Annotated in this window: 110 protein-coding genes (2 of these 110 only partly in view); 66 read left to right on the top strand and 44 right to left on the bottom strand. The window is 65.8% G+C overall.

Translation table 11 applies throughout. From position 1 onward, the window contains the following. From ASE22_RS19015 to ASE22_RS18990, 6 genes are all read left to right on the top strand, one after another. A protein-coding gene (locus tag ASE22_RS19015) for a hypothetical protein (RefSeq protein WP_056363436.1) crosses the window boundary here: on the top strand, positions 1-80 show its 3' portion. It extends 598 nt beyond the left edge of the window; the window shows 80 of its 678 coding nt (coding positions 599-678); its start codon lies beyond the left edge, outside the window; the stop codon is at positions 78-80. 109 nt (positions 81-189) lie between these two features. Further along, positions 190-663, top strand: a complete 474-nt coding sequence (locus ASE22_RS19010; protein WP_056363434.1) for a hypothetical protein — start codon at positions 190-192, stop codon at positions 661-663. A gap of 105 nt (positions 664-768) precedes the next feature. Beyond that, positions 769-2,361 (top strand): glutamine-hydrolyzing GMP synthase, encoded by a 1,593-nt coding sequence (guaA, locus tag ASE22_RS19005; RefSeq protein ID WP_056363432.1) that lies wholly within the window; start codon positions 769-771, stop codon positions 2,359-2,361. A gap of 106 nt (positions 2,362-2,467) precedes the next feature. Beyond that, positions 2,468-2,872 carry a DUF2946 family protein gene (locus ASE22_RS19000; protein ID WP_235537372.1) on the top strand — a complete coding sequence of 135 codons (405 nt, stop codon included), beginning with the start codon at positions 2,468-2,470 and terminating at the stop codon, positions 2,870-2,872. 243 nt (positions 2,873-3,115) lie between these two features. Then, the gene (locus ASE22_RS18995; RefSeq protein ID WP_235536290.1) at positions 3,116-4,546 is read left to right on the top strand and encodes a PepSY-associated TM helix domain-containing protein; all 1,431 of its coding nucleotides are present in this window, start codon (positions 3,116-3,118) and stop codon (positions 4,544-4,546) included. A gap of 279 nt (positions 4,547-4,825) precedes the next feature. After that, positions 4,826-7,474 carry an HAD-IC family P-type ATPase gene (locus tag ASE22_RS18990; RefSeq protein ID WP_056364110.1) on the top strand — a complete coding sequence of 883 codons (2,649 nt, stop codon included), beginning with the start codon at positions 4,826-4,828 and terminating at the stop codon, positions 7,472-7,474. 63 nt (positions 7,475-7,537) lie between these two features. Here ASE22_RS18990 and ASE22_RS18985 read toward each other — a convergent pair whose 3' ends face one another. Continuing rightward, complete coding sequence (locus ASE22_RS18985) at positions 7,538-8,392, bottom strand: hypothetical protein (RefSeq protein ID WP_156397146.1); 855 nt, start codon at positions 8,390-8,392, stop codon at positions 7,538-7,540. A gap of 137 nt (positions 8,393-8,529) precedes the next feature. Here ASE22_RS18985 and ASE22_RS18980 point away from each other — a divergent pair, with 137 nt between their 5' ends. Continuing rightward, positions 8,530-9,849 (top strand): SLC13 family permease, encoded by a 1,320-nt coding sequence (locus ASE22_RS18980; protein ID WP_056363428.1) that lies wholly within the window; start codon positions 8,530-8,532, stop codon positions 9,847-9,849. A 5-nt stretch (positions 9,850-9,854) separates the two neighbouring features. On the opposite strand, the gene ASE22_RS18975 is transcribed toward ASE22_RS18980, so the two are convergent. The 3 genes from ASE22_RS18975 to ASE22_RS26305 form a co-directional block, all read right to left on the bottom strand. Further along, entirely contained in the window at positions 9,855-10,193 is a 339-nt protein-coding gene (locus ASE22_RS18975) for a hypothetical protein (RefSeq protein WP_056363426.1), read from the bottom strand. 59 nt (positions 10,194-10,252) lie between these two features. Then, positions 10,253-10,999 (bottom strand): transglutaminase-like cysteine peptidase, encoded by a 747-nt coding sequence (locus ASE22_RS18970; protein ID WP_162248196.1) that lies wholly within the window; start codon positions 10,997-10,999, stop codon positions 10,253-10,255. Positions 11,000-11,361: 362 nt separating this feature from the next. Further along, on the bottom strand, positions 11,362-12,003 hold the full coding sequence (locus tag ASE22_RS26305) for a polysaccharide biosynthesis/export family protein (RefSeq protein WP_162248195.1): 642 nt from the start codon (positions 12,001-12,003) through the stop codon (positions 11,362-11,364). Positions 12,004-12,040: 37 nt separating this feature from the next. Here ASE22_RS26305 and ASE22_RS18960 point away from each other — a divergent pair, with 37 nt between their 5' ends. From ASE22_RS18960 to ASE22_RS18935, 6 genes are all read left to right on the top strand, one after another. After that, on the top strand, positions 12,041-12,805 hold the full coding sequence (locus ASE22_RS18960; RefSeq protein ID WP_056363416.1) for a metallophosphoesterase family protein: 765 nt from the start codon (positions 12,041-12,043) through the stop codon (positions 12,803-12,805). A gap of 272 nt (positions 12,806-13,077) precedes the next feature. Then, positions 13,078-13,701, top strand: coding sequence for a hypothetical protein (locus ASE22_RS18955; RefSeq protein WP_156397145.1), 624 nt, complete (start codon positions 13,078-13,080; stop codon positions 13,699-13,701). A 141-nt stretch (positions 13,702-13,842) separates the two neighbouring features. Then, entirely contained in the window at positions 13,843-15,096 is a 1,254-nt protein-coding gene (locus ASE22_RS18950; RefSeq protein ID WP_235538177.1) for an outer membrane beta-barrel protein, read from the top strand. 90 nt (positions 15,097-15,186) lie between these two features. Then, on the top strand, positions 15,187-17,367 hold the full coding sequence (locus ASE22_RS18945) for a polysaccharide biosynthesis tyrosine autokinase (RefSeq protein ID WP_162248193.1): 2,181 nt from the start codon (positions 15,187-15,189) through the stop codon (positions 17,365-17,367). A gap of 103 nt (positions 17,368-17,470) precedes the next feature. Continuing rightward, entirely contained in the window at positions 17,471-18,055 is a 585-nt protein-coding gene (locus tag ASE22_RS18940; protein WP_156397144.1) for a hypothetical protein, read from the top strand. Then, positions 18,052-19,530, top strand: coding sequence for an O-antigen ligase family protein (locus tag ASE22_RS18935; RefSeq protein ID WP_056549942.1), 1,479 nt, complete (start codon positions 18,052-18,054; stop codon positions 19,528-19,530). Before ASE22_RS18940 ends, ASE22_RS18935 begins: the two co-directional genes overlap by 4 nt. A gap of 97 nt (positions 19,531-19,627) precedes the next feature. Here the strand turns inward: ASE22_RS18935 and fcl are convergent, their stop codons facing one another. The 3 genes from fcl to ASE22_RS18920 are packed head-to-tail and all read right to left on the bottom strand — an operon-like array spanning position 19,628 to position 22,498. After that, entirely contained in the window at positions 19,628-20,590 is a 963-nt protein-coding gene (gene fcl / locus ASE22_RS18930; RefSeq protein WP_056363402.1) for a GDP-L-fucose synthase, read from the bottom strand. A 4-nt stretch (positions 20,591-20,594) separates the two neighbouring features. Beyond that, positions 20,595-21,713, bottom strand: a complete 1,119-nt coding sequence (gene gmd, locus ASE22_RS18925) for a GDP-mannose 4,6-dehydratase (protein ID WP_056363399.1) — start codon at positions 21,711-21,713, stop codon at positions 20,595-20,597. Continuing rightward, positions 21,710-22,498, bottom strand: coding sequence for a glycosyltransferase family 2 protein (locus tag ASE22_RS18920; protein ID WP_056363396.1), 789 nt, complete (start codon positions 22,496-22,498; stop codon positions 21,710-21,712). The genes gmd and ASE22_RS18920 overlap by 4 nt, the downstream gene beginning before the upstream one ends. A 464-nt stretch (positions 22,499-22,962) precedes the next feature. Between ASE22_RS18920 and ASE22_RS18915 the strand changes: the two genes are divergently transcribed. The 4 genes from ASE22_RS18915 to ASE22_RS18900 all read left to right on the top strand — a co-directional run bounded on the left by ASE22_RS18915 (position 22,963) and on the right by ASE22_RS18900 (position 27,592). Continuing rightward, complete coding sequence (locus ASE22_RS18915) at positions 22,963-23,721, top strand: class I SAM-dependent methyltransferase (RefSeq protein ID WP_235538176.1); 759 nt, start codon at positions 22,963-22,965, stop codon at positions 23,719-23,721. Between the two features lie 200 nt (positions 23,722-23,921). Beyond that, positions 23,922-25,454 carry a lipopolysaccharide biosynthesis protein gene (locus ASE22_RS18910; protein ID WP_056363390.1) on the top strand — a complete coding sequence of 511 codons (1,533 nt, stop codon included), beginning with the start codon at positions 23,922-23,924 and terminating at the stop codon, positions 25,452-25,454. A gap of 18 nt (positions 25,455-25,472) precedes the next feature. Further along, positions 25,473-26,594 carry a glycosyltransferase family 4 protein gene (locus tag ASE22_RS18905; RefSeq protein WP_056363387.1) on the top strand — a complete coding sequence of 374 codons (1,122 nt, stop codon included), beginning with the start codon at positions 25,473-25,475 and terminating at the stop codon, positions 26,592-26,594. Continuing rightward, positions 26,591-27,592, top strand: coding sequence for a GDP-mannose 4,6-dehydratase (locus ASE22_RS18900; protein WP_056363384.1), 1,002 nt, complete (start codon positions 26,591-26,593; stop codon positions 27,590-27,592). Before ASE22_RS18905 ends, ASE22_RS18900 begins: the two co-directional genes overlap by 4 nt. Before the next feature lie 46 nt (positions 27,593-27,638). On the opposite strand, the gene ASE22_RS26910 is transcribed toward ASE22_RS18900, so the two are convergent. Next, the gene (locus ASE22_RS26910; RefSeq protein WP_156397143.1) at positions 27,639-29,051 is read right to left on the bottom strand and encodes a hypothetical protein; all 1,413 of its coding nucleotides are present in this window, start codon (positions 29,049-29,051) and stop codon (positions 27,639-27,641) included. Between the two features lie 60 nt (positions 29,052-29,111). On the opposite strand from ASE22_RS26910, the gene ASE22_RS27930 reads away from it, so the two are divergent. The 7 genes from ASE22_RS27930 to ASE22_RS18860 are packed head-to-tail and all read left to right on the top strand — an operon-like array spanning position 29,112 to position 35,903. Continuing rightward, complete coding sequence (locus ASE22_RS27930) at positions 29,112-30,488, top strand: glycosyltransferase family 4 protein (protein WP_321163629.1); 1,377 nt, start codon at positions 29,112-29,114, stop codon at positions 30,486-30,488. Further along, entirely contained in the window at positions 30,485-31,030 is a 546-nt protein-coding gene (locus tag ASE22_RS18885) for an acyltransferase (protein ID WP_056601450.1), read from the top strand. Before ASE22_RS27930 ends, ASE22_RS18885 begins: the two co-directional genes overlap by 4 nt. Further along, positions 31,023-32,273 (top strand): glycosyltransferase family 4 protein, encoded by a 1,251-nt coding sequence (locus ASE22_RS18880; RefSeq protein WP_082545311.1) that lies wholly within the window; start codon positions 31,023-31,025, stop codon positions 32,271-32,273. The genes ASE22_RS18885 and ASE22_RS18880 overlap by 8 nt, the downstream gene beginning before the upstream one ends. After that, on the top strand, positions 32,251-33,450 hold the full coding sequence (locus tag ASE22_RS18875; protein ID WP_056363371.1) for a glycosyltransferase: 1,200 nt from the start codon (positions 32,251-32,253) through the stop codon (positions 33,448-33,450). The genes ASE22_RS18880 and ASE22_RS18875 overlap by 23 nt, the downstream gene beginning before the upstream one ends. Further along, the gene (locus ASE22_RS18870; RefSeq protein ID WP_056363368.1) at positions 33,450-33,992 is read left to right on the top strand and encodes an acetyltransferase; all 543 of its coding nucleotides are present in this window, start codon (positions 33,450-33,452) and stop codon (positions 33,990-33,992) included. The genes ASE22_RS18875 and ASE22_RS18870 overlap by 1 nt, the downstream gene beginning before the upstream one ends. Before the next feature lie 28 nt (positions 33,993-34,020). Next, positions 34,021-34,923, top strand: a complete 903-nt coding sequence (locus ASE22_RS18865) for a glycosyltransferase family 2 protein (protein ID WP_235538175.1) — start codon at positions 34,021-34,023, stop codon at positions 34,921-34,923. A gap of 17 nt (positions 34,924-34,940) precedes the next feature. Continuing rightward, positions 34,941-35,903, top strand: coding sequence for a UDP-glucuronic acid decarboxylase family protein (locus tag ASE22_RS18860; RefSeq protein ID WP_056363365.1), 963 nt, complete (start codon positions 34,941-34,943; stop codon positions 35,901-35,903). Positions 35,904-35,920: 17 nt separating this feature from the next. On the opposite strand, the gene ASE22_RS18855 is transcribed toward ASE22_RS18860, so the two are convergent. Continuing rightward, entirely contained in the window at positions 35,921-36,331 is a 411-nt protein-coding gene (locus ASE22_RS18855; RefSeq protein WP_056363362.1) for a response regulator, read from the bottom strand. A gap of 494 nt (positions 36,332-36,825) precedes the next feature. Here ASE22_RS18855 and ASE22_RS18850 point away from each other — a divergent pair, with 494 nt between their 5' ends. Next, complete coding sequence (locus tag ASE22_RS18850; protein ID WP_056363359.1) at positions 36,826-37,239, top strand: EVE domain-containing protein; 414 nt, start codon at positions 36,826-36,828, stop codon at positions 37,237-37,239. A 15-nt stretch (positions 37,240-37,254) separates the two neighbouring features. Here ASE22_RS18850 and ASE22_RS18845 read toward each other — a convergent pair whose 3' ends face one another. The 4 genes from ASE22_RS18845 to ASE22_RS18830 form a co-directional block, all read right to left on the bottom strand. After that, complete coding sequence (locus tag ASE22_RS18845; RefSeq protein ID WP_056363355.1) at positions 37,255-40,266, bottom strand: ligand-binding sensor domain-containing protein; 3,012 nt, start codon at positions 40,264-40,266, stop codon at positions 37,255-37,257. A 172-nt stretch (positions 40,267-40,438) separates the two neighbouring features. After that, positions 40,439-41,416: a 50S ribosomal protein L11 methyltransferase gene (locus ASE22_RS18840; RefSeq protein ID WP_056363353.1), complete on the bottom strand. Its 978-nt coding sequence runs from the start codon at positions 41,414-41,416 to the stop codon at positions 40,439-40,441. After that, positions 41,406-42,116 carry an SDR family NAD(P)-dependent oxidoreductase gene (locus ASE22_RS18835; RefSeq protein ID WP_056363351.1) on the bottom strand — a complete coding sequence of 237 codons (711 nt, stop codon included), beginning with the start codon at positions 42,114-42,116 and terminating at the stop codon, positions 41,406-41,408. Before ASE22_RS18835 ends, ASE22_RS18840 begins: the two co-directional genes overlap by 11 nt. Before the next feature lie 400 nt (positions 42,117-42,516). Next, entirely contained in the window at positions 42,517-43,857 is a 1,341-nt protein-coding gene (locus ASE22_RS18830) for a methyl-accepting chemotaxis protein (protein ID WP_056363348.1), read from the bottom strand. Between the two features lie 166 nt (positions 43,858-44,023). Between ASE22_RS18830 and sdhC the strand changes: the two genes are divergently transcribed. The 5 genes from sdhC to ASE22_RS18805 all read left to right on the top strand — a co-directional run bounded on the left by sdhC (position 44,024) and on the right by ASE22_RS18805 (position 48,743). Then, a complete protein-coding gene (sdhC, locus tag ASE22_RS18825) occupies positions 44,024-44,431 on the top strand; it encodes a succinate dehydrogenase, cytochrome b556 subunit (protein ID WP_056363344.1) in 408 nt (135 codons plus the stop codon). Next, complete coding sequence (sdhD, locus tag ASE22_RS18820) at positions 44,431-44,820, top strand: succinate dehydrogenase, hydrophobic membrane anchor protein (RefSeq protein ID WP_056363339.1); 390 nt, start codon at positions 44,431-44,433, stop codon at positions 44,818-44,820. Before sdhC ends, sdhD begins: the two co-directional genes overlap by 1 nt. Then, positions 44,820-46,607 (top strand): succinate dehydrogenase flavoprotein subunit, encoded by a 1,788-nt coding sequence (sdhA, locus tag ASE22_RS18815; protein ID WP_056363336.1) that lies wholly within the window; start codon positions 44,820-44,822, stop codon positions 46,605-46,607. The genes sdhD and sdhA overlap by 1 nt, the downstream gene beginning before the upstream one ends. Positions 46,608-46,821: 214 nt before the next feature. After that, positions 46,822-47,931 (top strand): NADH:flavin oxidoreductase/NADH oxidase, encoded by a 1,110-nt coding sequence (locus ASE22_RS18810; protein ID WP_056363333.1) that lies wholly within the window; start codon positions 46,822-46,824, stop codon positions 47,929-47,931. A gap of 71 nt (positions 47,932-48,002) precedes the next feature. Next, complete coding sequence (locus ASE22_RS18805) at positions 48,003-48,743, top strand: phosphocholine cytidylyltransferase family protein (RefSeq protein WP_056363330.1); 741 nt, start codon at positions 48,003-48,005, stop codon at positions 48,741-48,743. 19 nt (positions 48,744-48,762) lie between these two features. On the opposite strand, the gene ASE22_RS26300 is transcribed toward ASE22_RS18805, so the two are convergent. From ASE22_RS26300 to ASE22_RS18790, 3 genes are all read right to left on the bottom strand, one after another. Further along, complete coding sequence (locus tag ASE22_RS26300; protein ID WP_235536289.1) at positions 48,763-48,996, bottom strand: hypothetical protein; 234 nt, start codon at positions 48,994-48,996, stop codon at positions 48,763-48,765. Positions 48,997-49,074: 78 nt separating this feature from the next. After that, positions 49,075-49,509 (bottom strand): HIT family protein, encoded by a 435-nt coding sequence (locus tag ASE22_RS18795; RefSeq protein ID WP_056364108.1) that lies wholly within the window; start codon positions 49,507-49,509, stop codon positions 49,075-49,077. Between the two features lie 19 nt (positions 49,510-49,528). Further along, positions 49,529-50,626, bottom strand: coding sequence for a CDP-alcohol phosphatidyltransferase family protein (locus tag ASE22_RS18790; RefSeq protein WP_443028909.1), 1,098 nt, complete (start codon positions 50,624-50,626; stop codon positions 49,529-49,531). Positions 50,627-50,685: 59 nt separating this feature from the next. Between ASE22_RS18790 and ASE22_RS18785 the strand changes: the two genes are divergently transcribed. After that, positions 50,686-51,480, top strand: a complete 795-nt coding sequence (locus tag ASE22_RS18785) for an NTP transferase domain-containing protein (RefSeq protein WP_082545879.1) — start codon at positions 50,686-50,688, stop codon at positions 51,478-51,480. Between the two features lie 224 nt (positions 51,481-51,704). Here ASE22_RS18785 and ASE22_RS18780 read toward each other — a convergent pair whose 3' ends face one another. Next, entirely contained in the window at positions 51,705-53,234 is a 1,530-nt protein-coding gene (locus tag ASE22_RS18780; protein ID WP_056363327.1) for an oligosaccharide flippase family protein, read from the bottom strand. Between the two features lie 108 nt (positions 53,235-53,342). Here ASE22_RS18780 and ASE22_RS18775 point away from each other — a divergent pair, with 108 nt between their 5' ends. The 8 genes from ASE22_RS18775 (at position 53,343) to lpdA (ending at position 63,693) form a co-directional block, all read left to right on the top strand. Next, positions 53,343-54,128 carry a succinate dehydrogenase iron-sulfur subunit gene (locus ASE22_RS18775; RefSeq protein WP_056363324.1) on the top strand — a complete coding sequence of 262 codons (786 nt, stop codon included), beginning with the start codon at positions 53,343-53,345 and terminating at the stop codon, positions 54,126-54,128. Between the two features lie 12 nt (positions 54,129-54,140). Continuing rightward, positions 54,141-54,590, top strand: coding sequence for a PaaI family thioesterase (locus ASE22_RS18770; protein ID WP_235536288.1), 450 nt, complete (start codon positions 54,141-54,143; stop codon positions 54,588-54,590). Further along, the gene (gene zapE, locus ASE22_RS18765; RefSeq protein WP_056363322.1) at positions 54,587-55,705 is read left to right on the top strand and encodes a cell division protein ZapE; all 1,119 of its coding nucleotides are present in this window, start codon (positions 54,587-54,589) and stop codon (positions 55,703-55,705) included. The genes ASE22_RS18770 and zapE overlap by 4 nt, the downstream gene beginning before the upstream one ends. Before the next feature lie 302 nt (positions 55,706-56,007). Then, a complete protein-coding gene (gene mdh, locus ASE22_RS18760; protein WP_056363319.1) occupies positions 56,008-56,970 on the top strand; it encodes a malate dehydrogenase in 963 nt (320 codons plus the stop codon). Between the two features lie 49 nt (positions 56,971-57,019). Then, positions 57,020-57,904: a succinate--CoA ligase subunit alpha gene (gene sucD / locus ASE22_RS18755; protein WP_056363316.1), complete on the top strand. Its 885-nt coding sequence runs from the start codon at positions 57,020-57,022 to the stop codon at positions 57,902-57,904. Between the two features lie 121 nt (positions 57,905-58,025). Continuing rightward, the gene (locus ASE22_RS18750) at positions 58,026-60,935 is read left to right on the top strand and encodes a 2-oxoglutarate dehydrogenase E1 component (RefSeq protein ID WP_056363313.1); all 2,910 of its coding nucleotides are present in this window, start codon (positions 58,026-58,028) and stop codon (positions 60,933-60,935) included. Between the two features lies 1 nt (position 60,936). Further along, positions 60,937-62,190: a 2-oxoglutarate dehydrogenase complex dihydrolipoyllysine-residue succinyltransferase gene (gene odhB, locus ASE22_RS18745; RefSeq protein ID WP_056363311.1), complete on the top strand. Its 1,254-nt coding sequence runs from the start codon at positions 60,937-60,939 to the stop codon at positions 62,188-62,190. A 111-nt stretch (positions 62,191-62,301) separates the two neighbouring features. Further along, complete coding sequence (gene lpdA / locus ASE22_RS18740) at positions 62,302-63,693, top strand: dihydrolipoyl dehydrogenase (RefSeq protein ID WP_056363307.1); 1,392 nt, start codon at positions 62,302-62,304, stop codon at positions 63,691-63,693. A 61-nt stretch (positions 63,694-63,754) separates the two neighbouring features. Here lpdA and ASE22_RS18735 read toward each other — a convergent pair whose 3' ends face one another. From ASE22_RS18735 to ASE22_RS27360, 3 genes are all read right to left on the bottom strand, one after another. After that, the gene (locus ASE22_RS18735; RefSeq protein ID WP_056363305.1) at positions 63,755-64,030 is read right to left on the bottom strand and encodes a DUF3175 domain-containing protein; all 276 of its coding nucleotides are present in this window, start codon (positions 64,028-64,030) and stop codon (positions 63,755-63,757) included. A gap of 7 nt (positions 64,031-64,037) precedes the next feature. After that, positions 64,038-64,172, bottom strand: coding sequence for a hypothetical protein (locus tag ASE22_RS27880; protein ID WP_268796335.1), 135 nt, complete (start codon positions 64,170-64,172; stop codon positions 64,038-64,040). A gap of 61 nt (positions 64,173-64,233) precedes the next feature. Continuing rightward, entirely contained in the window at positions 64,234-64,383 is a 150-nt protein-coding gene (locus ASE22_RS27360; protein WP_156397140.1) for a hypothetical protein, read from the bottom strand. Here ASE22_RS27360 and ASE22_RS18730 point away from each other — a divergent pair. Beyond that, positions 64,373-64,702 carry a DUF4349 domain-containing protein gene (locus ASE22_RS18730; RefSeq protein WP_235538173.1) on the top strand — a complete coding sequence of 110 codons (330 nt, stop codon included), beginning with the start codon at positions 64,373-64,375 and terminating at the stop codon, positions 64,700-64,702. The two genes, ASE22_RS27360 and ASE22_RS18730, sit on opposite strands and share 11 nt — an antisense overlap. Positions 64,703-64,767: 65 nt before the next feature. On the opposite strand, the gene ASE22_RS18725 is transcribed toward ASE22_RS18730, so the two are convergent. Genes ASE22_RS18725 through ASE22_RS18685 form a run of 9 tightly spaced genes read right to left on the bottom strand, consistent with a single transcriptional unit; the run spans position 64,768 to position 73,950 of the window. Then, positions 64,768-65,370: a flagellar basal body-associated FliL family protein gene (locus ASE22_RS18725; RefSeq protein ID WP_056363297.1), complete on the bottom strand. Its 603-nt coding sequence runs from the start codon at positions 65,368-65,370 to the stop codon at positions 64,768-64,770. Between the two features lie 16 nt (positions 65,371-65,386). Further along, complete coding sequence (locus tag ASE22_RS18720; RefSeq protein ID WP_056363294.1) at positions 65,387-67,075, bottom strand: flagellar hook-length control protein FliK; 1,689 nt, start codon at positions 67,073-67,075, stop codon at positions 65,387-65,389. Position 67,076: 1 nt separating this feature from the next. Continuing rightward, on the bottom strand, positions 67,077-67,505 hold the full coding sequence (locus ASE22_RS18715; RefSeq protein ID WP_056363293.1) for a hypothetical protein: 429 nt from the start codon (positions 67,503-67,505) through the stop codon (positions 67,077-67,079). Continuing rightward, positions 67,502-68,827, bottom strand: a complete 1,326-nt coding sequence (locus tag ASE22_RS18710; protein ID WP_235536287.1) for a FliI/YscN family ATPase — start codon at positions 68,825-68,827, stop codon at positions 67,502-67,504. The genes ASE22_RS18715 and ASE22_RS18710 overlap by 4 nt, the downstream gene beginning before the upstream one ends. 31 nt (positions 68,828-68,858) lie before the next feature. Next, positions 68,859-69,512 (bottom strand): FliH/SctL family protein, encoded by a 654-nt coding sequence (locus ASE22_RS18705; protein WP_056363291.1) that lies wholly within the window; start codon positions 69,510-69,512, stop codon positions 68,859-68,861. After that, positions 69,505-70,539, bottom strand: coding sequence for a flagellar motor switch protein FliG (gene fliG / locus ASE22_RS18700; protein WP_056363288.1), 1,035 nt, complete (start codon positions 70,537-70,539; stop codon positions 69,505-69,507). The genes ASE22_RS18705 and fliG overlap by 8 nt, the downstream gene beginning before the upstream one ends. Positions 70,540-70,543: 4 nt before the next feature. Beyond that, positions 70,544-72,283, bottom strand: a complete 1,740-nt coding sequence (gene fliF, locus ASE22_RS18695; protein ID WP_056363286.1) for a flagellar basal-body MS-ring/collar protein FliF — start codon at positions 72,281-72,283, stop codon at positions 70,544-70,546. Between the two features lie 3 nt (positions 72,284-72,286). Beyond that, entirely contained in the window at positions 72,287-72,652 is a 366-nt protein-coding gene (gene fliE, locus ASE22_RS18690) for a flagellar hook-basal body complex protein FliE (RefSeq protein ID WP_056363283.1), read from the bottom strand. 11 nt (positions 72,653-72,663) lie between these two features. Further along, on the bottom strand, positions 72,664-73,950 hold the full coding sequence (locus tag ASE22_RS18685; protein ID WP_056363281.1) for a sigma-54 interaction domain-containing protein: 1,287 nt from the start codon (positions 73,948-73,950) through the stop codon (positions 72,664-72,666). A 478-nt stretch (positions 73,951-74,428) separates the two neighbouring features. Here ASE22_RS18685 and ASE22_RS18680 point away from each other — a divergent pair, with 478 nt between their 5' ends. The 3 genes from ASE22_RS18680 to ASE22_RS18670 all read left to right on the top strand — a co-directional run bounded on the left by ASE22_RS18680 (position 74,429) and on the right by ASE22_RS18670 (position 77,589). Continuing rightward, the gene (locus tag ASE22_RS18680; RefSeq protein WP_056363279.1) at positions 74,429-75,250 is read left to right on the top strand and encodes a flagellin N-terminal helical domain-containing protein; all 822 of its coding nucleotides are present in this window, start codon (positions 74,429-74,431) and stop codon (positions 75,248-75,250) included. Positions 75,251-75,801: 551 nt separating this feature from the next. Further along, the gene (locus ASE22_RS18675) at positions 75,802-76,623 is read left to right on the top strand and encodes a flagellin N-terminal helical domain-containing protein (RefSeq protein WP_056363276.1); all 822 of its coding nucleotides are present in this window, start codon (positions 75,802-75,804) and stop codon (positions 76,621-76,623) included. A gap of 114 nt (positions 76,624-76,737) precedes the next feature. Continuing rightward, positions 76,738-77,589 carry a hypothetical protein gene (locus ASE22_RS18670; RefSeq protein ID WP_056363273.1) on the top strand — a complete coding sequence of 284 codons (852 nt, stop codon included), beginning with the start codon at positions 76,738-76,740 and terminating at the stop codon, positions 77,587-77,589. A gap of 60 nt (positions 77,590-77,649) precedes the next feature. Here ASE22_RS18670 and ASE22_RS18665 read toward each other — a convergent pair whose 3' ends face one another. The 3 genes from ASE22_RS18665 to flhA are packed head-to-tail and all read right to left on the bottom strand — an operon-like array spanning position 77,650 to position 81,369. Continuing rightward, positions 77,650-78,378, bottom strand: coding sequence for a sigma-70 family RNA polymerase sigma factor (locus ASE22_RS18665; protein ID WP_056363270.1), 729 nt, complete (start codon positions 78,376-78,378; stop codon positions 77,650-77,652). After that, complete coding sequence (locus tag ASE22_RS18660) at positions 78,368-79,225, bottom strand: MinD/ParA family ATP-binding protein (RefSeq protein ID WP_056363267.1); 858 nt, start codon at positions 79,223-79,225, stop codon at positions 78,368-78,370. Before ASE22_RS18660 ends, ASE22_RS18665 begins: the two co-directional genes overlap by 11 nt. Beyond that, complete coding sequence (gene flhA / locus ASE22_RS18655) at positions 79,222-81,369, bottom strand: flagellar biosynthesis protein FlhA (RefSeq protein ID WP_056363264.1); 2,148 nt, start codon at positions 81,367-81,369, stop codon at positions 79,222-79,224. The genes ASE22_RS18660 and flhA overlap by 4 nt, the downstream gene beginning before the upstream one ends. 240 nt (positions 81,370-81,609) lie before the next feature. On the opposite strand from flhA, the gene ASE22_RS18650 reads away from it, so the two are divergent. After that, complete coding sequence (locus ASE22_RS18650; protein WP_056363262.1) at positions 81,610-82,905, top strand: O-acetylhomoserine aminocarboxypropyltransferase/cysteine synthase family protein; 1,296 nt, start codon at positions 81,610-81,612, stop codon at positions 82,903-82,905. A 17-nt stretch (positions 82,906-82,922) separates the two neighbouring features. After that, positions 82,923-83,855: a DMT family transporter gene (locus ASE22_RS18645; RefSeq protein ID WP_056363259.1), complete on the top strand. Its 933-nt coding sequence runs from the start codon at positions 82,923-82,925 to the stop codon at positions 83,853-83,855. Here ASE22_RS18645 and ASE22_RS18640 read toward each other — a convergent pair. The 5 genes from ASE22_RS18640 to ASE22_RS18620 form a co-directional block, all read right to left on the bottom strand. Then, the gene (locus ASE22_RS18640; protein WP_056363256.1) at positions 83,834-84,151 is read right to left on the bottom strand and encodes a hypothetical protein; all 318 of its coding nucleotides are present in this window, start codon (positions 84,149-84,151) and stop codon (positions 83,834-83,836) included. The two genes, ASE22_RS18645 and ASE22_RS18640, sit on opposite strands and share 22 nt — an antisense overlap. Then, on the bottom strand, positions 84,148-84,423 hold the full coding sequence (gene flgM / locus ASE22_RS18635) for a flagellar biosynthesis anti-sigma factor FlgM (RefSeq protein WP_056363254.1): 276 nt from the start codon (positions 84,421-84,423) through the stop codon (positions 84,148-84,150). Before flgM ends, ASE22_RS18640 begins: the two co-directional genes overlap by 4 nt. A gap of 71 nt (positions 84,424-84,494) precedes the next feature. Further along, complete coding sequence (locus ASE22_RS18630) at positions 84,495-85,076, bottom strand: flagella basal body P-ring formation protein FlgA (RefSeq protein WP_056363251.1); 582 nt, start codon at positions 85,074-85,076, stop codon at positions 84,495-84,497. Positions 85,077-85,240: 164 nt separating this feature from the next. Next, positions 85,241-85,741, bottom strand: a complete 501-nt coding sequence (locus tag ASE22_RS18625; protein ID WP_056549937.1) for a flagellar motor protein MotB — start codon at positions 85,739-85,741, stop codon at positions 85,241-85,243. Beyond that, complete coding sequence (locus ASE22_RS18620; protein ID WP_056363245.1) at positions 85,738-86,424, bottom strand: motility protein A; 687 nt, start codon at positions 86,422-86,424, stop codon at positions 85,738-85,740. The genes ASE22_RS18625 and ASE22_RS18620 overlap by 4 nt, the downstream gene beginning before the upstream one ends. A 261-nt stretch (positions 86,425-86,685) precedes the next feature. On the opposite strand from ASE22_RS18620, the gene flgB reads away from it, so the two are divergent. From flgB to ASE22_RS18555, 13 genes are all read left to right on the top strand, one after another. Next, the gene (gene flgB / locus ASE22_RS18615; protein WP_056363242.1) at positions 86,686-87,033 is read left to right on the top strand and encodes a flagellar basal body rod protein FlgB; all 348 of its coding nucleotides are present in this window, start codon (positions 86,686-86,688) and stop codon (positions 87,031-87,033) included. 3 nt (positions 87,034-87,036) lie between these two features. Then, positions 87,037-87,441 (top strand): flagellar basal body rod protein FlgC, encoded by a 405-nt coding sequence (flgC, locus tag ASE22_RS18610; RefSeq protein WP_056363240.1) that lies wholly within the window; start codon positions 87,037-87,039, stop codon positions 87,439-87,441. Beyond that, complete coding sequence (locus ASE22_RS18605; protein ID WP_056363237.1) at positions 87,438-88,118, top strand: flagellar hook assembly protein FlgD; 681 nt, start codon at positions 87,438-87,440, stop codon at positions 88,116-88,118. The genes flgC and ASE22_RS18605 overlap by 4 nt, the downstream gene beginning before the upstream one ends. 24 nt (positions 88,119-88,142) lie before the next feature. Further along, positions 88,143-89,450: a flagellar hook protein FlgE gene (locus ASE22_RS18600; protein WP_056363234.1), complete on the top strand. Its 1,308-nt coding sequence runs from the start codon at positions 88,143-88,145 to the stop codon at positions 89,448-89,450. 25 nt (positions 89,451-89,475) lie between these two features. Further along, positions 89,476-90,219, top strand: a complete 744-nt coding sequence (locus ASE22_RS18595; protein WP_056363233.1) for a flagellar basal body rod protein FlgF — start codon at positions 89,476-89,478, stop codon at positions 90,217-90,219. A gap of 22 nt (positions 90,220-90,241) precedes the next feature. Beyond that, entirely contained in the window at positions 90,242-91,030 is a 789-nt protein-coding gene (gene flgG, locus ASE22_RS18590; protein ID WP_056363230.1) for a flagellar basal-body rod protein FlgG, read from the top strand. Further along, the gene (locus tag ASE22_RS18585; protein WP_082545308.1) at positions 91,011-91,811 is read left to right on the top strand and encodes a flagellar basal body L-ring protein FlgH; all 801 of its coding nucleotides are present in this window, start codon (positions 91,011-91,013) and stop codon (positions 91,809-91,811) included. The genes flgG and ASE22_RS18585 overlap by 20 nt, the downstream gene beginning before the upstream one ends. A gap of 26 nt (positions 91,812-91,837) precedes the next feature. Beyond that, positions 91,838-92,941, top strand: a complete 1,104-nt coding sequence (locus ASE22_RS18580) for a flagellar basal body P-ring protein FlgI (RefSeq protein WP_056363227.1) — start codon at positions 91,838-91,840, stop codon at positions 92,939-92,941. Continuing rightward, a complete protein-coding gene (locus ASE22_RS18575) occupies positions 92,938-93,318 on the top strand; it encodes a rod-binding protein (RefSeq protein WP_056363224.1) in 381 nt (126 codons plus the stop codon). The genes ASE22_RS18580 and ASE22_RS18575 overlap by 4 nt, the downstream gene beginning before the upstream one ends. Beyond that, entirely contained in the window at positions 93,315-94,670 is a 1,356-nt protein-coding gene (gene flgK, locus ASE22_RS18570) for a flagellar hook-associated protein FlgK (RefSeq protein ID WP_056363220.1), read from the top strand. The genes ASE22_RS18575 and flgK overlap by 4 nt, the downstream gene beginning before the upstream one ends. A 12-nt stretch (positions 94,671-94,682) precedes the next feature. Next, positions 94,683-95,540 (top strand): flagellin, encoded by an 858-nt coding sequence (locus ASE22_RS18565; RefSeq protein WP_056363217.1) that lies wholly within the window; start codon positions 94,683-94,685, stop codon positions 95,538-95,540. 112 nt (positions 95,541-95,652) lie between these two features. Next, on the top strand, positions 95,653-96,516 hold the full coding sequence (gene motA, locus ASE22_RS18560; protein ID WP_056363214.1) for a flagellar motor stator protein MotA: 864 nt from the start codon (positions 95,653-95,655) through the stop codon (positions 96,514-96,516). Between the two features lie 27 nt (positions 96,517-96,543). Continuing rightward, positions 96,544-97,554, top strand: coding sequence for a flagellar motor protein MotB (locus tag ASE22_RS18555; RefSeq protein WP_056363212.1), 1,011 nt, complete (start codon positions 96,544-96,546; stop codon positions 97,552-97,554). 113 nt (positions 97,555-97,667) lie between these two features. Here the strand turns inward: ASE22_RS18555 and ASE22_RS18550 are convergent, their stop codons facing one another. Then, on the bottom strand, positions 97,668-98,540 hold the full coding sequence (locus ASE22_RS18550; RefSeq protein WP_056363209.1) for a hypothetical protein: 873 nt from the start codon (positions 98,538-98,540) through the stop codon (positions 97,668-97,670). 225 nt (positions 98,541-98,765) lie between these two features. Between ASE22_RS18550 and ASE22_RS27170 the strand changes: the two genes are divergently transcribed. From ASE22_RS27170 to ASE22_RS18535, 4 genes are all read left to right on the top strand, one after another. Then, on the top strand, positions 98,766-98,999 hold the full coding sequence (locus ASE22_RS27170) for a hypothetical protein (protein ID WP_162248191.1): 234 nt from the start codon (positions 98,766-98,768) through the stop codon (positions 98,997-98,999). Beyond that, positions 98,996-99,262 (top strand): YegP family protein, encoded by a 267-nt coding sequence (locus ASE22_RS27165; RefSeq protein ID WP_056363204.1) that lies wholly within the window; start codon positions 98,996-98,998, stop codon positions 99,260-99,262. The genes ASE22_RS27170 and ASE22_RS27165 overlap by 4 nt, the downstream gene beginning before the upstream one ends. Positions 99,263-99,280: 18 nt before the next feature. After that, positions 99,281-99,403: a hypothetical protein gene (locus ASE22_RS27875; RefSeq protein ID WP_268796333.1), complete on the top strand. Its 123-nt coding sequence runs from the start codon at positions 99,281-99,283 to the stop codon at positions 99,401-99,403. A gap of 127 nt (positions 99,404-99,530) precedes the next feature. Next, the gene (locus ASE22_RS18535) at positions 99,531-100,631 is read left to right on the top strand and encodes a calcium:proton antiporter (RefSeq protein WP_056363201.1); all 1,101 of its coding nucleotides are present in this window, start codon (positions 99,531-99,533) and stop codon (positions 100,629-100,631) included. A 126-nt stretch (positions 100,632-100,757) separates the two neighbouring features. Here ASE22_RS18535 and ASE22_RS18530 read toward each other — a convergent pair whose 3' ends face one another. The 3 genes from ASE22_RS18530 to ASE22_RS18520 are packed head-to-tail and all read right to left on the bottom strand — an operon-like array spanning position 100,758 to position 103,757. Further along, complete coding sequence (locus ASE22_RS18530) at positions 100,758-102,011, bottom strand: adenosylmethionine--8-amino-7-oxononanoate transaminase (RefSeq protein ID WP_056363197.1); 1,254 nt, start codon at positions 102,009-102,011, stop codon at positions 100,758-100,760. After that, the gene (bioD, locus tag ASE22_RS18525) at positions 102,008-102,637 is read right to left on the bottom strand and encodes a dethiobiotin synthase (RefSeq protein WP_056363194.1); all 630 of its coding nucleotides are present in this window, start codon (positions 102,635-102,637) and stop codon (positions 102,008-102,010) included. The genes ASE22_RS18530 and bioD overlap by 4 nt, the downstream gene beginning before the upstream one ends. Before the next feature lie 10 nt (positions 102,638-102,647). Further along, positions 102,648-103,757, bottom strand: coding sequence for an 8-amino-7-oxononanoate synthase (locus ASE22_RS18520; protein ID WP_056363191.1), 1,110 nt, complete (start codon positions 103,755-103,757; stop codon positions 102,648-102,650). Between the two features lie 146 nt (positions 103,758-103,903). On the opposite strand from ASE22_RS18520, the gene grpE reads away from it, so the two are divergent. Beyond that, positions 103,904-104,452 (top strand): nucleotide exchange factor GrpE, encoded by a 549-nt coding sequence (grpE, locus tag ASE22_RS18515; RefSeq protein ID WP_056363188.1) that lies wholly within the window; start codon positions 103,904-103,906, stop codon positions 104,450-104,452. Between the two features lie 107 nt (positions 104,453-104,559). Here grpE and ASE22_RS18510 read toward each other — a convergent pair whose 3' ends face one another. Beyond that, complete coding sequence (locus tag ASE22_RS18510; RefSeq protein ID WP_056363185.1) at positions 104,560-105,495, bottom strand: sulfotransferase family protein; 936 nt, start codon at positions 105,493-105,495, stop codon at positions 104,560-104,562. Beyond that, positions 105,495-105,947, bottom strand: coding sequence for a copper chaperone PCu(A)C (locus ASE22_RS18505; RefSeq protein ID WP_056363182.1), 453 nt, complete (start codon positions 105,945-105,947; stop codon positions 105,495-105,497). Before ASE22_RS18505 ends, ASE22_RS18510 begins: the two co-directional genes overlap by 1 nt. 160 nt (positions 105,948-106,107) lie before the next feature. Between ASE22_RS18505 and dnaK the strand changes: the two genes are divergently transcribed. Both dnaK and dnaJ read left to right on the top strand, forming a co-directional pair. Then, positions 106,108-108,000 (top strand): molecular chaperone DnaK, encoded by a 1,893-nt coding sequence (gene dnaK / locus ASE22_RS18500; RefSeq protein WP_056363179.1) that lies wholly within the window; start codon positions 106,108-106,110, stop codon positions 107,998-108,000. A 136-nt stretch (positions 108,001-108,136) separates the two neighbouring features. Beyond that, on the top strand, positions 108,137-109,279 hold the full coding sequence (dnaJ, locus tag ASE22_RS18495) for a molecular chaperone DnaJ (protein ID WP_056363176.1): 1,143 nt from the start codon (positions 108,137-108,139) through the stop codon (positions 109,277-109,279). Positions 109,280-109,453: 174 nt separating this feature from the next. On the opposite strand, the gene ASE22_RS18490 is transcribed toward dnaJ, so the two are convergent. Then, positions 109,454-109,990, bottom strand: coding sequence for a tetratricopeptide repeat protein (locus tag ASE22_RS18490; protein WP_056363173.1), 537 nt, complete (start codon positions 109,988-109,990; stop codon positions 109,454-109,456). A gap of 134 nt (positions 109,991-110,124) precedes the next feature. Here ASE22_RS18490 and ASE22_RS18485 point away from each other — a divergent pair, with 134 nt between their 5' ends. Then, positions 110,125-111,023: the 5' portion of an IS1595 family transposase gene (locus ASE22_RS18485; RefSeq protein ID WP_056363170.1), read on the top strand. The gene runs 61 nt beyond the window's last position; only the first 899 of its 960 coding nucleotides appear in the window; its start codon is at positions 110,125-110,127; its stop codon lies off the right edge, out of view.

The raw sequence follows: 111,023 nt of genomic DNA, 5'->3' as shown, positions 1-111,023 counted from the left end.
CCGCGACGCGGCGGAGCCAGGACGATTTCCAGGACTGGAGCGCGACCTGCGCCCGCACGGGAAGCTGCGTCCGGCAATGAAGCCGGCCGGCGGCCATGACGGGGTGCCGATTATTCAGCTCACCGCAATCTGCTGGCGGTTAATCGCTATCTCCATCATCGTAGGCGTAGCATCTTTCGGGGCATCGACATGATCAAGGCACTCATCGGTTCGGCGGCGGCACTGGCTCTGGTGGCTGGAGCGGCGGCTCCCGCGGCGGCACGGCCCTATTGGGGCGGGCACCATCATCGTGGCGGCGGTGGCGACACCTTCGGCAACATCCTGCTCGGCGCGATCATCGGCGGCGGCGCGATCGCGATCGCCTCTTCGGCCAGCAAGAACAAAGCCGAGCAGATCCCCTCGCGACGCGGCGACGACCAGCGCGACGACCTCCGCGAGTCGGGCGAGGACGCCCGCCAGGTCGCCTCGATCTGCACCGACGCGGTCGAGAACATGGCGCGCGGCCCGGTTTCCTCGGTCGACTCGGTCGGCCGCGACGGCCCCGATGGCTGGCGGGTCGACGGCGTCGTCCGTGGCGAGCGCGGCGACAAGCATTTCTTCTGCGCGGTCCGCGAGGGCCAGATCGAGACGGTCGACTTGGGCGATCGGATGGCGGCACGCTGATTCCGGCCTGCGGGTTACGGTGAAAAGGCCCGTCCCTGGATCGGGGGCGGGCTTTTTCATGCCCTTTCTCTGGACAGTCGCGCCGCCGGCCATTATCGGCTCGGCATGACAGCCCAGCTTCCCGCCGCCGCCCCGAAGCCCAGCCAGCCGCAGGAATCGATCCTGATCGTCGACTTCGGCAGTCAGGTCACCCAGCTCATCGCCCGAAGGGTCCGCGAAGCGGGGGTCTATAGCGAGATCGCGCCGTTCAACGCGGCCGACGAGGCGTTCGACCGACTCGATCCCAAGGGCATCATCCTGTCGGGCGGCCCGGCCTCGGTCGCCGACATGGGGTCTCCCCGCGCGCCGCAGCGTTTCTTCGAGGCGGGGGTGCCGATCCTCGGCATCTGCTACGGCCAGCAGACGATGTGCCAGCAACTCGGCGGATCGGTGACGCCCAGCCATGACAGTCGCGAGTTCGGCCGCGCCTTCATCGAGATCAAGAGCCGCTCGGCGCTGTTCGACGGTCTGTGGAAGGAAGGCGAGCACCACCAGGTGTGGATGAGCCACGGCGACAAGGTCGATGCGCTGCCGTCGGGCTTCGCGCCGGTCGCGGTGTCGGAGGGCGCGCCCTATGCCGTCACCTCGGACGAGAAGCGCCGCTTCTACGGCGTCCAGTTCCACCCCGAGGTCATCCACACCCCCGACGGCGGCAAACTGATCGCCAATTTCGCGCGGCATGTCTGCGGTCTCGCCGGCGACTGGACGATGGCCGAGTTCCGCGCGACCAAGATCGCGGAGATCCGCGAGCAGGTCGGCGACGGCAAGGTGATCTGCGGCCTGTCCGGCGGCGTCGACAGCGCGGTCGCGGCGGTCCTGATACACGAGGCGATCGGCGACCAGCTCACCTGCGTCTTCGTCGACCACGGCCTGATGCGGATGGGGGAGGCCGACCAGGTCGTCAGCCTGTTCCGCGAGCATTACGGCATCCCGCTCGTCCATGTGAACGCCGAGACGTTGTTCCTCAACGGCCTCAAGGGCGTCACCGATCCCGAGGCCAAGCGCAAGTTCATCGGCAAGACCTTCATCGAAGTGTTCGAGGCCGAGGCGAAGAAGGTCGGCGGCGCCGACTTCCTGGCGCAGGGCACGCTCTATCCCGACGTGATCGAGAGCGTCAGCTTCACCGGCGGCCCGTCGGTGACGATCAAGAGCCACCACAATGTCGGCGGCCTGCCCGAGCGGATGAACATGAAGCTCGTCGAGCCGCTGCGCGAGCTGTTCAAGGACGAAGTCCGCGCGCTAGGCCGCGAGCTTGGCCTGCCCGAGATCTTCGTCGGCCGCCACCCCTTCCCGGGGCCCGGCCTCGCGATCCGTATCCCGGGCGAGGTGACCAAGGAGCGCTGCGATATCCTGCGCAAGGCCGACGCCGTCTATCTCGACGAGATCCGCCGCGCCGGCCTCTACGACGCGATCTGGCAGGCCTTCGCGGTGCTGCTGCCGGTACGAACCGTTGGCGTCATGGGCGATGGGCGCACCTACGACTCGGTCTGCGCGCTCCGCGCCGTCACCTCGACCGACGGCATGACTGCCGACGTCTACCCGTTCGATGCCGCTTTCCTCAGCCGGGTCGCGACCCGCATCGTCAACGAGGTGCAAGGTATCAACCGGGTGACCTACGACTATACGTCGAAGCCGCCGGGCACGATCGAGTGGGAATGAGCGCCGCGTAGTCGGGTGTCGTCGGCCGACGGGCGTTCCGTCCCATGGCCGGCCGGCAACCCAGTTCTCGCATGACAAGGCGTCGCTCACCGCTTACACGCGACGCGTGCATCTCCTCCGCCGCTTAACCACGAACCACCGCGTGCTTGCCGGCGCGCTGTTGGCGCTGGCGGTGATGATGAGGATGTTCGTGCCCGCCGGCTTCATGCCGACCTTCGACCATGGCCGGATCGTCGTCAGCCTCTGCTCGGGCAGCGGCCCCATGACGATGGTGACGACGACGCCGGGTCTCGAGCATGGCAAGCCGGGTGAAAGCCAGCACGGCGGAACCGAACAGCCATGCGCGTTTTCCGGCTTGTCCGCGCCATCGCTGGCTGCTGCCGATCCGGTCCTGCTCGCGATCGCGATCCTGTTCGTCATGGCGCTCGCGTCGCGTCCGACGGTGCCGTCCGGCGTTGGGCAGCGACCCCATCTTCGACCGCCGCTCCGGGGTCCTCCCGCCACCAACTGACATATCCGTCGCATGACCGGCCGTTGCTTGCCCGCGCCTCTGCGGAGGGCCGGCGCTTCGTGGACATGCGGTTTGTCTCGAGACTGCGCGGCGCGCGTTCGACGCCGGCGCAAGGCGCCCGAAAGATGCAATTCCGATGAAGACTTCGTTTATCGCCGTTACGGCGGGCCTGCCCGTCCCACCCGCATCCGCGCAGCTTGCGCGCCTCGTGAGCGCACCCCTCCATGCTCGGGCGACATTGTCGTGACCTCGAAGCCCGATGCGCAGCTGTGTGCCGCCCCGATCGACGGCAGTGGGCGGTGCGATCATCCGGTTGGAACGGCGGCGCGCTCGGCTGGTCCCGAAGGCGCGGCGCTCTACCGCACGATCTGGCGCTGGCATTTCTATGCGGGCCTGTTCGTGCTGCCGTTCGTCCTGATCCTGTCCGTGACCGGCGCAATCTATCTGTTCAGGCCGCAGATCGACCGCTGGGAGGAGCGCGCATGGCGCGGTCTCGGGACAGAAGGCACCGTGTCGCCCGACGCCCAGCTCACCGCCGTGCTCGCTGCGAATCCGGGGCTTCGTTTCAACAGCTATCGGCTGCCCGAACATCCGGGTGACGCCGCAGCGGTCGGGTTGCTCCTGCCCGGCGGCGCCAAGCGCGACGTGTTCGTCTCGCCACAAGGCGAGGTGCTCGGGGCGCTCGATCCCGACGCCCGGATCTCCGCGACCGTCGCACGCATCCACGGCTCGTTGCTGCTCGGTCGTACCGGCGACTGGCTGGTCGAGCTGGCGGCAAGCTGGACCATCGTGATGATCCTGACCGGCCTTTACCTGTGGTGGCCGCGTCCGTTCCGGTTCGCCGGTACATTCTGGCCGCGCCTTTCCTTGCGCGGCCGGCCCCTGCTCAGGGATATTCACCGTGTCACCGGATTCTGGATCGCCGGGCTGCTGCTCGTCATGCTCGCAAGTGGCCTGCCCTGGGGCGGTGTCTGGGGTAGCGCGTTTGCATGGGCGCGGACCGAACTTGGCCTCGTCAAGGGACCGCAAGACTGGAAGATCGGCGCAGGCGGCGGCCATGCCGGCCACGATCATGGAGCGATGGCAATGCCGATGGCGGCATCGCCGGCGTCGGCGGGATTGCCGCTGTCCACGTTCGTCCGGAAAGCAGAGGCAGAGCATCTTGCGTTTCCGGCCCTGGTGCTGCCGCCCCATGCGGTTCAGCGGTTCGGGCCGCCGACCCGTAATGTCTGGACGGCAAAGTCCGAAGCGCAGAACCGCTGGCTCGACCGGCAGGTGACCTACGAACCCGTCAGCGCCGTTGAAACCGGCCGCCGCGGATTCGGCGATCAGCACATCGTCGATCGCATCGTGAACACCGGGGTCGCGTGGCATGAAGGGCAATTGTTCGGCTGGGTCAACCAGCTCATCGGCGTCCTCACCGCGCTCGCGCTGATCGGCATCAGCATCCTCGGCATTGTGATGTGGCTGAAACGGCGGCCGCAAGGGCGGCTGGGCGCACCTCCGGCGATCGCCGTGGCAGGTAAAGGATGGTTGATCGCGAGTCTGGTCGTCCTGGCGATGTTGCTGCCGCTGTTCGGCGTTTCGCTGATCGCCTTGCTGATCGTCGACGGCCTTGTCCGTCGGTTCGTCGCCACGCCCCACACTCCCGGCGCGCTGGGCGGCCCGTCATGATACCCGCGCCGACCATCTTATCGGCGGGGTGCCGCCCGCCTGTTACAGCGTTCGGACGTCTCGCCGACTGTGCATGCGCAGACAGCAGGGAACGAGATCTCGGGTCTTTTTGACGTTACGTAGGTTCCCCGAGAGACCGCAGGGCAGATGGCGTCGACTATGGCCGTCAACTGAAACGAGCAGCCCGGACGTCTGCATCTAAGTCATCGCAGCTTGGCGCGGCATGTTGTAGCGGGAACAGGATAAGTGCGGCTGGGCGACGATCTCGCATGGCATGCCATGCAAGCGGACGAGGCGCTGGCGAACCTCGACAGCCGCCGCGCCGGTCTCGACCAGCAAGAGGCGCGCCAACGGAAGGCTCGGTTCGGGCCGAACAGCCTGCCGTCACCGCCGCCGCCAAATCCCCTTTTCCGTCTGCTGGCGCAGTTCAACAGCGCGCTGATCTATTTCCTTCTCGCTTCTGCCGCCGCCGCGCTGATGCTGGGGCATATGGTCGACGCGGTGGTCGTGTTGTTCGTGGTGTTGATCAACGCGCTTGTCGGGTTCGTCCAGGAGGGCAAGGCCGAACGGGCGCTCGGTGCGATCCGCGATCTCATAGCGCCGCATGCGACGGTGCTGCGTGACGGCGCGCGCCAGACGGTGGCGGCGTCCGACCTCGTACCGGGCGACGTAGTGCTGCTGGAGGCCGGCGATCGGGTTCCGGCGGATGTGCGCATCGTGCGCGCCCACGGACTGACCATCGACGAGGCATTGCTGACCGGCGAGTCGGTCGCGGCGGACAAGCAGGAGGCTGCGGTCGCTGTCGAAAGCGCGCTGGGCGAACGCCGTTCCATGGCCTTCTCGGGGACGCTTGTGGCGGGCGGGCAGGCGACGGGCGTGGTCACGGCCACAGGGAGTCGGACGCAGATCGGGCACATCAGCGGACTCGTGCAATCGGTCGAAGAGGTGACGACGCCGCTTCTCCGGCAGATCAACAGCTTCGCACGGCGATTCACGGCACTGGTGCTGGCGGGGGCAGCACTGCTGTTCATTTTCGCCGTGGTGATCCGAAACTATGACTGGTCCGATGCGCTCATCGCGGTCGTGGCCCTTGCCGTCGGAGCCATTCCCGAAGGCCTGCCCGCCGTCATCACTATTACCCTCGCCATCGGCGTCCAGCGGATGGCGGCGCGCAAGGCGGTAATCCGCAAGCTGCCGGCGGTGGAGACGCTGGGGGCCACGTCGGTGATCTGTACCGACAAGACCGGCACGCTGACGCGCAATGAGATGACCGCGCGCCGGATCGTCGTCGCCGGACACGAGATTCGCGTCTCGGGATCGGGCTATGGGCCGGAGGGGGCGCTGACGGCCGAAAACCATGACGACGATATCGCGGCGGTGGCTACCGCTTCCCCCATCATCCGCGCCGCGCTGCTGTGCAACGACGCCCGTCTGCGCCAGGCGAAAGCGGGCTGGATCGTTGAAGGCGATCCCATGGAGGGAGCGCTTGTCGCGCTCGCAATGAAGGCCGGTTTCAACCCCGACCATGTGCGCGACGAATGGGTCCGTCTCGATGAAATCCCGTTCGACGCCATGCATCGCTTCATGGCGACGCTGCATCGGGCGCCCGATGTCGGTGGCGTGATCATGATCAAGGGCGCCCCGGAAGCCGTGTTGGACATGATCCCGGCCGGCGACCGCGCAGGCTGGGCGGCGAGCGCCGCCACGGCGGCCGCGGCGGGCGAACGCGTCCTCGGCTTCGGGATGAAAAGACTGGCCGCTCCGCAGGACGATCTGTCCTTCGACGATCTTGGAGAGGGGGTGGAGTTTCTCGGTCTGATCGGCTTCATCGACCCGCCTCGGGAGGAGGCGCTCGCAGCCGTCGCGCAATGCCGGTCGGCCGGCATCGCGGTCAAGATGGTCACCGGCGATCACGTTGCCACGGCACTCGCGATCGCGCGTCAACTCGACTTGGCCGACGATCCCAAGGCAATGACGGGCGCCGAGCTCGACGCGGTTTCCGACGACGATCTGGCGATCGCCATAGCCGATATTTCGGTCTTTGCGCGCACAAGCCCCGAACATAAGCTGCGCATCATCCAGGCTCTCCAGAAGGGTGGTGCGATTGTCGCGATGACCGGTGACGGCGTGAACGATGCGCCCGCGCTCAAGCAGGCGGATGTCGGGACGGCAATGGGCCTCAAGGGAACTGAGGCTGCCCGCGAGGCGGCGCACATGGTTCTCCTCGACGACAATTTCGCCTCGATCGTCGCTGCCGTCCGGGAAGGGCGCACCGTCCATGACAATATCCGCAAGGTCATCGCCCTGACTCTGCCTACCGATGGTGGCGAGATGCTGGTCATCGTCCTTGCCATCGTGCTGGGCTTCGCGTTGCCGATGACGGCGACCCAGATCCTGTGGATCAACCTGGTCACGGCGGTCACGCTCGGGCTCGTGCTGGCGTTCGAACCCGCGGAGCCGGGCGTCATGTGCCGGCCGCCGCGCGCCGCCGACGCGCCGCTGCTGTCCCCCTTCCTGCTCTGGCGGATCGTCCTCCTGTCGCTACTCTTCACGGCCATGTCGCTGGGCATCTTCTTCCATGCATTGGACAGCGGGCGCGGGATCGAGACGGGGCGCACCATGGTGGTCAACATGGTCGCGGCGGCCGAGGTCTTCTATATGTTCAGCGTGCGCTATCTTCACATGCGCTCGCTGACCTGGCGCGGGGCGCTGGGGACGCCCGCCGTGCTTTGGGCGGTCGGCGGGGTCGTCGCCTCCCAGCTTCTGTTCACCTACGCGCCGTTCATGAACGACATTTTCGAGACCCGGCCGCTTACCATGGCGGACGGGCTTCTGATCATCGGAATAGCCGTTGGCCTGCTGCTCCTCCTCGAACTGGAAAAGCTGCTGATGCGGCGCCTGGGATGGTTTGCGGAAGTGAGGCCCTGACAGCGTTTGCGGGATCACCGGCGTGGATCTCCAATCCCGTCTCGAGCCGGCCGAAATCCTGGGTCAGCGCCACTCGGTGAGGGTTTTGGCTTGCGCGTCCTCGAAGGCCACCTGCGTGAACTCGACATTGATCACGCATATCGGGTGTTCGGCGGGCACCTCATTGCGGCAATGGATCGGCTGGCCGTCGGCGAAGGCGACGATGCGGCCGTTGAGCCGCAGGCGGAAATCACTCGGCAGGGCTTCGGCCTCCTGCCGCATCGTAAAGGCATAGGGGCGCTTGCCTCGCCGCAGATTTCTCGGTGTTTCCGGCAGGAAAAACTGCGCCAGCGCCACGGTCTGGCGGACGGAAACATCGGTCGGGTCCGAAACGCCGCCCGCACCGTCGCGAACGGGGCAAGCTTCCGATACCGTCCACGGTCGCGGTATCCAGAAACCCTCGACAGCTTCGAAAGCGGTGTCTCCGGCAAGCTTACGTACCCAGTTCTCCGCGTCCCATCGTTCGGGATGCGCAATCAGCTTCAGGGCTTTGGTCTTCGGGTCATAGGTCCAGCCGGCCCAAAAAATTTCGCCTTCCGAGATCGGCCCATCACAGCCAAACGGCAGGCGTAGCGTGAAAGCGCGACCCACCAGCTCGGCATTCTGCGGAGGGGGCGGGCTGCCGGAGGCCGTCGCATCCGCGGCCGCGGAAACGGCCGCCAGCAGGCCGGCCCGGTCGATCGGGCCGCTGCTGATCGGCGCTTCGGGGAGGGGCGTGGTCTCGACCTCGGCCGGCGCAACTGTCGCCTGTTGCATGGGAACGGCCGGGGCCACGCTTCGACGGCCCACATAGAAACCCGCCGTCGCCGCAATGACAATGCCGAGCATCCCGGCGGCTACCCAGACAGGGCTCCACGTTCGATCGGCGGCGCGTTCCATCGAGTCATCCTAGCAGAGACGGCCTTCATATGAACCCCGGCGCGGCCGGGGAGGGCACCGCCCCGTGTCGGGCCCGTGCCGTCGTAAAATGAGGTCGCGGTCTGCGGGGCGAAGGCTAATATGCTAGGCACACCTCCATGCCCCTCGACCAGATCATCACATTGCTCGTTCTCGTCGGCGTTATAGCCGCGCTCGTCCTCGACAAGGCGCGCGCCGATGTGGTCGCGCTCGCCGGGGCGGCGCTGCTCCTCATTTCCGGCGCGGTTCGACCCAGCGAGGTCCAGGGCGCGTTCGGAAGCCCCGCCATCGTTACCCTGGCGTCGCTGTTCGTGATCGCGCACGCCATGGAGCTTTCCGGCCTGCTCGATCTGCTGATCCGTAAGGCGGTGGCGCTGTGCCGGCGGATCGGTTCGGCCGGCCTGTGGATTCTCATCGGACTGTGCGGCATGGCGTCGGGCGTCCTCAACAACACACCGATCGTCGTTCTGGCGGCTCCCGTGGTCCGGGACGTAGCGACGTCGCTCCAACTGTCGCCGAAGCGCTATCTCATGCCCTTGTCCTATGTCGCGGTGCTCGGCGGCACCTGCACGCTCATCGGCACCTCGACCAATCTCCTGGTGGACGACATGGCCCGCTCGTCGGGCCAACCCGCCTTCGGCCTGTTCGAGATCACCCCGGTCGGGCTCGCCGTGGCCATAGCTGGCGGGCTCTATCTCCTGCTATTTTCCGGTCGCTTGCTGAATAGGGTACCGGATCGGTCGCCCGTCCGGCATGTTCTCGACGAACGCCATGCCGTTTCGCACGTCGACCTGGCGGGCGATGCGATCGGCGACGTGGAGGATTTCGCCGAGTACAGGCCGCTGTCGGCGGTCAAGGCCGCCGTCGCAACGACTGTCTTCGTCGCAGTCATCGTGATCGCGGCGCTCGGTTTCGCGCCGATCGCCGCGTCCGCCTTCGCTGGTGCGGTCCTGCTCATCCTGCTCCGCGTGATCGGGCCAGACGAAGCCTATGGCGGGCTTCGTCCGCACATATTGCTCCTCATTGCCGGCATGGTCGTCATCGGCATCGCGCTCGAGCAAACCGGGCTGGCGGCCACCGCCACCGACCGGCTTGTCGGATCGGTCCAGGCATTTGGCCCGCTGATGGCGCTCATTCTGCTGTACGGCGCGACGCTTCTGCTGACCGAACTTCTGTCGAACGCCACCGTCGCGGTCCTGGTCACGCCGATCGCGGTGGCGCTTGCCGAAAGCCTGAGCGTGAGTCCGCGACCCTTCCTCGTCGCGATCATGATGGCCGGCAGCGCCGCTTTCGCGACCCCGTTCGGGTATCAGACGAATGTCCTCGTCTATCAGATGGGTGGCTACCGCTATCTCGATTTCATGAGGGTTGGTCTTCCACTAAACCTGCTGACCTGGGCGGTCGCGATCGTCGCGATCCACTGGTTCTTTCCGTTCTGAAGGCATTACAGGCGCGGCCGGCGGATTCCGCGCGGGTATCGGGCCATTGCGAAAATAATGGTCGGCCAGAAAATCGTGTTCAGGATGTCGCTGCCCGTATCGGGCATCCATCGCCCATGATTGAGCCGGTCGAGCAGCTCGTTGAGGGCTTCGGCGAGATATATGCAGGCGAGCGGAACCGGCGAAGCGAATGATCGGCGGAAGATCAGGCGGGAGAGAACGAAGATCGCCATTCCCGCATGGACGTGCAGAAGAGTGTCCAATAATCCCGTGGTTTCGCCCACGGACATGATCAAGCGACCATAGGCTCCGCTCAGATCCAGCAGGCGCTCCAAAAGCGGCATGCTGCCTTGCTGGCGGCAAATGCCGACGGGGTCAACAAGCCGGTTGCCCTGCCGGCCTTCTACAGGCTCCGTGCGGTCCGAGCGTCGCTTCTGGCCGCAATCGTCGGCGCCTGGTCGACCTTCACCCAGTCGCGACCGTTCGACGACTGGCGGATGACGAACCGGTATCCGCTGGCGGCCAGCTGGTCCCAAGTCATGATAGCGGCTTTGCGATTATCGACCACCAGGGTCTCGCGACGGCCGTTTCGACTGACCTCGACCGTCAGTACCGAGTGGATCTCGTTCGTCTCGGTAAAGACGGTAGCCAGACGCAGCGTGCTCGCGGGCCAGCCGAGGTTCAGTAGTCTTTGTCGTGCGGCAAGGGCTATGTCCTCGCAATCCCCGGCGGTCGTTGCCGGGGTCCAGAATTCATTGACGTGAAACTGCTGCGCGTCCGCCACATAGCGAATCTTCAGGATCTGGGCCTGGGTACCCCGCAACTGGCTCCAGCTCTGCGTATCGAGCGGCATCGCCTGGCAGGAGGGGTCGGAGGGGCTGCGTTTGCAGAAGTCCAGCCATCCGACCGGCGCAGGGACCACGGCTCCATCGCCAAGCCGGGTTCCGACCGGTATCGTCGCCTGGCAGGCCGCCAACGCGATCAGGGGCGCGCACGCGACCAGTCTCCGGGTGGCGGGCGCGACGCGGCGGTCGGTCCTGCCCCGCCAATTGCGCGGCGACAGCTTATGGACGACCGCTGCAAATCCTGTCCGGACCGTCGGCGGCTTCAGGCGAAGATCTTCGCCATTGTCGGGGGGAGGAACTGACACGCAACAACTCCTGCTCGGTATCCTACGCTTCGCGAGCAATCGACGGCGCTCATTGGAGGCGTGTGCTTCTCCTAGGGCCTAGCGATTAAGAAAAAGTATAGAGCGAGCTTCCTCATTGGACGTCATCGTCAAGTTTCGCGATGATCTCCGCCCGCGCTCGACTGCCGCAACCGACCTTGAGGCGCGCGCTTCGGCTGGGCATTGCTTCAGCCCATTTGATTGCGGTGCGTGCTAACCGACGGAAGCGCCATGTAACAGGCGTGAACCTGAGCGTCGTTAAGGACGCGTCATCATCCGCCGCAGCGGCATGGCCCGACGACGATGCCTACCGGATACGGATCTCGTTCCGGTACTACGGCCGCTCAGAAGAAGCGTTCGTTGATCTGAATGACATCCCCGGGCAGCAGCAGGGTATCTTGATCCACGGGTATTCGCTTGCTGGGATCGTTCGCGCGGATGAGTTCGATCTTGCTCTGCTTCGCGCGGTAGGTGAAGCCGCCGGCGAGGGCGATCGCCTTCAGGACGGTGATCCCGGCGACATAGGGATAGCTTCCAGGCGTGTTGACTTCGCCCATCACATAGAAAGGCCGGTAGTTCATGACGTCGATCGCGACGCGCGGATTGAGCAGATATCCGTCGCGGAGCTTGGCCTCGATTGCCGCGGTCAGCTCCGGGAGCGTCTTGGCGGCGGCGGGGATCGTTCCCAGGAGCTTCAGGGAGAGGTTGCCCGAGCTGTCGATCTCATACTCGCCGGTCACCTCCTCCTCGTTGGACACCGTGATGCGCAACTTATCGCCGGCGCCCAAATGATAGGCCTGGTTGGCTACGGGGGCTACGGGGGGCGAACCGGCCGTGGAGGCCGCAATCGGCGGCAATTGCGCCGCGCCGGAAGCCGCCGCCATACAGCCTGCACAAAGCCACGCGGTCAATCGAACAAAAACGCTTTTCCTTAACATGACCGACCCCGCTATGAAGGTGCGATCGTAGTGGGCGGCGTTGGCCATTTCAATGTGAAGAATTGCAGTGCGCAGTCTGTTTAACATGGCGGGGCTATGGCGAGGCAGGCCGCGCCCGGAGCCGGTCTTCCGAATCCCCGAGGATCTGCGGGTATATGCGGTGGGAGACGTCCATGGCTGCCTTGAATCGCTCGAGAAGCTCGAGGCGCTGATCGCTCGCTCGGCGGCCGGTTTTCGGGGGACCACGAACATAGTCTTTCTGGGGGACTATGTGGACCGCGGGCCCGATGTATCCGGCGTGATCGAGCACCTGAAAAGCGGGCGGTTCGCCGGCCACCCGGCATTCTTCCTCGTCGGCAATCACGAAGACATCCTGCTGCGGATATTCGAGGAACCGGCACTCATGCCCGCGTGGCTGCGCTGGGGGGGCATGGCGACATTGGCAAGCTATGGCGTGGGGCTTCCGCGAGGAGTCGGCCCCGACGAGCGGAATCGGATTTTGTCGGCTGCGCTGTACGAGGCGATTCCCCCGGCCCATCTGGAGTTTCTTCAGAATCTGCAGCTGACTATAAGTATTGGCGATTATCTGTTCGTTCACGCGGGCATTCGGCCGGGGCGACCCATGGCCAGGCAAAGCCGCAACGACATGCTGATGATCAGGGAGCCCTTCCTGAGCAGCCGCCGGCCACTTCCGGTGCGGGTCGTTCATGGCCATAGCGTGTCGTTCGAGCCCGAGATCCTGCCCTGCCGGATAGGCGTAGATACCGGCGCGTTCGCGACTGGCAATCTCAGCTGCGTGATGCTGGAAGGGGACCGCGCGGAAATTTTTTCGTCCGGTTCGATGCGATGAACGTGGATTTTGCACGAATTCCGCGGTGGGCCGACCGTTATGGCCTGGCTAACTGCCTGGAACATGGTCATCTTCCAGTTCGGTCAGATCTTGCGACCGTGTAGTTCAAGATTAATATTCTCTCGCATCGAAGACTCGCGCTCTAATTTATCCTTTCTTGCTTACCTTCTCGTCTTCGCGTATTCGTCCGTTTCTCGGTAATGCAAGACCGATGGGGGATCGTCATGCGAAATCCAGTCCGTAGAATTTCGCCGCGGCCGTCGTCGGCGCTGGTGGCTGTGGCGCTTTCGCTGTCGGTCACCGCGATAGTGCTTCCATATGCCTCGTTTGCCCAGGAGCAGACTGCCGTTGCCGGTTTGACGGTCGATCAGGCGGTAGAGCAGGCCAAGGCCAATCCGGCGCTGGCGGTCCAACTGGCCGCGCTCAATCCGCAGGCTGCCGTCGCCATCGCGACGGCCGTGCCCGAGGCGGCAGCGGCCATCGCGATAGCAAATCCTGCCATTGCGGTGCAGGTAGCGGCGGCGGTACCGGCGGCCGGGCCGGCGATCGCGGCCGCGCTTCCCGACCAGGCGGTTGCCATCGCACAGGCCGCGCCATCGGCGGCTGCCGCGATCGCAGCAGCCGTGCCCAGTGCCGCCGTGGCGATCGCACAGGCCGTGCCGTCCGCAGCGGCGGCGATCGCGGCCGCGCTTCCCGACCAGGCAGTCGCGATCGCAATCGCTGTGCCGTCGCAGGCGGTCCAGATCGCCGCCGCGGTGCCTGACGCCGCAGTTGCGATTGCAGAAAGCGTGCCGCAGGCGGCGGACCAGATCGCGGAAGTGGCGGACGATCAGAACGACGTGACGGTGGTCGACGTCGTGGAAAATCCAGCTCAGGATAACGTCAGCATTAGCTAGGCGTTGGAATTGCAGGTCGCGAATAGGGCGCGCGTCAGCATATCGGGCGTATATTCTCATCATCTTCCGAATGAGCCACAAGGGGGGCTTTCGAGTATGGTCGAAGCGTGGCGTTGGCGCATGATCGTGGCGCAGGGGGCTTTGGCGGTCGGCCTCGCCTCCGCTCTGGCAGGGGGCGCCAACGCGCAGGAGCGTGGATCCCGGCTTGAAGCCGAATTGGAAACGCCTCCGAAGCTGCCCGCTATCGGAGCAAGGCTTGGCGCCTTTCGCGCCTTTGTCGGCGGCACGGCCGGAGCCACCTATGACGATAACATCTATGCCCAGGACGGGGCGAAGGTGGATGACGTCTATTTCAAGCTTTCCCCCAATGTGAAGGTGTCGTCCGACACCAGCAGATACAAGCTGAACCTTGCTGCCGGCCTCGACCGGTACGAGTATTCGGACAGGACCAGCGAGAGCCGCACCGACTGGAACGTCAGCGGCGATGTCCTCACCGAACTGCTGCGCGATACCACGGTTTCCCTCAATTCCGGTTTCCGGCGGGCGACCGAGGAACGAGGTTCGCCGGACAGCCCCGTCACGGCCGTCTCGCCCGTTCGCTACGAAGCTTTTACGGCCGGAGGGGGTTTCGCGCGCGAGGTGGGCCGTCTCCAGGCACGAACCGTCGTCGACTATCAGGAACTGAACTATGACGATGGCCGCCGGGGAAATGGCACCATCATCAACAACGACGATCGCGACCGCAAGACGCTCTCCGGCGGCGGCGAGCTCAGCTACAGTTTTTCGCCAGGCTACCGGATATTCGCAAGGGCTTTGCTCGACCGCGTCTGGTATCGCCTGCCCGTCGACGACAACGGCTATAACCGCGACGCTCGCGGCTATCGTTTGACCGGAGGATTGAAGTTCGACGTCACGAATGTGATCGAAGGCGGGATCTTCGCCGGCTACATGCATCGAAGCTATAAGGACATAGTGTTCGACGACTATAGCGGCATCGCTTATGGCGCGAATGTTCGCTGGGCGCCGACGCGCCTGACGACCGTTCGATTTGCGGTTAACCGGGATGTTCAGGAGACCACCCAGATCGGCTATCGGGGCTATGTGTCGACCGACTTCGGCGTGCGCGTCGAGCATGAGCTCCGTCGCGAGATCACTCTGAAACTCGGCGCTCGATACGCCAAGAACCGGTATCTGCTGTCGTCGGCCATTCCCGCCGGCGGGGCGCTGTTGCATCGCGACGACGATCTGTATTACGCGAATGCCGGCGTCGACTATCTCCTCAATCGACAGTTCTTGATCGGCCTCGGCTGGGATTATGTGAAGCGGTCGTCCAATGCCGTGACATCCGATTATTCGCGAAACAAGATTTTCGGTTTCCTGAAGGTAACGCTCTGATCAAGCGTTACGGAGAGTTGTGTGAATTATATGGTAGGCGGCCCCGCATCCTTCATCCCGTCCGCGGTGGATGGAGGCAGGGGTTCAGTGATGAGAACCTGGCTTGCCGTCCTTCGCCGTCGCTGGCAGGTTCTCGCCGCTTGCGTCGTCACCATAACATTGCTGACGCTTCTGGCCGTCTTTCAGGTAACGCCCCGATACTCGGCCACCTCTTCGGTGGCGATCAACACGCAGAAGACCCAGATCGTCGATGCGACGCAGGTCGTCAGCGATGTCGCCGCGGATATCTCCGTCATGGAGACGCAGGCGACGATCCTTCACTCCCCTACGCTCATCGGCAAGCTGATCGACAAGCTGCATCTCGATCGGGACCCGGAGTTTTCGGCCTCGGCCAAAGCGTCGATGGACGCCGCGAAGCCTTCCTTCGACATATGGAAGCCATCGAGCTGGTTCGCGTCGACCGTCGATCAGGTTTCTCTGACGCCTGCGGCCCGAAAGAAGACCCCGCTCGAGGAGGCTCGTGATCGTTCGCGGCTGATCGACGTGGTCAGTGCGGCGGTCGATGTCAGGATCCGGCCGCGTTCCTATGTGCTGACGATAACCGCTACGTCGGAAAACGCGTCGAAGGCGGCGGTGATCGCCAATACCTTGGCTGAACTGTTCATCGCCGATCAGATCGAGACGAAGTATGATGCGACGCGTCGTGCCAGCGTCTGGCTCGAGAGCCGCGTTGCCGAGCTCAAGAGCGCGGCGGTGGCGGCCGATCAGGCGGCGTCATCCTACCGGGCGGCCACGGGCCTTGTGGGAGGAAGCGGCGGTTCCGTCGATAGCCAGCAGCTCAGCGAGATCAACTCGGCTTTGATCCTTGCGAGGGTCGCGCGAGCCGAGAAAGCCGCGCAACTCGGCCAGATCCGTCGCCTGACGGAGAGCGGGGCCGGCCTGGAAGCTTCGGCGGCGACACTGGAATCGCCGCTCATCCAAAGCCTGCGGCAACAGGAGGCCGAGGTTTTGCGGAAGCTGTCCGAGCTCAAGACGACCTTCGCCGCTCAGCATCCCAAGATCATCAATGCCAATGCCGAACTTCGCGATCTGCGTGAGAAGATCGCCGATGAGGTACGCAAGATCGGCCAGTCCACGGCGAACGACCTGGCCGTTGCCTCGGCTCGCGAAGCGGCCCTGGCCAGCAGCATGGCCTCCGCGCGCAGTCGCACCGGCGCGTCGAGCATGGCCGAGGTCCGCCTGCGCGAGCTGGAGCGGCAAGCCGATGCGGCCAAGACCCTCTACGAGACCTTTCTGAACCGCGCGAAGGAAACCCGCGAGCAGGTGGGGATCCAGACTCCCGATGCCCGCATCGTATCACAGGCCATTTTTCCGTTGGCCGCGTCTTACCCGAAAAAGGGAAAGACGGTGACCACCGCCGTTCTGCTGTCGATATTGTTGGGGTTCGGCCTCATCGTCTTGCTGGAACGGCTCGAGAATACCATCCGCAATCCCGATTATCTGGAAAAACTCTCGGATAGCCCGGTGCTGTCGCTCGTGCCGTTGGCCGACGAGGCGCCATCGATTCCCGAGGATATCGTGCTGGACAGCCCGTTGTCCCAGACCTCCGAAAGCCTGCGCACATTGCGCAATGCGCTTTCGATGGTCGATGTCGACACGCCGCCCAAGATCATAATGGTGACCTCTTCGCTGCCTGGGGAGGGTAAAACCTTCCTTTCGAGCACGCTGGCCCGATCGGCACTCGATGGTTATCGGCGTATCCTGCTCATCGACGGCGATTTGCGACGGCCGCGCATCCATAAGGTTTTCGAGCTGGAGAATCGCGCGGGCCTTTCCGACGTGGTCAGTGGCGCAGTTTCCTTCGAGGATGCCGTCCAGCACGATCCGCGCGCCAAGGTCGATATTCTAACGGCCGGCCGGCGCAGCCCGAGTCCCATGGATTTGCTGCGGTCCCAGCAAATGTCCAATTTCCTCCGGCAGATGCGCGAGCGCTACGATCTGGTGATCGTCGACACGCCGCCCTTCGGCCCTCTGGCGGATGCCCAGATCATCGCAAAGCTGGTGGACAAGATCGTGCTCGTCGTACGCTGGGGGGAAACGCCCATTCCCGTCCTGCGCAACATCTTGAGCCAGATGGCGCGATTGCAGGCGCCGCTGGCGGGGACGGTCCTGACCCAGGTCAACATGCGCCGCTATGCGGCCTATGGCTACGGAGACTATGGCTATTACTATCATCGCTATGGCTCCTACAGCTATGGGGCGGAAGCCTAGGATCGCCATCGCCGCTGCGGCGGGTGTCGTTGCGCTGTTCTGTGCGGGCGTTTCGGCTATCGCCCTCCGTGCGGCCGTCATCGCCCTGCCGACGGGCGGGATCATGGAACGCCTGCGCGGAGGCGCGCCTGTTTCCAAGGGCGAGCGCGTCGCGGCCGCCCGCGCATCCTATCGGGCGGGCCAGGTCTTCGAGACTGGCCGCTATTGGAGCGACGCCGCGCTGGCGGCGGCCGATCTCGGCCCCCGGGAGAGAGAGCGCGCTCTTCAAGGCACGAGTCTGGAGGCGCTGGTCGACGGAGCTCTGAAGAGCGCCCCCGCGTCACCGCAGAACTGGGTACGGCGGGCGGCATTCCAGCTTTCCGCGGGTGACGTGAAAGGGGCGCGGGTTTCGCTGGAGACCTCGCTCTTATTGGGTCGCTTCATGCCGAGGCTGACCGTGCCGCGTTTGCGGATCATGATCGAATTGCTCCATCGATCGGCCGATCCGGCGCTCGAGGCGTATATCGCCGAACAAATCCGGATCGCCGCCCGGACCGAGCCTCTCGCGCTCGCCCGATTTGCCGATCACGGAGCCGCCGAAGGCATTGCTCAACGCACTCTGGCGGGCGACTTCGCTCTCTATGACGCCTATCTCCGGGCGCTTGCGAGTGTCCGTGCCCAAAAGGCCAAAGAGGCGACGGCCAAGTGATCGACCCGGCGATTTCCCAAGACAGGGCGAACGAGCGCGCTCGATGGATCTGGATCGGCTTGCTGCTCCTGCTCGCTCTGCTTCCCATCCCGTTCGGCGGTAACCGTCCCTGGGCCTGGAGCGCCATGGTGCTCTGGGTCTCCATCCTGCTGGGGGGATATGCCCTGTCGACGGCGCTGGGACATCAAATGCTGGTATGGCGGCGTGCGCTGACCTTTCCCCTGGTCGCGATATGCCTGCTCATCGCATGGATTCTGTTTACGATCCTTCCGGGGACCGGCTTCTTTCACCCCGTCTGGCAGGTGGCGTCGGAAGCGATAGGGCATCCGCTGCCCGCACGCATGGCGCTGTCGGTCGATGCTGCTCTGGTGGGATTGATGCGGCTGCTCGCCTATATGGCGATCTTCTGGTTGAGCCTGCAATATTGCCGGGATCCGAAGCGCGCCGACCATATGCTCGTCTGGATCAGCTGGACGGGATTTCTGATCGCCCTGTACGGGCTGGTCAACTATTTCGCGGGCAATCCCTATCTTCTGTGGTTCGATCGCTTCGCGGCACAAACGGACGTGACCGCGACGTTCGTCAATCGCAACCATTACGCGACCTTCGCAGGAATGGGCCTGCTGTGCTCGTTCGGTCTGGCCGTCACGTCCTTTCGGGCGGCCTGGCTGCTCTCGGATCGAAGCCAGAAGAGGTTTTCGCGGACCATCGAATGCATCATCGGTCGTCCGCTGCTCTACTTCGTCATCATGCTCGTCATCGGCATGGCCTGGCTGCAGGCCCATTCACGCATGGGAACCTTCTCGGTGCTGGCCGGGCTAGCGGCGATGTTGTTGCTGATGATGGCGACGAACCTGATGCGACGGCGGCTTGCCCCCTGGCTCTTCGCCGCTCTTGTGCTCGCGCTTTTGTTTTTCGTGTCAGGCCACGCCACGCTTGCCAGGCTGGGCTCGACCAGCGAGATCGACCGCCTTCCGCTCTTCTCCGTCGTGGTCGACCAGATCGCGAGCGCGCCTTACACCGGAAGCGGCTATGGAAGCTTCGCGCAGTCCTTCGCGATGTATCGCGATCAGCGTCTGCCGACGGCCTATACCTATCTTCAGGCCCATAACGATTATCTGGAACTGGCTGCGGACCTTGGCATACCCGCCGCGGCGCTGCTCCTCAGCGCCATAGCATGGTGTGCGGCGCTCTGCTTTGTCGCTGTTTTTCGGCGGCAGCGCGGTCAGATATATCCGATCGTGGCGGTCGCCTCGACGCTCACGGTGGCGCTCCACGCGCTGCTCGATTTCAGTCTGCAGATACCAGCCGTTGCCGCACTTTACTCCGCAATCCTCGGAATGGGGGTGGCCCAAAGCTGGTCGGCGGAGCCGAAGCGCCACGAGCGGGCGAACGGCAAGCGAGCGATATCTGCGCACGCGTCCGCGCGGCGCGACGAGCCGACACGCGAAGCATCGGCCAGCTATGACGACTGAGGCAATTCCTTCTCGCGCCTGAAATCCATGAAGCGCGGACGGCCATTGTCGGGTGCGTCATGGCCTACCGGATTCCGGAGGCCGCCCGCTCGAAACCCTAGGTCCGGCGCAGGTAGCCGGCGCTTTCCAGGAACCACTGGTAGGTAAGGCGAATGCCCTCGTCCAAGGCGATATGGGCTTTCCAGCCCATGGCGCCCAGCCTCGACACGTCCAGCAATTTACGGGGCGTTCCATCGGGTTTCGAGGGATCGAACAGGATGCGCCCCCGAAAACCGGTGATATCGGCGATCAGCAAGGCGAGATCGGCGATCGATATGTCCTTTCCGCAACCCACGTTGATATGGCTGAGCATCGGCTGCGTGTTGGCGCGATAATCGTCTTCGGGAAGGTCCAGGACGAAGAGCGACGCTTCCGCCATGTCGTCGACATGCAGGAATTCGCGCTTGGGGGTGCCCGTTCCCCAGATCACGACCTCATCGCGGCCTTCCTCCTTCGCTTGGTGGAAGCGGTGGATGAGCGACGGAAAGACATGCGCATTTTCCGGGTGGAAATTATCGCCGGGGCCATAGAGGTTGGTCGGCATGACGCTGCGATAATCGGTCCCATATTGGCGGTTGTAGCTTTCGCAAAGTTTGATGCCCGCGATCTTGGCGATGGCGTATGGTTCGTTGGTCGGCTCGAGCACACCCGTCAGGAGCGCGTCCTCGGACATCGGTTGCGGCGCATATTTGGGATAGATGCAGGAGGATCCCAGGAACAGCAGCCGCCGGACACCGGCCGCATGGGCCTGATGGATGACATTGCACTCCATCATGAGATTCTCGTAGATGAAGTCGGCCGGATAGGTTGCGTTGGCGTGAATTCCGCCGACCTTGGCTGCCGCGAGAATGACTATGTCCGGACGTTCCGCCTGCATGAAGCGCCCGACCTCGGCCTGGTCGGTCAAATCCAGTTCCGAGTGCGACCGGAGGATGAGCGAGGCGTTCCTCACTTCCAATCGCCTGACGATAGCGGAGCCGACCATGCCGCGATGCCCGGCCACATATATGCGCTGAACCATGCGATTACCTACCTTGCGGGATCGGCGTATCGTAGCCGTGCGCCTTCAGTAGCGCGTGCCGGCGGGCCGTCTCCAGGTCGGCCGCCACCATCTCCGCACACATTTCGCGGGCGGTGATTTCCGGTCTCCAGCCCAGCCGCTCGATTGCCCTCGTCGGGTCGCCGAGCAGCGATTCCACTTCTGCCGGACGGAAATAGCGCTGGTCGACCCTCACGATCACGTCACCCGGCTTGACCGATGCGCTGATATTGCCCTCCACCGCATCGACGATGCCCTTTTCATCGACTCCGTCGCCTTCGAAGCGGAGCGTGATCCCCAGTTCTTCCGCCGACCACCTCACGAATTCCCGCACCGAATGCTGTTGGCCGGTAGCGATCACGAAGTCCTCCGGCTCGGGTTGCTGCAACATCATCCATTGCATCCGGACATAGTCCCTCGCGTGCCCCCAGTCGCGCAGCGCATCCAGATTGCCCATGAAAATACAGGCCTCGAGGCCTTGGCTGATATTGGCAAGGCCTCGGGTGATCTTGCGGGTCACGAACGTCTCGCCACGACGCGGGCTTTCATGATTGAAGAGGATGCCGTTGCAAGCATAGAGCCCGTAGGCTTCGCGGTAATTGACGGTGATCCAATAACCGTAGAGCTTCGCGACCGCATAAGGCGAGCGCGGGTGGAACGGCGTCGTCTCCCGTTGCGGAACTTCCTGGACGAGGCCGTAGAGCTCGGACGTGGAGGCTTGGTAGAAGCGTGCCTTCTTCTCGAGTCCGAGGAAGCGAATCGCTTCGAGCAGCCGCAGCGTGCCGAGGGCGTCGACGTCAGCGGTGTACTCCGGCGCCTCGAAGCTGACCGCCACGTGGCTCTGCGCGCCCAGATTATAGACCTCGTCCGGCTCCACTTCGCGCAGGATCCGGGTGAGGTTGGAAGTGTCGGTGAGGTCTCCGTAATGGAGCTTCAGCTTGGTATCGGGGGTGTGCTGATCCTGATAAATATGATCGATCCGCTGCGTATTGAACAGCGAGGCCCGTCGCTTGATGCCGTGAACCTCGTAGCCCTTCTCCAGCAGGAATTCCGCCAGATAGGATCCGTCCTGACCGGTGATACCCGTGACAAGGGCGCGCTTCATGGAACGGGCCTTCCATCGGGCCGGACGAACTGGGGAATTTTGCGCAAATTCTTCGCGAGCAGTGTCACCATTCCCCCGACGCCGTTCCTCTTGATTGCAACATAATCTTCACGACTCTTTCTGACGATCTGTTTCAGGGAACGGTTGCTTTCCCCGCCGACCCGCATCTTTATCAGCACCTGCGGTATATAGATCAGCCGAATGCGTCCTTTGACGATCCAGCGCAACATCGCATCGTAATCGGCGGCGATCCGAAGTTCGGCATCATAGGAGCCCCAGCGATCGAAAATTTCCCGCCGAAGAAAGAGCGTGGGATGGGGCGGCATCCAGCCGAACGCGATGTTACGCATAGTGCAACGTCCCGATCGCCAATATCTGATACTCCGTTGCGGGTCGGTCGAAGAGACATATTGAAGGTCGCCGTAAACACCATCGACAAGAGGGTCGAGAAAGGCGGCGGCCACTTTCTCCAGGACGAGGGGTGAGGCGTAGAAATCGTCCGAATGCATAAGGCCGATAATACCCCCCGTAGATCGGGCGATACCTCGATTGATTGCATCGTATATGCCATCGTCCTTTTGGGATTTCAGAATTATCGATTTGTTCATTAAGCATCCGATAAGGTCCAACGTCCCATCGGTTGATCCGCCGTCTTGAATTATATGTTCTACAGCCGGATAAGTTTGATTCTGTAGACTTTTTATGGCGTCGCCCAGCGTTTCGGCGCGATTATAAACCGCCGTTATGATACTTATTTTCGTCGAATCTATTCGCGATTCGGCCATTATCGTATCCGTTAATAGACATATATTTCTGTCCAAAAGCAACGCAGCGAGTACAAATCTTGCCCAAATTATTAGCTGCTGGCAAGGATAAGCTCTGCAAAGTCGCCGATTTGTCCTTGAGCCATGCCCGGCGAGGCGGGCCGACCAGCAAGACATCCGCGGGACCTCGGGCGTTCGAAAGGTCGCGCTTTCCCGCCGATCTTGGCTGCCATACGCGGTGACATGCGGCGCGCCCGGCGTCGGTTGCCTGCGCCGGGTCTCCCCCAACAGCGGATTGCATGCCAATCTTGATCTTGCGGCTTGACGAAGTCTTGGTAGCAAGTGCAGGTTCGCCAATCTTGCATGTGCCCGGAGGACACTCGGACAGGTCCTGGCCTTTAGTTCAGGCTTTCCCGTCCAAGGTCATTCCGCAATGAATTTCCTGCGGCCGTCTTCGGATCGAAATCGAAAATAATATTTACGATTTGCTGGTTCGCCCGGCTGGAGACGAGAACATCCTGTCTGACTTCTCGGCATCATATTCATATCGGGGGATTATGGCGCTCATTCAAAAGATAGTCGCTGGCGGACCAGGCCGAAAGACGCGGCTGCACACCGAAGAAGATCAGCTTATTCCCCTTTCGGAATTGCGCCACTTGCCGATGGCTGGCGGTCAATGGCTTTTCCGGAAGTTGGTCGGCACGCGACCGAGCGAGCCATGGTGGCCGATTCCCGCGATCCGGGAGGTCAGCGCTTACATGGGGAGCCGAGAATGCAGGGTCATAGAATTCGGCTCGGGCTCCTCGACCGCCTGGCTGGCGCGCCGCGCAGCATGCGTGCATGCGATAGAGGACAACGAAAGCTGGTTTCGCGAGACCAGTGCCCGGCTGAAGGCCTTGGGCTTCGGTAACGCGGAAATTTCCTGCAGGACGGGAGCGGATTATTATGATCTCTCGTGGATCGACGATCCTATCTGTGATCTTGCCATTATAGACGGAAGCTGGCGTTGGAAATGTATCGAAGCGGTATTGCCACATATGACAGCTGGCGGGCTGATCTATCTCGATAATTCCGATGCGGACAAAGATGCTCGTCACTACCCGCAGGACAACGATAAGAGGAAGGCCCAGTCTGTTCTGGCGCGCATAGCGGAGAGCAGACCCGCCGCGAGATTGTACAAGGTTACCGGCCTTATTTCCGGGGAGCTTCATGTAGGGTCCGGTACCTTTCTTCAACTAGGGTAATCGCTGCATCGTGGATGGGATTCGGGTTCGGATGAGATTGTGCCCGGGTGCCTGGACGAGGCTCGCGACGAGAAGTCCGCGTCCGTCGGACGCAGGTGTGGCATCATGAACTGGGGCGAACCGCCCATCGGCGCTGCCTCCGAGAAACTTGCCGATCTGGCATATGGCCTAGGGCGGGCGCTGCCAGTTAAGGAGGCGCGATGAATCCCTTCATCATCCTGCGAAGAAGGCGCGCTTCCGTCGATCCCTTTGTCGCCGCCGATCCGGCGATCGACCATTCCACACGCGTGGCCAAGGGCGGGGCCGTCGTCTTGGCGGGCTACGCCTTCACCATGGCGACCCAGATCGGGCAGATCGCCTTATTGTCCCGGCTCCTGCCGCCAGGCGATTTCGGCCTGATCGGACTGGCGACCGCGATCACCGCCTTCGTGAAGCTGTTTTCCGATACCGGCGTATCGAGTGCGACCGTGCAGCATCGGCGTATCGACCATCTGCTTGTCAGCACGCTTTATATGATCGAGTTGCTTGTCGGCGTGGGGCTGATGCTGATCTGCTGGGCGATCGCGCCGGCCGCGGCGTGGTTCTTCCACGATGGCCGCCTGACGATAATTATCATGGCGCTGGCGCTCCAGATCCCTTTGGCGGCGCTCAAGTCGCAACATCGAGCGCTGATCGCGCGGCGGATGGATTTTAGCTTGATCCAGCTCGGATTGGTGCTGACGGCGTTGAGCGGCTTTGTGGTATCGGTATTGCTGGCTTGGCTGACAGCTGCGGGCTATTGGTCGATCGTAGCCGGTTCGCTGGTATCGGCGATTGTCGACCTCGTCTTTACCTCGGCCTTTTCCGGCTGGAGGCCCGGTCGCGTGAGTCACTTCCGCGGGGCAGGCGCTTCGCTCCGCTTCGGCCTCAATATCATGACGGCCAACTTCATGGGTTGGCTGTGGCGCCAGTCGGACAACCTGCTCGTGGGCTATCATTGGGGAACGGTCTCGCTCGGCTACTATACACGCGCCTATTCGCTCATGCTGTTGCCCCTGCAGATCATCGGCGGGCCCCTCGGTTCGGCATTGATACCCATATTCAGCCGCTTGCAGGATGCGCCCGAGGAATGGAACATTCTCTATCGCCGCAGCGTGCGGGCGCTCACCGCGACGGTCGCCCTCGGTGCCCTGAGCCTGACGATCGCCGCGCCGATCGTCATCGCCGTCGTCATGGGACCCGGATGGGACGAAAGCGCAAAAATCTTCGGGATTCTCTGCATCGCCATCCTGCCGGGATCGGCGTGGGAGCTTTCGCGGATCGCATATATTTCCCTCGGACGTTCGGATATGATGGTCCGGTTCACGCTCGCATCGGGCATTCTGCATGTCCTGGCCTTCGTCGTCGGGGTACGGTTCGGGCCGGTGGGCGTCGCTTGGGGCCTGGCAATCGCATCCTGGATCATGGCGCCGCCAGCCTTTTACCTGGCGGCGCGGATCGCTTCGATGTCTCCCGTTATTTTCCTGCGAGAACTCTCTCCCGTGCTACTGGCCTGGGTTGTGGGCACGGCAGGAGGCGCGGCCCTTGCGAAGCTGCTGCCCATCGAGCCCGAATGGTTTCGCATCCTCGCGGCGACGGGTTGCGGGATATTGCTGTTCGTCCTGACCTTGCTCGCCGGCACCTTCCACGACCCGGGCTGGCGGTCGGACGCGCGTCTGGTTCGTCAAAAAATGCATGCGGCATTGGCAGGTTGACATGGAATACGAGCACAAATGACGAAGGCCGATCCGACCGAACGCCGGCTCCATGTGGTGCTCATCGGCTATGCCCATGGACATGGCGGCATCCAGACGCATTGCCATTGGCTGGCAAAGGGGCTCAGCGACCGCGGCCATATCGTCGAGTTGCTCTCGCCCGCGCCGATGACCGGCCAGGCGGCCTCGCTGCCCCACCGCGCCGATTATGCGATAGCCGAATATCGCGGCTGGCGCGACGTTTGGCGCCTTGCGCGTGCGCGGAGCGGGAAGAGCGACGCCGTCGTCATTACGGGCACGGGTTGGAAGGCGATGCTGCTCGCCTTCGCGTTGCGCCCGACCGAGAAGCGCGTATTTTTCGAAGTGATGAGCGGCGAGCGCAGTAGACGTCTCGATCCGCGCGATCTCACCCGACTGGGTTTCGATGCGATTGTCGGGCAGGGAAGCGGGGTCGAGCGCATGTTCGTCCGCGACTTTGGCTGGACGGGATTGAGCATCGTCATCCCTGCGCTTCCCGAACCGCTCGAACGCATCAGCCAGGTCCCCATTCCGCCCCGATTGCCGCAACGCCCGGACGGTAGGTTGCGCCTTGCCTATTTCAGCCGGCTCGTCCCGTATAAGGGCGCGGGTTTTCTCATCGAAAACTGGTCGCGGCTTGCGGACCATGCGGAGAGTCTCGATATTTGGGGGACCGGTCCTGCCCATGATGAATTCGCTGCCGGGATCGCGGAGGCGGGGCTTGGCGACGTCATCAGGCTGAGGGGGCGTTATCCCGGCGGGCAAGCCTATGTCGATCTGCTGCAAAGCTACGACATGACCCTGTTGCCGACATGGGGAAAGGAGGGGGCGCCCTTGGTGCTGCTCGAATCGATGGCGTGCGGCATACCCTTCGTCGCAAATGGGGTCGGCGGCATCCCCGACTATGCCAACCCCTGGTGCGAAGTTACCGGGGGCGATGTCGCCGATTTCCTGCCGCTCTACGATCGACTTGCAAAGCGCATCCGCTCCGGGGAGCTCGATACGGCCGCCCTGCAGGCGCATTATAGCGATAATTTCAGGTTCGAGCGACTGATCGAGCGTTGGGAGGCGTTCCTCCGGGCCCCCCTCGCCGATAGTATAAGGAAGCGGCCGCTGTCATGAAGATCGCGTTCATAACGGGCATCACCGGACAGGACGGCTCCTATTTGACGGAGCTTCTGCTGGGCAAGGGTTATATGGTACACGGGGTCCTGCGCCGCTCGAGCGTGATCGACCGCCAGCGGATCGACCATCTGACCCGTGATCAGTCCATCTATAACAAGCGGCTTTTCCTGCATTATTGCGATCTCGACGATATTACCACGCTGCGTCGTCTGCTGCGGGAGGTACAGCCCCGTGAATTCTACCATCTGGCGGGCCAGAGCCATGTGGGACTGAGCTTCGACATACCCGAATCCACCTGTGAATTCACGGCCATGGCGACCTTGCGTATCCTGGAGGTATTGCGCGACCTCGATCCTGTTCCCCGCTTCCTCACGACCGGTAGCAGCGAGATTTTCGGGGCGCCCGACATATCGCCGCAGGATGAACGCACGGCGATGCGCCCCACTTCACCCTATGGTGTAGCCAAGAGCTTCGCGGTCAATATCACACGCGTATATCGTGAGGCGTTCGGACTTTTTGCGTGTACGGCCATTTGCTACAATCATGAATCCGAACGACGCAATCCGAACTTCGTAACCCGCAAGATCAGCCGGGCTGCAGCGGCTATCGCGGCGGGAAGTCGCGAGAAACTCGCCCTGGGAAATCTCGATGTGTGGCGTGATTGGGGTTATGCGCCCGAATATGTCGATGCAATGTGGCGTATGCTGCAACTCGATCATCCCCAGGATCTCGTCATAGCGACGGGCATCACAACCTCGTTGAAGGATTTCCTGGACGTCGCGTTTCTGCACGTCGGGCTCGACTGGCGCGAACATGTCGAGATCGACTGCCGCTTCATTCGTCCTCGCGAACCTCAGCATCTGGTGGGAAATCCGGCGCGGGCGCACGCTATTCTGGATTGGCGGGCAAAGACCGGTTCTGCCGATCTTGCGCGGCTCATGGTCGACGCCGACTGCGCCCGTCTGGGTCATGTCCAGCCGAGAGCGCTGGACTAGGGCGCGGGTCGTCCTCGGCGCACCGGCCGCCTGTCGAAAGCGGCGTTCATCTTGATGTCGGTGAGGCTCCAGAGGGTTGCGTTCGATCGGGTGCCAGGGCGGGGGTGATCATTTCGAGCGGCGCCGATGATGTTTCGAGCGGCGGCGATGCGCCGATCCAAAACCGCGGAACGGCCAGCGCTACGACTATATAATAAGCCAGACCTCGTGCGACAAAAACCGTCAAATCCGCAGTGAGTGCGGTGGCCAGGATGCCCAGCATTACGGCGTAGAAGATTTCGTCCCGGGGACTGTGCGCCATCCGCCGCTCGAGCCACGCCATGAAGGCGCCGAGCAGGGCGAATATCAGAGCGCCGAAATACCAGAACTGCTGATATACCTGAGCAAAGCTCAAAGGAGAGAGGTAGTTATAAAATAATGATACGGAATTATATTCCAGTTCATCAAGAGGTATTTTCAGGCTATTTTTAAAATCTGCGCCAAAAATTCCAGATGGAACATATTGATTTATGATAGAATTATAAAATATTGCGCCATATTGAAAATCACCGCTCCTATTGACGGAATCAATGCGGAGAAAGCTTCCGACAATTTCGCTCTTATCGATATCCGTTTCGTCGACCTTGGTGATCTTATCCGCGATCTCGGCCAAGGGCGCTTCGCCGAAATTATAAGACCGGAGCTCGGGGAACAGTCGAAAGACAAATAAGAACGCGATTAGGCAGGATATTACCGTAACACGATTAAGTCGTATTTTTCCATAGCGCACCATAAAATGCGCAAAAATTACACCAAGTATGAGAACTTCGGACCGACGGAAAAGAAAAATAATATTGGAGAGGGGGATAAGGGAAAATAATAACGCTAAATATAAATGATTAATTTTCTTGAACTTGCACCAAAGAAATAGCTGAATAGCAATTGCTATATAAATAAATCGGACCACGAATATCAGATAAACTGGAAGTCCCTCGTAGGTTATCTCGTAATTTCCACCTTCCAGCAGAAACTGCTTGAGGCCTCCGCCAATCAGCACGAGCCAAAGATAAGAAAAAGTCGATACGATCGCGATTATCCAGGACGATACATCCAGGTGGGATCTATACGCTTGGATAATATTTTCGTTGTCGTATTCCGGAATCTGGTTATTGTTATCGTTTGTATTGTTTTCGGCATCAGTGTCGATGCGCTTGAGGGTTAGATAATAACCTCCCAAGGCGCATAGAAAGCATAATAAAATGCAAATTTCGCCAACAAAAATAACGTCATTTTCTACGTAATAATATAATGACTGCGAATCTACCAATAGAAACAACAGGATTTGTGCGGACAAAAATGCAGTAAAAACTCCACTTATTACGAAAGGAAATCTCGTAATTCCCCAGCCATCCGCCTGTGATATCGTGAAGATCGCAAAAGATATGAAGATTAAAAAGGCGACAATCGTTTCGATCTGCATGCCATAAAAGCCTATAATTGCCGCTTGGCTAAGCTTGCTTTCTAAGACAGCCCAAGGCTGTTGGCAATCCGATCGCTCCGATTTTCAAGGCTGTCGATGCTAATCGCAACTCGATATAGCACATCGCTTCGACCCCGAGTGCCTCCGCAAGCTGGTTGCCGATATTTTCTATCGGACGAGAATGAAGTGGTTTTTTGGTCAGTAATCAAACTGCCCGGACAGGAACGATATTCGATGCGTGCGACGGAAGCGGATGAAGGGCTGTATGGCCGAATGCGCGTCACGATGCTCCAACCGGGAGCCCGGCATAATTACATGCAGTCGCGCTTCCTATATGCCCACGGCGCCCTGCGGCGGCTTTACACCGATTTCGCCATGCCAGACACGCCTCTGGCGCGGCTCGTGCACGGGCTCGTCCCGAAGGAAGGGATCCGTGCCAGCTTGGCGCGACGCGTGGTCAAGGACGTACCGGGCCATTTGATCCGCAATATTCCGTCGGTGCGGAAGCAAAATCGTATCGGTCGTCCCGCGCCGTGGCCGATCGGCCGTCGCGACCTTTCGATGAGCGACATTTTCTACACGCAATATTATTCGGGGGGGCATGGACTGCGCGACCGGATACGGCCGGACGCGAAAATCGTCTCGGACGTCTTTACCGTTCCCTCGACGCACAAGATCGTCAATGCCGAGGTGGCAGCATTTCCGGAGTGGGGAGAGCATCCTTTCGACACTTCCCTGTGCGAGCGCTACGAACGGTTCACCCACGACATGCTGGATGACAGCGATGCGCTCTTTTGCCCAGCGCAGTCGGTGATCGACGATATCGAAAGCTATGGCGCGCATCATGCTGGAAAATGCGTCCTCGTCCCTTATGCGTCGAGCCTCGCCTTCCCGGCCGTACCGCAACCGGTGCCCAAGCGTATTTTGTTCGCTGGGACGCTTACGCTGCGCAAGGGCCCCCACTATGTGAAGATGGCCGCGGAGCGTCTGGCGCGGACCGATCCCGCTTTCCGCTTCGTCTTTGCGGGCGGCGTCAGCGACGCCGCGCGGCGGCTGCTCGAAGGGCCCAATGTCGAACTGCTCGGCCACCTCTCGCGCGACAGGATGGTGGAGCAGTTCGCACGTGCCGACGTCTTCGTGCTGCCCTCGCTGGCCGAAGGATCGGCGGGCGTGGTCCTCGAGGCAATGAGCGCGGCGCTGCCGGTCGTGGTTTCGCGTGGCGTCGGCATAGACTTTCCCGACGGCGGACCCGGCTTCTATGTGCCGGATCGCGATCCGGACGCGATTGCGGCGGCGCTGGTGCGCATTTGCGATGACCGTCCGTTGCGCGAACATATGTCGCGCGAAGCTCTCGTCCGATCCAGCGCCTACGGACTGCCGGCGTGGGACAAGCGCTTCATGGCGTCGCTGGCCCGGCTCTGCGAGGGACTGGAATGAACGCGCTGCTCAACTTGCCGCACCGCGTGCGGGCGTTATGGTTCCAAATCCTTTGCCCCTTGTGGTTCCGGGAGCTGGGTTCGGACTGCCTGATATTCGGCCGGCAGCATTTCCGGCGGCCGCTCATGGCGATCTCCATCGGCCGGCGCGCGATGATCGGGCGCGACATTTTCTGGCAGGTCGCGCGGGGGGCAAAAGTGGTCATCGGCGATGATGGAAGCATAAACAGCAACTGCGTCATCGTCGCGAGCACGGGCATTCGCATCGGCGACAATGTCGCGATCGCGGAATTCGTCTCGATCCGGGACCAGGAACATCGCTTCAGGCCATCGACCGGCGTGCGGGGGCAAGGGTTCGACAGCGCGCCGATCATCATCGAGGACAACTGCTGGATAGGACGCGGGGTCTATATCGGTCCGGGCTCCGTCATCCGACGCGGGAGCATCGTCGCGGCGAACAGCGTGGTAAAGGGGGAGTTTCCGCCCAACAGCCTGATCGCCGGCGCACCCGCCAGGGTGAAGAAGGAACTGGCCGATGAATGAAACGCGTCCGCGCATCGCGGTGCTGTTCGACAAATTCGGCCCCTATCACATTGCACGGCTGGCCGGCGCGATGCCCTATGCGGACGTCTTTGCCCTGGAGGGGGCGCCGCACCGAAGGGTCTATGATTGGGACGCGTCACCCGTTCCAGCGGGCATGCGGCATGCGGCGGTCGCGGAAGCCGCCGGTGACGAGAGCTATCCGGCACGGATCGCGGCAAGACTCGATCGACTATTGGGCGAATGGCAACCGGATGCGGTCGCGGTGCCGGGCTGGTCGAACATGATCGCGCTCGCCGCGTTGCGCTGGGCGTCGCGGCGTGGGGTGCCCGCCATCTGCATGTCGGAAACCAATGCCTGGGACTTTACCCGCCGTCACGGCGTCGAGCGGGTGAAGCGCGCTATCGTTCGCCATTATGGTGCGGGGCTTTGCACGAGCGATTCCCATGCCGGCTATCTGTCCGCCCTGGGGATCCCCCCGAACCGCATCGCCCGCGGTTACAACGTCGTCGACAATGACTATTTTGCGAAAAGCGCCGGATATTGGCAGGCGGCGGGAAGCCTTCCCGCCGCTCTCGCCGAGAGGCTTCCGCCTGCCGCGTTCAATCGGTATTTCCTGACCAGCAACCGCTTCATCGAGAAGAAGAATCTCGTCCGTCTCCTTGCCGCCTACGCCGCCTTTCGCGAGGGCCGCGGCGACGATCCGGCGGATTGGCCGCTCGTCCTGCTGGGCGACGGCGAACTGCGCGATACGTTGCTGGCGGAGCGCGATCGGCTCGGGATCGGCGGACACGTCCACATGCCCGGTTTCCTGCAGATCGACGAGCTACCCAAATATTATGGTAGCGCGGGGGCGTTCCTGCATGCGAGCACGATCGAGCAATGGGGACTGGTGGTCAACGAAGCGATGGCAAGCGGACTGCCCGTCGCGGTCTCGGACAAATGCGGCTGCGCCGAGGTGCTGATCGACGATGGCGTCACCGGTTTTTCGTTCGATCCGCTCGATGTCCCCGCCATGGCCGGCGCCATGCGCAGCCTCGCCCTGCTGGAGAGGGACGGACCGATGGTCGCCGCGGCGAGGCGCCGGATCGCGGACTTCGGCCCGGATGCCTTCGGGCGCGGCCTGGTCGAGGCGGCCAGGATGGCGCGTGCCGGCGGCGCCCGGCCGTCGTTCCTCGATCGTCGGTTGCTGGACCTGTCGATCGCACGCGCCGCATGGCGGGATGGCCGCCGACATGGCGGATGAAACCCCCGCCATCCCACGTGTAGCGATGCTGACGGGGTCGCTGTCGCCACGCGCGGGAGGCATGTTCTATTCGGCGCGTATTCCCGCCAATATCATGGCGGAGCAGGGGCGTTCTCCCCATGTGTTGGGACTTTCCGACCCGGATCTCGCCGCCAGCCGCGACCGATGGCATGTCGAGACGCTGAGCGCGTTCGAGCCGAAGGGCCCCGGCGGCTTCGGCGCCGTGCCCGCCCTGCGGCGTGCGCTGGAAGCCATCCGGCCGGACGTGCTTCACGCGCGCGGCATCTGGCTTCCGACGAGCCTTGCCGCGTGGCGGTGGCGCCGGCGGCATGGCACCCCGCTGGTCATCTCGACGCACGGGATGCTCGATCCGAAGGCGCTGCAACTCTCGGCGGGCAAGAAGCGCATCATCGCCGCCGCCTTCGAGCGTGCGAACATGCAGCACGCTTCGGTCATGCACGCGCTCAACCGGTCGGAGGCGAATGCGATGCGCGCCTACGGCCTGCGCACGCCGATCGCGATCATTCCCAATGGTGTCGACCTGATGCCGCTTCCGGAAGCCGGCGTTTCCGGACGGGGTCCGCGGAGGACCATGTTGTTCCTGGCCCGCATCCATCCCAAGAAGGGGATTTCCGAACTGCTTCATGGCTGGGCGCTATTCCGCGCCCAACGGCCGGACCTGGCGGCAGAGTGGCGGCTCGATATCGCGGGCTGGGACGACGGGGGGCATCTCCCCCATCTGGAAGCGCTCGCAAGAGACCTGGCGCTTGCCGGCAACGTGGCCTTCGTCGGTCCGCGCTATGACCGGGAAAAGATCGCCGTGATGGACGCCGCCGACGCGTTCATCCTGCCCTCGTTCAGCGAAGGCTTGCCGATCTCGGTGCTCGAAGCCTGGGAGCGCGCATTGCCCGTGCTTATGACCGACGCCTGCAACCTGCCCGAGGGTTTTGCGAGGGGCGCCGCTTTGCGTATCGCCCCGGAACCCGGCGACATCGCGCGTGGGATCGCTAAGCTCGCCGCGATGGAACCGGCGCGGCGCACGGCAATGGGGCGGGCCGGTCGCGGTCTCGTCGCCGAACAGTTCGGCTGGGAAGCGATCAGCGCCGATTATCTGGCGCTGTACGACTGGCTGCACCATGGAGGCGACGCGCCAGCGTGCGTGGAGTATTCGACGTGATGCGACCGGACAACCCTACCGCGGAGAATCGCCGCGCCCGAAAATGGAGCCGCAAGGAACTGGCCGGGCGCGTCGCCTGGGGCCTGGCGCAGCCGCTGTTCCGGTTCAGCCCCCGCCTGTTCTGGGGGTGGCGGCGCTGGCTGCTGCGCCGCTTTGGCGCGCGGATCGGGCGCGATGTCCGCATCTTCCCCAGTGTCCGCATCACGATTCCGTGGAACCTCGCCATCGGCGACGACGTCGGCATCGGTGACGGGGCCATTCTCTATGCCTTGGGCCCGATCTTCATCGGTGCGAACGCGACCATTTCGCAATATGCGCATATCTGTGCGGGCAGTCACGAATGGCGCGATGCGACCATGCCGCTGACCAAGCCGCCGATCCGTATCGGGGCGCGCGCATGGATCTGTGCCGATGCCTTTATCGGTCCCGACGTCGACATCGGCGATGGCGCGATTGTCGGTGCGCGCGCCGTCGTGATGAAGCATGTTGAACCGAGCGAGATCGTGGCAGGCAATCCGGCCCGCACGATCGGCCGACGCTGATCGGGGGATCACTTTGCCAGCCGCAGACATGTTCGGACGGAACGATATGCCGAAGCCGCAAGCGACAGCCGCGACGGGCTCGTCGGTCATGCCGAAATTGCCGGTGACCGTCGTCATACCCGTGAAGAACGAAGAGAAGAATCTTCCCTCATGCCTGGATGCGCTCGGCACCGCATGGGACGAGATCGTCGTGGTCGACAGCGCGAGCAGCGACCGCACGGCGCAGATCGCTGAGGAAAGGGGAGTAAGGCTCGTCGATTTCAGATGGAACGGCAAATTCCCGAAGAAACGCAACTGGTTCCTCGACAGTCACGAAACGCGCAACGACTGGTGTCTGTTTCTCGATGCCGACGAGGCGGTGACGCCTGCATTCATCGCGGAAGTGGAATGCGCGCTTCGTCAGGAAGGCAAGGTCGGCTTCTGGCTGACCTATACGAATTATTTCCTCGGACGTCCGCTGCGTCATGGCGTCCCCCAACGCAAGCTCGCGCTCTTTCGGAAAAGCGCCGGACGCTATGAAAAGATCGACGAGGACCATTGGAGCCAGCTCGACATGGAGGTGCATGAGCACCCCCAACTGACCGGCGAGGTCGGAGAGATAGGCGCACGTATCGACCATCGCGATTTTCAGGGAATAGGAAAGTTCGTCACGCGGCACCTGGATTATGCGAAATGGGAGATGGCGCGCTATTCGCAGCTCAGGAATGCGCTGGCCTCCAAGGATTTGACGCCCCGTCAAAAGGCGAAGTACGGCAATATCGAACGGGCATGGTTCGCGCCCGCGTATTTTTGTCTTAGCTATTTCGTTAAATTCGGCTTTCTGGACGGACTGGCCGGCTTTCAATACTCATTTTACAAAGCCTGGTATTTCAATACCATTAGGCTGATGATCAAAGAAGCGCGGAATAACGAACGAACCGCCAAGCTTTAAAGGGACGGAGCGATAAAATGAGTAAGGTCAGCGAACTGCTTATCGATCGTACCCTTGTTACCGGCGGCAGCGGGTTTCTAGGATCGCATCTCTGCGAGCGGCTGCTTTCCGAAGGGAAGGAAGTGCTGTGCCTGGACAATCTGTTCACGGGGCAGCGCCGCAATATAGAGCATCTGTTCAGTAACAGCCGCTTTGAGTTCATGCGCCACGACGTGACATTTCCTCTCTATGTGGAAGTCGACGAGATCTATAATCTCGCCTGCCCAGCGAGCCCCATTCATTACCAGCATGACCCAGTCCAGACGACAAAGACCTCGGTTCATGGGGCGATCAACATGTTGGGTCTGGCCAAGCGCCTCCGTGCTAAAATACTCCAGGCATCGACCTCGGAAGTATATGGCGATCCCACCGTCCACCCCCAGACCGAGGATTATTGGGGGAACGTCAACCCCATTGGGCCGCGGTCCTGCTATGACGAAGGAAAGCGTTGCGCGGAGACCTTGTTCTTCGACTATCACCGCCAGCACTCCTTGAGGATCAAGGTAATGCGGATCTTCAACACCTATGGGCCTCGCATGCATCCGAAGGACGGTCGCGTCGTTTCTAATTTCATCATGCAGGCCTTGGCGGGGGATCCGATCACGATCTATGGAGGGGGGCGACAGACCAGGGCCTTTTGTTATGTCGACGACCTCATTGACGGCATGGTGCGTCTGATGAACTCGCCGGAGGGCCTGACCGGCCCCATCAATATCGGAAATCCGAACGAGTTTACCATGATCGAGCTGGCTGAGCTCGTGCTCGCGCTGACCGGGTCCAAATCGAAGCTCGTGTTCGAACCCGCCGCGGTCGACGATCCCAAGCAGAGGCGGCCGAACATCGATCTGGCGAAGTCGACGCTCGGCTGGGAGCCGAAGGTGGGGCTTGAAGACGGATTGAAGGAGACGATTTCCTATTTCAGGGCAGTCTATTTCTCCTAGCGCACGGGAGAGATGCTCTAACCAATCGGGAATGTGCCGGTCGATCGATCGGGGGGCGAGGACTTCCCCCGAGCGTCGGAAATGGCGGAAATCAATTGTTTTCCCGTGAACGGCTTTCGCAGAAATATTCCCGGCGGAATGGCTTCGACAGGATCGTCACTATCGAAATATCCGCTTATATAGATGGTTAGGATATCGGGCGATACCTTGTGTACGAACCGGGCAACATCCCATCCGGTTGTTTGATCCCCGTCGAAAGAGATGTCGGTTATCAGTATCGACGGAATAGCATGACCTTCGCCAAGGGAAGAAATCGCTTGTCGCGCCGAGCGGAAGGACCGCACGATGAAGTCGTTCTCCGAGAGGATCTCTTCGATTAAAAGCCTCACGAGGGCGGCATCTTCCACAATCCATACGAGGGATTTCATGTGCTTTCTCCCCGAAAGATGTGGTGCCCATCGTCATCGGCAGCGCGGGAAGTCGCGGCACAGTAAACAGTAAGCACACCCCCACCGCCAGCTGTTGAGTTCTTACCACATCGAAGGCGCCGGTAATATGCAGTAGTGATCCGACCCGGCCGCGATTCGAGGCGATGGAGAATCGCTGGTTCCGGCCGATGCGTGGCGGGATCACAGCTGGTGGGGTCGCTTCGTGGATCGGCTCCCCGACGTTTCCCGCCTTGTCCGTGAAGAATTTCCCGTTGGAACCGTTTGCCGAGCGCCGCCCCTTCGTCTTCATGGGCCGAGGGGCGACGCGGCCGGCAGCAGGCGCTGCGGGCACCTGCGGTAGCGATCGGGCCTTTACGTGTTCCGGATATGCGACGTTCGAAGGGATTCCCGTCCTGCTCCCCCTTTAATGGTCTTGAAGTTCGGCTTGCACGCATGAGAAGAGCGATGCGTGGCCGCGAGAGGTGGAGGGAACGATGACGCTATCCCATTGGCTGGTGAAGTCGGAGCCCAATAGCTACTCCTACGCCGATCTCGAACGCGATGGCCGGACGGTCTGGGACGGTGTCCGCAATAATGCCGCCGCGCTGCACCTGAAGGCGATGAAGGAGGGCGACGAGGTCTTCTTCTACCACAGCCAGGAAGGGCTGGCGGTGGTTGGGATCGCGAGGGTCGTCCGCACTGCTTTTCCCGACACGACCGACCCCGCAGGTCGCTTCGTCGCGGTAGAACTGGCGCCGGTCCGCGCGCTAGCACGGCCCGTAACCCTTGCCGAAATGAAGGCCGAGGCGGCGCTGGCCGGCATGGCCATGCTGCGGCAAAGCCGGCTTTCGGTGTCGCCGGTCTCCGCTGATGAATGGGCGACCATCCTGAAAATGGCGACGGGCTGAGCGCGGAAGGCCGGCTCAGGCAGCGGGGGCCGCCGTCTCCACGCGGTTCCGGCCAGCATGCTTCGCAGTATAGAGGACCGCATCGGCGCGCGCATAGAGGCGGCCGAAATCCTCGTCGGCATCCAGTTCCGCCACGCCGATACTGGCGGATACCCCGATCGACACGCCGTCGACCTTGATCCGCGCGCCTCCGATCGCTTCGCGCAGTTGGTCCGCGAGATGCCGGGCGTCGGCGATGGCGGTATCCGGCATCAGGATGGCGAACTCCTCGCCGCCGATGCGGCCGGCGATGTCGCCCTCGCGAAGATGATCGACCAGGACGACCCCTGCCATCTCCAGCACCGCGTCGCCGCCCGGGTGGCCGTGGCGATCGTTGATCGACTTGAAGTCATCGAGATCGAGCACCGCCAGGCACAGCGGACGGCCGCCGCGCCGGGCGGCATGGATCCGTTCGTCGGCCTGGGTCATGAAATGCCGCCGGTTGGCGCAGCCGGTCAGCGGGTCGGTCTGCGCCAGATGGCCTAGCCGCGCGTTGGCGGCGCGCAGGTCGGCGGTGCGGTCGGCGACCTGGCGTTCGAGATCGCCCTGGCGTTTCCGGAGATACTGGGTTCGCCACCGCACGATCGCGAAGACGGCCAGCAGTAGCAGCAGGCCGCCGGCCAGCTTCAGCCATAGTCGCTGGTACCAGGCAGGCAGCACGCGGATCGGCAGGGCGAGCTCGCGCTCCGCCCAGATGCCGGCCCGGTTGGAGCCGCGCAGGCGCAGGACATAATCGCCGGGCGGGAGGTTGGTGTAGATAGCGAGCCGCCGGTTGGCATCGGTCTCGGTCCAGTCCCGGTCGAAGCCGTCGAGGCGGTAGGAATAGCGGTTGCGCTCCGGCGCGGTATAGTCGAGCGCGGCGAACTCGACCGCTATGCTGTTGCTGTCGGGCTTCACCATGAGCGGGGCGATGGGATCCGGCCGGTTGAGGCGGGCCGCGGGCTGCGGCACGCCGCCAATCCGTAGGTCGGTCACGACCAGTGGAGGCTGCAGCGTCCAGCGGGGCAGGGGCCCGGGCCGGACGACGGTAAGGCCGCCCTTGGCGCCGAACACAGCCTCACCGGCTGCGGTGGTGGCGCCGGCGCCGGCATAATAGTCGACCAGCGCCGAGCCGTCCGCCTGTCGAACGGCACGGACCGCGAGGTCGTCAGGGTCGATACGGGCGAGGCCGTCGTCGGTGCCGGCCCAGATGATGCCCGAGCCATCCATCTGCAGGCTGTCGACATTCATGTGGGGCAGTCCGTCCGCCACGCCGATCCGGCGGAAATGCCATCGGCCGGCGGCATCCCGGCCGGTCATCATGGCGAGACCGCCGCCGAAGGTCCCCGCCCACAGGCGCCCGCGCCGGTCGATCAGCGTCGCCACCACGTTCCGCCCCGGCAGGGCAGTGGGATCGGCGGGATTGGCCTCGATATGGTCGACCGCATGGGTGGTCTTGTCGACGCGGTAGAGTCCGTTGCGGGCCCCGACCCACAGGTCACGCCCGTTGCCGCGCAGAATGACGTTGACGCCGTCGTCGGTCAGCGCGGCGCTGTCCTTCTTCCCGAAGACGACCCGGCCCACCTGGCCGGCGCGATCGGGAACCATGCCGATCAGGCCTTCCTCGTCGCTGCCGACCCAGAGGATGCCGTCATCGAAGGAGAGGGCGGTGATCGACACCTGCGGATCGAGCCCGGGCAGCGGGACCAGCCGGACGCCATCGGCGGCGGGGCCGGTGCGATAGAGACCGCGCCGCGTGCCGATATAGACGCCGCCGCGATCGTCTTCGGCCATGGCGAACACGATGTCGGGCGGGAGGGTGGTGGCAGGATGGCGACCATTGCCGGGGCGCAGCGCCGCGACGCGGCCTGCGGCGGGGTCGATCACGTCGACGCCACCGGCAAGATAGCCCATCCACACCCGGCCGTCGCGGGTCGCCAGCACCGCCAGCGGATCGGTCGAACTCAGCCCGCCGGCGCGATCCTGTGAGGCGAGCACGGCCGATATCAGGCCCGAATTGCGCGGATGATAGCTGAGCCCGCCGATGCTGCCGACCCACATCGAGCCGGCGTCGTCTCGCATCAGCGCCCAGACGTCGTCATGGGCGAGGCTGCTCGCCACCGTCCGGTCGTGCCGAATGAAGCGTAGTTGCCGGGTCGCGACCTCGACCGCGGCGATACCGTTGCCGCGCAGCCCCACCCATATCTCGCGGGGGTTCGCCGGGCTGATCGAGGATACCGATCCCTCCGTCAGGATCGGGTCAGTACCGACGGCACGGGGTTGCGCGCCGGGCGTGTCGACAACGAAGAGGCCCCGACGCTGGGTGCCGATCCATACACGGCCGCCGGGGTCCTCGAACAGGGCGGTGATGCTGGTCGGCTCGTGATCGAACGCGACCGTCGTCCAACCGGCGGAGCCTGCCGAGCGGCGCGCCAAGCCTCTCGTGGTCCCGACCCACAGCGCGCCGCGACGATCGCGCAGCAGCGCGCGCACCGGCGCATCCGCAATGGCGATCGCGGTCGCCCGAACCGTTCCGGTCGCCGGATCCAGGTGGTGCAGCCCCTGGTCGGTCCCGACCCACAGGCCGCCGCGCCCGTCATCGGCGATCGCGCCGATATGGGTCCGCGCTTGGTTCCGGCCGATCGGAACCTGCAGGAAGCGATCGCGGACGGGGTCATAGCGGGCGAGGCCACCCGCGCCGCCACCGATCCACAACCTGCCGACGGGGTCGACATGGAGCGTCTGGACCCAGTCGTCGGGCAGGCTGCCGGCGGTCGCCGGGTCGGCCTTGTAGACACGGAAGCGGTAGCCGTCCCAGCGAGTGAGTCCGCCCTGCGTGCCGATCCAGATGAAGCCGTCGCGGTCCTGGGCCAGCGCGGTCGGCACCGGGTGCGGAAGCCCCTCGTTGCGGCCATAGTTGTGGAAGACGGTGGCGGCCAGATTGGTCCAGCGCGGCGCGGCGCCGCCCGGATCCGTCGCCAGAACGGCGAGGGCGCACGCCAGTAACATGCCGGTCAGAAGCCTGCCGGCGCGAAAGCCTCCCCTCCGCAATGTTGCCGTCAACCTCTGTTGGCCCCCAGAATGTTTCGGGCCAGATCATAGCAGGCGGCTGGGCGGATAGCAGCAATGAAAGGGCACGCTAATCCGCACCCTGCCGGGGGGGGGCTGTAACCCGGTCCGGTCAGCGCTTGCGCTTGACGAGCCGCAAGGTGGGCCAGTCGCCCCGGACGATCTCGCCGGCCAGATAGAAGCCCTGCCGGCGATAAGCCTGCGCCACCGCCTCGGCCTGGGTGTCGAGCAAGCCGGCGAGGATGATCGTGCCGCCCGGCAGCACCGCGTTGCCGAACACCGGCGCCAGCTCGATCAGCGGACCGGCGAGGATGTTGGCGATCAGCAGGTCATAGGGCAGCCGCGCCTTGAGCCGGCGATGCGCCAGGCCGGCGGCCACCGCCAGCTCGACCTGTCCGCGCCCGCGGCCGACCGGCACGCCGTTCGCGGCCGCATTCTCCCCGGTTACCTCGATCGAGACCGGATCGATGTCGGATGCGACCACCTTGGCGGCGGGCCATAGCGCTCGCGCTGCGAAGGCGAGCAGGCCGGTACCGGTGCCGACATCGGCGATATCGTCGAAACGCAGGCCGCTACGCTTCAGCCGGTCGAGCATCATCAGGCAGCCGGTCGTGGTCTCATGGTGCCCGGTGCCGAAGGCGCGGCCGGCGTCGATCACGAAGCCGGTCATCCCTTCGGGCACATGTTCGGCATTATGGGGCGTATGGACGAAGAAGCGCCCCGCCTGGATCGGCTCGAGGCCCGACTGGGACAGCGTGACCCAGTCCTCCTCGGGGATATGGGTGACGACCGGCTTCACCTTGGCGGCGCTGGGGGCCAGCGCGGCGATCGCCGCGATCACCGCCTTGCCCGGCTTGGCCTCGACATAGGCGTCGAGCTGCCATGCGTCGGGCTTCGCCGGATCGGGCTCGCTCGTCATCACCGTCGGCTGCGGATCGAGCAGCGCCAGCTCGGGCAGGTCGCCGGCGAGCCGTTCGGCTTCGGCCTTGGTGCAGGGAAGGGTGATCTTCCAGCTGCCTTCGCGTTCGGGTGCGAAGGGAAAGCCGGTGATGCCGTCGCCCTTGGGTTCGGCCTTTCGTCTACCGGACATAGCTGGCTCCATTGATGTCGAGAACCGCACCGGTCATCGAAGGCGGTGCGGCGAGCGCGAGGAAGCGGATGGTTTCGGCGACCTCCTCCGGATCGGCGACCTTGCCGAGCGGAATGTCGGCGAGCAGCTTGTCGCCGCCGCGGCTGGCCAGATAGTCGTCGGCCATCCCGGTCATCGTGAAGCCGGGGCAGATCGCGAAGGCGAGGATGTTCTCCATCGCATAGCCCCGCGCGATCGTCTTGGTCATGGCGACCATGCCGGCCTTGGATGCGGCATAGTGCCAGTGCGCGGGGCTGTCGCCGCGATAGGCGGCGCGGCTGGCGACGTTGACGATGCGGCCGCCGCCATGGCGGCGGAAGTGCAGGACGGCCAGGCGGCAGAGCTCGGCCGAGGCGGTCAGGTTCACCTGCATCGTCCGGTTCCACGCCTCGGTCCACGATGCGTCGGGCGCGTCGATCGAGGCGGTTTCGAAGATGCCGGCATTGTTGATGAGCACGTCGATGCGGCCGTCGAGCCGCTCCATCGCCTGCTCCCAGATCCGGCGCGGCGCGCTGGAGTCGGTCAGGTCGGCGGCGATGGTGCGGTCGTCGCCGTCGCTCGAGCGGTGGCCGACGATACGGACATCCTCGCCCGCAAAGCGGTCGATGATGGCCTTTCCGATGCCCCGGCTGGTGCCGGTGGCGAGGATGTTGATGGTCATGGGGCGGGGCCTAATGCCTGATGCCGCGAACGGCAACGGCGGTGAAGGTCGTCCGCCCGTCGAATGCGTCCTTGTGGCGGAGGCGGAGGCTAAGAAGAGACGTGGTACGCACGACTCTCCTGAGATTCCGGCCTGCGCCGGAATGACGGGAAGAGTGGGGCCGCGGCGCCCCGGGCATCCCGCAAGGCCGAACGGCCGCCCGAGCTYATGCGAGRAAGCCAAGCGMGGCGGATGCCTCGCGCCCGGCGGCTGAGGGCGAAGGATGCCTCGCGCCCGGCGGCTGAGGGCGAACAATCACGGGACGCACCAGCGTCCCGCAAGGCCGAACGGCCGCCCGAGCTCATGCGAGRAAGCCAAGCGMGGCGGATGCCTCGCGCCCGGYGSCTGAGGGCCGAACCAACTACGCCGCGATGCGGCTGACGAAGTCGCCGGTGATCGTCTCCAGCTTCGAAAGTTCGCCATCGACGCGGCGGAAGCCGGCCTCGAGATGGTCGATTTCGCCCGCGACATTCTCGGTGTCGCTGCGAATCGCGGAGATGGTCGTCGACATCGAGTCGGCGGCGAGCGCGGTCTCGTCGACGGCGGCGGTGATCATCGTGACGGTCTGCGCCTGCGTTTCCATCGTGGTACGGATCCGCTCGGCCGAGATCTGCACCTCGCCGACGATGTCCCGGATCGCGCCGTTCGCCTCGACGGTCTGGCGGGTGGCGGCCTGGATCGCGGCGATCTTCGCGGCGATGTCGTCGGTGGCGCGCGCGGTCTGGCTGGCGAGGCTCTTCACTTCCTGCGCGACCACCGCGAAGCCACGTCCCGCATCGCCCGCGCGGGCAGCCTCGATCGTGGCGTTGAGCGCCAGCAGGTTGGTCTGGCCGGCAATGTCGCGGATCAGGCCGAGGATCGATTCGATCGCCTGCGCATGGTCCGACAGGACTTCGGAGATCGCCACCGCGTGGATCGACCGGTCGGCGGCGCGAGTGGCGATCTGGGCTGCGACCTCGACCTCGGCACGGCTCTCCTCGATCGCGCGGATCAGGCCGGCAGCGGTATGGGCGGCCTCGCGCATGGCGAGCGCCGACTGTTCGGCGGCGGCGGCGACCTCGGAGGTCTTGCCCAGCATGCCGCGGGCGGACTGCGACGTCTGGCCGGTGCGCTGGCGCAGGCCTCGCGAATCATCGAGCGCGCGGCCCAGCGTCTCGGAGATGTTGCTGCGGAAGGTGCGCCCCTCGTCGGCCAGTCCCTGGTGCTGCGACGCGCGGCTCCGCGCGCCGACGATGGTGAAAGCCAGGTCGAAATGGATCGAATTGACCGTAACCAGCGCCTCGCAGCTCCTGCCGACGAACGCGTCGTCGTCGGCGAAGCGCCGGGCCAGCTGCGCGCACAGATGGGCGACGACTTCCGACATCATGCGCGCGATCTTGCCATGATCGCCGCCAACGGCGGCATATCGGGCGGCGTCGTCGGCATGGGCGCGTAGGCCGGCGGGGGTGACGCCGTCGGTAAGCAGTGCCTTCCACAGGCGGACGGTGCGGCCCGAAAACTCCTCATGGCCGGCGAGGGCGGCGTGGCTGCCGGGCGCGGCACCGTCGAGCGGCTGCACGCCGGCCAGGATGTCGTCGCCGAAGCGGGCGCCGATCGCCCTGAGTCGTGCATTGAGATCCGACGCGCGGTCGTAGAGCGCCAACTTGCGCGTGATCTCCTGATCGCTGAGTCCGACCGACTCCATGTCCTGACCGTTCATCATGGGTTCCTGCGCCTCGCACTCGTTCCGCCAATTGCCGCGATTCTTAAAGGCTGTTGGTAAACAGCGCGTTTAGACCGATAGAAAATCGCTGCCGTTCGCGCGCCAAGCGCCTTGCATGGTGCGGCGCATCGTCTAAGACGGGCGCCGACGACAGAGGGAGGGCATCATGTCGCGCAATCCGGGGCGTCCGCTTTCGCCACACCTCACTATCTGGAAATGGGGTCCGCACATGGCGGTGTCGATCCTGCACCGGGCAACCGGCGTGGGACTGGCCATCGTGGCGGGTCTGGCTTTTGTCTGGTGGCTGGTAGCGGCCGCGAGCGGGCCCGACGCCTATGCGACCTTCTACAAGGTCGCCACGTCCTGGTTCGGCTATCTGGTCGCGATCGGACTGACCTGGGCGTTCTTCCAGCATCTCTTCTCGGCGCTGCGCCACTTCGTGATGGACATCGGCGCCGGCTACGAACTCAAGGTCAACAAGGCCGGGGCGATCGCGACGATGGTCGGTTCGGTCGTGGTCACCGTGCTGATCTGGGTTCCGATCCTGCTGTCGCTGTCGAAGGGAGCGAACTGATGGGTAACGGAACCGGCATCGGCCGCGTTCGCGGTCTCGGCTCGGCCAGGCATGGTGCGATGCACTGGTGGCGCCAGCGCGTGACGGCGGCGGGCAACCTGCTGCTCGTCACCTGGTTCGTCGTCTCGCTGTTCCGCCTGCCCAACCTCGGGCATGACGTGGTGCTGCAGTGGATCGGCTCGCCGATCGTCGCGGTGCCGCTGATCCTGCTGACCATCTCGGTCTTCTATCATCTGCGGCTCGGCCTCCAGGTCGTCTTCGAGGATTATGTCCATGAAGAAGCCGGCAAGGTCTTCTGCCTGCTGCTGCTCAATCTCTACGCGATCGCGGGCGCCGCGCTGGCGATCTTCTCGATCCTCAAGATCGCCTTCGGGGGAGTGTCCGCCTGATGTCTGAGGCCTATAAGATTGTCGATCACCTCTACGACGCGGTGATTGTCGGCGCGGGCGGCTCGGGCCTCCGCGCGACCATGGGCGCGGCGGGAGCGGGCCTCAAGACGGCCTGCATCACCAAGGTGTTCCCGACACGCAGCCACACCGTCGCGGCGCAGGGCGGCATCGCCGCCTCGCTCGGCAACATGGGTCCGGACCACTGGACCTGGCACATGTACGACACCGTCAAGGGCTCGGACTGGCTGGGCGACCAGGACGCGATCGAATATATGGTGCGCGAGGCCCCGGCCGCGGTGATCGAGCTCGAACATGCCGGCGTGCCGTTCAGCCGCACCGACGAGGGCAAGATCTACCAGCGCCCGTTCGGCGGGCACATGCAGAACATGGGGGCCGGCCCGCCCGTGCAGCGCACCTGCGCCGCCGCGGACCGCACCGGCCACGCCATGCTGCATGCGCTCTATCAGCAGAGCCTGAAGTACGACGCCGACTTCTACATCGAATATTTCGCGCTCGACCTGATCATGGAAAATGGCGAGTGCAAGGGCGTCATCGCGCTCTGCATGGAAGACGGCTCGATCCATCGCTTCCGCAGCCACTCGGTCGTCCTGGCGACGGGCGGTTCGGGCCGCACCTATTTCTCCGCGACCTCGGCGCATACCTGCACCGGCGACGGCGGCGGCATGGTGCTGCGCGCGGGGCTGCCGCTCCAGGACATGGAGTTCGTCCAGTTCCACCCGACCGGCATCTACGGCGCGGGCGTTCTCATCACCGAGGGCGCGCGCGGCGAAGGCGGCTATCTCACCAACGCGCAGGGCGAGCGCTTCATGGAGCGCTATGCCCCGTCGGCGAAGGACCTCGCCAGCCGCGACGTCGTGTCGCGCTCGATGGCGATGGAGATGCGCGAGGGCCGGGGCGTCGGCAAGAACGGCGACTATATCTACCTGCATCTTGATCATATCGATCCCAAGGTGCTGCACGAGCGCCTGCCCGGCATCACCGAGACCGGCAAGATCTTCGCCGGTGTCGACCTGACCCGCCAGCCGCTGCCGGTGACGCCGACCGTCCACTACAATATGGGCGGCGTCCCCTGTAACTATCATGGCGAGGTCGTCACCCTGAAGGACGGCAACCCGGACACCGTCGTCCCCGGCCTGTTCGCGGTGGGCGAAGCGGCCTGCGTGTCGGTCCACGGCGCCAACCGCCTCGGCTCCAACTCGCTGATCGACCTCGTCGTGTTCGGCCGCGCGACCGGCTTCCGCCTCGCGGAGCTGATCAAGCCGAACAGCAAGCACGGCTCGATCAACAAGGAAGCCGACGAGAAGGCGCTCGGCCGCCTCGATCATTATCGCAACGCCAAGGGCGGCACGCCGACGGCGGAGATCCGCCTCGACATGCAGCACACGATGCAACGGCACTGCGCGGTGTTCCGCGACAGCGAACTGCTGCGCGAAGGACTGGGCAAGATCGACAATGTCTATGCCAGCATCCAGGACATCGGCATCACCGACCGGTCGTTGATCTTCAACACCGACCTGATCGAGACGCTCGAGCTCGACAACATGCTGCCGCAGGCGGTGGTGACGATGCATTCGGCGGCAAACCGCAAGGAAAGCCGCGGCGCGCATATGCACGAGGATTTCCCCGATCGCGACGACGCGAACTGGATGAAGCACACGATCACCTGGTTCGACAAGGGTGCGGTGACGATCGATTACCGCCCGGTGCACGAATATACGCTCACCGACGAAGCCGAATATATCAAGCCGAAGGCGCGGGTTTACTGAGCGCCGTCATCGTTACGGTTCGGGAAAAGGGGGCTTCGGCCCCCTTTTTTTCTTGGTGCGCCGGACGCTACCGCGGTCACCTGCTGCCGTGACCGGGATGCCGCTTGCGGATCCGCGATACCAGGGCCGCAGGGAGGGTACTGGCCCTTCGATGAACCTCTTCCTATCTCGGTCGCGACAGCTCGCCGCCGTCAGCCCCTCTGGAGAATCGTCCATGCCCTCCGCCAAGCTCTTCCAGCCGATCACCGTCGGTGGCCTCGCCCTCGAGAACCGCATCGTCGTCGCACCGATGTGCCAATATTCGGCGGTCGACGGGGCGATGACCGACTGGCACCTGATGCATCTCGGCCAGCTCGCCTTGTCGGGGGCGGCGCTGCTGACGATCGAGGCGACGGCGGTCGAGCCGGTCGGGCGGATCAGCTATGCCGATGTCGGCCTGTGGGACGATCGGACCGAGGCGGCGATGGCGCGGGTGCTGGACGCCGTCCGCCGCCATTCGGACATGCCGATCGCGATCCAGCTCTCGCATGCCGGCCGCAAGGCGTCGACCGACCTGCCGTGGCGCGGGGAGGGGCAGATCGCGCCCGGCCATGACCATGGCTGGCAGACGATCGCACCCTCGGCGGTTCCGAACCGGCCCGGCGACAATCCTCCGCTGGTCATCGACCGCGCCGGCCTCGACCGTATCCGCGACGCCTTCGTGTCGGCGGCGGGCCGGGCGGCCCGGCTGGGCATCGATGCCATCCAGATCCACGCCGCGCATGGCTATCTGCTGCACGAATTCCTCTCCCCGGTCTCGAACCGGCGGGAGGACGACTATGGCGGAAGCCTGGAGAACCGGATGCGCTTCCCGCTCGAGGTTTTCGATGCGGTGCGGGCGGTCTTCCCGGTGGAACGGCCCGTGACGGTGCGCGTGTCGGGAACCGACTGGCTCGACGGCGGCTGGGACGTCGAGCAGACGATCGTCTTCGCCCGGGCCGTGGAGGCACGGGGCGCCGCTGCGATCCACGTGTCGAGCGGCGGAATCGATCCGGTCAACCAGCGAATTCCGGTCGGGCCGAGCTATCAGGTGCCGCTGGCGCGAGCGGTGCGGCAGGCGGTGGGCATTCCGGTGATCGCGGTCGGCCTGATCACCGATTTCGAGCAGGCAGAGGCGATCGTCGGCACAGGCGACGCGGACATGATCGCGCTGGCGCGGACGATCCTCTACGATCCGCGTTGGCCATGGCATGCCGCCGCCCATTTCGGCGCGCAGGTAAAGGCGCCGCCGCAATATCTGCGCAGCCAGCCGCGTCGTTATCCGGACCTGTTCGCCGCCCGATGAAAGCGCTCCCGGAACGATCGCCCCGGGCCTTTCATCATCTCGCCGCAATTCCGGCTTAGGGCCCCGCGTCCATGAAGAAAGCCATCATTCTCGCGGCCGGTCAGGGGTCGCGGCTGCTGCCGCTGACGGCCGACCAGCCGAAGTGCCTTATCGACTTCGCCGGCAAGAGCCTGATCGCCTGGCAGATCGAATCGCTCGCGGCCAACGGCATCACCGAGATCGCGGTCGTCACCGGCTTCCGCGACGAGAAGCTGACGGCGGCGCTGGCCGCGATCCGGCATCCCGGCGTTGCCATCCGCACGTGCTTCAATCCCTTCTACAAGGTCGCCGACAATCTCGGCTCCTGCTGGATCGTGCGCGAGGAGATGGACCAGGACTTCATCATCCTCAACGGCGATACGTTGGTCTCGCCCGAGATCGTCGGTCGCCTGATCGCCGGCGCGACCGCGCCGATCACCGTCACCATCGACGTCAAGGACAGCTATGACCTCGACGACATGAAGGTTCAGCGCGACGGCGACCGGCTGCTGCAGATCGGCAAGCGGCTTGAGCCCAACGAGACCAACGCCGAGTCGATCGGGATGCTCGCCTTCAAGGGCGAGGGGCCCGCGATCTTCCGCAGCCAGGTCGAGGCGATGATGCGGACCCCCGAGGGGGTGCTCAACTGGTACCTCAAGGCGATCCACGCGCTGGCGCCATCGGGCGTCGTCGGCACCGTGTCGATCGAGGGGCTGAAATGGGCCGAGGTCGATTTCCCCGAGGACCTGCCGATCGCGCGGGCGCTGACCGAAGGCTGGGTGGCGGGGCGCTGACGGCCAAGGGCCGGCTCTTTCAGTCCTTTCCGGGCCGCGAATAGTTCGGCGGGTCGCTCGCGGGAAAGGATTCGTCCGATCCCTCGTCGACCGCGTCCCAATCCTTGCCGTCCTCGTCGCGCATTTCCTCCGGGCCGGCGTCGCGGACGGGATGCGGGTCGCCGTTGCGGATATGATCCTGCGCCGCACTGTCCTTGACGATGGCGGCGCCCGAAGGTCTGTTCGCCTTGTCGCGATCCTTTTCGGTGCCCATGGTCCGATCGTCCCTTGCCGTTGCCCGCTCCGGCCAGCTTAGACCCATGCCGGCAAGCGCGCTACCCGCGGGAAGGGATCAGGACGGCCACAGCCGTTTGAGCCAGGCCGAGAGGCCCTCGATCTGGTCGGCGGTCAGGGCGACCGCCTGGCCCAGCGCGGGCTGGCCCGGCCAGCCGGCATCGGTGACCGAAATGCCGCCATGCTCGCGCTCGCCCTCGTAGCGGGGAACGACGTGGAAATGGACGTGCGGATCGACCATCATCAGCATCAGATAGTTGAGCTTCTGATAGGCGACCGCCTGGCGCAGCGCGGCCTCGATCTCGGCGGTGACGGTCTTCAACTCGGCATGCGCCTCGGCCGGCAGGTCGCCGAAGGCGGTCGCGTCGTATTTGGCCGCGAGGACCAGCGCGCCGAGCGTCGGCTGGGCGGGGCGCAGCAGCACGACCCAGTGGCGATAATCGCGGATCAGGCTCGCCGGCCAGCCGAATTTCTCGATCGTCGCGTTCGCCATCATCGTCCTCCCTAGGGCGTCACACCACCAGCCAGGACCGGATCTTCACGCCGCGCTTGCGACGGCGCAGCGCCTGGAGCAGCCGGACCGCGTGGAACAGGCAGGATAGCACGGTCCACACCGCCACGGCGATCAGGCCGATGTCGGGCCGCTGGAACAGCGTGGCGACGAACAGGATCACCATGTTCGGATTGCGCCGCGCCGTGATCAGCCGGAAGTCGCTGTCGATCTTCTCCCAGACATGGATGTGCATGCCGTTGAAGCGACGCAGGAAGGCGCCTTCGATGCCGCGCTGGATCACATAGCCGCCGACGATCGCGATCATCACCAGCGTGAATTCGAGGTGGGTGAAGGCGAGCCCCCAATGCGCGAGGCCGACGCCCCAGGCCCACCACCAGAAAGGCGGATGGACCAGGTCGATGCCATGGTCGAAGACATTGCCCCATTCGCTGGAGGTGATCGTGCAGCGGGCGAGCTTGCCGTCGACCGTATCGAGCACCATGAAGACGAGGCCCGCGGCCATCCCCCACCAATAGTCGCCGATCCAGAACAGCCAGGTGGCGAGGACGCACAGCGCGGCGCCGATCGCCGTCACCTGGTTGGGCGACATGCCGATCTTCGCGGCCACGCGGGTCAGCACCAGCGCCCATTCGGGCCACAGATATTTGGTCAGGACGTCGGTCACGCCCTTATAGGCGCCGAAATAGGTCTTGCGCTCGATTGCCTTGACCGTGCCCGGTTCGAGCTTCTCGATCACCGGCTCCTCGCGCTTGCGCAGCGTGGCGTTGTAGAAGACGCGATTGTCCTCGACCCGGACCTCGTCCAACCCCTCGGGGAAGCCGCCGCCGCTGTCCTCGGTGACGTGCGCGATCACCTTCTCGCCGTTCAGGGTCAGCACCCGGCCCGGCTTGTCGGCCATGAATTTCAGCCAGGCCGGCTCGAAAACATGGCTGGCCGCGACCAGCAGCGCCGGTCCATCGCCCTGGTCCCGGCAACGCAGCTTCTGTGCCTTGGCGATCCGGCGCAGGCGCTCCGCGCTGGACATGCCCCAGATGGACGTGGGGTTGGTTCCGATCGATCGGACGCTCGACGCGATGCTACTATTCATGACCACCATAGACGGATTGACGTGGCGGGTTCCTTGCCCATCCCACGCCGGACTGGCAAGGCAGGAACATGACAAACTCGGGTTTTACCGCGATCGTCCTGGCCGGCCAGCGCCCCGGCGTCGATCCCCTCGCGGAGCATTTCGGCCAGCCCTTCAAGGCGCTGATCGACGTGGCGGGGCAGCCGATGCTCGCCTGGGTGGGCAGCACGCTCGCCGCCCGCAGCGACGTGAAGCGCATCGTCATCCTTGCCCAGCGGGCCGACGCGCTGCTCGATCATCCGGCCACCAGCTGGCTGCGCGACGAGGCGCGGGTGATGGTCCGCGATTGCGGGGATTCGATCGTCGAGGCGATCGACGCGACGATCCGCGCGATGCCGCAGGCCTATCCCTTCCTGCTGACAACCGCCGACAACGTCCTGCTCGACGATGCGATGATCGACCGGTTCAAAGTCGGCGCCGCCGGGGCCGACATCGCGGTGGCGCTGGTCGAGAAGCAGGTACTGGAGGCCGCCTATCCCGGCAACAAGCGCACTTGGCTGCCGTTTCGCGGCGGCGCCTATTCGGGGGCGAACCTCTTCTGGCTCGGCAGCCCGGAGGCGCGCAAGGTGCTCGCCATCTGGTGCCGGGTCGAGCAGCAGCGCAAGAAGGCCCGCGCGGTGCTCGGCGCCTTCGGCATCGGCCTGTCGCTGATGATCGCGCTGCGCCTGCTGACCCTGCGCGGCGCGATCGAGCGGGTGAGCAGGCGGCTCGACATCCGTGCGAAGGCGGTGCTGCTGCCCTATGCGGAAGCCTGCGTCGACGTCGACAAGCCGTCCGACCATGCGATGGCGGAGGATATCCTGCGGAAGCGGGCGGCGCAGTAGGGCCTGCGGGCAGTCAGGGGAACGGCAAAACTGGGGCGCGCCGACCGGTAAGGCAGATAGCCGGCGCGCCCCTCTTTCAGGCCGGGATGCCTTGGGGGACCAGCCATGGAGATAACGGCTGGGCGCCCCGTTTTTATCCCGCCCCGCATGATAGTTTACATATCAGGAGGGCTGCTTATCCCCGGCAACTGGTCGATGGCGGTCATCCGGATCATCCTCGGCGTCTACAGCAACCGCAGTTTCCGTGCCGTCTTGCCCAGCGCCAGCTTGTCATCGCGACTGAGCCCGAAGCGGCCCGAGACCCAGATGCCGGCGATCAGGAGCACCGCGCCGATGCCGGTACGGATGCCGTGGTGGAACGGCCAGAGCAGTTCCGAGGCGATGAAGATCGCGACGCCGACCGCCAGCGCCACGCCCGCCGCGCGGGCGAAGGGCGGGGCGAAGGGGTGGATGTGCTGATGGTGCCAGAGCTGGATCATCGGGGTTATCACCGACACCGCGATCCCGGCCGACACCGCGATCGCCATGCCGTCCATCCCGCCCTGCGGCAGCAGCAGCGCGCCGAGCGTCAGCGACACCGCGAGGCCGATCGCGCTGCCGACCAGCGGGTGATGGTAGCGGCTGATCACCGACTGGATCGCCGAGGCCTGCCCCGCCACCGCCTCGATCAGGCGGGTGAAGGTGAGCAGTGCCAGCGCCAGATAGGCGGCCTGCGCGCCGGGCCCGAAGAAGCCGAGCAGCGCACGGCCACCGCCTGCGATCGTGCAGACGACGGGAGTCGCGACGACGATCGTGAGGCGGGTAGCGAAGCCGTAGATCTCGGCGACATGGCGGATATCGTGGCGCACCGCTTCGGACGCGAGCGGCGCCATCACATAGGAGAAGGCCTGGCGGATCAGCTGGACGCCGCTGGCGATCTTGCGGGCGATCGCGAACAGGCCGGCGGCGCTGGCCCCCGCGGCGCCGGGGATGATCAGGTTGAGGATGAGGGGCGGCGCGTCGCTGAACAGCCGGTTGACGATGTTCGACGGCAGCACCGAGATGCCGGCATATAGGGTCTTCGCCGTCATCGCCGGGGTCGAGGGGACCCGCAGCACCAGATCGAGCCGGTAATAACGGGCGAGCAGCCGGGTGGAGAAGATGCAGGTGATCGCCAGCGAGCAGAGATGGGCGATCAGCAGCCCCAGCGTGCCGGCGCCGAGCGCGGCGAGCAGCGTGGCGGCGACCATGCGGAGCATCTGTTCCCACATCACCCGCAGCCGGATCTCGGGCCCGAACGCCTTGCGCGCGCGCAGCGCCGAGGTGGCGATCTCGACATAGGCCCAGAAGGGCAGGGCCCAGGCGAAGATCGCGATGCCGGTCGCCAGCTTGTCGCGGTCCTTGGGGGCGACGTTCACGACCTCGGCGATCCAGTGCGCCCCCAGGCTGGCGGCGAGCGCGATCAGGATGCACGGCACCAGGCCCAGCAGCATCGCCTGGCGGAGCGCGGCGGCGCGCTCGGCATCGTCCTTCGCCTGGGGCACGACGCGCTGCAGCGCGCTCGTCATGCCGAGATCGGCGATATTCTCGATCAGGTTCACTGCCGACCAGAGGACCATGTACAGCCCGTAGGTCGGCAGGCCGAACAGCCAGACGTAGAGCGGCTGGGAGATGATCTCGATGACGCCGCCGGCCCGGGCGAGCAAGGCGGTGCCGGCGCCCTTGGCGACCTGACGCGAACCGGGCGGAAGCTCGGGAGGGGGCGCTGGCGACATGCGTTCGCTTTAGATTATCCCCTTGTCCGTGCAAGGGATGCGCTCAGGTGTTGAGCCGTGCGAATCTATTCGCTATCGCGGCACCAACCAAGCAAGGGGCACCGAGTCATGGCCGAGTTCGCGCTTCCGAAGAACAGCAAGATCAAGAAGAACGGCAAGGTCCATAAGGCGGCCCCCGGCGCCAAGGACGTGAAGTCCTTCAAGATCTATCGTTACGATCCCGACAGCGGCGAAAATCCGCGCTACGACACGTTCGAGATCGACCTTGCCGAATGCGGCCCGATGGTTCTCGACGCGCTGATCAAGATCAAGAGCGAGCAGGATCCGTCGGTCACCTTCCGCCGTTCGTGCCGCGAGGGCATCTGCGGTTCCTGTTCGATGAACATGAACGGCAAGAACGGCCTCGCCTGCACCACCGCGATCGAGGATTGCAAGGGCGAGGTCCGCGTCACCCCCTTGCCGCACATGGACGTGATCAAGGACCTGGTTCCCGACTTCACGCATTTCTACGCGCAATATGCGTCGATCCAGCCCTGGCTGAAGACGGTCACCCCCAATCCCTCGGGCAAGGAACGGCTCCAGTCGCCCGACGACCGCAACAAGCTCGATGGCCTGTACGAGTGCATCCTGTGCGCCTGCTGCTCGACCTCGTGCCCGAGCTACTGGTGGAACAGCGACAAGTTCCTCGGCCCGGCTATCCTGCTCCAGGCCTATCGCTGGCTGGCCGACAGCCGCGACGAGATGACCGGCGAGCGGCTCGACGAGCTCGAGGATCCGTTCCGGCTCTATCGCTGCCACACGATCATGAACTGCGCCAATGTCTGCCCGAAGGGCCTGAGCCCGGCCAAGGCGATCGGCGAGATCAAGAAGATGGTGGTCGAACGCCAGCTCTGATCTCGTAGCGTCGTGGACATAGACACGGACCTCTACCGCTTCGGTCCACATCCCGACATGCCGGGCTGGTCCCGGTGGGAGATCAAGGACAAGACTCGCTTCAACGCGGTGCTCGGCGACCTCGCCGTGCGCCGCGACGGCGATCGTGCGCTCATCCGCCTGTTCCCGCAGGCGAACCACGCCAATCTCGGCGACAAGGTCCATGGCGGCGCGCTGCTGACCCTGATCGATGTCGGCCTGTTCGTCGCTCCGCTCGCGCTGGGAGACGCGCGGTCGCCGCGCGGAGTCACGGTCGAACTGAGTACCCAGTTCGCCAGCGCCGCCGACATCGGCAGCCCGATCGACATGATCGTCGAGGTGACCCGCGAGACCGGGCGGATGATCTTCCTGCGCGGCACGGTCGAGCAGGCGGGCGCCATGGTCGCCGCTTTCATGGGCTTGATCCGCAAGGCCGCGCAATGACCAGCGTCATCGCCCGCTATGAAGAGATGGTCGCGGCCGGCGAACTGCGCCCCGATCCCGACCAGCGCGCCACCGTCGAGCGGCTGAACGCGCTCGCCGGGGCGCTCGAGGAGCAGCCGGCCAAGGGCAGCGTGCTGTGGCGCATGCTCCGCAAGGCGCCGCCTCCGGTGCGCGGGCTCTACATGTGGGGCGGGGTCGGCCGCGGCAAGTCGATGCTGATGGACCTGTTCTACGACTGCGTCCGGGTCGGCGCGAAGCGGCGGGTCCATTTCCACGAATTCATGATCGAGGTGCATGAGCGCCTGCGGGTGGAGCGCGCCAAGGAGAAGGGCGATCCGATCCCGCCGGTGGTCGAGGCGATCGCCGCCGAGGCCAAGCTGCTCGCGTTCGACGAGATGGTCGTCAACAACATGGCCGACGCGGCCATCCTCAGCCGGCTGTTCACCGGGCTGATCGTCGATGCCGGCGTGACCGTGGTGACGACGTCGAACCGTCCGCCGGGCGACCTCTACAAGGACGGCCTCAACCGCCAGCTCTTCCTGCCGTTCATCGATCTGATCGAGACGCGGCTGGACGTGCTCTCGCTGAATGGCCCGACCGACTACCGGCTCGAGCGGCTGGGCGGCATGCCGGTCTGGTATACTCCGAACGGCCCCGAGGCGAGCGCCGCCGTGTCGGAAGCCTTCTTCCGGCTGACCGACTATCCGCCCGAGGACAAGGCGCACGTCCCCGTCGCCGACATCGCCGTGCCCGGCGGGCGCACCCTGCATGTGCCCAAGAGCCTGAAGGGCGTCGCGGTCTTCTCGTTCAAGCGACTCTGTGCCGAGGCCCGCGGCGCCGCCGACTATCTGGCGATCGCGCGCGCCTACCACACCGTGATCATCGTCGGCATCCCGTTGCTGACGCCGGAGAAGCGCAACGAGGCGGCGCGTTTCAAGGTGCTGATCGATGCGCTCTACGAGCATAAGGTGAAGCTGCTGGCGACCGCCGAGGCCGAGCCGGAGAATCTTTATCCCGACGGCGACGGCGCCTTCGAGTTCGAGCGCACCGTTTCGCGCCTGATGGAGATGCGCAGCCAGGACTATCTCGCCGCGGGGCATGGCCTGGAGGCGTGAGGGCGTCGCGCGCGGAGCCGGGGTGACGCTTTTCTTCCGCCCGCTCCCGGAGGCGCAAGGCAGCGGGATTCGAGCTTTCGCTGAAATGACGCAAGAGAGGCGGGTTCCCTATTTAGGCGGCGGGCTCCATCACGACGTGGTCTGGCACCAAACGCATCTTTCCGCCCCTCCGAAAAAACTTGGGTCCGCCGCCCATGCAATGGTTGCCCCGGCGGGATCACGGGGCTAAGCGGGCCTCGCAATTCAGGCTCCCACGATCGCGTGGGCGCCTTCCTATGCGATCTTCATGTCGGAGGAGTCGGATGGCTCGTACTAAAATTGCGTTGATCGGTGCTGGCAATATCGGTGGGACGCTCGCGCATCTGGCCGCTTCGAAGGAACTGGGCGACGTCGTTCTGTTCGACGTGGTCGAGGGCGTGCCGCAGGGCAAGGCGCTAGACCTGTCGCAGTGCGCACCGGTCGAGGGCTTCGACGCGAAGCTCAAGGGCACCAACGATTATGCCGATATCGCGGGCGCGGACGTCATCATCGTCACCGCCGGCGTCGCCCGCAAGCCGGGCATGAGCCGCGACGATCTGCTCGGCATCAACCTGAAGGTCATGAAGGCCGTCGGCGAAGGCATCAAGGCCAACGCTCCCGACGCCTTCGTCATCTGCATCACCAATCCGCTCGACGCGATGGTGTGGGCGCTGCGCGAATTCTCGGGTCTGCCGCACGCCAAGGTCGTCGGCATGGCCGGCGTGCTCGACTCGTCGCGCTTCGCGGCGTTCCTCGCCGAGGAGTTCAACGTCTCGGTCCAGGACATCACCACCTTCGTGCTCGGCGGTCATGGCGACACCATGGTCCCGGTCGTCGAATATTCGACCGTTGCCGGCATCCCGATCCCCGACCTGATCAAGATGGGCTGGTCGACCCAGGAGCGCATCGACGCGATCGTGCAGCGCACCCGCAGCGGCGGCGGCGAGATCGTCGCCCTGCTGAAGACCGGCTCGGCCTTCTATGCGCCCGCCACCTCGGCGATCGCGATGGCCGAGAGCTACCTGAAGGACAAGAAGCGCGTCCTGCCGGCCGCCGTCTACCTGAACGGCGAATATGGCGTCGACAACCTGTATGTCGGCGTTCCCGTCATTATCGGCGCGAACGGCGTCGAAAAGATTGTCGAGATCGAGCTGTCGGAGGAGGCCAAGGCCAACCTCCAGGTCTCGGTCGACGCGGTCAAGGAATTGCTGGTCGCCTGCAAGGGCATCGACAGCTCGCTGGCCTGAGGCCCGTTAAACAGCGTCTCCCCAGGCGGAAGGAAGGTTCAACCGACTTATGAGTATCCTGGTCAACAAGAATACCAAGGTCATCACCCAGGGCATGACCGGTAACACGGGCACGTTCCACACCGAGCAGGCGCTCGCCTACGGGACCAAGATGGTCGGCGGCGTCACGCCGGGCAAGGGTGGGACCACCCATATCGGCCTGCCGAACTTCGACACCGTCCACGAGGCGGTTGCCGCCACCGGTGCCGATGCCAGCGTCGTCTATGTTCCGCCGCCCTTCGCGGCCGACTCGATCCTCGAGGCGATCGACGCCGAGGTTCCCCTCATCGTTGCCATCACCGAGGGCATTCCCGTGATCGACATGATCCGGGTGAAGCGTGCCCTGCAGGGCTCGAAGTCGCGTCTGATCGGACCGAATTGCCCGGGTGTCCTGACCCCGAACGAGTGCAAGATCGGCATCATGCCGGGTTCGATCTTCAAGAAGGGCTCGGTCGGCGTTGTTTCCCGCTCGGGGACGCTTACCTATGAAGCGGTGTTCCAGACCACGGCCATCGGCCTGGGTCAGACCACGGCGGTCGGCATCGGCGGTGACCCGGTCAACGGGACGAACTTCATCGACGTGCTCGAACTGTTCCTGGCCGACGACGAGACCACGTCGATCATCATGATCGGCGAGATCGGCGGGTCGGCCGAGGAAGAAGCCGCGCAGTTCCTGCGCGACGAGGCGAAGCGCGGCCGCAGCAAGCCCATGGCGGGCTTCATCGCGGGCCGCACGGCGCCTCCGGGCCGCCGGATGGGCCATGCCGGGGCGATCGTCTCGGGCGGCCAGGGCGGCGCCGAGGACAAGATAGCCGCGATGGAAGCGGCAGGGATCAAGGTCGCGGCGAGCCCCTCGGAGCTCGGCACGACTCTGGCAGAGGTCCTGAAGGGATAAGACCAACCCCGTCTTCGGACGGGGGGCGTTTCACGCCAGGTTAACATAGATCGAGTGTATCGACCGAAATTGCTGTGCTTCGGGCCTGAGTCCCGGGGTGGGTGCAGACAAGGATGGTAAGATGGGTATCGAAGGCGTCGAGTTCGACGGACCGGAGGGAGTTAGCGCTTCCTTCGTTGAATCGCTTTATCGTCAATATCGCTCGGACAAGTCGAGCGTGGAGCAGAGCTGGCAGGACTATTTCGCCGGCGTCGAGGCTGAGGTCTCGGGACCCAGCTGGGCCCGCAGCAACTGGCCGCCGACCAGCACCGACGCGTTGACCGCGGCGCTCGATCCGACCCAGATGGAGGCGGCCAAGAAGTCCGCCAAGCCCGGAGCAGCGTCGGCACCGGCCGCAGCCGCACCGGTGGCCGCGAGCCAGGCGGACGTGGAAGCGCGCGCGCTCGACTCGATCCGCGCGATCATGCTGATCCGTACCTATCGGGTGCGCGGCCATCTGCTCGCCAATCTCGACCCGCTCGGCCTCTCGCAGCGCGAGGAGTCGGAGGACCTGACCCCGGCATGGCATGGGTTCACCGAAGGCGACATGGATCGCCAGGTCTATATCGGCGGTGTCCTGGGCCTCGACTGGGCGACTCCGCGCGAGATTCTCGAGATCCTCCGCAGGAATTACTGCGGCAGCGTCGGCCTCGAATATATGCACATCGGCGATGTCGAGGAGCGGCGCTTCCTCCAGGCGCGGATGGAAGGCAAGGATGCCGAGATCAGCTTCACGCCCGAGGGCAAGAAGGCGATCCTCACCAAGGTGATCCACGCCGAGCAGTGGGAGAAATTCCTGGGCCGCAAATATGTCGGCACCAAGCGCTTCGGCCTCGACGGCGGTGAATCGATGGTCCCCGCGCTCGAGGCGGTGATCAAATATTCGGGTGCCTATGGCGTCAACGAGGTGGTGATGGGCATGGCCCATCGCGGCCGCCTCAACGTCCTCTCCAACGTCATGGCGAAGCCCTATCGCGCGATCTTCAACGAGTTCGCGGGTGGCTCTGCCAATCCGGAGGACGTCGGCGGCTCGGGCGACGTCAAATATCACCTCGGCACCTCGACCGACCGTGAGTTCGACGGCAACCACGTCCATCTCAGCCTCGCGCCGAACCCGTCGCACCTCGAATGCGTCAATCCAGTGGTGCTGGGCAAGTCGCGCGCCAAGCAGACCAAGCTCGACGATCTCGAGCGGTCGAAGGTGCTGCCGATCCTGCTGCACGGCGACGCCGCCTTCGCGGGCCAGGGCATCATCATGGAGTGCTTCGGCTTTTCGGGCCTGCGCGGCTACAACACCGGCGGTACCATCCATTTCGTGATCAACAACCAGGTGGGCTTCACCACCTCGCCGCAGTTCGCGCGCTCTTCGCCCTATCCGTCGGACATCGCGAAGATGGTGCAGGCGCCGATCCTGCACGTGAACGGCGACGACCCCGAAGCGGTCACCTTCGCCTGCAAGGTAGCGACCGAGTTCCGCCAGACCTTCAAGCGCGATGTCGTGATCGACATGTGGTGCTATCGCCGCTTCGGCCATAACGAAGGCGACGAGCCGGGCTTCACCCAGCCGCTGATGTACGAGGCGATCCGCCAGCATCCGCCGATCAGCGCGATCTATAGCGCCCGTCTGGTGCAGGAAGGCGTGATCGACGCCGAGTGGACCGCCAGGACCGAAGGCGAGTTCATCGCCCATCTCGAAAACGAATTCGAAGCGGGCAAGGGCTACAAGGTCAACAAGGCCGACTGGTTCGAAGGCGACTGGACGGGTTTCGCCGAGCCGCGCGAGGCGATCACCGAGCGCCGCGCCGCCGTCACCGGCATCTCCGGGGATATGCTGGAAGAATTGGGCCGCCAGCTCACTACCGTTCCCGAGGGTCTGTCGATCCACAAGACGCTGAACCGCATCCTCGACGCCAAGAAGGAAATGTTCGCGTCGGGCCGTGGCTTCGACTGGGCGACCGCCGAGGCGCTGGCGTTCGGATCGCTGCTCAAGGACGGCTATGGCGTCCGCCTGTCGGGGCAGGACTCGGGGCGTGGCACCTTCAGCCAGCGTCATGCGGTCTGGGTCGACCAGAAGGACGGGCACAAATATATCCCGCTGTCCGCGCTCGATCGCCGCTTCCAGGTGCTCGACAGCCCGCTCAGCGAGTTCGGCGTGCTCGGTTTCGAATATGGCTATGCATCGGCGGCGCCCAACACGCTGGTCATGTGGGAAGCGCAGTTCGGCGACTTCGCCAACGGCGCGCAGGTGATCGTCGACCAGTTCATCTCGTCCGGCGAGGCGAAGTGGCTGCGGGTCAACGGCCTCGTCATGCTGCTGCCGCACGGCTATGAAGGGCAGGGGCCCGAGCACAGCTCGGCCCGCCTGGAGCGCTATCTCCAGCTCTGCGCCGAGGACAATATGCAGGTCGCGAACTGCACGACGCCGGCCAATTATTATCACATCCTGCGCCGGCAGATGGCCCGCAAGTTCCGCAAGCCGCTGATCATCATGACCCCGAAGTCGCTGCTCCGCCACAAGTCGGCGGTATCGACGGCCGAGGACATGATGGGCGAGACCCGCTTCCAGCGCGTCCTGTCCGACACCAATCCGCCCGAGGACAAGGATGTCCGCCGCGTGGTCCTGGTCTCGGGCAAGCTCTTCTACGAGCTGGCAGAGGCCCGCGATGCGGCCGGGGACGAGCACACCACCATCATCCGGCTCGAACAGCTCTATCCCTTCCCGGCCGATGCGCTGATCACGCGCATGGGCCGGATGCCCAACCTCGAGACCGTGGTGTGGACGCAGGAAGAGCCGAAGAACCAGGGCGCGTGGACCTTCGTCGAACCCTATATCGAGAAGGTCCTGACCGAGGTGGGCGGCACGCCGAGGCGCGCCGTCTATGCCGGCCGCAAGGCCGCCGCCGCGACGGCCACCGGCCTCGCCCGCAACCACGCCGTCCAGCAGGCGGCACTGATCGCCGATGCGCTCGGCCACGAAGTGAAGGGTAAGTAAGATGGCAACCGATGTGGTGGTGCCGACGCTCGGCGAATCGATCACCGAAGCGACGCTGGGCCAGTGGCTCAAAAAGCCCGGCGAGGCCGTGAAGGCCGATGAGCCGATCGCCAGCCTGGAGACCGACAAGGTATCGGTCGAGGTTCCGGCCCCGGTCGCCGGCGTGCTGGCCGAGCTCGTCGTCAGCGAAGGCGATACGGTCAATGTCGGCGCGGTGATCGCGCGGATCCAGGAAGGGGCTTCGGCCGCGACCTCCGCGACCCCGGCGGTCGAGAACCGCAACGCGATCGGCCAGGCCGAGGCCGCGGCCCCGGCCGAGCCGGCCGCCGCGCCGGTCGAGGAGAATGGCGACCCGGTCACCCTGTCGCCGTCGGTTCGTCGTGCGGTTCTGGAGCATGGCGTCGACCCGTCCAAGATCAAGGGCACCGGCAAGGACGGCCGCCTGACCAAGGACGACGTGATCAGCGCCGCGAAGACCCAGCCCAAGCCGGCGACGCCCGCGGCTCCGGCCGCCGCTGCTCCGGCTCCCGCCGCTGCTGCCGCTCCGGCGGGGGAGCGCCGCGAGGAACGGGTCCGCATGACCCGCCTGCGCCAGACCGTCGCGAGCCGCCTCAAGGAGGCCCAGAACACCGCGGCGATCCTGACCACCTTCAACGACGTCGACATGACGGCGGTGATCGAGGCCCGGAACAAGTATAAGGACCTGTTCGAGAAGAAGCATGGCGTCCGCCTCGGCTTCATGGGCTTCTTCGTGAAGGCCGCCTGCATGGCGCTGCGGGACGTGCCCGCGGTCAACGCCTCGATCGAGGGCGACGAGATCGTCTATCGCGACTATGTCGACGTGTCGGTCGCGGTCTCGGCCCCGAACGGACTGGTCGTCCCGGTGATCCGCGACGCGCAGGACCTGTCGGTCGCGGGGATCGAGAAGACGATCGGCGACTTCGGCGCCCGCGCGAAGGCCGGCACGCTCAAGCTCGAAGAGATGAAGGGCGGTACCTTCACCATCTCGAACGGTGGCGTCTTCGGCTCGCTGATGTCGACCCCGATCATCAATCCGCCGCAGGCGGGCGTCCTCGGCCTGCACCGGATAGAGGAACGTCCGGTCGTCCGCGACGGACAGATCGTGGCGCGTCCGATGATGTATCTGGCGCTCAGCTACGATCATCGCCTGATCGACGGCCGCGAGGCGGTCACCTTCCTCGTCGCGATCAAGAACGCGATCGAGGATCCGACCCGCCTGTTGATCGACCTGTAACAATTGAACGTCACCCCCCAGCGAAGGCCGGGGTCTCAGGAGAAGAGGTGAGCCCTCCATCTCACGAGATGCCAGCCGTCGCTGGCATGACGGAACGGGAAAGACGAGTATATGTCCGACTATGATTTCGACGTGATCGTCATCGGCGCTGGCCCGGGCGGCTATGTCGCCGCGATCCGCGCCGCCCAGCTCGGTCTCAAGACCGCCTGCGCGGAAAGCCGCGAGACGCTCGGCGGCACCTGCCTCAACGTCGGCTGCATCCCGTCAAAGGCGATGCTCCATGCCTCCGAACTCTATGACGAGGCGGCCAGCGGCAAGCTCGCCAAGCTCGGCATCAAGGCCCAGGTCGAACTCGATCTCGACACCATGCACGGCCAGCGCAAGGATGCGGTCAAGAGCTTGACCGGCGGCATCGAGTTCCTGTTCAAGAAGAACAAGGTCGAATGGCTGAAGGGCCGGGCCGCCTTCACCGGCAAGGACGTGGTCGAGGTCGCGGGCAAGAGCTACCGTGCCAAGAACATCGTCATCGCCACCGGGTCGAGCGTCACCCCCTTGCCCGGCGTCGAGATCGACGAGAAGGTCGTCGTCTCGTCGACGGGCGCGCTCGAACTGCCGAAGGTTCCCGGCCATATGGTGGTGATCGGCGGCGGCGTGATCGGGCTCGAGCTCGGTTCGGTGTGGAAGCGCCTCGGCGCCAGGGTCACCGTCGTCGAGTTCCTCGACCAGCTTCTCCCCGGCATGGACGGCGAGATCCGCAAGGAAGCCGCCAAGATCTTCAAGAAGCAGGGGCTGGAGCTCAAGCTGTCGACCAAGGTCACCGGCGTGACCGTCAAGGACGGCAAGGCGACCGTCACCGTCGAACCCGCTGCCGGCGGGGCGGCGGAGACGCTGGAGGCGGATGCGGTGCTGGTGTCGATCGGTCGCCGTCCCAACACCGAGGGGCTGGCGCTGGATCGGACCGGGCTGACCGTCAACAAGCGCGGCCAGATCGAGATCAACCACGACTTCGCGACCGCCGTGCCCGGCATCTGGGCAATCGGTGACGTCGTTCCCGGTCCGATGCTGGCGCACAAGGCCGAGGACGAGGGCATCGCCGTGGCCGAGAATATCGCCGGGCTGACCGGCATCGTGAACCACGACGTCATTCCCGGTGTGGTGTACACCATGCCCGAGATCGCCGGCGTCGGCCTGACCGAAGAGGAGGCCCGGGAGCGCGGCGAGGTGAAGGTCGGCAAATTCCCGATGCTCGCCAATTCGCGCGCCAAGACCAACCACGAGCCCGACGGTTTCGTGAAGGTGATCGCCGACGCCAAGACCGACCGGGTGCTCGGCGTCCACATCATTGCATCGGTGGCGGGAACGATGATCGCCCAGGCGGCCCAGGCGATGGAGTTCGGCGCTACCAGCGAGGATATCGCCTATACCTGCCACGCGCATCCGACCCACTCGGAAGCGATCAAGGAAGCCGCGATGGCGGTGACCGGCAAGCCGATCCACATCTGACGACGGGAGGGGGAGAGGATCTTGCGATCCTCTCCCGCCCTGACGGGACTTGCGTCCCGCCTTATTCCTTCCCGAACGCCTTGCGCAGCTCGCCCTTGGCGGCTTCGAGGATCTTGCGCTGCTTGTCCGGCAGGTCCTTGCCGGCTCGGTTGATGTAGAAGGTCAGCATCGACATCGCCGACCGGAACGGCGTCGCTTTCCGCCGCCGGCTATGTTCCGCCGAATGCTTCAGCGACCGGGCGATCTCGGCCGGGTCCGACTTGGCGAAGACACCGCGGTCGAGCGTCAGGGCATCCGAATGCTCGGTGACCTGCTGCGACCATTTACGCGTCGTCATCGTCGGCTCAGATCGGCGAGACGCCGAGGAATTTCAGGACGCCCAGCACGAGCAGCAGCAACGCGATGGCGGCGATGATGCCGCCTACGTTCATGCTGCTCTTCTCGACGACGACCCGTTCGTCACTGTTCACGTCGGCCATGCTATCCTCCTGCTATGGGTGGCGGACTGAACGAGCGGAGCGACGCCGCTGTTCCCGGCGGTCAGTGTCGCTTGAAATACTGGACGTCCTGTTCGTGCTTCTCCGCCGCCGCGCGCGATGAAAAAATGCCCAGGTTGCGGCGCTTGCCGGTCTTGGCGTCGGGCTTGCGCGAATAGAGGCGATATTCGCCCGACGCGAGCTTGCGGATCATCGTCCTTCTCCTCTCGCTTGGGAAACGGGAAGGGCGGGCATGTCGTTCCGGTCGATACGCCGCGCAGTCCTGGCTGGCCGAGGCACGGGGCAGGGTGTCGATGTCGACCTTCGAGATCAGCTATTCTCCCGACGGAGCCGGTGCGGGTTTCGGGGATGCGATCAAGGCGTCGCTGAGCGGTATGAGCAGCTTCTTCGGTCAGAGCCTCGCGCTGCTGATCACGCTGGTCGCCGTCTTGCTGCCCTGGCTTGTCCTCGGTGGCGGCATGGTGTTCGCGGTGCGTTGGCTACGCCACCGGTTCCGCAAAGAGGATGAATGAAGCGAAGAAAAAGCCCCCGGGGCGGACCCCGGAGGCTCATTCCCGCGACGGTCGCGTGACGAAACTTACTGGACGACCATGCTCGTGAAATAGACATTGTCGATGCCGCCGAAGCCGGTGCGCTGGCGCAGTACGTCGTTGATCGCGGTCTTGAGATCCTTCTGGAGCTTCAGCTTGCCCTCGGGGGTCGAGATGGTGAAGCTGTCCTGCTGCGACATCACCATCAGGATCGCCGAGCGGATCGGCATCTCGTTGTCCTTCAGATTGTCGAGCACCTTCTGGTCGTAGAAGGTCGAGACGCCAAGGCCGACCTGCGAGAAGCCGTCCGAATCGCGCAGGTTGGACGTGAAGGGCTGCTCGAAGGTGAAGAAGGTCGCCTTGTACTTGGTCGGATCGGGCGACTTGTCGCTTTCGATGCCGTCCATGGGCAGCGTCTTCTTGTCGCCATGGCCGCCTTCCTCGGCGCCTTCCTTGGCGACGAGCTTGGGTGCGTTGGGATCTTCGGGCGCCTTTTCATGGCCGCCGACCAGCCCGGCACCGGCCGCGTACAGGCCTGCGCCGACGCCGATGCCGGCGAACAGGAGGGCGACGACGAGCATCATCAATATGCCCTTCATCTTGCCCGGCTTCTTGGGCGCCTCAGCGGCGGGAGCAGCGGCAGCACTCATCGTTCACATCCCATGATCAGGCGTAAAGCTCACCATCGTCGCGCGACGCCGAATCGGCGGCGTCGTCACGAAGCGCGGCCTGTGTACGCGCAAAAGGTTGATGATCTGCTGACGAGGGCTGGCGCTGTTGTCCCGGCTGGCCCTGCTGGCCGTTGGCCGAGGAGGAGCCGTAGCCGCCATTGCCCTGGTTGTTGAGGTCGACGTGCGATTCCGCGACACGCAGCCCCTGCGCGCGGACCTCCGCCAGCAGGCGCGGCTGCGCGTCGGCGATGATCGCGCGGGCCTGGTCGGTCTCGGCGGTCATGCGGATCGCCGTGCCGGAGGCGCTGTTGGCGATCTCGACGGTCAGCGCGCCGAGATGCTCGGGGTTCAGCTGGAACTTGAGATGACCCTGCCGGGTCGCGGCCTGGCTGATGTCTTGCGCGAGCCGGTCCAGCCACTGATTGTCGCGGGCCAAGTCGAGCTGGCGGGTGACCACCTGGTCGGCCTGGCCGGGACCGGCGGCCGGACCGGTCGCTGCGCTCGTATCGAGCGGGGCGAAGGGCTGCGCCGGCGGCGCGACGGCCTGCGGCACGGCGACCGTGGGGGCGGCCGGAGCCGCGGCGAGAGCGGTCGCATCGGGCGCCTCGGCGGCCGGGCGGCCATCTTGCCGGAAAAGGGGCGCGTCAGCCTGCACCGGGGTCTGAGCGGGCGGCATGGCGGGGGCCGCCCCGGGCTGGACCGGTGCGGGCTGGGCCTTGCCTTCGACCGGCTGCCGGTCGGTTGCGGCGTGGGCGGCGGGAAGCTTGCCGTCCTCTGGCGGGACGACGACGGCGGCGGCTTCGACGGCAACCGCCATGGCTGCCGCCTGGGCTGGCTCCGCTGGCTGGACCGGCGCCGCTATCGTGCCGGGGGGTACGGCCGGCTGCGCGGCGGGCGTGTCGATGGCGGTAGGAGCGGCTGTCTGCGCGGCTGCGGCCGGTACAGGCGCAAGTGCGGCGGCGACGGGGACGGCGGGCGTCCGAGCAACGGCCTCGCCATCGCGGGGTTGGCCGGTCGGAGTGAAGGCCGCCTTCAGCGAGGCGAGCAGCGCTGCGATATCGCTCGGAATCGACGGGGTGGCCGCAGGGGTGCCCTTCGCATCCGGATCGGTGGCGACGGGCGCTGCCGCTTCCGGCATGGGGGAACGTGCCTGTGCCTGTGCCTGCTCGCCGGTGCTGGCGAGCGGGGCCGGCGGCATGGTTTCGCCGGGCGCAGCCGGGGACGCAAGCGACGGGGCGGCGGGAAGCGGGACATCGACGATGACGGCGGCGGTCCGCGTCGTGGGGGGCGCGGCGACGGCTGCGGTCGTTTCGGCCGCTGGGGCGGGGGGCGGCACGGCAGCCGCGGCCGGCGCCGCGACGGGCTGGCTCACCGTCACCTGCGCGGCCGCGGCGACCATCGCCTCGATCTCGGCGAGCAGGTTGGCCGGCTGGTCGGCCGGGACTTCCTTTGTCTCGTCGGCCGGCGCGGTGGGGAGCATATCGTCGGCGACGCCGCTCTCCGCTTCGCCCTCGCTTCCGGTTTCGGCGGTCGTGCCATCCTGCGCGCCCTTGTCGCCCGACTTCGCCTGGGCGACGAGCTGGGCGAACATCGCGGGCGCTTCGGGGGATGTCGGGCCGTTGGCCTGCGGCCCCGCACCCACGTTCAGGGCGATCGCGGAGGTCGAAAGCGCGGCAACGGCCATGTCAATATTCCCCTTCTTCGGTCTTGCTGAGCCTCGGGCGGAAGGACGCGGCCATCCGCGCCTCGCTCCATTCGGCAAGCGCCTGCACCGCCCGCGCGTCGAGCTTCGCCGCGCTTTCCTGGCGCTGGCGCGCTTCGAGTCGTTCGGCGATCTTCCGCTCGGCAGTCGTCTTCGCCGAGGCGATGGCGCCCGCCAGACCGTGCCGCGCATTGTCGAGCCGCAGCGCCAGTTCGCCCCGGTTCTGCAAGGTCGCGCCCGATACCGGCCCGACCGTCATGCTCAGGCTGTCGCGCAGGCTGGCGAGCTTGGCGGCGTTGCTTTCGAGGCTGGTCACCTGCGCTTCGGCGTTCGCGGCGGCGGAGGCTGCCAACAGATGCTGCGCCGCCCGCACGCGCGCGATCCGCGCCCGCTTCTTCACCAGCGCCTTCATCCGCCGAACGCCTCAAGCAGCGCGTCGACCGACTGGGGGTAATCGACCCGGTCCTTCTGGCCCTGGCTGATGAATTCGAGGATATGGTCGTGCCGCGCGATCGCGACGTCGACGATCGGATCGCTGCCGGCGCGGTAGGCGCCCATCAGGATCAGGTCGCGATTTTCCTCATAGACCGCCCATAGCCGGCGCAGGATCTGCGCGGCCTGCTGGTGTTCGGGGCCGACGATGTCGCTCATCACGCGGCTCAGCGATTTGCCCACGTCGATCGCCGGGAAGACGCCCTGTTCGGCCAGGCTGCGCGACAGGATGATATGGCCGTCGACGATCGCACGCGCCGTGTCGACGATCGGATCGTCGGTGTCGTCGCCGTCGGCGAGCACGGTGTAGAGCGCGGTGATCGATCCGCCGCTGTGCGCGTCGACGCCGGCGCGCTCGATCAGGCGCGGGATCAGGCCGAGCGCGGAGGGCGGATAGCCCTTCATCGTCGGCGGCTCGCCCAGCGACAGGCCGATCTCGCGCTGCGCATGGGCTACGCGGGTGAGGCTGTCGATCAGCAGCAGCACGCGCTTGCCCTGCGCGCGGAAATATTCGGCGATCGCGGTCGCGCGCATCGCGGCGCGCAGGCGCAGCACCGGCGGGTGATCGGCGGGCACCGCGACGACGACGCTCTTCTGGCGGACCGGGCCGGACAGCTTGGTCGCCAGGAAGTCCGAGACCTCGCGGCTGCGTTCGCCGACCAGCCCGACGACGATGATGTCGGCATCGGCGCCGGCGATCATCTGGCCCATCAGCACCGACTTGCCGACGCCCGAGCCGGCGGCGATCGCGATGCGCTGGCCGACGCCGGCGGTAAGCAGCGCATTGATCGCGCGCACGCCCATGTCGAACGGCTCGGTGACGCGGGCGCGGTCGAGCGGGTTGCCGCGGCGGCCGGCCAGCGGCCAGCGCTCGGCGGTGGCGATTGGGCCGAGCCCGTCGATGGGATTGCCGAGCGCGTCCATGACCCGGCCGAGCAGCGATTCGCCGACATCGACCGATCCGCCGCGCCGGTCGGGCTCGACCCGGGCGCCCGCGCTGTGCGGGGCGTCGGCGTCGAGCGCCATCAACAGGGTGCGGTTGCCGCGGAAGCCGACGACCTCGGCGAGCGCGGCGTGGCCGTCCGCATCGATTACGCGGGCGTTGGAGCCGACCGGCATCGGAAAGCCGGTCGCCTCGAGCATCAGCCCGTCATAGGAGGCGAGGCGCCCGATCCGGCGCGGGCCGACGACGTCGATCTCGATCGCGCCGAGCATCGATTCGGCCATGGCGGCGAGGCTCATCGCGGCAGGCCCCTATAAGCGATGATCCTGATCATCGCGGCAGGGCCATGGCGTCGAGCTGGGCACGCAGGCGGGCGAGGCGGACCTGGGGGCCGTCCTCGATCCAGCCTTCGCCGCTTTCGAGGATGATCGTGCCGGAGGCGAGATGATGGTCGGCGGCGACGGGCACGCCCAGTTCGACCCCGTCGAGCATCGCGATGTCGTCGGGATGCATGCGCAGCCGGGCGGGGCCGCATTCGGCCGTGACCAGGTCGGCGATCGCCTCGGCGCGCTCCTTGAGCAGCGCGGGATCGATCTTCACCTCGCCGACGATCTGACGGACGAGGCGGGTGACGGTTTCGGTGAGAACCGCAGCCAGCGGGCCGGCCGGTTCGGGCTGCAACGCCTCGGCTGAGCGGATCAGCTGCGCCAGCGCCTCGCGCTGGCGGGCGAACTCGGCGAGGACCGCCTGGCGACCGTGGTCGAAGCCCTCGGCGAAGGCGTGGGCGCGGATCGTCTCGATGTCGGCTTCGGGCTCGTCCTCGGGCGCGGCCGCCATCGGGCTCGGTGCGAAGTCGCTCGCGCGGCGGCGGGGATGGTCGGCATTGCCGCCCCAGGGGGTGAAGTGGGTCGACGGGGCGGGCTTGGCCCAGGCGTTGACCCGGGTGGCGGCGGCCCCGAACTCGCTGGTCCAGATCTCAGACAAAGTCGTCGCCCTTGCCGCCGAGGCTGATCGTGCCTTCCGCCGCCAGCTTGCGGGCGATGGCGAGCATCGCCTTTTGCGATTCCTGGACGTCGGCGAGGCGCATAGGCCCACGGTCGGCGATCTCGTCCTGTACCGACTGGGCGGCGCGGCTCGACATGCAGCCGAAGATCTTCGCGCGGATCTTCTCGTCGGCGCCCTTGAGCGAGACGACGAGGACGTCGTTGTCGACCGCCCGCAGCAGCGCGCCGAGGTCCTTCTCGGTCAGCGCCATCAGGTTGTCGAAGACGAACATCTCCTCCTCGATCGTGCGGGCGACGGTCTTGTCGAGCTTCTGCAGAGCCTTGATGATCCGCTGTTCGGAGGCCTTGCGCGAGCTGTTGACGATCTTCGCCGCTTCGCCGGCGCCGCCGCGGCGCGTGGTGGCGCCGGTCGACTGGGCGGTGGCGGGGCGGCTCAGCAGGTCGTCGAGCTCGGCCAGAGCGGTTTCGGTGACCGGTCCCATGGTGGCGACGCGATAGACCAGGTCGGCCTGGATATCCTCGGGCAGCAGCGCGAGCACGTCGGCGGCACGCTGGGATTCGAGGAAGGCGAGGACGATCGCGGCGATCTGCGGATGCTCGAACTCGATCAGGTTGGCGATCTGGCGGGCATCCATCCATTTCAGGTTTTCCAGCGCATTGGTGTGCTGGACCGGCGTGATGCGCTGGAGCACCTGGTCGGCTTTGTCCTGGCCGAGCGCCTTGTGCATGATGCCCTTGATCTGGCGCTCGACCCCGAACCCCAGGGTGGTGCGGACGCGGGCACGGTCGACGAACACGTCGAACACGCCGTCGATCTCCTGCTCGGAGATGTTGGCGACGTTGAACATGGCGCCGCCCAGATGCTGGACTTCGTCGGGTTGGAGGCGGCTCAGCACGGTCGCGGCCTCTTCCTCGCCGAGCAGCATCAGCAGGATCGCGGCGGCGGAGCTGCCCGAGGGTTCGACCGGGGTCGCGCCGTCGGTGCCGATAGGGGTTTCGTCGGCCATGGTCTCAGGCTCCCGGCATGTCGGCGCGGATCAGGTCGCGGACGACCAGCGCGGCGCGGTCCGGATCCTGCTTCACGAAGTTGCGGATCAGCTCGGCGCGATTGGCGTAGCCCGGGGTTGCCTCGATCATGTCGAGCGTGACCGGCTTGTTCGGGTCGATCAGCGCCTGCTGCGCCATTTCGGAGGCGATCTCGGCGCGGATCGCCGGGTTGGTGCCCTGCGGCAGGCGGCCGCCCGAGGCGACCATCGCGTCGAGCGCGGCCTTCTTCTCCTCGACATAGGCGGCGCGGCGCTTGAGCAGCGGCTTGGCGACGCCGAACACGAGCAGCGCGACGACGAGCAGCGCCGACAGGTTGCGGGCGAGGGTGGAGACCCACGGCGCTTCCCACCAGTTCGGCTTGACCTCGGCTTCCTCGGCGACCGCGAAGCTGCGGGCCGAGAGGGCGACGACGTCGCCGCGGGCCTGGTCGGCCCCGATCGCGCCGCGCACCAGCGTCTCGATCGAGGCGAGCTCGGCGCGGCTGAACTTACGGCTGCCCTCGCGCAGGGCGACGGCGACCGACAGGCGCTTGACCGAGCCCACCGGTGCGCGCGTCACCGAGACTTCGCGCCCCAGCTCATAGGTGCGGTTGTAGTTTTCGGAGGTCTTGTTGGCGTTGGCGGCGTCGGTCGTGCCGGCGGCCGGGGCATCGACGGTCTGGTTCGGCGCGGCGGCCACCTGGCTGGCGGCCGGCGGCTGGTTCGACAGCGCGCCGGGAATGCCGCTGGCTTCGCCGTTCTTCTTGTCGCCGGTCCAGCTGCCCTGTTCCTGGCGGACCACGGCGGTGTCCTTCGGGTAGCTTTCGCGGGTCGCCTGGGTCTCGGTGAAATCGACGTCGGCATGGACCTCGGCGGTGAAGTTGCCGGGGCCGACGATCGGGGTGAGGATCTTGTTGAGCGCCTCGAGATAGCGCTGCTCGATCTTGTTCTGGATGTCGACCTGACGGGTCGAGGCCTGGCTCATCGGATCGCCGCCCGAGGAAGAGAGCAGGCGGCCGGCCTGGTCGACGACCGAGACGCCGTCGGGCGACAGGTTCGGCACCGAGGAGGCGACGAGGTGGACGATCGCCTGGACCTGCGAATCCGACAGGGTGCGGCCGGCGCGCAGGCGTAGCATGACCGAAGCCTGCGGCTTGGCCTCGTCGCGCAGGAAGACGCTGGGCTGTTCGGCGGCGACATGGACCTTCGCGGTGTCGACCGAGTCGATCGCCTCGATCGTGCGGGCGAGGTCCATCTCGCGGGCGGTGCGCAGCTTCTCGCCCTCGACCGCGCGGCTGGCGCCGAGCGGGAGCGAGGAGATCATCGTGTCGCCGTCGGGCGCCGACTTCGGCAGGCCCTGCTGCGCGAGCAGCATCTTCGCCTGGTAGAAGCTGGTTTCCGCCACGGTGAGCGAACCGGTGCTGCGATCGATCTCATAGGGGATGCCGGCGGCCTTCAGCGAGTCGGCGACGGCGGCCTTGTCGGCATCGCCCATCCCGGCGAACAGGTCGCGCTGCGGCGCGCCCGACATCGTCGACCACAGCAGCGCGGCGCCGCCGAGCAGGCCGAGCATGCCGATCATCGGCAGGCTGCGCTGCACCGCGGGCTGCGCGGTGAAATCCTTGATCCGCTCCAGCACGGCACCGGTGCCGACGCCAGAAGCGGGGCCCGAGGCGCTCAGCGCGGTGGCGGGGGCGGTGGCGGGTGAGGGGATGATATCAGCCATGGATTATACCGGCATGCTCATGATGTCCTTATAGGCGGACAGGAGTTTGTTGCGGACCTGCAGCGTGGCCTGGAAGCCGACGCTGGCCTGTTCGCGCTGGAGCATCACGGCCGCGATGTCGGTCGTCTCGCCACGTTCGTAGCTTTCGGTCGCGGCGCTGGCCTTCGCCTGCATGCCGTTGACCTCGGTCAGCGCGCCGCGCAGCGTCGAAGCGAAATCGGTGTCGGGCGCGCTGGTCGCGCTGCCGATCTGGCCGGGACCGGTCAGCGGGTTGGGCGCCGGCGCGGCGGCGGCCTTCTGCAGCGCGGAGTTTTGCTGCAGGATGGCGTTGCGCATCGCCAGGAGATTGCTGGTGTTGACGGTCGTCATCTAGCGCTCCCTCAAGCCACCGCGCGCATATCGGCCATGCGATAGCGCAGCGTGCGTTCGGAAATGCCGAGCCGCTGGGCGGCGCGGAGACGGTGGCCGCCGGTGGCGGCGAGGGCTTCCTCGATCGCGCGGACCTGGCTGATCCGCTTGGCGTCGGCCAGGCGGATCGGGGTCGGCTCGGCGACGGCCGGTGCGGCTATGGCGGTTTCGGCCGGGGCCACGGCGAAGAGAGCCGGCCGCGGGGCCGTCGGCGCGCGGTCGATGATCAGGTCGCCGGCTTCGATCCGGGCGCCGTCGCGCATCAGCATCGCACGCTGCAGGACATTCTCCAGCTCGCGGACGTTGCCGGGCCAGTCATGGGTCATCAGCCGGTCGAGCGCCGGCGCGGTCGGCCAGGCGATATCCTCATGCTCGGGCGTATGGCGCAGCATCAGGGCGGCGGCGATCGCGCGGATGTCCTGGCGGCGGGCACCGAGCGGCTTGAGGGCGAGCGGCATGACGTTGAGGCGCCAGTAGAGGTCGGCGCGGAAGCGGCCGGCCTCGACCTCGACCGCGAGGTCGCGGTTGCCGGCGGCGATGATGCGGAGGTCGACCGCGACCGGTGCGGTGGCGCCGACCGGCAGCACCTCGCGTTCCTGGAGCGCGCGGAGCAGCTTGGCCTGGAGCGCGAGCGGCAGTTCGGCGATCTCGTCGAGCAGCAGCGTGCCGCCCTCGGCCGCGCGGAACAGGCCTTCGCCCGAGCCGCTCGCCCCGGTGAAGGCGCCCTTCTGGTGGCCGAACAGCATCGCCTCGAGCATCGTCTCGGGGAGGGCCGCGCAGTTCACCGCGACGAAGGGTTTTTCGGCGCGCCGGCTGGCGGCATGGATGTAGCGGGCGACGCCTTCCTTGCCGGTGCCGGTTTCGCCGAGCAGCAGGACGGTGGCGTCGCTCCGGGCGACCCGGGCGGCGATGCCGAGGAAGCGGGCGCTTTCGGGCTCGCCGCAGGCCGGCATCATGCGCGGGCGGACCAGCTCGGCGATCAGCGCATAGCCGAATGCCATGTCGTCGAAGCCGAACACGATGGTGGCGGGACGGCCGGCCTTGGCGCGGCGCAGCACCGGGGTGCCGTCGGCGAAATCGATCAGGATGTCGTGCTGCCGGGCGAGCCCGACCTCGGTGACATGCAGGATGCGGCGGCTGTCGCGGCCTGGAGCGGCGGCGGGGTCGATCAGGACCGTCTCGATGCCGGCACCCGCCAGCCACGAGACGAGCGTCGGCTGCGAACCCTGCGCTTTCTCGCTGATGCCGATCATGACCATCGCCGTCCTTCTTTGGGAACCGACGTGCCATCCACGCCCGTTCCTTGCCGGACATGCTTACCGCCCGATTAACTTAAAAAGTCTTAATAGACCGCGCGCCGCGGGCGCCCGGGCCCGTGCCCAACGCGTGCGGGCGCGTATGCGCGTTACGCACGCGCCATCCATGATATTGGAAAGAAGGGATTTTTTGCGAGCGGCAAGGATCTTCCATCCTTTGGTCGAACCCGGCAAAAAACTGCCGGGGGATGGGGCCGGCGCGGCCATCCGGCGGAGGAGAACATGGTCTCCTTCCCCCCAACGCAAAAATGTCAAAAAAGTTATCGAGGTTTTTCAGCCTATTAAGAGGAAAATTCGCCCAAATGCGGTCGTGGTGAATTTTCACGGTTAAAGCCCGGGTAAGCACGGCCGTTAATGGGATCGAGGCGAGAACGGCCAGCACCGGATCATCGCCCCTTTAACTAGGACAAGGACTGATCCAATGACCGTCATCAACACCAACATTTCGTCGCTGCGTGCCCAGAACGCCGGTCGCCTTGCCGACCAGATGCAGTCGACCGCCATGGCCCGCCTGTCGAGCGGCAAGCGCATCAACTCCGCGAAGGACGACGCCGCCGGCCTCGCCATCGCCTCGTCGATGACCTCCTCGATCCGCGGCATGACCGTCGCGATCCGCAACGCCAATGACGGCATCTCGCTGTCGCAGACGGCGGAAGGGGCCCTGGGCGAAGCCGCCAACATGCTGCAGCGTGTCCGGGAACTGGCCGTGCAGGCCGCCAACGGCACCTACCAGTCGAGCGACCGCGACAATCTCCAGACCGAAGTCGCGGCTCTCCAGTCGCAGATCAGCGACGTCGTGGGCAACACCAAGTTCAACGGCAACACGCTGTTCTCGGCAACTTCGGCGACGAGCTTTGACATCCAGACGGGCATCAATGCGGGGGAGACGACCGCGATCTCGATCGGGACCCTCGACAAGGTCGCGGCGGCCTATGCCGGCACCATCAAGGTCGACGATGCCACCAATGCGGCTCTGGCGATCACCGCGGCCGATGCGGCGCTGACCCAGGTCGCGACCGTCCGGGCCACCCTCGGCGCCAACCAGAACCGGCTGGACGCCACGATCAACGTGCTGAGCGCGAACATCACCAACCTGTCCGAGGCCCGCTCGCGGATCGAGGATACCGATTTCTCGGTGGAATCGACAGCCCTGGCCAAGGCCGGCATTCTCCAGCAGGCGTCGACGGCGATGCTCGCCCAGGCGAACCAGAGCCAGCAGAGCGTGCTCAGCCTGCTCAAATAAGATCCACCTCATCATTTGCTGGCCGAGATGGCCCCCGGTGCATCCGCATCGGGGGCCGTTTCGGTTTCCGGTGTCGGCGGTCGCGATTGGACGGCGGTCGGAATCCCCTGAAGCGTCATCCTGAACGCGTTTCGGAATCCGCCAGGCCGCTCGGGCTGGTCGGGAGAATGCCGCACGTTCGCCGTGGGAGCCGGGTGGCTGCGACCCGGCCTCCCGGTGCATGCCGAAACAAGCTCAGCTCGCGGTGGCGGGCACATTCCCTGGGCGCGCACGGTGAAGAGAAAGCTGAGCGCGGAGACCGTGCCCGATAGTGATCTCCCGCTTAGCCATATCGGTGTCGTCCGAAGCGGGGATGGTAGTCAAGCTGCCCGGAAAATGATGTTTTCCGGAAGTTTTCAGGTCTCGGGACCGGCCCTGAACGAATAAAAACAAGGTTAACGCCTACTAACCATCTTTCTTCCTTAAGCCCGTCTGGAGGGCGTCGTTACCGGTTTCGTGGCGAGGACGGTCAAGTGAGCCGGAACGCCGAGTAGTAGCGGAAGGATTTTCAAATGGCTGTCATCAACTCCAATGTTTCGTCGCTGCGTTCGCAGAACGCCGGCCGCCTCGCTTCGCAGATGCAGGCGACCGCCATGGAGCGCCTGTCGAGCGGCAAGCGCATCAACAGCGCCAAGGACGACGCCGCCGGCATGGCGATCGCTTCATCGATGACCTCTTCGGTCCGCGGCATGACCGTCGCGATCCGCAACGCCAATGACGGCATCTCGTTGGCCCAGACCGCCGAGGGCGCACTGGGCGAAGTCAGCAACATGCTGCAGCGTATCCGCGAACTGTCCGTCCAGGCTGCCAACGGCACCTACCAGTCGAGCGACCGCGACAATCTCCAGACCGAAGTGGCCGCCCTCCAGTCGCAGATCACGGACGTCGTGACGAACACCAAGTTCAACGGCAACACGCTGTTTTCGGCAGCCTCGGCGACGAGCTTCGACATCCAGACGGGCATCAACGCGGGCGAGAAGACCGCGATCTCGGTCGGAGGCCTCGATAAGGTCGCGGCGGCTTATGCCAGCTCGATCAAGGTCGACGATGCCACCAACGCCGCTCTGGCGATCACTGCGGCCGATACCGCGCTGGGCCAGGTCAACACCGTCCGCGCCAGCCTCGGTGCGACCCAGAGCCGCCTCGACGCCGCCGTCAACGTGCTGACCGCGAACGTCACCAACCTGTCCGAAGCCCGCTCGCGGATCGAGGACGCGGACTTCTCGGTGGAATCGACCGCGCTGGCCAAGTCGCAGATCCTGTCGCAGGCCTCGACCGCGATGCTCGCCCAGGCGAACCAGAACGGTCAGAGCGTCCTTAGCCTGCTGCGCTAAGACCAAGACCAGGACGGCCGACACGCTCGGCCGTTCCGATAGGCCCCCGGCGCACCATGCTTCCGCGCCGGGGGCCTTTTTCGTGAAACAAGTCAGATCGACGGGATCAGGGCGATGGACGCGACCACGGGTTCGAACGGAAACGGTTTCGATGCGGCGCTCCGGGCGCTGGAAGATCTCGAAACGAGCGTTGCCCAGGCACGCGAGGACACGTCGGTCCCCGCCGTCGCCGAACCCGCCTCAGGCACCGAGCCGGCCGGGTCCGCTGGCGCGATCGTCTTTTCCGAAGGGGAAACCGCTCCCGCCGCGGTGATCACCGCCATACCGGTCGCCGCGATCGCCGAGGCCGCCCCCGCGCTGGCCGTTCCGGGACCAGCCGTCGAAACCGCGGTCGAGACGTCCCCGGCGCCGGCGCCTTTGCCTGGTCCGGCCGCGACCATTCCCGAAGGCCAGCCGGCCGCCGAGCCCGCCGCTCCCGCGCCGGTTCCCGCCTCCGCCGCGCCTTCGGCACCGGTGCCCCTCGCTGCCGGCGCGGCGCCGGCCGCGCCGCGCGCGGGCCTGCTCGGCAAGGTCGTGATCGGCCTTGCGCTGGTATCGAGCATCATGTCGGCGGTCGGCCTCGTGATCGCCGAGCGGACGATCATGTCCGCGCAGCTCGTCGTCGCCACGGCTCGCGAGCGCCAGGCGCAGCTCGAGAGCGCAAACCGGCTGGTCCGGGATCTCTCTATCGTCCGCGACAGGCAGGTCGAGTTGCTCAAGGTGCAGCAGGCGCAGCTCGCGAGCGCGCCGGTGACGAGCGCCGAGCTTCAGCATCGTATGGATGTCCTGCAGGCGGGCCTGCTGGAGCGCGACCCGCTGACCGAGGTCGTCCGTGCCGTGCGCGACGGCCAGGGCATGACCAACGCCCGCCTCAACGTGTTCGAGAAGAAGATGGACCGCCTCGAGGCGACCTTGAGCGGCCGGTGAGGGGCGGGGCCCGATCGCGTTGCCGGAGCGGAGCCCCGCCGTCGCCCTTGCTCAGCTCCCCTACTGCCAGTCCTTCAGCGAGACGCGCAGCTTGTCGAGCGCGGCCTTCTTGATCTGGCAGACACGCGCGGCGCCGATGCCCAGCGTCTGGCCGATTTCCTCGAGGTTCATTTCCTCGACGAAATAGAGCTGGAGGACCATCGCCTCGCGCTCGGGCAGCGAGGAGATATGCTCGGCCAGCGCTTCGGCGAGTTCCTCGCGCTCGATCGTCTGGTCGACCCGCTCCTCGACGTCGGCGAACCAGATCGACTGGTCCGAATAGACCTCGTCGATCGACTCCTGATAGGTCGCGGCGGTTTCGTCGATCAGCGCGCGGAACGCGGCGCCGTCGAGCCCCAGCGCCTGGGCCAGTTCGGACTCGCTGGGGCTGCGGCCATGTTTCTTCTCGAAGTCGGCCTTGGCGCCCAGCAGCTCGCGGCGCTTGGTCATCGCCGACCGGGTCATCGCCGCCTGGCGACGCAGATGGTCGATCATCGAACCGCGCACCCGCATCGACGCATAGGTCGAGAAGGCGTGGCCGCGATCCTCATAGCTGTTGGCGGCTTCGACCAGCGCGATCATGCCGATCTGGATCAGGTCCTCGACGTCGATCGCGGTCGAGACCCGGCCATGGACGTGCCAGGCGATCTTGCGGACCAGCTGCATGTGCGAGCGCACCAGATCCTCGGGGCGCGCCTTCTGCGGCTTGCGGCCATAGGTGAGCGTCGTGTCGATCTTCTCAGCCAGCACGGAACACGGCCTCCATCCCGAAGAAGCTGTCGCCGCCGCACTGGGCGGGGATGGCGAGCGTGTCGATCGAACGGCCGAGCTGCGTGATAGCTTGGGCGGCGCGCGCGTGCGGATATTGATCGACGACGAGGCGGCGGCGGGCCGCTGCGGTCAGCACGCGGTCGTCCCTGGGGATGCCGCCCAGATAGCTCAGGTTGGTTCCGGTCAGAAACCGGCCGGCGACGTCGCGGAAGCGGCGGAACAGCTCCTGGCCGATCGCCTCGTCGGCGATCCGGTTGGTGACGATGGCGATTTCGCGGACGTCATGTTCCAGGGCGAGCAGCTTCACCGTGCCATAGGCGTCCATGAAGCGTTCCGAGTCTGGCGCCAGCACGACGATCGGCAGGTCGGCCGAGGCGACCATGTCGAGCGTGTCGGGATCGGCGCTGCCGGGGGTGTCGACGATCACGAAGTCGAGCGAACGGCGGTGCGGCCGGAAGGCATCGGCGAGCTTGAGGCGTGCGGACAGGTCGACCCGGCCGGCGCGGTCGACCGGACCGGCGGGGACGACGAACAGCGATTCGGGGCCGTCGACGACGATCTCGTCCACGGTCAGCCGGCCGCCCATGACGTCGTCGATCGAATGGGCCGGGTCGAGACCCATCATGCGGGTGGCGTCGGTCGGGCCCGGGTCGCAATCGACCAGCATCGCGCGGCGATGCATCTTCGACAGGCTCAGCGCCAGATTGGCGGCGATGGTCGTCTTGCCGACGCCGCTGCGGCCGCAGGCGATGCTGATCACGCGCGCGCTGCGGGCCTGGCCGGCGGTGCCGGGCAGATCCGTCATGTTGGGCCAGGCGAGGGTCATGCTGCCGTCTCCATCGGCCGTGCGCTCAGGGCGCCGGCGCTACCATTGTTGGCGGGGCCGCCGCCGACCACAGCCGCCACCTCGACCGCCTTGCCGTCCGGAATCTCCAGGAAGGACATGACGGGGGTTTCGGGCAGATGGGGCTTGAGGAGTCTTGCCAGCGCGCGGCGCGCGATCGGCGAGGTGACGATCGCGAAGCGGGTCGCGGAGTTGACGAGCGGCGCGGCGGCTTCGGAGATCGCCGAGACGATGCGGTTGGCGAGCGCCGGCTCGAACGGGTGGCTGGCGCCGGGCGAGGTGCGGACGGCCTGGGCCAGCAGCGATTCGAGCCCGGCATCGAGGGTGACGACCGGCAGCGGCATCTTCACCGGGACCAGCGTCTGGACGATCAGCGCGCCGATCCGCGAGCGGATATTCTCGACCAGCGCGAGCGCGTCGGCCGACTGGCCGGCCGCGTCGACCATCGCCTCGGCGATACGGCGGAAGTCCTTGAGCGGCACACCTTCGGCGAGCAGCGCGCGGCAGGCCGAGGCGATCTGCGCGAGGCTGAGCGGCTGGGGGGTGAGGCCGCCGACCAGCTGGGGCGCGGCTTCCTTGAGCGCGTCGAGCAGGCGCTGCGCCTCGTCCATGCCGAACAGGTCGGCGGCGGTGGCGGCGATCACCTGGTTCAGGTGGGTCGCGACGACGGTCGCCGGATCGACCACGGTATAGCCGGCGACGATCGCATCGCCGCGCTTCTCGGGGCTGATCCAGACGGCTTCGAGGCCGAAGCTGGGATCGCGGCACTCGCGGCCGGCGACCCGGCCTTCGAGATCGCCGCTGTCGAGCGCGAGCAACTGGTCGGGAAAGGCCTCGTCCTCGCCCATGATCACCCCCGCCACCGTGATGCGGTAGGCGTTGGGCGGCAGGCTGAGATTGTCGCGTACGCGGACGAGCGGGATGACGAAGCCCATCTCGCGCGAGAGCTGACGGCGGATGCCGGTAATCCGCGCCATCAGCGGAGCGCCCTTGCGCTCGTCGACCATGCTCACCAGGCCGTAGCCGAGCTCGAGGCCGAGCGCCGAGCCGTCGGAGATCTCGTTCCAGTCGATGCTGTTGGGCGAGACCGGCGCCGGGGCGTTGGCGGCTTCGGCGGCGGCGACCTCGATCGCCTGCTCGACCCTCTTGGCCTTGGACAGCTTCCAGGCGACGAAGCCGGCGAGCGCGGCGGCCGACAGGATGATGAAGTGCGGCATGCCCGGCACGATGCCCAGCAGGCCCAGGATCGCGGCGACCGGCGCCCAGGCGCGGGCCGAGCCGAACTGGCTGGTGATCTGGCCCGCCAGGTCGAGCGGCGAGGAGACCCGGGTGACGATCGCTGCGGCGGCGATCGAGAGCAGCAGCGCGGGGACCTGCGCGACCAGCGCGTCGCCGATCGCGAGGATGATGTAGGTCGATGCCGCCTCGCTCAGCGACAGGCCGTGGCTCAGCGTGCCGAGGATCAGGCCGCCGAAGATGTTGATCACCAGGATCAGCACGCCGGCGACGGCGTCGCCCTTCACGAATTTGGAGGCGCCGTCCATCGAGCCGTAGAAATCGGCCTCGGTGGCGACTTCCTGGCGGCGGGCCTTGGCTTCCTCGGGGGTCAGCAGGCCGGCGTTGAGGTCGGCGTCGATCGCCATCTGCTTGCCGGGCATGGCGTCGAGGGTGAAGCGGGCCGACACTTCGGAGACGCGACCAGCGCCCTTGGTGATCACGACGAGGTTGATCACCATCAGGATGCCGAACACGAACAGGCCGACGGCATAGTCGCCGCCGATCAGGAAGTTGCCGAAACTCTCGATGACGTGGCCGGCTGCGGCCGGTCCGGTGTGGCCGTCGACCAGCACGACGCGGGTCGAGGCGACGTTGAGCGACAGCCGCAGCAGGGTCGCGAACAGCAGCACGGTCGGGAAGGACGAGAAGTCGAGCGGCTTGGCGGCGTTGAGCGCCACCATCAGCACCGCCAGCGAGATCATGATGTTGGCGATGAAGCCCATGTCGAGCACGAAGGACGGGACCGGGATCACCATCAGCCCGACGAGCATCAGCGTGCAGAGCGGCAGGATCGCGCTCCGGCCGGTCATCGCCCAGAGCTTGCGAGTCATCGAGGCGGGAGCGGCCATGACTCAGGCCTCCCCGCCAGGCAGCTTATGCCCGAAACCCCGGTAATCAGCGCTATTTCGTGCAACCGACATGCAGTCCTCGATGACCTTCGCGTGAATGCAAGGTCAGGAATGCGGCCAACATGGTTAATTTTGAGTTAGGAATGGTTGAGGCGGCACGACGAACCCTCGACGGGGCGGCTATCCCGGCTCGACAATGGCGCCACGACCGGTACATCGGTCCCCAAAGGAGAGCGACCGATGGACAAGCCCGCTTATCGTCCCGAGACCCTGGCGCTGCACGCCGGCTGGCGCGCCGATCCGACGACGGGGGCGGTGGCGCCGCCCATCTACCAGACGACCTCCTACCAGTTCCAGGATGCGGCGCATGCCGCCCGGCTGTTCGCGCTGGAGGAACTGGGCAACATCTATACCCGCATCGGCAATCCCACGACCGCCATCCTCGAGGAGCGCATCGCTGCGCTCGAGGGCGGTGCGGCGGCGCTGGCGGTCGCGTCGGGGCAGGCGGCCTCGGCCTATGCGATCCAGAACCTCGCCCGCGCGGGCGACAATATCGTCAGCGGCACCGATCTCTACGGCGGGACCTGGAACCTGTTCGCCAACACGATGCGCGACATGGGCATCGAGGTGCGCTTCGTCGATCCGGCCGATCCGCAGGCCTTCGTCGCCGCGACCGACGACCGCACCCGCGCCTGGTATGTCGAGACCCTGCCCAACCCCAAGCTGGTCGTCTGCCCGATCGCGGAGCTCGCCGCGGCCGGCCGGCCGCTCGGCATTCCGCTGATCGTCGACAACACCGCCGCCCCGCTGATCGCCCGGCCACTCGACCATGGTGCCGCGATCGTGGTCTACTCGACGACCAAATATATCGGCGGCCACGGCACCTCGATCGGCGGCGTCATCGTCGATGGCGGCACGTTCGACTGGGAAGCCTTTCCCGAGCGGCAGCCGCTGCTCAATACGCCCGACCCGAGCTATCATGGCGCGGTCTGGTCGCAGGCGGCCAAGCCGCTCGGGCCGATCGCCTATATCCTGCGGGCCCGCACGATCCTGCTACGCGACCTGGGGGCGGCGCTTTCGCCGTTCAATGCCTTCCAGATCCTGCAGGGGTTGGAGACGCTGCCGCTGCGCATGCCGCGCCACTGCGAGAACGCGGCCGCCGTCGTCCGCTTCCTGTCGGGCCGGGCGGGGGTCACGCGGATCATTCACCCGTCGCAGCAGAGCGGAGAGGCGCGGGCCCGTGCCGATCGCTATCTGACCGGCGGGCAGGGCGGCCTGCTCGGCTTCGAGCTGGCGGGCGGGGTCGAGGCCGGGCGCCGCTTCATCGACGCGCTCCGGCTTTTCTACCATGTCGCCAATATCGGCGACGCGCGCAGTCTGGCGATCCACCCGGCGAGCACCACCCATTCGCAGCTCTCGCCCGAGCAGCAGGCCGCGACCGGGGTTTCGCCGGGCTATGTGCGCCTGTCGATCGGCCTGGAGCATATCGACGATATCCTCGCCGATCTCGACCAGGCCCTGCTGGCCGCCGGCTGATCGCCATTCTTCCCGTGATGGCGGCCGACCGGCGGCGCACGCCGCTCTATTCCTATGCGACGCTGGCGGTCGTGATGCTGTTCTGGTCGGGCAATTTCATCGTCGGCCGGGCGGTGCAGGGGGCGATACCGCCTTTCACGCTTGCGCTGGTCCGCTGGTCGGGCGCGGCACTCCTCCTCGCGCCGTTCGCCTGGAAGCATCTCCGCGCCGATCGCGCGTTGCTCGCCGCCGAATGGAAAACGGTGCTGCTGCTGGGTATCACCGGCGTCGCCGCGTTCAACGGCTTCGTCTATGCCGGGCTCCACTACACCACCGCGACCAACGGCCTGCTGCTTCAGGCGGCGATCCCGGCGCTGGTGCTGCTGTTCGACCGGCTGTTCTTCCGCCAGCGCTCGACCGTCGCCCAGATCGGCGCCGTGCTGCTGTCGATCGCCGGGGTCGTGCTGATCGTCCTGCACGGCCATCCGCTCGCGATCCTGTCGATCGGGCTCAATATCGGCGACCTGCTGGTGCTGTGCGGCGTGGTGAGCTGGGCGGCCTATACCAGCCTGCTGCGGCTCCGGCCGGCCAGCCACCCGCTCGGCTTCCTGCTGGCCGCCTTCATGATCGGCATCGCCGCGATGGCGCCGTTCGCCCTGTCGGAATGGCTGCGAGGGGAGCGGATCGTTCCTGGCTGGGGGACGGCGGGGGCCTTTGCCTATGTCGCGCTGCTGCCGTCGCTCGCCGCCTATATGCTCTACAACGCGGCGGTGCACGATCTCGGTGCCGGGGCGGCGGGACAGACGATCACGCTGATGCCGCTGTTCGGCGCGCTGCTGGCGGCGGCATTGCTGGGGGAGAAGCTCCACGCCTATCACCTGGCCGGTATGGCGTTCATCCTGGGCGGGATAGTGCTGGGGGCCGCGATGCGCCCCCGGCCGGCCGAGGGTCAGCGGCCCGGGCGGCCGTAGGTCGCGGGGGTGCAGTCGAACCGGCCGGCCGCAACGGCGAGCATGTCGATCCGCTGCTGGGTGCGATCCGCGAGATAGCGGACGCGGGCGCGGGCGCCGTCGGCGAGCCGCATCGCTTCTTCCAGACGGGCACGGACCCCGGGCGACGTCGTCCAGTCGCCGGGGGCGCCGAGCGCTTCGACGCTGCGGCCGAACGCCGGTAGTGCCGTTTCGATGGCGTCGATGTCATGCGCGTCGAGCGCGGCGATCAACGCCTCGCTCGACGCGATCAGGTCTTCGACGGCCCTCTCGTTCATGTGCTAGAACTTGGCAGGTCGAGCGCGATCATCTTGGCGGCGATCGCCTTGGCGTCGATCGGATATTGGCCGGCCGCGATGGCCTGCCGGATCGCCGCGATCTTCTCGCTGTTGACCGGCGGCCCGGCTTCCGCGAGCGCTGCGACGAGCGAGGGTGCCGCGACGGGCACGCTGGGCGAATCCACCGGGCCGGTCGGCGCCAGCGGCTTCACCGTCTCGTCCTTCACCCGACCGATGCGGGTCGGGCTGGTCTGTCCTACCCCATTGATCATGACCGTTCCTTTCCTGTCTGGCCCAAGGGCCGCGATGCCACCTCTGCCGATGATAACGACAGGTTTCGAATTTATTTAAATCCGATCAGGCGGACCCGGCCGACATCGATCACTTCCGCGAACAAGGTCGAGCTTTTCGAATTGGTTGCGACCCGGACGCGGCGGCCGACATCGGCATCTTCCATCGCCGTCGCGTCGATGCTGATCGAGAAGGCCGAGCCCTGCGCGACCAGTTGCACCGGATCGCCCTTGCGGACGGCGGCGCTGGCGGAGGCGGCGGCGTAGCCGACGCCCGTCGCGGTGGTTCCCGGGTTCATCGCCATGGCTTCGCGCATCAGCGGCACGCGCAGCCGCCAGCCGGAGGTGGTGCAGCGCACCGTGACCGAGCTCGCGCTCGGCGGATCGATCTGGATAGCGCCGGGGCAGGCGGCAAGCCGCATGCGCCGGTCGATCGGTGCCATCGGGCCGCCCGGCATGCCGACATCGGCGCCGACCGAGGCGACGACCATGCGTTCGAGCTGGCCGAGATCCTGGGCCGGCGGCAGCGCGTTCTGCGCGGCGAGCGGCGCCGGGGCGATCAGGGCGGCGGTCATGGCGGCGGCCAGCGCCAGGGGCGGACGGGCGTTGTGCATCGCGGGCGGGTTCCGGTTCATGCTGCCCAGCCTATCCGGCCAACCGCAAAGATTTGGTTAACGCAGTGCTTACTGTCACGAAGGGGAGATGATCGCCCCGGCGGATGCGGGTTCCCAGGCATCTCCTGCGGCCAGCACAGAGACAGGAGCGCCTTTGGAAACCCGGCCTTCCGCCGGGGGGACCGTCATCGGGGCGGGGGCCCCGAAAGCTGTTGGACCGAAATGCGCTGGCCGCTGGCGGGCTCGCTTGCACGCATCGGCGGTATGGTGATCTCTATCATCGTGTCGGCGAGACCGCCGCGCCGGATCGCGCGGGCGACCGCGGTGGTGCGCGCCGCCGCCAGTTCCCAGCTGTCGAGCCGGGCCGACTGGCCGTCGCGCCCCTGGCTGGCGACGATCACCCGCGCCCCGGCCCTGGCCGCCGCCGCACCGACCGCGTTCAGTCGCCGCAACGCGTCGGGCTTGAGGATCGCCTCGCCGCTCTCGAAGATCTGCGCGGCGGTGAAGCCCTGGACGGTACCGGCGCGACCGGTGCCGTCGCCATTGCCGCCGAACGCGCCGCGGATGCCCGCTGCCAGTTTCACCCGGTCGGCCACCTGCGCCTGCATCATGACGAAGAAGGCGAGCAGGAGCAGCGTCAGGTCGGCGAAGCTCAGCACCCAGCGCTGGGAGACGTCACGGCTCACAGGACGGTCCGCAGGTTCGGGCGGACGACCGTCGGCGGCAGCGCATCCAGCTCCTCGCGGGCTAGGATCTCAAGCTGCCGGCATGCGGCGGTTTGCCAGGCCAGCTCGGTCTCGGAGAGATTTTCCAGCCGGCCGGCGATCGGCCCGGCGATCGCCGACGACACTATGACGCCATAGAGGGTGGTGAGCATCGCCACCGCCATCGCCGGGCCGATCGCCGCCGGGTCCTCCATATGCGCGAACATCTGGACCAGGCCGATGATCGTGCCGATCATGCCCATGGCCGGCGCGGTCTCGGCGATCGCGCGCCACACGCCGATCACGCCCTGGTGGCGCTGGCGGCGCGCATCGAGGTCGGCGCTCGCCCAGCGGACGAAGTCGCCCGAGTTGCGGGCGTCGGACAGCTGGCGGGCGGCGCGCAGCAGGAATCTCTGGGCGGTCTCGACCCTGTCGACACAGGCGATGCTGCGGACTTCGGCCAGTTCGCGGATGCGGCTGACCGAGACGCGGGCCGCGGCGGCATCGGTGTGCGGGTCGGCCCTGCCGAGCAGCGCAAGCGCGGAAAGGGCGCGGCCGATATCGGCGCGCGTCGCCCGGAAGACGGTGGTGACGATGGTCCCGCCGACCACGATCCCGATCGCCATCGGGTCGATATATCGGGTCAGTTGTTCGAGCAGGAACATCGCTTCCCCGATATCCGAGTTTGTTCAAGGGACCGTTGCCGAACATGGCTAACGGACCCGGCAAGATCGACCGGCAAGACCCTGCCGCTTCCGGCAAGAGCTTGCCGGTTCGACGTCGGATCCCAGGAATTTCAGGGATAATCGCCCTGTTAACCATATTTGGCACGGCAGTTGCTTGGATGGTGCCCAAGGCGACCGTCGACCTGTTCGAACATGATTAACGGCCGCCACCGACAGGACTTTAGAAGGTGAAGCGAAAAAATGGCTGATCCGCTTTTCGGGATCCACGGCAAGGCGCTGGAGCTGCGGTCGCAGCGCCTGTCCATGCTGGCGTCCAACATCGCGAATGCCGCCACGCCCAACTACAAGGCGCGCGACATCGATTTCCAGAAGGCGCTGTCCGACGCGACCGGCGGCATGTCCACCGCGCAGGCCGCCGACGCTCATATCGGCTACCGGGTGCCGCTCGAAACCTCGCTCGACGGCAACACCGTCGAACTGTCGACCGAGCAGAACCAGTTCGCCGAGAACGCCCTGCACTACAAGACCACGCTGTCCTTCCTCGAAGGGCGGATCGGCACGGTCATGCAGGCCCTCAAGGGAGAATAAGCCATGGCGGGCAATCTCTCCGTCTTCGACATCGCCGGCCGCGCCATGTCGGCGCAGATGGTCCGGCTGAACACCTCGGCCTCGAACCTCGCCAATGCGGGGTCGGTCGCGGGCAGCAAGGCCGAGGCCTTCCGCGCGATCAAGCCGGTCTTCTCCTCGGTCACCGACGCCCCCGGCGTCGCGACTGTCAAGGTCGACCAGGTCGTCGCCTCCAACATCGAGCCTACCAAGCGCCACGACCCCAACCACCCCAAGGCCGACAAGGACGGCAATGTCTGGGAAGCGGGCGTCGACCAGGCGCAGGAGCTGGTCGAGATGATGGAGACCGCGCGCCAGTACCAGAACAACGTCTCGGTCATGCAGACCGCCAAGACGCTCACTCTCGACACGCTGAGGCTCGGCAAATGACGATATCCACCGGTAACAGCTATCTCGACAGCCTCGGCGGCTCGACGACGAGTTCCACGACGACGACCAAGAAGAGCAACGAGACGCTCGGCCAGAACGACTTCCTGAAGCTGCTGACCACGCAGATGCAGACCCAGGACCCGTTCAACCCGGTCGACAACACCCAGATGGTCGCCCAGATGGCGCAATTCTCGCAGACGACCGGCATCGCGGAGATGAACCAGTCGCTCAAGTCGATGGTCGCGAGCCTGCAGCAGTCGCGCGTCGGCGACGCCGCGAACTGGATCGGCAAGGCCGCGCTGCTGCCGTCGAAGTCGGCGAGCGCACTGTCGGACGGTTCCTTCGCGGGCAGCGTCACCCTGCCGGCCGATGCCACGCGGGTCGACATCAGCCTCGTCGATGGCAATGGCACCGTCGTCTACACCGGCAGCGCCACCAACGTTCCCAAGGGCGACGTTCCCTTTTTCTGGGACGGCAAGGACCAGGACGGCAACGCCGTCGCCGGGCCGCTCGGCATCGTCGTCTCGGCCAAGGACAGCGAGGCCAAGCCGATGGCCGACATCACCACCGCCAGCTGGGCCACCGTGGCGAGCGTCAGCTCCCCGGCCAGCGGCGCCACCAAGATCGTCACCCCGCTGGGCAATTTCGACCCGGCCGACGCCCTTCAGCTTTCCTGATTTTCGGTAACGGAGCTTAAAACCATGTCCTTCTACACCGCACTTTCCGGCCTCAAGGCTTCGCAGACCGATCTCGCGGTCATCTCGAACAACATCGCGAACGTCGGTACCACCGGCTTCAAGCGCAGCGACACCGAGTTCAGCGACCTCGTTTCGTCCTCGCCGATGCAGAGCGCCGGCATCGCCGGCCAGGGCACCCGCCTGCGCGGCATCGCCCAGCAATTCACCCAGGGCGGCCTGGAATCGTCGGAGCGTTCGCTCGACCTCGCGATCTCCGGTCAGGGCTTCTTCATGACCCGCGCCTCCAGCTCGAACGCGCAGGTCTCCTATACCCGCAACGGTGCCTTCAGCGTCGATGCGAACCGCTACATCACCGACTCCTCGGGTGCCTATCTGCAGGTTCTCCCGACCGACTCGTCGGGCGTCGTGACCGCCACCGGCATGACCGCGGCCCGCTCGATCCAGCTTCCGCTCACCTCGGGCACGTCGAAGGCGACCCAGAAGATCGATCTGGCGGTGACCTTCCCGGGCGCCGCCGACGTCCCCGCGACGCGTTCGGTCTACAGCGCGACGAACCCCTATGTGTTCGATCGCAACGATGCGAACAGCTACAACCAGTCGACGACGACGACGGTCTACGACGCGCAGGGCACCGCCTTCCCGATGACCACCTATTATTCCCGCGACAATCTTCCGTCGGGCAGCACCACCGACACGACCTGGACCGCGCACACCTTCATCGGCGACACCGAGATCAGCTACGACACGAGTGCCGCAACCCAGCCGGCGCCGCTGAAGCTGACCTTCGACAGCACCGGCGTGATGACCGCGCCGAGCAGCACGATCGCGATCGGCCCGATCAGCCCGAACGGCGCGTCGGCACCGCTCAACTTCGACCTGACCTATGGCGGCACCACGAAGATGAGCACCGCGCCCTTCACGTTGACCAGCTTCGATCAGGACGGTTACGCCGCCGGCGCGCTCGACAATGTTTCGGTCGGCTCGGACGGCCTCATCGTCGCGACCTTCTCGAACGGCGACAGCCAGGCGCTCGGCAAGATCATCGTCGCGACCTTCGCCAACCCCGAGGGCATGCGCCAGCTCGGCGACAGCAAATGGGGCGCGACCGGCGTTTCGGGCGAGCCCGTCGTCAGCGAGGCGAACAGCAACGGCACCGGCCTCATCCAGTCGGGCGCGCTCGAGCAGGCCAATGTCGACATCACCGAGGAGCTGGTCGCGCTAATCCAGGCACAGCGCAACTTCTCCGCCAACGCCAAGACGATCGAGGCGGCGAACACCATGACCCAGACCATCGTCAACCTGCGCACCTGATCCTGACAGATAGGGGAACCGGGCCATGGACAAGCTGATCTACAGCTCCCTCTCGGCGATGCGATCGGCGATGGCGCGTCAGACGATGACCGCCAACAACCTCGCGAACGTCGATACCGTGGGCTTCCGCGGCGAGATGAGCTCGAGCACGGCGCTGTGGCTGAAGGGCGACGGGTTCGAAAGCCGCGCGACCAATTCGGGCGAGGTCACCTCGGCCGATATGAGCGAAGGCACGATCGGCGAGACCGGGCGCCCCCTCGACGTCGCCCTGCAGGGCAAGGACACGCTGCTTGCGGTGCAGGGCCGCGAGGGCGACGAGGCCTATACCCGTCGCGGCGATCTCCAGCTCAGCGACAGCGGGCTGCTGACCACCGGCGACGGGAGCCCGGTCCTGGGCGACGCCGGCCCGATCACGCTGCCGCCGTTCGACAAGCTGACCATCGCCAGCGACGGCACCATCTCGATCGTGCCCCAAGGCGGCGATCCGACCCAGCTCCAGATCGTCGACCGGCTCAAGCTGGTGTCCACCAACGGCGCCCCGATCGCGAAGGGCCTCGACGGGCTGTTCCGGGATCGCAACGGCGGCACCCTCGGCGCCGATCCGGCGGCGCAGGTTCGCCAGGGCGCGCTCGAGGGATCGAACGTCAACGCTTCGGCCACGCTGATCGACATGATCGAAGCGAGCCGGGACTGGGACATGCAGGTCAAGATGATGAGCTCGGCCCAGGACATCGACAAGGCCTCGACCGATCTGATGCGGTTCGATTGATTTTAGAACGGAGTAGCTTGCCATGAGCAACGCAGCACTACATGTCGCGCGCACCGGCCTCGATGCCCAGAACATGCGCATGCAGGTGATCGCCAACAACCTGGCGAACGTCAACACCACCGGCTTCAAGCGCGACCGCGCCAGCTTCGAGACACTGGCCTACCAGGCGATGACGGCGCCCGGCGCGGCCTCGTCGGAATCGACCAAGTTCGCGACCGGGACCAATCTCGGCTCCGGCGTCCAGATCAACGGCGCCGCCAAGATCCAGACCCAGGGCTCGCTGCAGGAGACGGGAAATCCGCTCGACATGGCGATCCAGGGCGACGGCTATTTCCAGATCCTGCTGCCCGACGGTCGCACCGGCTACACCCGCGACGGCAATTTCAACCGCTCGGACGACGGCACGATCGTCACCGCCGACGGCTATCAGTTGCAGCCGCAGATCCAGATTCCCGAGAACACGACCAACCTCACCATAGGCACCGACGGGACGGTGACGGCGTCGCTGGCCGGCGAGACCGCTCCGACCGAGCTCGGCAAGATCGAGCTCGCGCGCTTCACCAATCCGGCGGGCCTGCAGGCCGAGGGCAACAATATCCTGACCGAGACCGCGGCGTCGGGCCAGCCCCAGACCGGCGCCGGCGGCATGGACGGCCGCGGCACGATCCAGCAGTCTTCGCTCGAATCCTCGAACGTCAACATCGTCGAGGAGCTGGTCGACATGATCGAGACCCAGCGCGCCTACGAGGTCAACAGCAAGATGATCTCTTCCACTGACCAGATGCTGCAATATGTCAACCAGAACCTCTAACGTGCTTTCGAGAGGGCTGGAGCGATCCGCCGTCGCGGACGTCGCGGCAAGCAAGAGGGCCGTCGGCTCGGGCCGGTTCGATTCGAACCGGAAACAGTCCAGGGTCGACATCGACGCGCTGTGGGCGCTCGGCGCCTTCGCGGTGCTGTCGCTCGCGGTCGCGATCGAGCCGGTCCACGCCGGACAGCGCCGCGCGGCCGTCGACTATTCGCCGGTGTTCGCGACCGAACCGCCGCCGCCGCAGGCCAATGGCGCGATCTTCCAGGCCGCCAACGGCTATTCGGCGCTCACCAACGGCGCCCGTGCGGCGATGGTGGGCGACATCGTCACCATCTCGCTGGTCGAGCGCACCCAGGCGGCGAAGACGAACAGCGCGTCCACCGACCGCTCGGGCAGCATCGGTCTCACTCCGCCGACGACGGGCCCCGCATCCTTCTTCAACCCGACCGACATCGGGGCGAGCGGGGGCGGCAAGTTCGACGGCAAGGGCGCCGCCGCCCAGTCGAACCAGCTCAACGGCGAGATCAGCGTCTCGATCGTCCGGGTCTATCCGAACGGCACGATGCTGGTGCGCGGCGAGAAGCTGCTCACGCTCAATCGCGGCGACGAGAACATCGCGATCACGGGCCTGATCCGTGCCGCCGATATCGGCCCCGACAACCGCGTTCCCTCCACCCGCGTCGCCGACGCCCGGATCACCTATTCGGGCAAGGGCGAGATCGCACGGGGATCGCGGCAGGGATGGCTTAACCGTTTCTTTGCCATCTTGAGTCCATTCTGATTAAGAATTTCGAGGATGTGCCGTTAATGATCCGCGCTCTGATCACCTTCCTGGTCTGCTTTTCGGGCTTCACCGCCGCCGGTGCTGGCCACGCCGAGCGCATCAAGGACATCGGCAGCTTCGCCGGCCTGCGCGCGAACCAGCTGACCGGCTACGGGATCGTCGTGGGCCTTGCCGGCACCGGCGACGACAGCCTCGACTATTCGACCCTCGGCATGAAGGGCGTCGCCTCGCGCTTCGGCCTGCAGCTTCCGGCGGGCGTCAATCCCGCCCTCAAGAACGCCGCCGCGGTGATGCTCACCGCCGAGCTGCCCGCCTTCGCCAAGCCCGGCCAGCGGCTCGACGTCACCATCTCGGCGCTGGGCAAGGCGAAGTCGCTGCGCGGCGGCACGCTGATCATGGCACCGCTGCTGGGTGCCGACGGCCAGATCTATGCGATGGCGCAGGGCAATCTGGCGGTCGGCGGCCTCGGCATCGACGCCGCCGACGGCTCCAAGCTGACGATCAACGTGCCGACCGCGGGGCGCATCCCCGGCGGGGCGACCGTCGAGCGCAGCGTCGATGCCGGGTTCGCTACGATGCCGCAGCTCCGCTTCGACCTGTCGGATGGCGATCTCACCACCTCGCAGCGCGTCGCCGCAGCGATCAACGGCCGGATCGGCCAGCCGATCGCCCGTTCGATCGACGCCACCACCATCACGATCGACGCGCCGCAGGGCGCCGAGATTCGCACCGCTCTGATGAGCCGGATCGAGAATTTCGAGGTCGACACCGCTGAGGCGCCGGCACGGGTCGTTGTCAACGCCCGCACCGGCACCGTCGTCATCAACGGCGCCGTCCGAATCTCGCCGGTCGCCGTGACCCATGGCAAGATGACCGTCCAGGTCGACGAGAAGCCGCAGATCGTCCAGCCGGAGCCCTTCTCGAGAGGCCAGACCGCAGTGCAGCAGTCGAGCGCGATCAATGTCGAGCAGGAAGCCCGGCCGATGTTCGAGTTCAACCCCGGCGCGTCGCTGGCCGACATCGTCAAGGCGGTGAACGCGATCGGCGCCTCGCCGGCCGATCTGGTCGCGATCCTCGAGGCGCTCAAGCAGGCCGGCGCGATGAAGGCGGAGCTCGTGGTGCTATGATCGGCAATGTTTCCGCGAAGGTCGGCGCGCTCGCCGATCCGAAGGCGAGCGAGCTCGATCAGCTCAAGGCTGCGGCCAAGCAGTTCGAGGCGATCTTCACCCGCCAGATGCTCAAGTCGACCCGCGACGCGAAGCTCTGCGACGACGATCTGTTCGGCAGCGATGCGACCGATCAGTTCCGCGACATGCAGGACGGCAACCTCGCCGACCAGCTGGCGGGGAAGGGCGCGATCGGCATCGCCGACCTGCTCGTCCGGCAGTTCCAGGCGCGCGTGGCGAAGCCCGCGGCGGCGACGGGGGCGGACGATACCGCCACCTCTACCGCCGGCGCCGGCGAGGCGGCTGCGCCGGCCAAGGCTGGCGGGACCGCCGGATGACAGACCTTCTCCAGATCGGCCGTTCGGGCGTCGTCGCCTATCGCACGGCGCTGGCCACCGTCGGCGAGAACGTCTCGAACGCCGAAACCGAGGGCTATAGCCGGCGCAAGGTGGTGCTCAACGAGTCCGCCGTCTCTTCGTCGAGCACCTATCTCTACCGTTCCTCGGCCGTTTTCGGCGGCGTCGAGGCGGGCAGCGTCCAGCGCGTGTTCGACAATTATCGCAGCGCCTATGCGCGGTTCGCCAATTCGGAAGCCGCGCGCGCCGACGCGAAGGCGGCCTGGCTCGATACCGCCGAGGCCGCGCTCGACGATTCCGACGTCGGCCTGGGCGTGAAGATGGCGGGAGTGTTCACCTCGGCGGAGGCGATGAGCGCCGACGTCAGCAGTGACACCAATCGCCTGACCATGCTGACCGCGCTGGGCAATGCGGTGAACCAGTTCACGACCACGTCGACCGCGCTGCGGTCGGCGGCCGACGGTGTCTCGACCGCGGCCCAGAACAGCGTGACCAAGCTCAACGACGATCTGCGCACGCTGGTGCAGATCAATTCCGCGCTTCGCCGCGCCGGCGACGGGTCCACCGGCCAGGCGCTGCTCCAGGACCAGCGCGACAAGCTGCTGCAGAGCATTTCGAACGCGGTCGGGATCGACGTCAAGCTCGAGGATGACGGCCGCGCCACGGTCAAGCTGCTCGGCGACTCCACGGTTACCCTGGTCGACGCGTCCAGCACCAATCCGGGCTATGTCGGCCTGGTACAAGCGAACAGTGGCCGTTTCTCGCTGGTCGCGTCTGGCTTCGGCGCGGAGGTGCCGATGGTGCCGCAGTCGGGCTCGCTCGCCGGGCTGGCCGACGCGGCCAACGTGATCGCATCGCGCCGGCAATCGCTCGACGCCGTCGCCAGCCGTTTCGCGCAGGTCATCAACGACTGGAACTCGGCCGGCGTCGACCGCAACGGCGATCCCGGCGCGGCGCTGCTCACCGGCACGACCGCCGACACGCTGGAGGTCGCCACCACCGACCTGTCGAAGATCGCCGCGGCGTCGACCTCGGGCGTCGCCAACGGCAATGCGCTGGCGCTCAAGGATTATCGCAACTCGAGCGGACCGGAGGCGCAGTGGGCGCAACTCGTGTCGGCCCATGCGCAGAGCACGTCCGCCGCCAAGTCGGAACAGTCGGCCACCGCCACCCAGCGCGACGGCGCGCTCCAGCAACTCGACGACGTCACGGGCGTCGATCTCGATGTCGAGGCGGCGCAGCTCCTGCGCTTCCAGCAGGCCTATAACGGCTCGGCCAGGATCATCCAGATCGCGCGCGAAACCCTCCAGGAAATCCTGGGCCTGTTCAGCTAGAAGGATTGACCCGTGATCTCCGCGACCCGTTACAGCGCCATGGCGCAAATCAACCGGCAGGCGAAGCTGGGGGCTGAAATCGCCCGCGCCGAGACCGAGATTTCAACCGGCAAGAAGGTACAGAAGGCATCGGACGATCCGATTTCCGCCGCCCGCATCTCCGAACTGCGCCGCGTGCAGGCCGACCAGGTCACCTGGTCGCGCAACATCGAGACAGCGCAGTCGGTCGCCGCCCAGGTCGACACCCAGATGGGCAATATGGCTGACATCTTCAATCGGGTGAAGGAACTGACCTTGGCGGGGCGCTCGGAATCGGCTTCGCCCGGTGACCGCGCGGCGATGGTGCAGGAGCTTGGCTCGCTGCGGACTGCCCTCAGCAACATCGCCACCGCGACGACACCGACCGGCCAGGCGCTGTTCCCCACCGACGCACCGCTCCAGATCTCGGTGTCGTCGACCGTCCGGCTGGCTGCGACCGCGCAGCGGTCGACCGTGTTCGACGGAATCGCCTACACCCACGGCATCGACGATCTTGACTCCGTGATCGGGAACGCGATCGATGCGATCTCCAATGACGACGCGACGACGCGGCGGGCTTTTGCCGACGTTGCCCTCTCGGATATCGACGTCGCGATCCAGCGTGTCACCGACCAGCGTGCCGCCCAGGGCGTACGTGCGCAGCAGCTCGACGTCGCGGCCGAGACGCTCGAGGGTGTCTCGACCCAGCTCGCCGAGGAACGCAGCTCGCTCGAGGATACCAACGTCGCCGCGACGATCATGAAGATCAACGCCAAGACGCTGACGCTGCAGGCGGCCCAGGCCGCCTTCGCCAAGGTCAACAGCAACACCTTGTTCGACTTCCTCCGCTAGGCCGCGGTGACAAGTCATGGATAAAGAATCCGCTTATCCGGCCGTTAACAATGATGGGGAAGGCGCGGCGATGGACGCGCAGACCCAAAAGACCTCTCGGGAGTAAGCGTTCATGTTTGCTGGCATCGGCCTCGTCATTCTCCTGGCCATGGTGTTCGGTGGTTTCGCCATCACCGGCGGCGACCTCGAACCCGTGCTCCACGCGATCCCGCACGAAATGCTGATCATCGGCGGCGCCGCCGTCGGTGCCATCGTGGCGGGCAATTCGATGAAGGAGCTCAAGGCCTTCGGCGCCGGTTTCGGCAAGGTCTTCAAGGGCCCGAAGTACAACAAGAAAGACTATCTCGACGTCATCTTCCTCGTCTCGACCTTGATGAAGAAGCTGCGCACCGAGGGACCCGTCGCGCTCGAGCCGCATATCGAGGATCCCAAGGCGTCGACGCTGTTCGCCGAATATCCCAAGCTGCTCAAGGACAGCACGCTGATCCATATGATCACCGACACGCTCAGGCTGGTGGTGATCTCGTCGGGCACGCTCGATCCGATGGCGGTCGAGGACGTGATGGATAACGCCCTCAAGACGCATCACCATGACGAGGTGAAGCCCGCCGACATGATGCAGAACCTCGCCGATTCGCTGCCCGCGCTGGGCATCGTCGCCGCGGTTCTCGGCGTCGTGAAGACGATGGGGTCGATCGACAAGCCCCCGGCGATCCTCGGCGCGATGATCGGTTCGGCGCTCGTCGGTACCTTCCTCGGCATTCTTCTCGCCTATGGCGTCGTCGGTCCGTTCGCGAGCCGCTGCCGCCAGGTCATCGAGGCCGACGCCGCGATCTACGGCGTGGTCAAGCAGATCATCATCGCTTCGCTCCACGGCCACCCGCTGCCGCTGGTGATCGAAGCCGCGCGGTCGGGCATCACCCATTCGAACCAGCCGGCCTTCGCCGACGTGTTCGACGGCATGCGCGGCCGCTAGGTCCGGCTCTCAGGGAAACGCTGACCCATGGCGCAATCGCCCACCAAGCGCGGCAAGAACGAGCCCGAACCTCGCCCGATAATCATCAAGAAGATTATCGAGGAGGGCCATGGCGGCCATCACGGCGGCGCGTGGAAGGTCGCCTATGCCGACTTCGTGACCGCGATGATGGCGTTCTTCCTGCTGATGTGGATCCTCGGTGCGACCGACGAGAAGCAGCGCAAGGGCATTGCCGACTATTTCACGCCGACGATGGTCCAGTTCAGGGAGAAGAGCGCCGGCGCCAACGGCATCTTCGGCGGCGAGTCGATCGTCGACAAGGACAATTACCCGCACCGCGCCGCGCAGACCGGTTCCAAGTCGATCACCATCCCCAAGGATGCGTCGGGCGGCGCCAAGGATGGCGGGGAAGCGGCGAAATCGCGCGACCGCGCGGCCTTCCAGAAGCTCAAGATGATGCTCCAGGCCAAGATGGCGGCGGATCCCAAGCTCGCCGAGATGATGCGCAACGTCCGCATGGTCGAGACGCGCGAGGGGCTGCGCATCGACCTGGTCGACCAGGCCGATTTCGCCATGTTCACCTCGGGCACCGACCAGCTTTCGAGCGAGGCGCGCGCGCTGATGAAGCAGGTCGCCGAGGTGACCAACTTCGCCGACAATTCGGTGATCGTGCGCGGCCACACCGATGCGATGCCCTACTCGAAGGGCCGCTCCGTCAACAACTGGACGCTGTCGGCGGCGCGGGCGGAATCGACCCGCAAGGCGCTGTCGGACTTCGGCGTCTCGAACGGCCGCTTCGCGCGGATCGAGGGGGTCGCCGACCGCGAGCCCTATGTCGCCGGCGATCCCTATGATCCCCGCAACCGCCGTATGTCGATCACGCTCGCCTGGTCGGCGGCCGATGGCGGGGACGACAGGTCCGCGCCGCCGGCCTCGCATGGTTCGGTGGACCTGATGGCGGGTGCCGGCTCGCACGACCCGACGGCAATGCCGGCCGAGGCGCTGGCCCAGCTCGAGGCGAAGAAGGCGAGGAAGTAAGGAGCGGCGGCGTCCGGCTGGCCCCGATGCATTTCCTGGTTTCTGCCCTCGCCGTCTTTCCCGCTTTCGCTCGAATGGCGAAAAGGGACGACGACGGGAAAGGCGAGGCGCCTTCAGGCGTCGAGCGTGCCGTCGGTGATGCTGCCGTCGCCGTCCGACGCGAGCATCATATAGGCGAGCCTCGCATTGGCGGGGTTGGGCTTGAGCAGGTTCAGCCCCCGATTCCCGCCCATCATCGCCAGCATCTCGGTCGTGTCGGGCATGGCCTTGCCGTCGCCCTCGAACACTTCCTTCGCATAGGCGAGGCGGAGATCCTGGCCTCCGAAAGCGCCGCCGTCCCTCGCCGGCACGGCGTTCGACGGCGCGCCGTCGTCGTCGATCTTCTTCGCCATCAGCGCATAGACCTGCGACAGCGAACGGGCGCCGCCGCCATTGTCGTAGAAAATCGAGCGGTTGGCGCGCGCTTCGCGCGGGAAGAGGGCGGCGGCGCTCGCGTCCGGACGCGCATCGGCGGCCTTGAGGAAACGGGTGGCGCCTTCGAGGCCCAGGAAATGGGCGAAATAGAGATCGGCCGAGCGCGGCTGGCGGCCGAGCGCGCTTTGCAGGCCGTCGGCGTTGTCGCTTGCGAACTCGGCGGCCATCAGCGAGGACGCCTCGGGATCGTTCTTCAGCGCCATGACCTGCTCGCGCACGGCCCCGTCGACCTTCCAGCCGCCATCGCCGCGCCGGCTGATCGCGTCGGCGGCCCAGCCGAGGCCGTGCTTGGCGCCGTACATCTTGACCGCGCCGAGCCAGCTCTGGTCGATGAACTGGAACAGGCCGCCGGCCGAGCTCGACTGTGCCCGGGCGTTGGGGTTGAGCCCGCTTTCGGACCTTGCCTGGTTGAACAGATAGGAAAAGTCGACCCCGACCCGCTGCGCGGCGCGGCTGATCGCGTTGCGCACGCCGGCTTCGCGTTCGACGCGGCCGAAGCCCGGCAGGCTCATGAGGGGAATCCCGTTAACACCCCTTAATTGTCGCTGATCATGGTTAACGAAAGGTTGCCGCGCGCCGGACGAGGTCCGGGCCGGGGATGTCGCGCCCGGTTTCCCAGAGTTCGTTTGCCCCATCGTCCGATAAGGCGTAGGATCGGACCATCGCTACCACTCTGCTTGCAAGCATGTGGCGACCGAGAGAAGCTTTTCGCTCCCGCTTGCCGATGGAGAGCGACGATGCGCAAACCAGCATGCGACACGAGGATGCTCGACAAGCTGCGAGGCAAGGCGCTCCTCCAGGCGACCGCGGCGACGGATCCGCTGATCCGTCAGCAATATATCGATCTGGCACAATGCTATGCGACCACCGCGACCGAATTGCGCGAGCGGGGCGCGGCGGTGATGCCCCCGGTGAACGCCGCGAGAATGCCGTGGCGATCCGTTCCCCTTTGGGTGACGAACGATCGATGACCGGCGCGTTGCGCTTCGAAATCTACCGGGTGCCGACCGTCTCGCTCCTGTCGCGCCTGCGGGGCCGCGGCGATTGGCGATGGCAGTTCTGCGGATCCGACGGAAGCATCGTCGCAAGGAGCGGGGGCTATCCTTCGCACCAGGCGTGCCTGGCCGCGGTCGATGCGCTGCGCCGCCGGGCGTCGGTCGCGGCTATCGTCGGGGTCGATCCCCCCGTCGAGCAGGGAGCGGAAGCCGGTTCTCCCGCCGGGCGGACCATCTGACCAAAGGAATGCGAACATATGGCAAAGGGCCAACTCAAGGGTAACAAGGAAGCGCGAAAGCCGAAAAAGGCCGCGAAGCCGAAGGGCAACGCGTCCAATCCGTCGCTGAAGGGCACGGTGGCCGACATGCTGAAGAAATGACGCGGCGTAACGGTTCGATCTGCGTCATGGGGGGAGGCGGATAGCGCTTTCGCCTCGGACGATCAGGCTCTAGAGCCTGAGCTCCGGCATGTGTCGGGTCTGCCAACACATGCCTGGGATCGTCCGGATGCTGCCCATGTTCCGCCTCGCCGCCGCGTGGGGCACCGTCGTCATCTTCCTGCTGGCCGGCGAGACGATGCTGTCCGGGACGCATCCGGTCGTCACCAGCATCCTGTTCATATGGCTTCTCGGCGTGATCCTCTGGGCGGCGTTCGGCGTCGTCTACGAAGCCGAGGAAGTGGCCGAACGGCTCGGCGAGCCATTCGGGACGCTGATCCTGACATTGTCGATCGTGATCATCGAGGTCGCGCTGATCAGCGCCGTCATGCTCGGCGAGAATGCCGTGCCGACGCTGGGGCGCGACACGATGTTCGCGGTGATCATGATCGTGCTCAACGGCGTGGTGGGGCTCTGCCTGCTGACCGGTGGGCTGCGCTATCACCAGCAGAGCTACAATCTGCAGGGCGCAAGCGCCTATCTCGCGCTGATCATCCCGCTCAGCGTGATCGCCCTCGTCCTTCCGAACTTCACGACGTCCACGGCGGGGGGCATGCTGTCGGGGTCGCAGGCCGCCTTCTTCTCGATCTTCACCATCGCGCTCTACGGGCTCTTCCTGTGGCTGCAGACCGGGCGGCACCGGGGTTTCTTCGTACCCGCTTCCGCCACGGGCGACGACGAAGTCGGCAGTCCGCTGCCGCACCATGTGCGGGCAGGCGGCACGACGCGAATGAGGGTCCTGCTGCTCTTCGCCAATATCCTGCCGATCATCATCCTGTCGAAGAGCCTCGCCACCATCCTCGACCAGGGCATCGCCCTGTTCGGCGCGCCGCCGGCCTTGGGCGGCATCGTCATCGCCATGATCGTCTTCACGCCCGAAGGGATCTCCGCGCTCCGGGCGGTCGCGGCCAATCAGCTGACCCGCGCGATCAACCTGTGCCTCGGCGCGGCGACCTCGACCCTCGGGCTGACCGTCCCCGCCGTCCTGCTGATCGGGCTTCTCACCCAACGCCCCGTGACCCTGGGGCTATCCGCCGCCAACATGGTGCTGCTGGCGGTGACCCTCGTCCTCAACACGCTGACCTTTTCGGGCACGCGAACGACGATGCTCGAGGGTGCGACCCACCTGTCGCTGTTCTTCGTCTTCATCGTGCTCGTCTTCAGCCCCTGAGACGGGCGGTTCAGGAAGGGTCGTCCTCGTCGCGCTTCTCGCGCGGCAGTCTCTTGATCCGGGCGATGCCCGCGAACATCGGCAGCAGCAGGACCAGCAGCAGGATTGCCGCGACGATCTGCTTCTTCATGCCGCCATCTCCCGGGCGGCCGCCGCGATCGCGGCATAGATGGCGTCGAGATCGTCGTCGTCGATGCAATAGGGGGGCATCACATAGACGGTGTTGCCCATCGGCCGCAGCAGCAGGCCCTTGGCGCGGAAGAAGCGGTTCAGCACCGGGGCCATGGCCGACAGATAGTCGCCATAGGGATCGACGAACTCCATCGCCGTGATCGTGCCGAGCTGGCGCTTGCCGACGATCAGCGGATCGTCGAGCCCTTCGAGGTGCCTCGCCTGGCGGTAGCCGAGCTTCGCGATCCGATCGAGCACGGGTTCCTCGCGCCAGATGGCGATATTGGCGTTGGCGGCGGCGCAGGCGATCGGGTTGGCGGTGTAGCTCGACGAATGGAAGAACATCGTCGCGCGGTCGTCGGACAGGTGGGCGTCGAAGATCTCCTTCGTCGCGAGCGTCGCCGCCAGCGGAATCGCGCCGCCAGTCAACCCCTTGGACAGGCACATCAGGTCGGGCGTCACGCCCGCGAGCTGGCAGGCGAAGAGCAGGCCTGTACGGCCCCAGCCGGTCATCACCTCGTCGGCGATGAACAGCACGCCTTCGCGGGCGCAGATGTGGCGCAGCGCCTTCAGCACATGCGGTGGATAGATCAGCATCCCGCCAGCGCCCAGGATCAGCGGCTCGACGATCATCGCGGCGGGCGGTGGGTTCTGTGCGCAGATCGCCTCGAGCGCGGCGATCGTGCCTTCGCCGTCGCCGGTCGGGAAGGGGAGGGTTTCGACGTCGAACAGCAGCGGCTGATAGGCGCGGTTGTAGACGCCGCGCTCGCCGACCGACATCGCGCCGATCGTATCGCCATGGTAGCTGTGCTGCATCACGACGATGCGGTGGCGCGGCTCGCCCCGGTTGAGCCAGGTGCCGAGCGCCATCTTCAGCGCGACCTCGACGCTGGTCGACCCGCTGTCGGAGAAGAAGACATGGTCGAGCCCGGCCGGGGTGATGTCGACCAGGGCGCGGGCCAGCGTCTCGGCCGGCGCATGCGTCCAGCCGGCGAAGATCAGCTGGTCGAGCTTCTCGGTCTGCGCGCGGATCGCTGCCATGATCCTCGGATGGCAATGGCCGTGCGTGGTCACCCACCAGGAGGAGATCGCGTCGACATAACGGCGGCCGTCCGCTGCATGAAGCGCGGCGCCCTCGGCGCGGTCGATCAGCGGAATGTCCTCGCCCAGTCCGTGCTGGGTGAAGGGATGCCAGACGGGCGAGCTCATGGCGCGAAATCCTGCGTCGAAAAGGCAGCGGCGAAGGCACCTGCCAGCGTTTCGGGACCGAGCGGGTCGAGGCGCGGGAGGCGGCCCAGCCGCCGGACGCCGCCGATCGCGGCGATCGTCCGCTCGCTTTCTTCCTGGTGGTCGCCGACGAAGGCGATACCGAGGATCGGGATGTCGCGCGCCCGCAACGCCTCGATCGTCAGCAGGCTGTGGTTGATCGTGCCGAGCGCGGTCCGCGCCACCACCACCGTCTCGAAGCGCCAGCGCGCGAAGATGTCGGCGAACAGCAGCCCGCCCGCCAGGGGCACCAGCAATCCGCCCGCGCCTTCGATCACCAGCCGCCGGTCGCAGGGCGGCGGTACCAGCTGCGACGGATCGATCACGACATTGTCGATCGCGGCGGCATGGTGAGGCGAGGCCGGGGTCTCGAGCCGATAGGCCTCGGGCAGGATACGGTCGGCGGGGAGGCCCGCCAGGCGGCGGACGGTGTCGCTGTCGGTGCCGTCGGCGAGCCCGGCCTGGACCGGCTTCCAGTAGCAGCCGTCGAGCGCGCGGACGAGGCCGGCCGAGAAGACCGTCTTGCCGACGTCGGTGTCGGTCGCGGTGACGACGATGGCCTGGGTCATATCGCGTCGGTCATGCGGTCAGTTCCTCCACCGCGTCGGCCAGCGCGGCGACCGCCGCCTCGTCGACATTGAGGGTCAGCGAGATGCGCAGCCGCGAGGTGCCGGTCGGCACCGTCGGCGGCCGGATGCCGCGCACGTCGAAGCCGTGCTGCTGGAGCGCGGCGGCGATCTCCATGGTCCGTGCATCGTCGCCGATGATGACGGGCAGGATCTGCGAGCCGCTGGCCGGCAGCCGTGCGCCCGCCAGGGTGACGAGCCGCGCGAGCCGGTCCCGCCGTTCGGGTTGCGCGCGGACCAGCGCGAGGCTGGCCCGGACCGCAGCCGCGGCGAGCGGGGAGGGCGCTGTCGAGAAGATGAAGCCGCGTGCCTTGTTGACCAGCGTGTCGGCGAGCACCCGCGGGCAGCAGACCAGCGCACCTTCGCAGCCCAGCGCCTTGCCGCAGGTCCGCAGGGTCACGACGTTCTCGCGGCCGTCGAGACCCTCGCCGAGGCCCTGGCCGCCGCTGCCGAACACGCCGGTGGCGTGCGCTTCGTCGATGACCAGGAAGGCGTCCTCGCGATCGGCGAGAACGGCCAGCTCGGCGAGCGGGGCGATGTCCCCGTCCATGCTGTAGAGGCTTTCGACGGCGATCCAGACGCGTCCCTTGTTGCCCTCGGCGCGCCAGCGGGCGATCGCGCCGGCGAAGGCGCCGACGTCGTTGTGCGCGGCGGCGACCGTGGCGGCGCGGCCCAGGCGCATGCCTTCATGCGCGCTGGCGTGGATCAGCGCGTCGTGGACGATCAGGTCGCGGCCGGCGGGCAGGGTCGAGAAGATCGCGCTGTTGGCCGCGAAGCCCGAGGAAAAGAACAGCGTCGCCTCGCTGCCGAAGAAGGCGGACGCCTCGGACTCCAGCGCCTCATGCTCGGGATCGTTGCCGCGCAGCAGCCTGGAGCCGCCCGCGCCGATCGCCACGCCCCGGTCGAGCGCGGCGGCGACGGCGGCGCGCAACGCGCCCGATCCCGACAGGCCCAGATAATCGTTCGATGCGAAATCATGGCCGGCACGCGGGATCAGCTTGCGCGTCCGGGACCGTCGGGCGATGAGGGCGAGCGCCTCGCGATGGGTGTCGAGGATCGACATGGCGCAGCAACTAGCGCCTGTTTCCCCGATAGGGAATGGCGAGCGGCGGGCGAAATTGAACGGGACCACTGGTCGTTCGTTCGCTTTTGACTATATCAGCCCGCGAAACGAGGTCGGATCGACCCGCGAACAGACCGGAAGAAGGCATGAGCGAAGAGAATATCGGCGAGAACGAAACGGAGACCCCCGAGGTCGAGGCGACCACCGGCGAGGCCGAGGGCGACAGCCCGTTCGCCAAGCTCGAGGGGGAGCTGGAGAAGCTGCGCAACGAGGTGCTGTACGCCCAGGCCGAGACGCAGAACGTCCGCCGCCGGCTCGAAAAGGAAAAGACCGACGCATCGGCCTATGCCGCGACCGGCTTCGCGCGCGACATGCTGTCGGTCGCCGACAATCTCGGCCGCGCGCTGGCCGCCATTCCCGCCGAGTTGCGCGAGGACGACCGCATCAAGTCGCTGCTCACCGGCATCGAGATGACCGCCAAGGAACTGGACAACGTCTTCCAGCGCAACGGCATCAGCAAGATCGACGCGGTCGGCGCCAAGCTCGATCCGAACCGCCATCAGGCGATGGTCGAGCTGCCCAGCGCCGATGCCGAGCCCGGCACTGTGATCCAGGAGATGCAGGCCGGCTACATGATCAAGGAACGGCTGCTCCGCCCCGCGCTGGTCGGCGTCGCGAAGGCGCCCGACGCCTGATCGGCCGCGGGCCGTTCGCAGGACCGTGTAGCGGAAGGGCAGTCCCCTTTTACCGTCATGCCAGCGCAGGCTGGCATGACGCAGGAATGTCGGCGCGACTTCCGCCCTCAATCCTCGTTTCGAGACAATATCTCGTACCGGCGGCGCTTCATCCGCGCCCTGGCCTTGCGGCTGCCCAGCTTGTCCACCAGTCCCCCCTTCAGCCACAGGCCGGTGCCGAGCTTCTCGCGGCGGTGGTTGGTGAGCGCGAGCGTGTTGCCGATGCCCAGCAGGGCCCGGCGGAACGCCGACGGCGGCCGCACCGTGCCGCTCAGGAAATAGCCGTTCTGCAGCAGCCAGCGGGCCGCGCGATGCTCGGCCGGCGAAATCTCGGTTGCTTCGCTCTTTCGCCAGCGGCCGGCGGGTTCCTGATCGAGGACGCCCGCCTGCCGCAGCATCGCCGGCGCGAACGGCACCCGCAGGAACTCGCACAGGCGGCGCAGCTCATATTCGGGTTCGCTCGCGACCATTTCATATTTCAGGGTGAACTGCCGGTCGGCGGGCAATTTGTGCGACATGCGGTCCCACAGCGCCTCGACCTCGACCCAGTCGGCGATGCCGTGCCAGAGATTGCCGGCGTCGCGGTTGCGGACATTGGCGGCGGCGACCTCGCGGCCGTCGCGGACCAGGTGGATGAAGCGCGCGTCCGGCCATAGCCACAGCAGGCGATCGAAATGATGTTGGACGGTCGCGCCGATCACGGTCGCGCCGGGTTTCGTCGCGGCGACCTGGTCGAGCAGCGCGCGGGCGATACCGGTGAAGGGCAGGCTGGCCGGGACGTTCAGACCGAGCTTCTTGAACCGGCTGTTATATTCGACCGAGCGGAGAAAGGCGTCGCGCTTCATGAAGCGCCCGTCGGGGGTGATCGCGTCGACCAGGAAGTCGACGTCGGGGGCGATCAGGATCGCCGGGTGCTGGGCGAGGACATGGCGCAGCGCGGCCGCGCCCGATCGCCGGGGGGCGACCAGGAAGACCGGCGGCGCCATGGGCGGCGTGGTGGCCATCAGTGGCGCATGCCGCCCATGTCGTCGCCGGCGGCGGCCGACTTGGCCTCGACCTCGATCTTCGCGCCGCTGGCGAAGGTGAACAGCAGCGGCACGCCGGTGCCGGCCGTGATTCGCGGATCGACGCCGAACAGCATCGCGTGGCTGCCGCCCGGCGCGAACGCGACGGTCTTGCCCGCCGGTACCGGCACTTCGGCGATTGGCCGCATCGTCATCACGCCCCCGTCCATGACGCTTTCGTGCAACTCTATCTTGTTCGCCACGGCGCTGTCGATCCTGAGAAGGCGGTCGTCCTTCACGCCGCCCACCAGCGTGAAATAGCCGGCGGCCGGCCCGCCCGGCACCACCGCCAGCCGGACCAGCGCATCCGAAACCGCCGGCGTGTCGGCGCGCTTGGGGTGGCAGGCCGACACTGCGGCAAGGGCCATGACGGCGGCAATCGTACGATGCATCGGAAACTCCGTGGAAATCAGGATGCAATTACGACCTGTTGCGTCTTGCAGCAAATGAATCCCCACCTATATCGCCCCCATTCAATGCGATCGGTCGCATGCTCGCCTCGTCATATGGGGGCATGGCCCGGATCGTCTTTGGGGGTTTGAAAGGACTGGAATGGCTAAGGTAATCGGTATCGATCTGGGCACGACCAACAGCTGCGTCGCCGTGATGGAAGGCGGCAAGCCCAAGGTCATCGAAAATGCGGAAGGCGCGCGCACGACGCCGTCGATCGTCGCGTTCGCCAAGGATGGCGAGCGGCTGATCGGCCAGCCGGCGAAGCGGCAGGCGGTCACCAACCCGGACAACACCATCTTCGCGGTGAAGCGCCTGATCGGCCGTCGCTTCGACGATCCGATCACCCGCAAGGACACCGAACTGGTGCCCTATCACATCGTCAAGGGCCCGAACGGCGACGCCTGGGTGCAGGCGGGCGGCGAGGAGTATTCGCCGTCGCAGATCTCGGCCTTCACGCTGCAGAAGATGAAGGAAACCGCCGAGAGCTATCTTGGCGAGACCGTGACCCAGGCGGTGATCACCGTCCCGGCCTACTTCAACGATGCCCAGCGCCAGGCGACCAAGGACGCCGGCAAGATCGCGGGCCTTGAGGTGTTGCGCATCATCAACGAGCCGACGGCGGCCGCGCTGTCCTATGGTCTCGAGAAGAACGACGGCAAGACGATCGCGGTCTACGATCTCGGCGGCGGTACCTTCGACATCTCGGTCCTCGAGATCGGCGACGGCGTGTTCGAGGTGAAGTCGACCAACGGCGACACCTTCCTCGGCGGTGAGGATTTCGACGCCAAGCTGGTCGAGTTCTTCGCGGCGGATTTCCAGAAGGCGGAAGGCATCGACCTGACCAAGGATCGTCTTGCCCTGCAGCGCCTCAAGGAAGCTGCCGAAAAGGCCAAGATCGAACTTAGCTCGGCGCAGACGACCGAAGTCAACCTGCCGTTCATCACGGCCGACGCGACCGGTCCGAAGCACCTCGTCAAGTCGCTGACCCGTGCCGACCTCGAGCGTCTGGTCGAACCGCTGATCCAGCGCTCGATCGAGCCGCTCAAGAAGGCGCTGTCGGATGCCGGCCTGAAGGCGGGCGACATCGACGAGGTCATCCTCGTCGGCGGCATGACCCGCATGCCGCGCGTTCGCGAAGTCGTGAAGAGCTATTTCGGCAAGGAGCCGCACACCGGCGTCAACCCCGATGAGGTGGTGGCGATGGGCGCGGCGATCCAGGCCGGCGTGCTTCAGGGCGACGTCAAGGACGTGCTGCTGCTCGACGTGACCCCGCTGTCGCTGGGCATCGAAACGCTGGGCGGCGTGTTCACCCGGATGATCGATCGCAACACGACGATCCCGACCAAGAAGTCGCAGACCTATTCGACGGCCGACGACAACCAGAACGCCGTCACGATCCGCGTCTTCCAGGGCGAACGCGAAATGGCCGCCGACAACAAGATGCTCGGCCAGTTCGACCTGATCGGCATCCCCCCGGCGCCGCGCGGCGTGCCGCAGATCGAGGTCACGTTCGACATCGACGCGAACGGCATCGTCAACGTGTCGGCGAAGGACAAGGGCACCGGCAAGGAACAGCAGATCAAGATCCAGGCCTCGGGCGGCCTTTCGGACTCCGACATCGACAATATGGTGAAGGATGCCGAGAAGTTCGCCGAGGAGGACAAGAAGCGCCGTGCGGCGGCCGAGGCGAAGAACAACGCCGAAAGCCTGATCCACACGACCGAGCGCCAGCTCCAGGAGCATGGCGACAAGGTCGACGGCGGCCTCAAGGCCGAGATCGAGGCTGCGATCGTCGAGGCGCGGACCGCCGTCGAGGGTGGCGATGCCGATGCGATGACCGAGAAGGCCCAGGCGCTCGCGCAGGTCGCGATGAAGCTTGGCCAGGCGATCTACGAGAAGGAGCAGGCGGCTGCCGCCTCGCCTTCGCCGGATGAGGCGCCCAAGGACGACGTGGTCGACGCCGAGTTCTCGGAAGTCGACGACAAGAAGTAAGGCATCGTCGATGCCGTGACCTTACCGGCCCCGTCAGCGATGGCGGGGCCGCGTAATGTCTGCGATAGACGGGAATGACTATCGGCCGCTTCGGGGGAAGTGGGCGTGGGGAAAATGTGGTGGTTTGCGGGGCGCGATGAGCACGGACATCGATTATTACGAACTGCTCGAGGTGGAACGCACCGCCGACGACAAGGTCCTCAAGACCTCGTTCCGGCGGCTGGCGATGCAATATCACCCCGATCGCAACCCCGGCGACCACGAGGCCGAGGCGAAGTTCAAGGCGATCAACGAAGCCTATGACTGCCTGAAGGATCCGCAGAAGCGCGCCGCTTATGACCGCTTCGGCAAGGCCGCCTTCCAGAATGGCGGTCCCGGGGGTTTTGGCGGCGGCGGGGGCGGCTTCGAAGGCTTCTCCGACATCTTCGAGAACATCTTCGGCGAGTTCATGGGTGGCCAGCGCGGGGGCGGCGGCCAGCGTTCGAGCGTGCGGCGCGGCGCGGACCTGCGCTACGATCTCGAGATCAGCTTCGAGGACGCCTATGCCGGCAAGCAGGCGTCGATCACCGTCGACGTCGCCGCGCAATGCGAGACGTGCGAGGGTTCGGGCGCCAAGCCCGGCACGGGCACCCAGCACTGCAAGACCTGCGGCGGCCACGGCAAGGTGCGCGCGCAGCAGGGCTTCTTCGTCGTCGAGCGGACCTGTCCGTCCTGCCACGGCGCGGGCCAGGTGATCTCCGATCCCTGCGACTCATGCCATGGCGAGGGCCGCATCGAGAAGACCAAGACGCTCGACGTGGGGATTCCCGCCGGCGTCGACGAAGGCACGCGCATCCGCCTGACCGGCGAGGGCGAGGCCGGCGCGCGCGGCGGCCCGCCGGGCGACCTCTATATCTTCATTCACCTGCGCGAGCACGAGATCTTCCAGCGCGACGGGAACACGCTGTTCGCGCAGGCGCCGATCAGCTTCACCACCGCCGCGCTGGGCGGTACGATCGAGGTGCCGGGCCTCGACAAGCAGCGCCACGAGATCCGCATCCCCGCCGGCATCCAGTCGGGCAAGCAGATCCGCCAGCGCGGCGCCGGCATGCCGGTCCTCAACGGCAGGGGCTTCGGCGACCTCGTCATCCAGATCGAGGTGGAGACGCCGACCCGCCTGAGCGCGCGCCAGAAGGAATTGCTCGAGGAGTTCCGCTCGACCGAGACGGGCGAGGAATGCCCGGAGTCGAGCGGCTTCTTCGCGCGCCTCAAGGGCATGTGGGAAGACCTGACCGACTAGACCTGACCGTCGTCCCCTTATCGGGTGCGGAGCAACCGGCCTCCGCCGGGATGACGTGTTACGCAGGGTCTCGCCCCGGGGAGGGCGCGCTTCACGACCGACGCCACGCTCCTAGCTTGTTGTTTTACCGCGTTTCCCGAGTCGGCAGATGTTTCCATCTGCCTCGAAACCGCTCTAGAAGACCATGCCGTAGGAACGATATTGGGTCACGACCTCGCGGTCGAGCGCCATCACCGCTGCCATGTCGGCATCCGCCTTGGCCTGATCGCCCTTGTGTTTCCAGGCCACGGCGCGGCCCAGCAGCGCTTCGGACAGGGTCGGCTGCGCCGCCAATACGCGATCATAGGACAGGATCGCCTCGTCGTAACGCCCGAGCTTGACGAGCGTGAAGCCCCGGCTTTCGAGCGCATCCGCATCGGTCGGGGCCTTGGACAGGGCTGCATCGCAATCGGCAAGCGCCTCCGGCAGATCGATATCGGCGATCGCCCTGTACCAGCACAGGCTGGTCAGGTCGGTCTCGTCGGTGGCGGCGGCGCGTGCGGCGGCGAATTCCCGGCGCGCCTCGGCCTTGCGACCGCTCAGCCACTTGGCCTGCGCGCGCAAGGTCATCAAGGGCACGTCGCCGGGTTTGATCTTGAGCGCCGCCGACAGGGTTGCGATCATGCCCGGCAGATCGCCGCTGCGTCCCTGGAGAATGGCCTTGTAGTACATCGTCCAGACATCCCGGGGATCGATCCGCAGGGCCTCCGCGAGGTCGCTCGAGCGGCCTTCGATATCGTCGGCGATTACGTATTTTACAAACCCAACGGAACACGGTAGGAACAGAGGTATAAGGAGCCTACCGAATGTCCGTTCTCTCTCAGCCCCGCTTTCACGATGAAGCCGCCGCCTTCGAATATCTCGAAGCGATGATCTGGGCCGACGGAATTGTCTGCCCGCACTGCGGCGTCGTCGGTGGCCGCGTCTACAAGCTGGAGGGCGTTCGCTCGAAGCCCAGCAAGAAGAACCCTGAGGGCATCGTCCGTCACGGCCTCAAGAAGTGTGGCGAGTGCCGTAAGCAGTTCACCGCGAAGGTCGGCACCGTGTTCGAGGACGCCAAGCTCCCCCTCCACAAGATGCTCCAGGCCGTGCACCTGATCGTGTCGAGCAAGAAGGGCATCAGCAGCCACCAGCTTAGCCGCATCCTCGAAATCCAGTACAACTCGGCTTGGTTCCTCTCCCACCGCATCCGCGAAGCCCTGCGCTCCGGTGAACTCGCCGTGCCGTTCGGTTCGGGCGGTGGCGCTGTCGAGGTGGACGAAACCTACATCGGCGTGATGAAGGGCGCGAAGCTTGGCCGCAGCGGCGCGCACAAGATGAAGGTGATCAGCCTCGTCGATCGCGCCAGCGGACAGATCCGCTCCTACACCTTCGATCAGATGATCAGCGCCTACGTGGAGCCGGTCTGCAAGGCGAACATTGCCAAGGAAGCGCGCCTGATCACTGATGGCGCTCGCCTCTACAAATATGTTGGCAAGAATTTTGCCAGCCATGAAAGCGTCGATCACGCGCACGGCGAATATGTGCGCGGCGACGTGTTCACCAATACGGTTGAGGGCAGCTTCTCCATTTTCAAGCGCGGCATGAAGGGCATCTATCAGCACTGCGGCGAGCAGCATCTGCACCGCTACCTTGCCGAGTTCGACTTCCGGTACTGCAACCGCGCCAAGCTGGGCATCGATGACAAGGCCCGCGCTGACAATGC

Origin of the sequence: Sphingomonas sp. Root720, assembly GCF_001428605.1 — a bacterium.
Taxonomy (GTDB): Bacteria; Pseudomonadota; Alphaproteobacteria; order Sphingomonadales; family Sphingomonadaceae; genus Rhizorhabdus.
Note: the sequence above shows the minus strand (reverse complement) of the source record. Positions and strands in the feature narration are given on the sequence as shown.

What these genes read in the sequence shown, in the direction of transcription:
- ASE22_RS18620 (WP_056363245.1), bottom strand. Translation starts at nt 86,424, where the DNA reads ATGTTCCTGCTCGAACAACTGACCCGATATATCGACCCGATGGCGATC.
- ASE22_RS18785 (WP_082545879.1), top strand. Translation starts at nt 50,686, where the DNA reads ATGACAAACTCGGGTTTTACCGCGATCGTCCTGGCCGGCCAGCGCCCC.
- motA (WP_056363214.1), top strand. Translation starts at nt 95,653, where the DNA reads ATGTTTGCTGGCATCGGCCTCGTCATTCTCCTGGCCATGGTGTTCGGT.
- fcl (WP_056363402.1), bottom strand. Translation starts at nt 20,590, where the DNA reads ATGGTTCAGCGCATATATGTGGCCGGGCATCGCGGCATGGTCGGCTCC.
- grpE (WP_056363188.1), top strand. Translation starts at nt 103,904, where the DNA reads ATGAGCGAAGAGAATATCGGCGAGAACGAAACGGAGACCCCCGAGGTC.
- ASE22_RS18870 (WP_056363368.1), top strand. Translation starts at nt 33,450, where the DNA reads ATGCGACCGGACAACCCTACCGCGGAGAATCGCCGCGCCCGAAAATGG.
- ASE22_RS18710 (WP_235536287.1), bottom strand. Translation starts at nt 68,827, where the DNA reads ATGAGCCTCGCCGCCATGGCCGAATCGATGCTCGGCGCGATCGAGATC.
- sdhD (WP_056363339.1), top strand. Translation starts at nt 44,431, where the DNA reads ATGGGTAACGGAACCGGCATCGGCCGCGTTCGCGGTCTCGGCTCGGCC.
- ASE22_RS18985 (WP_156397146.1), bottom strand. Translation starts at nt 8,392, where the DNA reads ATGGAACGCGCCGCCGATCGAACGTGGAGCCCTGTCTGGGTAGCCGCC.
- flgK (WP_056363220.1), top strand. Translation starts at nt 93,315, where the DNA reads ATGACAGACCTTCTCCAGATCGGCCGTTCGGGCGTCGTCGCCTATCGC.
- ASE22_RS18535 (WP_056363201.1), top strand. Translation starts at nt 99,531, where the DNA reads ATGCTGCCCATGTTCCGCCTCGCCGCCGCGTGGGGCACCGTCGTCATC.
- ASE22_RS18735 (WP_056363305.1), bottom strand. Translation starts at nt 64,030, where the DNA reads ATGACGACGCGTAAATGGTCGCAGCAGGTCACCGAGCATTCGGATGCC.
- bioD (WP_056363194.1), bottom strand. Translation starts at nt 102,637, where the DNA reads ATGACCCAGGCCATCGTCGTCACCGCGACCGACACCGACGTCGGCAAG.
- ASE22_RS18810 (WP_056363333.1), top strand. Translation starts at nt 46,822, where the DNA reads ATGCCCTCCGCCAAGCTCTTCCAGCCGATCACCGTCGGTGGCCTCGCC.
- ASE22_RS18845 (WP_056363355.1), bottom strand. Translation starts at nt 40,266, where the DNA reads ATGTTACTGGCGTGCGCCCTCGCCGTTCTGGCGACGGATCCGGGCGGC.
- guaA (WP_056363432.1), top strand. Translation starts at nt 769, where the DNA reads ATGACAGCCCAGCTTCCCGCCGCCGCCCCGAAGCCCAGCCAGCCGCAG.
- ASE22_RS27880 (WP_268796335.1), bottom strand. Translation starts at nt 64,172, where the DNA reads ATGGCCGACGTGAACAGTGACGAACGGGTCGTCGTCGAGAAGAGCAGC.
- ASE22_RS18780 (WP_056363327.1), bottom strand. Translation starts at nt 53,234, where the DNA reads ATGTCGCCAGCGCCCCCTCCCGAGCTTCCGCCCGGTTCGCGTCAGGTC.
- flhA (WP_056363264.1), bottom strand. Translation starts at nt 81,369, where the DNA reads ATGGCCGCTCCCGCCTCGATGACTCGCAAGCTCTGGGCGATGACCGGC.
- ASE22_RS18860 (WP_056363365.1), top strand. Translation starts at nt 34,941, where the DNA reads ATGAGTAAGGTCAGCGAACTGCTTATCGATCGTACCCTTGTTACCGGC.
- ASE22_RS18855 (WP_056363362.1), bottom strand. Translation starts at nt 36,331, where the DNA reads ATGAAATCCCTCGTATGGATTGTGGAAGATGCCGCCCTCGTGAGGCTT.
- ASE22_RS18670 (WP_056363273.1), top strand. Translation starts at nt 76,738, where the DNA reads ATGGACGCGACCACGGGTTCGAACGGAAACGGTTTCGATGCGGCGCTC.
- ASE22_RS18840 (WP_056363353.1), bottom strand. Translation starts at nt 41,416, where the DNA reads ATGTCCGGTAGACGAAAGGCCGAACCCAAGGGCGACGGCATCACCGGC.
- lpdA (WP_056363307.1), top strand. Translation starts at nt 62,302, where the DNA reads ATGTCCGACTATGATTTCGACGTGATCGTCATCGGCGCTGGCCCGGGC.
- ASE22_RS18605 (WP_056363237.1), top strand. Translation starts at nt 87,438, where the DNA reads ATGACGATATCCACCGGTAACAGCTATCTCGACAGCCTCGGCGGCTCG.
- ASE22_RS18680 (WP_056363279.1), top strand. Translation starts at nt 74,429, where the DNA reads ATGACCGTCATCAACACCAACATTTCGTCGCTGCGTGCCCAGAACGCC.
- ASE22_RS27165 (WP_056363204.1), top strand. Translation starts at nt 98,996, where the DNA reads ATGACCGGCGCGTTGCGCTTCGAAATCTACCGGGTGCCGACCGTCTCG.
- ASE22_RS18940 (WP_156397144.1), top strand. Translation starts at nt 17,471, where the DNA reads ATGGAACGCCTGCGCGGAGGCGCGCCTGTTTCCAAGGGCGAGCGCGTC.
- ASE22_RS18640 (WP_056363256.1), bottom strand. Translation starts at nt 84,151, where the DNA reads ATGAACGAGAGGGCCGTCGAAGACCTGATCGCGTCGAGCGAGGCGTTG.
- ASE22_RS27360 (WP_156397140.1), bottom strand. Translation starts at nt 64,383, where the DNA reads ATGATCCGCAAGCTCGCGTCGGGCGAATATCGCCTCTATTCGCGCAAG.
- ASE22_RS18595 (WP_056363233.1), top strand. Translation starts at nt 89,476, where the DNA reads ATGGACAAGCTGATCTACAGCTCCCTCTCGGCGATGCGATCGGCGATG.
- ASE22_RS18685 (WP_056363281.1), bottom strand. Translation starts at nt 73,950, where the DNA reads ATGGTCATGATCGGCATCAGCGAGAAAGCGCAGGGTTCGCAGCCGACG.
- ASE22_RS18520 (WP_056363191.1), bottom strand. Translation starts at nt 103,757, where the DNA reads ATGTCGATCCTCGACACCCATCGCGAGGCGCTCGCCCTCATCGCCCGA.
- ASE22_RS18795 (WP_056364108.1), bottom strand. Translation starts at nt 49,509, where the DNA reads ATGGCGAACGCGACGATCGAGAAATTCGGCTGGCCGGCGAGCCTGATC.
- odhB (WP_056363311.1), top strand. Translation starts at nt 60,937, where the DNA reads ATGGCAACCGATGTGGTGGTGCCGACGCTCGGCGAATCGATCACCGAA.
- ASE22_RS18660 (WP_056363267.1), bottom strand. Translation starts at nt 79,225, where the DNA reads ATGACCCTCGCCTGGCCCAACATGACGGATCTGCCCGGCACCGCCGGC.
- ASE22_RS18865 (WP_235538175.1), top strand. Translation starts at nt 34,021, where the DNA reads ATGTTCGGACGGAACGATATGCCGAAGCCGCAAGCGACAGCCGCGACG.
- ASE22_RS18675 (WP_056363276.1), top strand. Translation starts at nt 75,802, where the DNA reads ATGGCTGTCATCAACTCCAATGTTTCGTCGCTGCGTTCGCAGAACGCC.
- ASE22_RS18510 (WP_056363185.1), bottom strand. Translation starts at nt 105,495, where the DNA reads ATGGCCACCACGCCGCCCATGGCGCCGCCGGTCTTCCTGGTCGCCCCC.
- ASE22_RS18650 (WP_056363262.1), top strand. Translation starts at nt 81,610, where the DNA reads ATGGACAAGCCCGCTTATCGTCCCGAGACCCTGGCGCTGCACGCCGGC.
- ASE22_RS18630 (WP_056363251.1), bottom strand. Translation starts at nt 85,076, where the DNA reads ATGAACCGGAACCCGCCCGCGATGCACAACGCCCGTCCGCCCCTGGCG.
- sucD (WP_056363316.1), top strand. Translation starts at nt 57,020, where the DNA reads ATGAGTATCCTGGTCAACAAGAATACCAAGGTCATCACCCAGGGCATG.
- ASE22_RS26910 (WP_156397143.1), bottom strand. Translation starts at nt 29,051, where the DNA reads ATGCAGATCGAAACGATTGTCGCCTTTTTAATCTTCATATCTTTTGCG.
- ASE22_RS18490 (WP_056363173.1), bottom strand. Translation starts at nt 109,990, where the DNA reads ATGTACTACAAGGCCATTCTCCAGGGACGCAGCGGCGATCTGCCGGGC.
- ASE22_RS18960 (WP_056363416.1), top strand. Translation starts at nt 12,041, where the DNA reads ATGGCGGGGCTATGGCGAGGCAGGCCGCGCCCGGAGCCGGTCTTCCGA.
- ASE22_RS18905 (WP_056363387.1), top strand. Translation starts at nt 25,473, where the DNA reads ATGACGAAGGCCGATCCGACCGAACGCCGGCTCCATGTGGTGCTCATC.
- dnaJ (WP_056363176.1), top strand. Translation starts at nt 108,137, where the DNA reads ATGAGCACGGACATCGATTATTACGAACTGCTCGAGGTGGAACGCACC.
- sdhC (WP_056363344.1), top strand. Translation starts at nt 44,024, where the DNA reads ATGTCGCGCAATCCGGGGCGTCCGCTTTCGCCACACCTCACTATCTGG.
- mdh (WP_056363319.1), top strand. Translation starts at nt 56,008, where the DNA reads ATGGCTCGTACTAAAATTGCGTTGATCGGTGCTGGCAATATCGGTGGG.
- ASE22_RS18790 (WP_443028909.1), bottom strand. Translation starts at nt 50,626, where the DNA reads ATGGTGGTCATGAATAGTAGCATCGCGTCGAGCGTCCGATCGATCGGA.
- ASE22_RS27875 (WP_268796333.1), top strand. Translation starts at nt 99,281, where the DNA reads ATGGCAAAGGGCCAACTCAAGGGTAACAAGGAAGCGCGAAAGCCGAAA.
- flgC (WP_056363240.1), top strand. Translation starts at nt 87,037, where the DNA reads ATGGCGGGCAATCTCTCCGTCTTCGACATCGCCGGCCGCGCCATGTCG.
- ASE22_RS18910 (WP_056363390.1), top strand. Translation starts at nt 23,922, where the DNA reads ATGAATCCCTTCATCATCCTGCGAAGAAGGCGCGCTTCCGTCGATCCC.
- ASE22_RS18715 (WP_056363293.1), bottom strand. Translation starts at nt 67,505, where the DNA reads ATGAAGGCGCTGGTGAAGAAGCGGGCGCGGATCGCGCGCGTGCGGGCG.
- ASE22_RS18830 (WP_056363348.1), bottom strand. Translation starts at nt 43,857, where the DNA reads ATGATGAACGGTCAGGACATGGAGTCGGTCGGACTCAGCGATCAGGAG.
- flgB (WP_056363242.1), top strand. Translation starts at nt 86,686, where the DNA reads ATGGCTGATCCGCTTTTCGGGATCCACGGCAAGGCGCTGGAGCTGCGG.
- ASE22_RS18850 (WP_056363359.1), top strand. Translation starts at nt 36,826, where the DNA reads ATGACGCTATCCCATTGGCTGGTGAAGTCGGAGCCCAATAGCTACTCC.
- ASE22_RS18645 (WP_056363259.1), top strand. Translation starts at nt 82,923, where the DNA reads ATGGCGGCCGACCGGCGGCGCACGCCGCTCTATTCCTATGCGACGCTG.
- ASE22_RS18880 (WP_082545311.1), top strand. Translation starts at nt 31,023, where the DNA reads ATGAATGAAACGCGTCCGCGCATCGCGGTGCTGTTCGACAAATTCGGC.
- ASE22_RS26305 (WP_162248195.1), bottom strand. Translation starts at nt 12,003, where the DNA reads ATGGCCAACGCCGCCCACTACGATCGCACCTTCATAGCGGGGTCGGTC.
- ASE22_RS27170 (WP_162248191.1), top strand. Translation starts at nt 98,766, where the DNA reads ATGCGCAAACCAGCATGCGACACGAGGATGCTCGACAAGCTGCGAGGC.
- ASE22_RS18580 (WP_056363227.1), top strand. Translation starts at nt 91,838, where the DNA reads ATGATCCGCGCTCTGATCACCTTCCTGGTCTGCTTTTCGGGCTTCACC.
- sdhA (WP_056363336.1), top strand. Translation starts at nt 44,820, where the DNA reads ATGTCTGAGGCCTATAAGATTGTCGATCACCTCTACGACGCGGTGATT.
- ASE22_RS18530 (WP_056363197.1), bottom strand. Translation starts at nt 102,011, where the DNA reads ATGAGCTCGCCCGTCTGGCATCCCTTCACCCAGCACGGACTGGGCGAG.
- fliG (WP_056363288.1), bottom strand. Translation starts at nt 70,539, where the DNA reads ATGGCCGACGAAACCCCTATCGGCACCGACGGCGCGACCCCGGTCGAA.
- ASE22_RS18980 (WP_056363428.1), top strand. Translation starts at nt 8,530, where the DNA reads ATGCCCCTCGACCAGATCATCACATTGCTCGTTCTCGTCGGCGTTATA.
- fliE (WP_056363283.1), bottom strand. Translation starts at nt 72,652, where the DNA reads ATGACGACCGTCAACACCAGCAATCTCCTGGCGATGCGCAACGCCATC.
- ASE22_RS18990 (WP_056364110.1), top strand. Translation starts at nt 4,826, where the DNA reads ATGCAAGCGGACGAGGCGCTGGCGAACCTCGACAGCCGCCGCGCCGGT.
- ASE22_RS18875 (WP_056363371.1), top strand. Translation starts at nt 32,251, where the DNA reads ATGGCCGCCGACATGGCGGATGAAACCCCCGCCATCCCACGTGTAGCG.
- ASE22_RS18600 (WP_056363234.1), top strand. Translation starts at nt 88,143, where the DNA reads ATGTCCTTCTACACCGCACTTTCCGGCCTCAAGGCTTCGCAGACCGAT.
- ASE22_RS26300 (WP_235536289.1), bottom strand. Translation starts at nt 48,996, where the DNA reads ATGGGCACCGAAAAGGATCGCGACAAGGCGAACAGACCTTCGGGCGCC.
- fliF (WP_056363286.1), bottom strand. Translation starts at nt 72,283, where the DNA reads ATGGCTGATATCATCCCCTCACCCGCCACCGCCCCCGCCACCGCGCTG.
- ASE22_RS18505 (WP_056363182.1), bottom strand. Translation starts at nt 105,947, where the DNA reads ATGCATCGTACGATTGCCGCCGTCATGGCCCTTGCCGCAGTGTCGGCC.
- zapE (WP_056363322.1), top strand. Translation starts at nt 54,587, where the DNA reads ATGACCAGCGTCATCGCCCGCTATGAAGAGATGGTCGCGGCCGGCGAA.
- dnaK (WP_056363179.1), top strand. Translation starts at nt 106,108, where the DNA reads ATGGCTAAGGTAATCGGTATCGATCTGGGCACGACCAACAGCTGCGTC.
- ASE22_RS18920 (WP_056363396.1), bottom strand. Translation starts at nt 22,498, where the DNA reads ATGGCCGAATCGCGAATAGATTCGACGAAAATAAGTATCATAACGGCG.
- ASE22_RS18835 (WP_056363351.1), bottom strand. Translation starts at nt 42,116, where the DNA reads ATGACCATCAACATCCTCGCCACCGGCACCAGCCGGGGCATCGGAAAG.
- ASE22_RS19010 (WP_056363434.1), top strand. Translation starts at nt 190, where the DNA reads ATGATCAAGGCACTCATCGGTTCGGCGGCGGCACTGGCTCTGGTGGCT.
- ASE22_RS18900 (WP_056363384.1), top strand. Translation starts at nt 26,591, where the DNA reads ATGAAGATCGCGTTCATAACGGGCATCACCGGACAGGACGGCTCCTAT.
- ASE22_RS18725 (WP_056363297.1), bottom strand. Translation starts at nt 65,370, where the DNA reads ATGAGTGCTGCCGCTGCTCCCGCCGCTGAGGCGCCCAAGAAGCCGGGC.
- ASE22_RS18945 (WP_162248193.1), top strand. Translation starts at nt 15,187, where the DNA reads ATGAGAACCTGGCTTGCCGTCCTTCGCCGTCGCTGGCAGGTTCTCGCC.
- ASE22_RS18585 (WP_082545308.1), top strand. Translation starts at nt 91,011, where the DNA reads ATGTCAACCAGAACCTCTAACGTGCTTTCGAGAGGGCTGGAGCGATCC.
- ASE22_RS18775 (WP_056363324.1), top strand. Translation starts at nt 53,343, where the DNA reads ATGGCCGAGTTCGCGCTTCCGAAGAACAGCAAGATCAAGAAGAACGGC.
- ASE22_RS18575 (WP_056363224.1), top strand. Translation starts at nt 92,938, where the DNA reads ATGATCGGCAATGTTTCCGCGAAGGTCGGCGCGCTCGCCGATCCGAAG.
- ASE22_RS18885 (WP_056601450.1), top strand. Translation starts at nt 30,485, where the DNA reads ATGAACGCGCTGCTCAACTTGCCGCACCGCGTGCGGGCGTTATGGTTC.
- gmd (WP_056363399.1), bottom strand. Translation starts at nt 21,713, where the DNA reads ATGAAGCGCGCCCTTGTCACGGGTATCACCGGTCAGGACGGATCCTAT.
- ASE22_RS18720 (WP_056363294.1), bottom strand. Translation starts at nt 67,075, where the DNA reads ATGGCCGTTGCCGCGCTTTCGACCTCCGCGATCGCCCTGAACGTGGGT.
- ASE22_RS18805 (WP_056363330.1), top strand. Translation starts at nt 48,003, where the DNA reads ATGAAGAAAGCCATCATTCTCGCGGCCGGTCAGGGGTCGCGGCTGCTG.
- ASE22_RS18750 (WP_056363313.1), top strand. Translation starts at nt 58,026, where the DNA reads ATGGGTATCGAAGGCGTCGAGTTCGACGGACCGGAGGGAGTTAGCGCT.
- flgM (WP_056363254.1), bottom strand. Translation starts at nt 84,423, where the DNA reads ATGATCAATGGGGTAGGACAGACCAGCCCGACCCGCATCGGTCGGGTG.
- ASE22_RS18550 (WP_056363209.1), bottom strand. Translation starts at nt 98,540, where the DNA reads ATGAGCCTGCCGGGCTTCGGCCGCGTCGAACGCGAAGCCGGCGTGCGC.
- ASE22_RS18975 (WP_056363426.1), bottom strand. Translation starts at nt 10,193, where the DNA reads ATGCCGCTTTTGGAGCGCCTGCTGGATCTGAGCGGAGCCTATGGTCGC.
- ASE22_RS18555 (WP_056363212.1), top strand. Translation starts at nt 96,544, where the DNA reads ATGGCGCAATCGCCCACCAAGCGCGGCAAGAACGAGCCCGAACCTCGC.
- flgG (WP_056363230.1), top strand. Translation starts at nt 90,242, where the DNA reads ATGAGCAACGCAGCACTACATGTCGCGCGCACCGGCCTCGATGCCCAG.